Below are 113,595 nucleotides of genomic sequence, written 5' to 3'. Positions count from 1 at the left end.
CCAGGCTGTAGCTTTGCGACCTGGGGCATCGAGAGTCGAAGGGCAACGGCTGCGGCGGATCACCTGTACTGCTGATGGCCCGATGAAGGTGCGTCAGGCGATCATGGCGCTGATGCCCGCGTAGGCCGGCCGGCTCCCGGACATCGCGCATCTCCTGGTCATCACCGACGGATCACGTGCGCGATCTTGAGGCCGAGGTCCTGTGCGGCGGTTCTGAGCGGCTCATGGCGCGGCCCTCGTGAGCCGGGGGTCTGAGGGCGCGTTCGAGAGGTGGCGTCCCTGAAGAGGCGGTCCCGAAGTCGCGGTCCTGAGGTCGGGTGCTCGTCAGACCGCGCTTCTCAGACCCGGGCCATGTGGCGGGCTGTCAGTCGAGGGCCGCGGTGATGGCGTAGAGTCCCGCGGGTGATCGAAGAGCCTTTGGCCGGAGGCGGGGTCAACGTGGTCGTCCGGGTCGGTGAGACCGTCCGGCGGCCGGTCGGTGCCTGGACCCCGGCCGTGCACCGCCTGCTTGAGCATCTCGCCGCCGCCGGGTTCGAAGGGGCGCCTCGCGCTCACGGGCTCGACGAGGCCGGTCGGGAGATCCTCGACTTCGTCCCGGGGGACGTGGCGCACTACCCGGTGCCCGTCTACGCCTGGAGTGACGCCGCGCTGGAGGCGCTGGCCGTACTCATGCGGGCCTATCACGACGCCACCGCGGACTTCACGGAACAGGACGCCGAGTGGTACTTCCCGGCGCGCGAGCCGGCCGAGGTCGTCTGCCACGGTGACATCGCGCCCTACAACTGCGTCTACCGCGACGGCCTGCCGGTGGCGCTCATCGACTTCGACACCGCCCATCCCGGGCCGCGCCTGTGGGACGTCGCCTACGCCGCCTACCGGTTCGTCCCGCTGTCGGCCGTCGGCAACGGCGAGGCCGTACTGTCGGTGACAGAGCAGGCCGAGCGGCTACGGCTGCTCGGCGACGCCTACGGCCTTTCCGATGACGAGCGGGCGGCGCTGCCCGAGGTGGCGGCGGAACGGCTGCGGGCGATGGTCGACCACATGCGGCAGCAGGCCGCGGCCGGGAACGAGGCGTTCGCCCGCCACCTGGCCGATGGGCACGCGGACCTCTACCTGACCGACATCGAACACATCACCCGCCACGCCACCACGTTCCGGCACGCTCAGCCAGGAATCACCTGATCGCCGGCCGCGTTGTCGTCGGGTGAGTTGTCGGTTTTGGGGGCGGCCGGAAGACCGACATAGGCTGGCGTTTAGCGACAGACAGGAGGTGACGCCATGTTGCGAGACTCGTTCGGACGGGTGGCGACGGATCTGCGGGTGTCCCTCACGGACAAGTGCAACCTGCGCTGCACCTACTGCATGCCACCCGAAGGGCTCGACTGGCTGCCCAACGCCCAGCTCCTCACGGCCGACGAGATCGTCAGGCTGGTCACGATCGGCGTCGAACAGCTGGGCGTCACCGAGGTCCGCTACACCGGGGGCGAGCCGCTGTTGCGCCGCGAGCTGCCCGATATCGTCGGCCGTACCGCCGCGCTCGACCCCAAACCGCAGGTGTCGCTGACGACCAACGGCATCGGTCTGGCCCGGCTGGCCGGGACGCTCGTCGAGGCGGGTCTCGACCGGGTGAACGTCTCGCTCGACACGCTCGACCGCGACACGTTCAAGCGGCTCGCGCACCGCGACAGGCTCGAGGACGTCATCGCCGGGCTGAGCGCCGCCCATGACGTGGGCCTGCGCCCTGTCAAGGTCAACACCGTACTGATGCGCGACGTCAACGACCACGAGGCCGTCCCGCTGCTGCGCTACTGCCTCGAGCGGGGCTACGAACTGCGCTTCATTGAGCAGATGCCGCTCGACGCCCAGCACGGCTGGAGCCGCGAGGGCATGGTGACCGCCGACGAGATCCTCGCGCTGCTGTCGGTCTCGTTCGACCTCACGCCCGACGACCTCGAGGAGCGCGGCAGCGCCCCCGCCGAGCGGTTCCTGGTCGACGGCGGGCCCGCGCGGGTGGGCGTGATCGGGTCGGTGACCCGCCCGTTCTGCGCCGCGTGCGACCGCGTACGGCTGACCGCCGACGGGCAGATCCGCAACTGCCTGTTCGCCACTGAGGAGTCCGACCTGAAGACACCTCTGCGGGACGGCGCCTCCGACGAGGAGCTCGCCGCCCGCTGGATCGCCGCTGTGTCGCGCAAGCGCGCCGGACACGGCATCGACGACCCGTCGTTCCTCCAGCCGTCCCGGCCGATGTCGGCGATCGGCGGCTGACGCCTTTTATCGTACGTCGTACGGACCCGCCTTCTCCGTACGGTGGGGGGAAGCATGCCGGAATGGGGTGACCGGTTGGTCCCCCGCCGGAGTGCGTACCGTGGGGGCGTGACGATCGGTGGAGAGTACGACGCGATCATTTTGGCCGGAGGGCAGGCGCGGCGGCTGGGCGGCCTGGACAAGCCCGGCCTGAGCGTCGGGGCCCGGGCGATGATCGAGAGCGTCGTGCTGGCGGCGTCAGGAGCCCGCACGGTGATCGTGGTCGGCCCCGAACGCCCACTCCCGGGGGCGCCCGAGAACCACGGGAAGGCGGGGCCTTCGCGCGAGACTCGGCAACGAGCGGCGCCCCTGCACGAGACTCGGCAAGGGGCGGCGCCCCTGTGCGAGGCTCGGCAAGGGGCGGAGTCTTCGCGCGAGGGCCGGGAGGGGGCGGAGGCCCTGCGCGAGGACCGGCCAGGAGCGGCGCCCATGCGCGAGGGCCGGAAGGGGACGGCGCCCTGGTTGGACGAGCGGCCGCGGATCGTCTTCGCTCGGGAAGACCCGCCCGGCAGTGGGCCGGTGCCGGCGCTACGGGCTGGGCTGCGCGAGGTCACGGCGCCATGGGTGGTGCTGCTCGCCGGAGATCTGCCGTACCTCAGAGCCGGACACGTCGCCGAACTGCTCCACGCCTCATCCCAGCCGGCGGACGCCGGGCACGGCGGAGACATGAGCGCCGATGTGAGCGGTGCGTATGAGAGCGGCGGGCATGTGAGCACTGGCGACGTGGTCGGTGGGGACGTCGGCGGTGGGGTCGTGGTGGTCGACGATGGCGGCCGGGAGCAGTGGTTGCTGAGCCTCTGGCCCGCCGAGACGCTGCGCCGGGCGCTGGCCGGCTACACGGGGCGCTCCCTGAGAGGGCTGCTCGGCCCGCTCGTCCACGTACGCGTGGCGCTCCCCGGCCGCCCGTGGTTCGACTGCGACACAATGGACGATCTAGAGGAGGCTCGCATGAACGTGCTGAACGAATGGACCGCCCTGGCCTGCAAGGAGCTGGGCGTCGACCCCGCCCGCGTCGACCGGGACCTGATCCTGGAGCTGACCAAGGAGGTGGCGCACGGCGTCGCCAGGCCCGCCGCGCCGCTGACCGCCTATCTGCTGGGGCTCGCCGAGGGCGCCGGCACCGCGCCGGCCGACGCGGTGGCCCGGATTACCGAGCTCGCCAGGAACTGGGGTGAGGCCACGACCGAGACGCTGACCGACAGTTGACACTCCAACGAACTGTTGATGTCAAGCCGTGCTCAAAGTTGCGGATTTCATGCGAACAATGAGCGCCGCAGAGCGCAAACGATTTCGGGAAAGCGGCCCTACCCAAGGGGTTCCAGGGCTATTGGACTGATCGTCCGAGAGAGAGTTTCCCCAGGAAAAGGGCGACGCCGGGTGGTTACGGGGGCAAACCACCCGGCGTCGCTTCATCGGCGTTCCGACGGGGGCCCGGAACGCCGGCACCAGCACTCCGACGGGGGACCGGAGCGCTTGTCTAAAGCGTACACCTACAACCCATGGGATGCGTCAAGACTTAGTCACGACCCGATCTCGCGTCGATGCCTTGGTATCTCGCTTTGGTTAGCTTCCGGTGTGTGAAAGGTCGAGGGAGGGGCATCCCGGCCCCTCTCATTGGCCCCGATTACCGCTATGTATGGCAAAAAAACGGCAGCGGCGATGAACAGCAGCCGGTACGGCCAGGGCACCGGCACCACCACGGCCAGGATCAGGCACATCGTGCGGATGCCCATCTTGATGAGGTAGCTGATCTCCCGCCGATGGATGTCCGAGCTCAGCGACGGTTTCGCGTCGGTGACCTGGTGGACGTCCTGCTTCTTGCGCCACCCCTTCATGACTTCCACGGTAGACCCCGTAAGGGTCGCCTGCGACAGGGGCCGGGGGCTGCGACAGCGGTCATGCGATCATGGCCTTCGAGTAAGGAGGATGTGGAGATGACGGATCGTACGTACCGGGTGACCGAGATCGTCGGCACGTCGGGGGAGAGCGTCGACCAGGCCATCCGCAACGGGATCAGGCGCGCGTCGGAGACGCTGCGGCACCTCGACTGGTTCGAGGTGACGGAGGTTCGCGGGCACATCGACGCGGGCGAGGTCGCGCACTTCCAGGTCGGCATGAAGGTGGGCTTCCGCCTGGAGGACTCCTGACGGCGGCTCACGAATGACGGCGCCGCGAAGCGCAGCGCCGCGAAGCACAACGCCGAAAGCACAGCGCCGCGTAGCGCGCGCCCGGTCGACCCGGGCGCGCGCTATGCGGCGCGCGGTCAGCTCGCCTGGCTGACCGTCGACATGTTGAAGTCCGGCACCCTGACGGCGGGCATCACGGTACGGCGGAAGTAGTCGTTCCACTCGCGCGGCAGCGTCTGCTCGCTGGCACCCACCTCGGACAGCCGCCCCAGCAGGTCGACCGGGCTCTCGTTGAACCGGAAGTTGTTCACCTCACCCACGACCTCACCGTGCTCGACGAGGTAGACCCCGTCACGGGTGAGCCCGGTCACCAGCAGCGTCTGCGGATCGACCTCGCGGATGTACCACAGGCAGGTGACCAGCAGGCCGCGCTCGGTGCCGGCGATCATCTCCGCCAGCGAACGCCCGTCGCCGGGCGCCCGCATGATCAGGTTGTCGATCGCGGGCGTGACGGGCAGCCCGCTGAGCTCGGCCGAGTAGCGCGTCTGCTGCAGCGCGCCGAGCCGCCCGTCCTTCACCCAGTCGGTCGCCGACAGCGGCAGGCCGTTGTCGAACACCGAGCTCTCGCGGCTGGAGGCGTGGGCGACCACGAACGGCGCGCACTCGATGCCGGAGGCGGCCGGATCACTGGCGAGCGTCAGCGGCAGCGTGGCCAGCTGCTCGCCCACGCGGGTGCCGCCGCCCGGCTTGGCGAAGACCGAGCGGCCGTCCAGGGCGTCCCTGGCGCCCGTGGACCAGTACGCGTAGATCATCAGGTCGGCCACCGCGCTCGGCGGCAGCAGGGTCTCGTAGCGCCCCGCGGGCAGGTCCACCCGGGTCTTGGCCCACTCCAGCCGCTGCGCCAGCGACGCGTCCAGCGCCGCCACGTCCACGTCGGAGAAGTCGCGGGTGCCCACGCCCGTCCAGGCCGAGCGCTTCAGGTCGGCCGACTTGGCGTTGAGCTCCAGCCGCCCGGACGGCTGGTCGTGGCGCAGGCGCAGCCCGGTGGACGTGCCGAGGAACGTCGTGGTCAGCGAGTGCTCCGCGAAGCCGTACAGCCGCCGGCCACCGGCCTCGGCGGCGGCGAACGCGTCACCGAGCGCGGGCGCGAACCGCTCGAACACCCCGATGTCGGTCGGGATCACCGGCTCCGCCCACGAGGCGCTCGCCGGGACGCCCTCGACCAGCGGTCGCGCGTCCTCGGCGGGCCGCGCCTCGCGCGCCGCCCGGTCGGCCGCGGCCACCACGCCGGCGAGCTGATCCGGTCGTACGGCGGCCCGGGAGACCACGCCCACGCCCTGGCCCGCGATCGAGATCACGGTCAGCCGGGCGGAACGGGCCACCCCGTTGGTCGTCAGCGTGTTGCCCGCGAAGCGCAGGTTGGCCGTGGACCCCTCGTCCACGAGCACGACACACCCGTCGGTGGTGGACAGCTCCAGAGCCTTGTCCACCATGTCCTGCGGAGAGATCTGCGCGCTTGGGGATCGCTGCTCGCTCACTTTCCACCCTCCTGCACGGTGTTGAGGATCCGTACGCCCCGGAACAGCCCGGACGGACAGCCATGGCTGACCGGCGCGACCTGGCCCGGCTGACCCTTGCCGCAGTTGAAGGCGCCACCCAGCACGTACGTCTGCGGGCCGCCGACGGCCTCCATCGACTGCCAGAAGTCCGTCGTGGTCGCCTGGTAGGCGAAGTCGCGCACCTGCCCGGCCAGCTCGCCGTGGGAGATCCGGTAGGCCCGCTGCCCGGTGAACTGGAAGTTGTAGCGCTGCATGTCGATCGACCAGCTCTTGTCGCCGACGATGTAGAGGCCCCGCTCGACCCGCGAGATGAGCTCCTCGGTCGAGGGCCCGTCAGGCGCGGCGGCGAGTGAGACGTTGGCCATCCGCTGGATCGGCATGTGCCCCGGCGAGTCGGCGAACGCGCACCCGTTGGACCGCCCGAACCCCTTCATCAACGCCATCCGCCGGTCGAGCTGGTAGCCGACCAGGATGCCGTCCCTGACGATGTCGAAGCTCTGCCCCTGCACGCCCTCGTCGTCGAAGCCGATCGTGGCCAGGCCGTGCGTGACGGTCCTGTCGCCGGTCACGTTCATCACCGGCGAGCCGTACACGAGCTCGTTGAGCTGGTCGAACGTGGCGAAGCTGGTGCCCGCGTAGGCCGCTTCGTAGCCGAGCGCCCGGTCGAGCTCGGTGGCGTGCCCGATCGACTCGTGGATGGTCAGCCACAGGTTGGACGGGTCGATCACCACGTCGTGGTCGCCCGCCTCCACCGAGGGGGCCGCCAGCTTCTCCGCCAGCAGCCCGGGGAGCCGGGCCAGCTCGTCCGCCCAGTCCCAGCCGGTGCCCGTCAGGTATTCGTAGCCGCGGCCCACCGGAGGCGCGATCGTCGACATGTCGTCGAACCCGCCACCCGCCGCCTTCATCGCGTTGAGCTTCGGATGCACCCGCACCCGCTGCTGCGTGGTCACCGTGCCCGCCGTGTCGGCGTAGAACTTCTGCTCCTTGACCTGGAGCAGCCGGGCCGAGACGTGGTCGGCGCCCTTGAGCAGCCCGGCCGACCAGTCGGCCAGCAGCGCCACCTTCTCCGCCGACGGCACCTCGAACGGGTCGACGTCGTAGGCGGAGACCCACACCGTCTCGGCGTGGACCGGCTCGGGGGCCAGCTCGATGGGCTCCCTGTTGATGGGGGCGCTCACCTCGGCCACCCGCACCGCCTGCTCGGCCACCGTCGCCGCCGCCTCGGGTGTGAGATGGATGCCGGCGGCGAAGCCCCACGTGCCGCCCTTGACGACGCGGACCGCGTAGCCGAGGTCGTCGGCGTCCATGGCTCCTTCGAGCCGGGCGTCGTAGAGGCTCAGGGTCTCGGCTCTGACGCGTTCCAGCCGGAAGTCGGCATGCTCGGCGCCCAGGTCACGAGCACGTTGCAGGGCGGCGTCCGCCAGCTGCCGCAGCGGCAGCTCCAGGAAATCGGAATCGATCTGGCGCATGTCCACGATCCTAACCCCGTGATCTTGTACCTCCCGGACAAGGGGATACCCGCCGGTAGGAGATAGCGTCTGGTGCCATGGCACGCTCTGTACTCGTCACCGGAGGCAATCGCGGCATCGGCCTCGCGATCGCCCGTGAACTAGCCGCGGCCGGCGACGCCGTCGCGGTCACCTACCGATCGGGGGAGCCGCCGGAGGGGCTGTTCGGCGTCAGGTGTGACGTGACCAGCATGTCCGACGTCGAGTCCGCCTTCGACAAGATCGAGGCCGAGCAGGGCCCGGTCGAGGTGCTGGTCGCCAACGCGGGCGTCACCAAGGACACGCTGCTGGCGATGATGAAGGAAGAGACCTTCACCGACGTCATCGACGCCAACCTGACCGGCGCCTACCGCGTGGCCAAGCGGGCCATCAGGCCCATGATGAAGCTCAAGCGCGGCCGCGTCATCCTCGTCTCCTCCGTCGTCGCCCTGGCCGGCTCGGCCGGTCAGACCAACTACGCCGCCTCCAAGGCGGGCCTCATCGGTTTCGGCCGGTCCATGGCGCGCGAGTACGGCTCGCGCGGCATCACCGTCAACGTGGTCGCGCCCGGCTTCGTCGACACCGACATGACGGCCGATCTCGACGTGGCGGCCATCATCAAGAACATCCCGCTCGGGCGCCAGGCGGCGCCGGGCGAGATCGCGCGCGTCGTTCGCTTCCTGGCGAGCGACGACGCCTCTTACATCACCGGGGCCGTGATCCCGGTCGACGGCGGACTCGGAATGGGGCACTGACGTGGGAATTCTCCAAGGCAAGCGGATCCTCGTGACCGGCGTGCTCACCGACGCGTCGATCGCGTTCTCGGTGGCCAAGCTGGCCCAGGAGGAGGGCGCCACCGTGGTGCTCACCGGGTTCGGCCGGTTGAGCCTGGTCGAGCGCATCGCCAAGCGGCTGCCCGAGACGCCGCCGGTGATCGAGCTCGACGTCCAGAACACCGAGCACCTCGACACGCTGGCCGACCGGGTCGGCGAGCATGTCGGCGGCCTCGACGGCGTCGTCCACTCCATCGGCTTCGCCCCGCAGAGCGCCCTGGGCGGCAACTTCCTCAACACCACCTGGGAGGACGTCGCCACCGCCCTGCACATCTCGACCTACTCCTACAAGTCGCTGGCCGTCGCCTGCCTGCCGCTGATGAAGGAGGGCGGCGCGGTCGTCGGCCTCGACTTCGACGCGAGCAAGGCGTGGCCGGTCTACGACTGGATGGGCGTCGCCAAGGCGGGCCTGGAGTCGTGCAACCGCTATCTCGCCCGTGACCTGGCCAAGCAGAACATCCGCGTCAACCTCGTCGCCGCCGGGCCGCTGCGCACGATGGCGGCCAAGTCGATCCCGGGCTTCAAGGAGTTCGAGGACAGCTGGCCGGAGCGGGCCCCGCTGGGCTGGGATCTGTCCGACACGGTCCCCGCCGCCAAGGCGTGCGTCGCGCTGATGTCCGACTGGTTCCCCGCCACCACCGGCGAGATCGTCCACGTGGACGGCGGCGCCCACGCGATCGGCGCCTGACCTGTTCTGACGTTCTCTGGCGACGGCCGTCGCCGCCGGCTGTCTAAGCCAGGCGGTGGCGGCTGTTGCCCGCTCTGGCCGGCTCGAAGGGGATCGAGTCCGGCTGCTCCGTACGCTGGCGGCGCTGCTGGACGATGCGGGTGGCCAGGATCGCCGACGTCAGCAGGGCGATCGTCAGCGAGGTGCCCAGGACGTCCGAGGCGGGTTTCGACGGACGGATGATGGGCTGGTCCCGCAGGGGATCCGTGAGATCCCTGGCGAAGGGGTTGGGCCACAGCAGGTCTATTCGGGGCATGTCCGTGTCGGCGGTCTGGATGTTCTTGACCGGGTGTTCGGGCGTGTCCAGCTCGTACGGCTCCGTCTGCGGCGGCGTCGGGCCCCCCGTCGGGAGGGTCGTCGTCGAGTCCTTCTTGTCGCGCTTGTTGGGCTTCGCGGTGGGCGTGGGCTTGGCGGAGTCCTCGGGGCGGGGGCTCTCGGGGTCCTTGTGGTGCGTCTGGACGTCCTGTTTCTCGCAGCCCACCACCGGGAGACAGACCTCGCTGAGGGTGTTGGGCAGCAGGTGGTCGTCCGAGGGTGTCGGCTGGGGCTGCCCCGATGTGGTGGGGATCGTCGTCGGGACCGCGTCGCCCACCGTGCCGAGGACGTCGTCCGCGGTCTTGTCGACCTTCTTCGTCACGGGATTGAGCGTGTCGCCCGTGAGGGTGTTGACCGTGCCGGTGACCGCCTCCACGACGTTGCACAGGCCGTTCGTCACCCCGGAGAGCAGTCCGTCGCCGCGCGTGCAGTCGCTGGCCTCGGCCAGCGCCGGCGACGCGACGACCGGGATCGCGACCAGCGCCAATGCGAGAGCTCCAGCCGAGATCGCGGTCCTGCTCCCCATCCGTCCCCTCCTGGGTTGCTTACGGAGGAAATCTTGATGGACTTCGGCGGTGCGACGCAGGTGTTTTCCGGCTAAAGTTGCGATTCGGTATCGACGCGTGACACGCGAGCATGACTCTCGTTCGCTCTCAGTCGAGCGACGACACGTCATCCAGGGCCTCACGTATCTCTCGCGGCAACACCACGTCCTCGGCGGTCAGTGCGCCGGCGAGCTGAGCGTGCGTACGGGCACCGACGATAGCGGAGGCGACGCCCGGTTGGTCGCGTACCCATGAGAGTGCCACAGCCAACGGCGAGACCCCGAGCCCGTCGGCCGCGGTCATCACGGATTCGACCACACTACGGCTGCGCTCGTCGAGATAAGGACGGACAAAATCGGCGAAATGCGGCGTAGCGGCCCGTGAATCGGCCGGAATGCCTGTCCGGTACTTCCCCGTCAGAACGCCCCTGCCGAGCGGTGACCAGGCCAGCACGCCCGCGCCCACGTGCTCGGCGGCGGGCAGCAGCTCGCGCTCCGGCTCGCGGGCCAGCAGGGAGTATTCGGCCTGGGCGGAGGTGATCGGGATGCGGCCGGGGATCACCCGCTGCATGACCGCGGCGGCGGCCAGCTGCCAGCCCGCGTAGTCGCAGACGCCCGCGTAGACCGCCCGGCCCGAGGAGACGATCGCGTCGAGCGCCGCCATCGTCTCCTCCAGCGGCACCTCGGCGTCATAGGTGTGCAGCTGCCAGAGGTCGATGTAATCGAGGCCCAGCCGGTTGAGGGAGTCGTCGACCGCGGCGATCAGGTGGCGCCTGGAGGCGTCCCGCGGCCGCCGGCCCGACGGCGTCACCACCGCCTTGGTGGAGATCACCAGCTCGGAACGCGGCACCGAGTCGCGCAGCATCCGGCCGAGCAGGCGCTCGGCGTCGCCGCCCGTGTAGACATCGGCCGTGTCGACCAGGGTGCCGCCCGCGCTCATGAACGTGCGGAGCTGCGCCGCGGCCTCGTCGGCACTGGTGTCACGCCCCCAGGTCATCGTGCCGAGCCCCAGGCGGGACACCGACAGGCCGCTCCGGCCGACATAGCGCTGCTCCATGATCCCGCCAGGTTACCGCCCGGGTGCGTCAAACGCCGTGATCCTCGCCTGCGACACTTGGTCGGTGACCACCCTCCTTCTCGTCCGCCATGGGCTCACCGCCCTCACCGGGCCGGTGCTGGCCGGCCGTACTCCTGGAGTGCATCTGAGCGAGGCGGGCCGGGCGCAGGCCGCGGCGCTGGCCGGGCGCATCGCGGGAGTCCGGCTCGACGCCATCGTCTCCAGCCCGCTCGAACGCTGCCAGGAGACGGCCCTGGCCGTCGCCGAAGGGCGCGGCATGGACGTACAGACCGACGAGCGGTTCGTGGAGTGCGGTTACGGAGCGTGGACCGGGCGGCCGCTGGCGGAGCTGGCGAAGGAGCCGTTGTGGCAGGTCGTGCAGGCCCATCCCAGTGCGGTGACATTTCCGGAAGGGGAGTCATTGACCGTTATGCAACACCGGGCGGTGACCGCCGTACGGGAGTGGAACCAACGCCTCGGGGGGAAAGGGGTCTACCTGGCTTGCAGCCACGGAGACGTGATCAAGGCCATCGTCGCCGACGCTCTGGGGCTCCATCTGGATCACTTTCAACGGATAACAGCAGATCCAGCGGCTCTCACCGTCATTCGCTATGCCCCCCTGCGTCCCTTTGTGCTCAGGCTTAACGATATGGGGGAATTGCAGCTTCCCGAGGATTCGGAGGAGAAAGACGGGGGAGAAAAACTCACCGGGAGCGATGCCGCCGTCGGCGGTGGACCCGGAACCACGTAAGGTCAGGCTATGCCGGTCTTCGACTACGACCCACCAGAGAGGTTCGTGGCCGGTGCCTTGGGGCAACCGGGCGCACGAGCCTTCTTTCTGCAGGCCAGAGCCGAGGGCAGACTGACCACGGTAGCGCTGGAGAAACTGCAGGTGGCCGCACTCGCGGGCAGGCTGGACGAGCTGCTCGACGAGGTGCTGCGCCGCAGTGGGGGCACCGCGCACGTGCCTGCCATGGCGCCCGCCGACCTGACCGACGACAAGCCCCTCGAGGTGCCTGTCACCGAGGACTTCAGGGTCGGCACCATGGCACTGGCCTGGGATCCCGACACGTCACAGGTGGTGATCGAAGCGCAGGAGATCATCGACGAGGAAGCCGTCGAGGCACCCGAGCCCGCCATGTTGCGGGTGCGGATCAGTGCCGGGGTCGCCCGTGCGTTCACTCAGCGGGCGCTCCAGCTCGTCGCTGCGGGCCGACCGGCCTGTCCCCTTTGCGGACAGCCGCTCGACCCCGAGGGACATGTCTGCGTCCGTCTCAACGGCTATCGCGGGGGTGAGGCGACGTCATGAGCGCTCCGGAGAGCGAACCGGCTACCAGGCCTTCGCACCCGTCGCCCCTGGAGGACGAGGGGGCGCTCGAGCTGCTCCGCGACGGCCGCCTGGAGGTCGCGGGCCGCCTCGTCGAGGCGACCAACATGACGCTCTACTGCTCGATCACGCTCGGCACGCGCACCGCCGCCTGCGTCTACAAGCCGGTACGCGGCGAGCGCCCGCTCTGGGACTTCCCGGACGGCACGCTGGCCGCCCGTGAGGTCGCGGCGTTCGAGGTCTCTCAGGCGACCGGCTGGCAGATCGTGCCGCCGACCGTCTACCGGGAGGGCCCGTTCGGCCCGGGCATGTGCCAGCTCTGGATCGACACCGAGCGCGAGGTCGACCTGATGCGCCTGGTACGCAGCCGCAACCCGGTGGTGCGCCGGATGGCGGTGTTCGACGCGGTGATCAACAACGCCGACCGCAAGGGCGGCCACCTGCTGCCGCTGCCCACCGGCCACGTCTACGGGGTCGACCACGGCGTCTGCTTCTCCGCCGAGGACAAACTGCGCACCGTGCTCTGGCAGTGGCGGGGCAAGCCGCTGGCCCGCGAGGCCGTGGCCACGCTCACCAAGCTGGAGCGCGACATCGAGTCGGGCCAGCTCGGCCGCAGGCTGCGCGACCTGCTCACGCTCGCCGAGGTCGAGGCGACCTGGACCCGGATCAAACGGCTGCTCGAAACCGGTCTGCATCCCTACCCCTCCCGCGACTGGCCGGCCATTCCCTGGCCGCCGATGTAAACGGCCATCCCCTGGCGGTCGTGGTAAATCCGTTTACTACGCTTTGCCGTATGTGCACGGTGATCGTGAAGACGGGCCGGCCCCTGACGCTGATGGGCGTGCGAGACGAGTTCGCCGACCGGCCCTGGGAGGGGCCGGGAGAGCACTGGCCCGAACACCCCGGCGTGGTGGGCGGGCGCGACCTCAAGGCAGGCGGCACCTGGCTGGCCGTCGACCCCGCCAGGCGCCGCGCGGCCGCCCTCCTCAACGGGCACGGCCGGGCCGCGCCCGAGACCACCAAGATCTCCCGCGGCGACCTGCCGCTCCTCGCCGTCGGGGCCGACGACCTGCCCGACGTCGACCTGCCCGACGTCGATCTGACCCGCTACGACCCCTTCCACCTGGTGCTCGCCGACCCGGCGCGGGCGCGCCTGTTCAGCTGGGACGGGGAACGGCTCAGCACCTCCGAGGTGCCCGACGGCACCAGCATGATCGTCAACACCGGCCTCAACCCGGAACACGCACGGGTGGCCGCCTACCGGCCGCGCTTCGAGAGCTCCGCCGACTGGCGCGAGCTCATCGCCGCCGCCCCGTCAGCCGACCCGTCGGCCCTGATCATCCGGGACGTGACGCCCGACGGCCGCGTGTTCGCCTCGCTGTCCGTGATGCTGGTCACGCTGGCGCCGGAGGGTGTGACGTACGATTTCACGGACCTGACCGCTGATCGGGACGGATAGGCTCAAAGACATGCGATCGTGGTCTGCCCCCACCTTTCCCGCTCTTCCTGGTGAGAGCGTCCCACTGCGGCTCTACGACACGGCGGCCGGGCAGGTCCGGCAGACCGATCCGGGTCCGACGGCGCGCATGTACGTGTGCGGCATCACCCCCTACGACGCCACCCACCTGGGCCACGCCAACACCTACCTGGCCTTCGACATGGTCGGCAGGCTCTGGCGCGACGCGGGCCACGAGGTGCACTACACCCAGAACGCCACCGACGTCGACGACCCGCTCCTGGAGCGCGCCGAGCAGACCGGCGTCAGCTGGCAGCAGCTGGCCGAGCGGGAGATCGAGCTGTTCCGCACCGACATGGAGGCGCTGCGCATCGTGCCGCCGCGCGAGTACGTCGGCGTGACCGAGGTCGTGGGCGGGGTGGCCGAGCTGATCGCCGAGCTGGCGGCCAAGGGCGTCACGTACGAGCTCGACGGCGACGTCTACTTCAGCGTGGCCGACGCGCCCAAGTTCGGGCAGGTGTCCGGCTACAGCGAGGAGCGGATGATCGAGCTGTTCGCCGAGCGCGGCGGCGACCCCGGCAGGGCCGGCAAGCGCCACCCGCTCGACTGGCTGCTCTGGCGGTCCGAGCGGCCCGGCGAGCCCGCCTGGGACTCGACGCTCGGCCGCGGCCGGCCCGGCTGGCACATCGAGTGCACCGCGATCGCCCTCGACAACCTGGGCGCCGGCTTCGACGTCGCGGGCGGCGGCACCGACCTGATCTTCCCGCACCACGAGTGCGGCGCCTCCGAGGGGCACGCGGCCACGGGGGAGTGGCCGTTCGCCAAGTTCTACACGCACGCCGGGATGGTGGCGCTCGACGGGGAGAAGATGTCGAAGTCCAAGGGCAACCTGGTCTTCGTCTCCAAGCTGCGGGCCGTGCACGACCCGATGGCGATCCGGCTCGTGCTGCTCGCCCACCACTACCGCGAGGACTGGGCGTACGTCCCGGCCCAGCTCGCCGAGGCCGAGGCCCGGCTGGCCCGCTGGCGCTCGGCTGTCGGGCTGGCTGCGGCGCCCGAGGCGGGCGGGCTGCTGGCCCAGGTGCGCGAGCGGCTCGCCGACGACCTCGACACGCCGGGCGCGCTGGCCGCCGTCGACGCCTGGGCCGAGCGGGCCCTGTCGGGCGGCGGCTCGGACCCGACGGCACCGGCCCTGGTCCGCGACCTGACCGACGCCCTGCTGGGCGTCGCGCTCTAGACGACCGTCTGTCGGTTTCCCACGTCGTCCGCACGGATGCGCGAAGTGGTCCGCATGCCCGAGTGGGCACTGGACGCTGCGGCGTCGTCGAGGGGTTCGCCTTCGTGGTGGACGGGCGCGGGACGGGTGCGGAAGACTGCCTCGATGACCGCTGAGTACGCCCAGAGTGACCGGTTCCGTGGTGCCCGCATCCACCTGTGCGACCTTGCCGGTCTCGAGATCCGCGATTGCGAGGTCAGCGGTCTGAAGATCGTCGACTGCTATGGGAGCGACGTCTACCTCGGTGGCGACTTCGAGCGTCTCGTCGTCAACGACGTCGACGTGACCGCCTACGTCGAGGCCGAGCTCGACCGGCGGCACCCCACGCGGATGCTGGCGCGTGACGCCGCGGCCCCCGACGACTACCGGGTTGCTTGGAGTGCCGTCGAGACGATGTGGGCGGCGACACTCGACCGCGCCAGGCTGCTGCCCGAGGCCAAGCTGCACGAGCAGGTCAACGGCGAGTGGTCGTTGGTCGAGACCCAACGGCACCTGCTGTTCGCCGCCGATGCCTGGCTCGGCAATGCCGTGCTGGAGGAGGAAGCGCCGTACCACCCGTTGGGCTTCCCTTACGGCGGGATGCCGTCCGACGTGGCGGCGAAGCTCGGTCTCACCCTCGAAGCCACCCCGACGCTCGACGAGGTGCTCGCGCCGCGGCTCGCCCGCATGGCCACGACGCGGCGGGTCGTCGACGGGCTCACCGAGGCCGAGCTCGATCGGGTATGCGGTCGCAAGCCGGCGGACCCGTATCCCGACCAGGAGTACGTCGTGCGCCGCTGCCTCAAGGTGGTGCTGAAGGAAGAGGCCGAGCATCACCGTTATGCGGTGCGCGACCTCGCCGTGCTCGAGGCCGGTGCCTGAACTGGCGCTGACCCGGCCGGAAATGACCTCCAGCCGTATTGCGTGCTGCTACTCCCGGCAGTCCTCTGCCCGGATCCCCGGCGCCTTCGGAAAGTGACACCGGCCCGGCGCCCGCGCCTGACACCGGCGCCGCCTGACGCGGCGGCGCTGGTGGACAGGCGTGCCGGCACGTCTCCGGGCCGGTCGTGCGTGGCCGTCGACCCTGGTGATCACCCCCCGAGCGCGGCGAGGCGGCATACCTTGCCGTCGATCACCTGCCCGTACACGGCCTCGGTCTGCTCGGCGACGCGCGCCCAGCCGTACCTCTCCTGAGCGCGGCGTGCTCCGGCCGCGCCGATCGCCTTGCGCCGGTCCTCGTCGGCGAGCAGGTCGCGCAGGGTTCTGGCCAGCGCTCGCGGGCGGCGCGGCGGCACCAGTACGCCGCAGCCCGCGACCGTGTCGAGGTGCCCGCCGACCCCGGAGGCCACGACCGGCACGCCGCACGCCATCGCCTCGATCGCCACCATGCCGAACGGCTCGTACCAGGGCACGCAGACCACCACGTCCGCCGAGCGCATGAGCGCCGGGACGTGGGCGCGGGGAACGCTGCCGATCACGTGCACCCGGTCCCCGACGCCGCACCCGGCGGCCAGCTCGCGCAGCCGCGCCGACTCCGCGCCGTCCCGGTGCCCGCCGGCGATGACCAGGTCGGCCTCCGGAAGCCGGCGCATGGCCTGGATCACCGTGTCGACGCCCTTGCGCGGCACCTGGCGTCCGATGCTGAGCACCATCGGACGCCGGACACGGGCGCGCGGCGCGACCGGGCCCTGGGGGCAGAACTCGGTCAGGTCCACGCCGCACGGCACCACCGCGATGCGCTGCTCGGGCACGCCCATCGCGCGCAGTTCGGTCACCTCGTCGCGGCAGGTGGCGAGCACCGCGTCGGCGCGCGCGCCGATCTCCCGCTCGGTCGCCAGGCGGTGCGCGGGGCTGGAGTCCGCCTGACCCTGCCAGCGCCGCTTGACCGTGCCCAGCGCGTGGAACGTCTGCACCACCGGTACGTCCTCGGAGGCCTGCAAGGCCGCCTGGCCGCTCATCCAGAAGTGCGCGTGCGCCACGTCGGGCCGGCGCACGGCCCAGCGGTCGGCGAGACGGTCGGTGAACTCCGGCATGTACCGCGGGAGCTCGTCCTTCGGGATCGGCACCGCGGGCCCGGCCGTGACGTACTCGACCGTGACGCCGGGTGCCAGCGGCACCGACTCCGGCTGGGCCGGATCGGAGCGGCGGGTGTGGACGATGACCGTGTGCCCGCGCTCTCCCAGCGCGACGGCCAGCGCGGCGACGTAGACGTTCTGGCCGCCGGAGTCGACGCTGCCGATCGCGGCCAGGGGGTCCGCGTGTTCAGAGATCAGATCGACATTCACTGGTCAGCTCCCTCACTGCTTTGACCACCTGCTCGCTTGTCACCTGCGACGGACCTGGGTGCCCTGGCGTCCTGGCAAGGGGCTTGCCGGTCGCCGAGGAACACCGGGGGCACTCCGTAGGGAGCCCATCGGGAAGACAGGAGCGACCGGGGGGCGAACAGGCTCACGGCAGGCGTACCGACGACGGCTGCCAGGTGCGCGGTGCCGGTGTTTCCGGCCACCAGCACGCCGGCCCGCTCGATGAGGGCTGCCAGCTGTGAGAGCGTCGTTCTACCGCCGAGGTCGACCGCAACATCGTGGGCGACATAGGCGATGAGCTCGCGCTCCTTGCCTGTCACGACGACCCGGTGCCCGTCTTCGGCCAGCTCCCGGACCGCTTGCCGATGCCGCTCGGCAGGCGTCCTGGTGGGTGCTGACGTCCCCGGGTGGACCACTACGTACGCGCCTTCACCGGCGCCTGTGCCGGTATCTATAAGGTTCCCGATAACGTTCCCAATATCCGGAAGCGATGGGCGGACAGCGTGTTTTCCCTGATCATCGGGCGATAATTCGACCCCGGCGGCCCGCGTGAAGTCCTCGCTGATCACGTAGATCCGCCGGCCGTACTCGGAGCGGCCGAGAAATCCCATCGGGGATGGCTACCGAGAGAAGCGGATCTCAAACCTCGGACGCCCCGATGTAGTGGGGAAACAGGCCGAAGACGCTGCGACAGGTCACGCTGAGTGGTTGTTTGCGAAGGGGGCTCCCGGGTAGCTGGGCGGCAGCGCGACGGAGGTGAACGGTGTTCGAACCACGACGTCCCGGGGCGGTGCTCTTCGACCGGGACGGGTCCCTGATCAAAGACGTCCCCTACAACGGCGACCCGGCGCGGGTCGAGCCGATGCCGGGCGCGATGGAGGCGCTGATGCGCCTGCGCCGGGCCGACGTGCCGGTGGCGGTCGTCACCAACCAGTCGGGCGTGGCCAAGGGCCTGCTCACGCCGGACGAGATGGATCAGGTGAACGCCAGGGTGGAGGAGCTCCTCGGCCCGTTCGACGCGTGGGCGATCTGCGTGCACGACGACTCCGACGGCTGTACCTGCCGCAAGCCCGCGCCGGGGCTGGTGATCAGGGCGGCGGCCGTCCTCGACGTCAGCCCGCGCGACTGCGTCGTGGTGGGCGACATCGGCAGGGACATGGAGGCGGCCAGGGCCGCGGGGGCCAGGGGCATCCTGGTGCCGACCGGCCAGACCCGCGCGGAGGAGATCCAGCAGGCCGCCGAGGTGGCCGAGGACCTGTCCGACGTCGTGGACCGCGTGCTGAGCGCCGTCGCCGAGGCCGGTGGCGTGGCTTCCGGGAGGGCGGGCTCCGCGGTCTGGTCACCGCTGGTCGGCTGGAGCCGCTGGTGAGGAGGCCCGTCGAGGGCCGATGTAGGCGTCGGCGCCGTTAAAAACTTCGCCAAGTACCCGAAGCTCGCCGCCCGCGGCACCGGTCCGTTACGCGCTGACCAGGGTTCCTGGCCGATTGGGATCTACTTTTTGCAGAGGTATGACCGGAAAAAGGAGGGGTAGGGGCCTTCAACATGATGATGATGGATTGGTCGCGTAAGGCGTCCTGCCTGGTCGTAGACCCGGAATTGTTCTTCCCGATCTCCCCCGAAGGGCCGGGCCACGCGCAAGTGGAGCGCGCCAAGGTCGTCTGCCGGGACTGCCCGGTACGCGAGCCCTGCCTCGACTACGCCCTCAGCACCGGACAGGCCTACGGCGTCTGGGGCGGCACCGACCCGTCACAGCGGCGCGAACTCACCCTGACATCACCTCAGCGAGAAAGCGTTGGCGCTCGCCGTCCTCGAGGCGGTCGCTGAACAGCACACCGTCGAGGTGATCGACCTCGTGCTGCAGCACCCTGGCGAGCACACCCAGCGCCCGTACGGTGACGGGTTTGCCGAACGCGTCGCGGCCACGAGCCGTGACCATGTACGAACGCTCCAGCGGCCGCCACAGGCCCGGCGCCGACAGGCACGCCTCGTCCGCCGTGATACGCCGCTCGGACAGCTCCAGCCGCGGATTCACCAGGCACCCTGACTTGCCGTCGTAGGAGTAGACGACGACACGCAGCGACACCCCGATCTGGGGTGCGGCCAGGCCGGCGCGGCCGGCTCCGGCGCGCATCGTCGCCGTCAGGGACTTGACCAGCCCCCGGAGCTCCCGGTCGAAGTCGTGAACCGGCGCCGCCACCGAGCGGAGCACCGGATCGCTGAACACGCGGATAGGGCGGACTGCCACCGCAACTCCCCGATTGGTCGCGTCGTCTGGGGGAGAGGCTTCCCGCGCGCCTTCGGGATCAACCGTCGGGGTTCTGGGTTGTAGCACAGCGGTAACAAGGGAGACCCAGGGGCGAAACCGCCTGAAAGCACTATCTATTCTGTGATCTCACTTCCGGCTCATGGGCCTGTGATGCTTGGCCGGGTGCTCGGGGCCCGGCCAAGCCCACCACTACAGGAGGTGTTCGCGTGAGCGCCCTTCCCCTCGACGACCCGGCGAGAGCGCTGGAGACGGCGCCGGACGCGCTGTCCGGCTTCACCGTCGGCGTGACCGCCACCCGGCGGCGCGAGGAGTTCGGCGCGCTGCTCGAACGGCGCGGCGCGCGGGTGGTGAGCGCGCCCGCCATCAGGCTGGTGCCGCTCTCCGAGGACTCCGACCTGCTGGCCGCCACCCGGCTCAGCCTGACCGGGCCGGTGGACGACGTGGTCATCACCACCGGCGTCGGCTTCCGCGGCTGGATGGCCGCGGCCGAGGGCTGGGGCCTGTCCGCCGACCTGGCCGACCACCTGACCAGAGCCCGCCTGCTCACCCGCGGCCCCAAGGCCAGGGGAGCGGTGCGCGCCGCCGGGCTGAACGACCACTGGACCCCCGCCACCGAGTCCTGCGAGGAGGTCAAGCAGTACCTCCTGGCCCAGGACCTGCGCGGACGCCGCATCGCGGTGCAGCAGCACGGAGAGCCGCTGACGGAGTTCGTCGCCGCGCTGCGGGAGGCCGGGGCCGAGGTGATCGAGATCCCGGTCTACCGGTGGCTGCCGTACCGCGACCCCTCGCCGCTGCGCCGCCTCATCACCCAGACGCTGTCGGGCGCCGTGGACGCCGTGGCCTTCACCAGCGCGCCCGCCGTACACGCCATGCTCGGCGCCGCGCGGGCCGAAGGGCTGGAGGAGCAGTTGCTGGCGGCGTTCGGCGACCGCGTCGTGGCCGCCTGCGTCGGTCCGGTCACCGCCGGGCCCCTGGTCACGCGTGGCGTACGCACCCTGCAGCCCGACCGGGCGCGGCTCGGCGCGCTGGCCAGGGCGCTGGCCAGGCACCTGCCGGAACACGGCGTCACCCGGCTGGAGGCGGGCGGGCACCGGCTGGAGATCCGCGGGCACGCGGTGGTCGTCGACGGCGAACTCAGGCCGCTGCCACCCGCGCCGATGGCCGTGCTCAAGCGCCTGGCCGACAAACCCGGCCATGTGGTCTCCCGTACCGACCTGCGTACCGTGCTGCCGGGCAGCCTGTCGCGCGACTCGGCGGAGCACGCCGTGGAGATGGCGATCACCCGGCTGCGGCGCGCGCTCGGGCCCAGCGGGATCGTCGAGACGGTGGTCAAACGGGGCTACCGGCTCGCCTGCACCCACGAGGCGGCGTCCCTGTGACGTCACCCTCGCCCAAGGGGGCCGCTTCCGTTCCTGTGACGTCGCCCTCGCCCGAGCGGGTCGTTCCCGCTTCTGTGGCGCCGATGCCGGTCGCGTCCGTACGGGCCGGAGCAACCGCGCCGACGCTGGTCCTGGCCGCGCATGGGACGCGGAGCGCGGCGGGGGAGCGATCCCTGGCCGCGCTGGCCGCGGCGGTCCGGCGGACGCGGCCCCGGCATCGCGTCGAGCTGAGCTACCTGGAGATCAGCTCTCCCCTGCTGTCCGACGTGCTGTCCACGGTCCCCGGACCCGTGGTCGTGGTGCCGCTGCTGCTCGCGGGCGGCTACCACGTACACATCGACCTGCCGAACGTCGTCGCCGAACACCGCCCCGACGCGCTCGTCGCGCCGCCGCTCGGACCGCACCGGCTGCTCACCACCGCGCTCGCCCGCAAGCTGGCCCGCGCGGGACTGCGCCCCGCCGACACGGTCATCCTGGGCGCGGCCGGCTCCTCGGACCCGGCCGGCCTCGCCGACGTCCGCGCCGCCGCCCACCTGCTGTCGGTACGGCTGGGCCGCCCGGTCACGGCCGCGTTCACCTCGGCGGGCAGCCCGTCGCTCGGCGAGGCCGTGGAACGCGTCAGATCGAGCCCGGCGCCACGCCTGGCGGTCGCCTCGTACCTGCTGGCGCCCGGCTTCTTCCACGGCCGCCTGACGGAGGCGGGCGCGGACCTGGTCAGCGAACCCCTGGGGGCCGATCCGGCCGTGGTGGAGCTGATCTGGCAGCGCTTCGACGAGACGACCGCCGTACCGGACACCCGGACCGCCGTACGGACCGCCTAGGGTCTTTGCCCTGGTCGGCGCGTCGCCACGTGTCGCGATCTTCTTGGGTTAGCCTCCTTGGAGAGAGGTCGCGCTCCCGACGGAGTCGGGAGCTTCTCAAGCGACCGACTCGCCTCACGGAGTGAGGCCATATGCAGGGGGATCAAGCATGACTGAAGACTTTGCCCAGTTGCCGCAGGCCGCATCCGTGCGGTTGATCGACTTCGAGGAGGCGCGGGTCGTCCCGGGCATCGTGCCGGAGACGTTCATCCTGATCGTCAGCGGCACCAAGCCGTATCTCACCATGAAGGTCTCGCTCTCCCCGCTGGTCTACATCCGGCAGCCGGAGTACTGGGGGATCGAGGTCATCGGTTCGATGAACGGCGTCGGGCTCCCGGCCACGGCTCCTTACACCGAGTCGCTGCCGCTCGACGGCGTTCTCGGCACCAGGGGGATCGAGGTCATCGGGGCCACCAACCGCAAGACGTTCAACGTCCCGTAGGAGTCGTCAGGCGGGCACGGGTTCGAGGCGGAGTTCGCGGACGATCTCCTGGGCGCTCGCGTCCCGGGAGGGTCCCGCGTCGGAGCCGACGAACATCTCGATGTAGGCGTGATGGAAGCACCCGGCCAGCAGCAGCCGGGCGGTGGCCTCCGGGTCGACGGAGGCGGCGACCCGTCCGAGGCGCTGCTCGCCCTCCAGGTAGGCGGCCAGCGGGAGGATCTCTCCCATCGGGCCGAGCCCGTGATCGCGTACGGCCTGCCGGAAGCGGACCGTGACCGACGGAGAGGTGAACGCGGGCATCGCCGCGCCCTGCACATCCGTGTAGTAGTCGATGCCCGCTCGCACGATGGGCAGCAGGTTGTCGCCGACGCTGCCTCTGCCGATGCGGTGGGAGAGTTCGTGCAGGATGCTGAGCCACAGCGGGAGCCGGTCCTGCAGCAGGGCGAGGAAGTGGTCCACGGAGCCGCCGGGTCGGTCCTCCCTGAGGGAGAGGGCCATCTCCAGGATGCGTCGCCGGGTGTCCTGACTCCTCTGGTGCGGGTCTACGTGGGAAGTCGCCATGGTTGGCCTAACGTGCGCGGTCACATGGGTAGGTTCAACGTGGCATTCGCGACCGGAGCCTCTCGACCAGCCGGTCTTGGGATTCCAACTTGATGCAAACTTGTACGGTTCTCGATTATTACTCGAAACTTCCAGAAAATTCGGCAAAAAAGGCTGCGAGTCAGCTGTCAGTGTCGCGGTCCCGGCGCCGCAGGTAGCGCTCGAACTCGGCGGCGATCGCGTCTCCGCTGGCCTCGGGCAGCTCGGCGGCGTCCTTGCGCTCCTCGAGCTCCTTGACGTATTCGGCCACTTCGCTGTCCTGGGAGGCGAGCTCGTCCACGCCGTTCTCCCAGGCGCGGGCCTCCTCGTCCAGCTCGCCGAGCGGCATCGGGATCTCCAGCAGGTCTTCGAGGCGGCGCAGCAGTGCCAAGGTGGCCTTGGGGTTGGGCGGCTGGGCCACGTAGTGCGGCACCGACGCCCACAGCGAGACGGCGTCGAGACCGGCCTCGCCGAACGACTGCTGCAGCACGCCCACGATGCCCGTGGGGCCCTCGTAGCGGCTCAGCTCCAGATGGGTCGAGCGGGCGAGGTTTTCGTCCGTGGCGCTGCCCAGGATCGGCACGGGACGGGTGTGCGGCGAGTCGTTGAGCAGCGCGCCCAGCATCACGGCCAGCTCGACGCCGAGCTCGCGGCAGACCTCGATGATGTCGGCGCAGAACGAGCGCCACCGCATGTTGGGCTCGATGCCGCGCAGCAGCACCACGTCGCGCTCGACGCCCGGCGGGCGGGCACGCAGCAGCCGCGTCGTCGGCCAGATGATCGATCGGGTCAGCCCATCGCCCATCTCCACGACGGGACGGGTGACCTGGAAGTCGTAGTAGTCGTCGGGATCCAGCTCGACGAGAGGCTCCGCCTTCCAGGCGGACTCGAGGTGGGCGATCACACCACTGGATGCCTCGCCGGCGTCGTTCCACCCTTCGAACGCGGCTATGAGCACCGGGTCGACGAGCTCGGGGAGCCTTTCGAACTCGATCACGTGTCGCCTCCTCTCTCCGCTGTCCAGCTAAGCCTATGCGGTGAGGAGGCGGTCATGTCACGGAGTAACGACGATCAGGCATCGTCACGGACCGACCGGTCAGATGCTGTCAGGCAGTGATGACCCGAGCACTGTCAGATCGCCTGTTCAGGCCGCCACCGGCGGGCAGGCGCTCTCATGTCAGATCCTGACGCGGAGTGACGAGTCAGGCGCGGCCGCCGGAGGTGGTGTGCACGATCAGCACGTCGCAGGAGGCGCGGTGGGCGACGTGCGACGGCACGGAGCCGAGCAGCCGCCCCGCCAGGCTGTTGAGCCCGCGGTTGCCGACGACCAGCAGATCCGCCCGGTGCTTGGCGGCCAGCGTGATGAGCACGTCGACCGCGTCGCCCTCCTCGGCCGCCAGTACGACCTCGCTCGCGCCCGCGGCGACGGCGTGCTCGCGGGCGGCCCGCAGGGCGTCGTCGGCGGGGGTGGAGCCGCTCACCTTGTAGGCGAGATCGCCGAGCCGGTCCGCGGCGACGGCCTGCTCGCTGGCCCGCATGGGTACGTACGCGCAGGCCAGGACGAGGGTGGCGCCGGTCGCGCCGGCCAGGGAAGCCGCCGCGGAGACGGCGCGGAAGGAGGAGGCTGAGCCGTCGGTGCCGGCCAGTACGGTCTGATAGGCCATGGAAAACCCCTATTAGACATGGATTCAATTGTCTCCCCGGCAGGATAGCCGTCCGATAAAGTCGTCCGGCGGCAGCCGATAAGCTCTACGCCATGAGCAGCTCCCCGTCCTTCCGCGAAGTCCTGTCCCAGCGAGTGATCGTCGCCGACGGGGCGATGGGGACGATGTTGCAGGCCCAGGACCCCACCCTCGACGACTTCGAGGGCCACGAGGGCTGCAACGAGGTGCTGAACGTCACCCGTCCCGACATCGTGCGAGGCGTCCACGACGCCTATTTCGCCGTGGGCGTCGACTGCGTCGAGACCAACACCTTCGGCGCCAACCTGGCGGCCCTGGGCGAGTACGACATCCCCGAGCGGGTCTTCGAATACTCCGAGGCGGGCGCCAGGATCGCCCGCGAGCGGGCCGACCACTGGTCCACGCCCGAGCAGCCGCGCTTCGTGCTCGGCTCGATGGGCCCCGGCACCAAGCTGCCCACGCTGGGCCACCTGCCCTACCACAACCTGCGCGAGTCCTACCGGGACAACGCGGCGGGCCTGATCGCGGGCGGCGCCGACGCGCTGATCATCGAGACCTGCCAGGACCTGCTCCAGGTCAAGGCCGCCGTCATCGGCGCCAAGCGGGCCGTGGAGGCGTCCGGGCGCGACGTGCCGATCATCGCCCAGGTGACCATCGAGACCAACGGCGCCATGCTGCTCGGCTCCGAGATCGGCGCCGCGCTGACCGCGATCGAGCCGCTCGGCGTCGACCTGATCGGCCTCAACTGCGCCACCGGCCCGTCCGAGATGAGCGAGCACCTGCGCTACCTGGCCCGGCACTCCCGGCTGAAGCTCTCGTGCATGCCCAACGCGGGGCTGCCGGTGCTGACCTCCGACGGGGCGTACTATCCGCTCAGCGCCGAGGAGCTCGCCGACGCGCACGAGACCTTCACCCGCGACTACGGCCTGTCGCTGGTCGGCGGCTGCTGCGGCACCACTCCCGAGCACCTGCGCCAGGTCGTCGACCGCGTGCGCGGCAGGGAGACGGCCGCGCGCCGCCCGCACCCCGAGCCGGGCGCGTCCTCGCTCTACCAGACCGTCCCGTTCCGCCAGGACACCTCCTACCTGGCGATCGGCGAGCGGTGCAACACCAACGGCTCCAAGGCCTTCCGCGAGGCCATGCTCGAAGGCCGCTGGGACGACTGCGTGGAGATGGCCCGCGAGCAGGCTCGCGGCGGCGCTCACATGCTCGACCTGTGCGTCGACTACGTGGGCCGTGACGGCGTGGCCGACATGAAGGAGCTGGCGTTCCGCCTGGCCACCGCCTCCACGCTGCCGATCATGCTCGACTCGACCGAGTCCGAGGTGCTGCGGGCCGGTCTGGAGATGCTCGGCGGGCGCGCGGTGGTCAACTCGGTCAACTACGAGGACGGGCGCGGCCCCGACTCACGCTTCCACAAGACGATGACGGCCGTACGCGAGCACGGGGCGGCCGTCGTGGTCATGTGCATCGACGAGAAGGGCCAGGCCCGCACCGCCGCCGAGAAGGTACGCATCGCGAGCGAGACCATCGACGACCTGGTAGCCAACTGGGGCATGCAGGTGTCCGACATCATCGTCGACTGCCTCACCTTCACCATCGCCACCGGCATGGAGGAGAGCCGCCGCGACGGCCTGGAGACCATCGAGGGCATCCGCGAGCTCAAGCGCCGCTACCCCGACGTGCAGACCACGCTGGGCCTGTCCAACATCTCCTTCGGCATCAACCCGGCCTCGCGCATGGTGCTCAACTCGGTGTTCCTCAACGAGTGCGTCAACGCCGGGCTCGACTCGGCCATCGTGCACGCCTCCAAGATCCTGCCGATGTCGCGCATCCCCGACGATCAGCGCCAGGTCGCGCTCGACATGGTCTACGACCGCCGCCGCGAGGGCTACGACCCGTTGCAGCGCTTCATCGACATGTTCGAGGGCGTCGACGCCTCGGCCATGCGCCAGGGCCGGGCCGAGGAGCTGGCCGCGCTGCCGCTGTGGGAGCGGCTCAAGCGGCGCATCATCGACGGCGAGAAGAAGGGGCTGGAGGCCGACCTCGACGCCGGTCTGGCGGAGCGGCCCGCCCTGGAGATCATCAACAACGTGCTGCTCGACGGCATGAAGACGGTCGGCGAGCTGTTCGGCTCGGGGCAGATGCAGCTGCCGTTCGTACTGCAGTCGGCCGAGGTGATGAAGACCGCCGTCGCCTACCTCGAGCCGTACATGGACCGCGTCGAAGGCGAGACCAAGGGCCGCATCGTGCTGGCCACGGTCAAGGGCGACGTGCACGACATCGGCAAGAACCTGGTCGACATCATCCTGTCCAACAACGGCTACCAGGTGGTCAACCTCGGCATCAAGCAGCCGGTCTCCGCGATCCTGGAGGCGGCCGACGAGCAGAAGGCCGACGTCATCGGCATGTCCGGACTTCTGGTGAAATCGACGGTCATCATGAAGGAGAACCTGGAGGAGATGAACTCCCGGGGCATCGCCGACCGCTATCCGGTGCTGCTCGGCGGCGCCGCCCTCACCCGCGCCTACGTCGAGCAGGACCTGGCCGAGCTGTTCGCCGGCGAGGTCCGCTACGCCCGCGACGCCTTCGAGGGGCTGCGGCTGATGGACTCCTTCATGGCCGTCAAGCGCGGCGTCGCCGGCGCCACGCTGCCGCCGCTGCGCGAGCGCCGGGTCAAGTCCGGCGCCGTCCTGACCCGCACCCCGGTCGAGGAGTTGCCCGCCCGCTCCGACGTGGCCGCCGACAACCGGCTGCCGGTGGCGCCCTTCCAGGGCGACCGCATCGTCAAGGGCATCTCGCTGAGCGACTACTCCGCCTTCCTCGACGAGCGGGCGTTGTTCCTCGGGCAGTGGGGCCTCAAGCCCACGCGCGGCGGCGACGGGCCCGGCTACGACGAGCTCGTCGAGACCGAGGGACGGCCGCGGCTGCGCATGTGGCTCGACCGCATCCAGACCGAGGGGCTGCTGGAGGCGGCGGTCGTCTACGGCTACTTCCCGTGCGTCAGCGACGGCGACTCGCTGATCATCCTCGACGAGGCCGGAGACGAGCGCACCCGCTTCACCTTCCCGCGCCAGCGCCGCGACCGGCACCTGTGCCTGTCCGACTTCTTCCGCTCGCGCGAGTCGGGAGAGGTGGACGTGGTCGGCTTCCAGATCGCCACGATGGGCGGCAAGATCTCCGAGGCGACGGCCGAACTGTTCGCCAAGGACGCCTACCGCGACTACCTGGAGCTGCACGGGCTGTCGGTGCAGCTCACGGAGGCGCTGGCCGAATACTGGCACGCCCGGGTCCGCGCCGAGTGGGGGATCGGGGGCGAGGAGTCGCTCGACGACATGCTCAAGGTCAACATCCAGGGCTGCCGCTACTCCTTCGGCTACCCGGCCTGCCCCAACCTCGAGGACCAGGTGCAGCTGTTTCAGCTCCTGGACCCGGAGCGGATCGGGGTCACGCTGTCGGAGGAGTTCCAGCTCCACCCGGAGCAGGCCACCTCGGCCCTGGTGGCCCACCACCCGGAGGCGAAGTACTTCAACGTCTAGACCTTGGCCCCGACCGGTTTCGCCGGACACCTCTCAGGCTCTCCTGACCACCTTGACCGGGAGGCCTCAGGCGTGGGTGCTCCTTGGAGCGGTGCCCCGGTGAGGGGTCCGTGGGGGCGGTGTCGCGGCGTGGTGAGGGAGCTTTGTTGGGGAGGGTCCCGACGCGGCGGGGATGTCCGTTTGCGGGATCTCCGGCCGTGCGCGGGCGCCCGTTGGGGCGTGGCGAGGGTGCCTGTTGGGAGGGCTCGGGCGGCGGGGATGCCCGTTTGTGAGATCCCCAGGCCGTGCGTGGGCGCCGTGGGGGCGGGGCGAGGGCGAGAGGCCGACGGAGGCGGTGCCCCGGGGTCGGCGATCTTCTCGGCGGCGGTGAGAATGGCCTGACGGGGTGCCGTCGCGGTGCCGTACGCGAACCGATCGGGGGAATGCATGGAAGCCGTCTTCTTCGACATGGACGGGTTGCTGGTCGACAGCGAGAAGGTGTGGCTGGAGATCGAGACCGGGGTGATGGCGCGCCTCGGCGCCGAGTGGACGCCGGAACACCAGGTGCACCTCGTCGGCGGTTCCATGGAACGCACCGTCGACTACATGCTCGCCGTCTCGGGCTCGTCCGTCACGCCGGAGGACCTGCGTGAGTGGATGATCGACGGCATGGTGACCCGCCTGGTGGACGGTGTGCAGATGATGCCCGGCGCCTCCGAGCTGCTCGACGCCGTACGCGAGGAAGGCGTCCCGGTCGCGCTGGTGACCTCGTCGCTCAGGGAGATCGCCGACGCGGTCCTCAAGGCCGTCGGCCGTGACCGGTTCGACGCCATCGTGACGGCCGACGACGTCACCCGCACCAAGCCCGACCCCGAGCCGTACCTGACGGCCGCCGCGCTGCTGGAGGTCGAGCCGGTGCGCTGCGTCGTCCTGGAGGACTCGCCCAACGGCGTCGCCGCCGCCACGGCAGCGGGCTGCGCGGTCGTGGCGGTCCCCAGCCTGCTGCCCATCGACCCGGCTCCCGGCCGCCTGGTGGTCCCCTCCCTGACCGAGGTCACGGTCCCCACCCTGCGCGCGTTGATCCGCTGACTGCCATGGCTGACGACCTGGAGAAACAGAAGAATCGCGCGTAACGGCGCCTGGCCATGTGCGGGCTCAGCGGCCGTATTCCTGGAGGCCCTCAGCCCTGTGCGGCGGGTGGCGGGTGGCCCATGCTCGCCGTACGAAAAAGAAAAGCCCTGAGCCGCACAAGTGCACATACCCGCACAAAGGACCCCTGAACTGCGCAAGTGCACCTGGCCACACAAGAGAAGCTCGGCGCACAAGCGAACCCTGACGAACAGCGGAACCGCATCGCACAAAAGACCTCTGAGCTGTGCAAATGAACCTGGCCGCACAAAAAACCCTGAGTCGCGCAAGAGGGCCCATGCTGAACAAGAGCCTCTCGCCGCACATGAGAAACCAGCAGAACCCCTAAGGGTGGGGCGGTACCTGGGGAGGAGGGCGGCGCGGGGTGGGCGTGTCAGGATGGGAGCGTAATCAATGACAGAGGGGCGGCGGAATGACTTTCGATCAGATCGCGTGGTTGCCGCTGTGCGCCGGTGTGACCATCGCGGGATTGGTGCTCAGCTTCCTGGCCTTCCGGCGCAGAGGCGCGGCGGCCGGGATGAGAGTGGCCGCGTGGGCGCTGCTTCCGGTGGCCGCTTACCTGACCGGTGCGCTGCAGGCGCTGTGGACCATCGGCGCCACCGTCGTGGGCTTCGTCACGAGCCTGATCTTCAATCCGGTCGTCTGGTCGGGCGTCGCGGTGACAGGTCTGGCCGTGGTGCTGTTCGTGGTGTCCGGGTTCATGCGCGGCCGGAAGCTGCGGCTGGCGCGGGGGGACAAGCCGGGCAAGAGCGCGGAGGCGCCGACCGCGCCTCAGCAACGTCCCGTGACGGGGCAGAAGGCCGGGCCGGCAGCGGGCCAGCCTGCAGGAAAACCCGCCGTGGCGGCGGCCAAGAAGAACAACGACGACGACTTCTCCGACATCGAGGATATTCTCAAGCGAAGGGGCATCAGCTAGCCCGATGTGTGTCACAGTTCCGAGACTTAACCGGGACTGCCTGTAGACATTCACGTCAAGATCGATACGAATGAGTTTCGCGTCAATCACAGTTAAGCCACATCGGGCCCTGAGGGACTGGTCATAGCAGCTCAGGCCATAGATTCTGCCTCCTGAGGCCGCGACTCGCGACTTCATCAGCGCGGCGCACTAACCTGATCGGGACCGCGCCCACACGGACGACGTCGTCTGGAATCCAGGGGGCTACTGGCATGACCGCACCGCTCGATGTTCCGGGCTCGGCGATAGACGCCGGACCGGAAACCGTTCTGGAGGGCGCGGACTCCTCAGTCATCCGAGGGCGTTCCCTTGGCCAGATCGCATGGATGCGGCTGAAGCGCGACAGGGTCGCGATGGTCGGCGGGATCGTCATCATCGTGCTGATCCTCGTCGCCGTCTTCGCGCCGCTGCTGGTGTCGTGGTTCGGCCACCCACCGGCGGAATGGCACCGGGAGAAGATCGACCCGGCCATCCAGGCGCCGCTCGGCACGTTCGGCGGCATCAGCAAGGACTTCCTGTTCGGGGTCGAGCCCACCACGGGCCGCGACCTGTTCAGCCGGATCCTCTACGGCGCGCGCGTCTCGCTGCTCATCGCGTTCTTCGCGACGCTGCTGTGTGTCGTGCTCGGCGCCGTGTTCGGGATGATCGCCGGTTTCTTCGGCGGCTGGGTCGACACGGTCATCAGCCGGCTCATGGACATCTTCCTCGCCTTCCCGCTGCTGGTGTTCGCGCTGGCGCTCGGCGGGGTGATCCCCGACAAGGCGTTCGGGATGTCCGGTGACACGCTGAGGATCAGCTTGCTCGTGTTCATCATCGGCTTCTTCAACTGGCCCTACATAGGGCGTATTATTCGAGGTCAGACGCTGTCTCTGCGTGAGCGGGAGTTCGTCGACGCCTCCAGGAGCCTGGGCGCGCGCAACCATGTGATCTTGTTCAAGGAGATCCTGCCGAACCTGCTGGCCCCGATCCTGGTCTATTCGACGCTGCTCATCCCGTCGAACATCCTGTTCGAGGCCGCGTTGTCCTTCCTCGGCGTGGGTGTGCGGCCGCCGACCCCGACGTGGGGAGGCATGTTGGCCGAGGCGGTCCACAACTACGACGTGGCGCCCAACTTCATGCTCTTTCCCGGTCTCGCGATCTTCGTCACCGTGCTGGCGTTCAACCTGCTCGGTGATGGCCTGAGGGACGCCTTCGATCCCAAGGCTCGATGACCTCGTGAGTTATCCGCAATTTCTCTACTCCTAGATACAAGGGGTGTGTCAGGTCGATGAAGATAAGATCCACGGCGTCGGCGGTCGCGATCACCGCTGCTCTTGCCCTGGTCGTCTCCGCGTGTGGTGGCGGTGGCGGCTCTACCAAGAAGAACGGCGGTGACACCGCCGAGGCGCCCGCCAGCCAGTACAACGCTGGAGTGACGCAGGTCGTCAACCCGTCCACCAAGACGGGTGGCACGCTGCACATGGGCATGCCGGGAGACTTCGACTCGGTTGACCCCGGCGACCAGTACTACGGCTACGCGTGGAACTTCTCCCGGCTCTACACTCGCGCGCTGACCATGTTCAAGCCGGTGCCGGGCGAGGAGGGCCTCCAGCTCGTCGGTGACCTTGCCGAGGACCTCGGCAAGCCCAGCGACGGTGGCAAGACCTGGACGTACAAGCTGCGCGCGGGCATCAAGTTCGAGGACGGCACCCCGGTGACGTCCAAGGACGTGAAGTACGCAGTGGCCCGTTCGCTGGACAAGGAGATCCTGCCCAGCGGCCCGACCTACTTCAACGACTGGCTGGACAACGGCGACTACACCGGCCCGTACAAGATGAAGGACAAGCTCGACTCCTGGAAGGGCGTTGAAACGCCCGATGACCAGACGGTCGTCTTCCATCTGAAGAAGGCCTACGGCGGCTTCGACTACTTCGCCATGCTCCCGTCGACGGCCCCGGTGCCGGCGGCCAAGGACACGGGCACCAAGTACAAGGAGCACCCGGTCGCGACCGGCCCGTACATGTTCAAGGCCCACGAGCTCGGCAAGCGCATCGAGCTGGTCAAGAACCCGAACTGGGACGCGGCGACCGACCCCAACCGCAAGCAGCTCAACGACTCGGTCGAGGTGCTGCTCGGTCAGAACGAGGACGACCTCGACCAGCGCCTGCTCTCGGGCAAGATCGACGTCAAGATCAACAGCACCGGTGTCGGGGCCAACGCCCGTAAGACCCTGCTGACCGACCCCAAGGTCAAGCAGTACGCCGACTCCGCGCCGCTCGACCGCACCTGGTTCACCAACCTCAACGCGGACGTGCCGCCGCTGGACAACATCCACTGCCGCAAGGCCGTGATGTACGCTGCCGACCGCTCCGCGATCCAGGGCGCCTACGGCGGTCCCGACGCCGGTGGTGAGATCGCTCTCAGCCTCATGCCGTCGAAGATGACCGGTTATGAGAAGAACGACCTCTACGGCGTCGAGGCCAACCCCGGCGGCGACGTGAACAAGGCGAAGGAAGAGCTGAAGGCCTGCAACCAGCCCAACGGCTTCAGCACCACCATCTCCTTCCGCGTCGAGCGCGCGGCGGAGAAGCAGACCGCCGAGGCGCTGCAGCAGTCGCTCGGCCGCGTCGGCATCAAGCTGGAGGTCAAGGGCTACCCGCAGGGTGACTACTTCAAGCTGTACGCCGGCAAGCCCGACTTCGCCAAGAAGAACGGCCTGGGCCTCATGGTCTACGGCTGGGGCGCCGACTACCCCGAGGGCTTCGGCTTCTTCCAGCAGATCGTCGACAGCCGCGTCATCCGTGCCGCGGGCAACACCAACCTCGGCGTGAAGGACCCGGAGATCGACAAGCTGATCGACCAGGCCGCGGCTGAGCAGGACGCCACCAAGCGCAACGCGATCTGGGCCTCGGTCGACAAGAAGGTCAGCGACGACGCGTTCATCCTGCCCTACGTCTGGGCGCACGGCCTGTTCTACCGGCCGCCGACGCTGAAGAACGCGTTCGTCAGCCAGAACTTCGGGATGTACGAGTTCCTGACGCTCAGCACCCAGTAACCCGGTCCGGGAAAACCTCCGGAACGTTCGTCGAAAGCAGGTGAAGGCTTCGGCGGCCGGGCCCACAAGGCCCGGCCGCCATAGCCGAGATCAGTGGCCACATACATCATCAGACGGTTGATAGCGGCCGTCATGCTGCTCTTCGTGGTGAGCATCGCGACGTTCGCCATCTTCTTTCTCGTCCCGCGGCTCGCCGGGATGTCCGCTGACGACCTCGCTTCCCGCTATGTGGGCAAGGCCGCCAACGATCAGATGATCCACGAGGCCGCCGTCAGGCTGGGCTTCAACGACCCGCTGGTCGTGCAGTACGGGCGGTTCGTGAAGGGCATCTTCCTCGGCGTGGACCGCAACTACGGTCCCGGCGTCGAGCACTGCCCCGCCCCGTGCTTCGGCTATTCCTACGTCACCCAGAACCCGGTGCTGCCCGACCTGCTCGACCGGCTGCCGATCACGCTGTCGCTCGCGCTCGGCGCGGCCGTGGTGTGGGTGGTGTTCGGTGTCTCGACGGGCGTGCTGTCGGCGCTGCGGCGCGGCAGCTTCTTCGACCGCCTCTCGATGGGCGTGGCCCTGGCGGGCGTGTCGCTGCCCATCTTCTTCACCGGCATCGTGTCGCTGGCCATCTTCCGCGACCAGCTCGGCCTGGTCGGCGACGTCGCCGACTGGGTGCCGTTCACGGAAGACCCGCTCACCTGGGCGAACAACCTCATCCTGCCGTGGGTGACGCTGGCCTTCCTGTACGCCGCCGGTTATGCCCGGCTCACCAGAGCAGGCATGCTGGAGACCATGTCGGAGGACTACATCCGCACGGCACGGGCCAAAGGCCTGCCCGAACGCATGGTGGTCGTCAAACACGGCCTGCGTGCCACGCTCACGCCGGTGATGACCATGTTCGGCCTCGACCTGGGCCTGCTGCTCGGCGGCGCCGTGCTCACCGAGAGCACGTTCTCGCTGCCCGGCATCGGCAAGTACGCGGTCGACGCCATCAACAACAACGACCTTCCCCAGGTGATGGGCGTCACGCTGACCGCGGCGGCCTTCATCATCGTGGCCAATCTGATCGTCGACCTGCTCTACGCGGTGGTTGACCCGAGAGTGAGGCTGACGTGAGCGAGAGCGCCTTTCTCGACGTCAAGGACCTGAAGATCCACTTCTCGACCGACGACGGCGTGGTCAAGTCCGTCGACGGGTTGTCCTTCAGCCTCGAACGCGGCAAGACGCTGGGCATCGTCGGCGAGTCCGGATCGGGCAAGTCGGTCACCAGCCTCGGCATCCTCGGTCTGCACCGTGGCAAGAACGCGAACGTCTCCGGCGAGATCTGGCTCGACGGCGAAGACCTCGTCACCGCCTCGCAGGAGCACGTGCGCCGGCTGCGCGGCCGGAAGATGGCGATGATCTTCCAGGATCCACTGTCGTCGATGCACCCCTTCTACACGGTGGGCGACCAGATCATCGAGGCGTACCGCATCCACCACAAGGTGTCCAAGAGCGTGGCCCGCAAGCACGCCATCGACATGCTGGGCCGGGTCGGCATCCCCGAGCCCAAGCGCCGGGTCGACTCCTACCCGCACGAGTTCTCGGGCGGCATGCGCCAGCGCGCCATGATCGCGATGGCGCTCTCGTGCGACCCCGAGCTGCTCATCGCCGACGAGCCGACCACCGCGCTCGACGTGACCGTGCAGGCGCAGATCCTCGACCTGATGCGTGACCTGCAGCGCGAGTTCAACTCCGCGCTGATCATCATCACCCACGACCTGGGCGTGGTGGCCGAGCTGTCCAACGACATCCTGGTCATGTACGCGGGCAAGTGCATCGAGTACGGCTCGGCCGACGACATCTTCTACCGGCCCGAGCACCCCTACACCTGGGGCCTGCTGGGCTCGATGCCCCGCCTCGACCGGGAGCCCACCGAACGGCTGCTGCCGGTCAAGGGCACCCCGCCGTCACTGATCAACGTGCCGTCGGGCTGCGCCTTCCACCCCCGCTGCCCCTACTCCGACCAGACCGACGGCCAGTCCAAGGCCGAGGTGCCGGCCCTGGCCCCGGCCGACCCGGGTCATCTGGTGCGCTGTCACCTGAGCAGGACGCAGCGGCGGACGCTGTGGGAGAACGAAGTCAAGCCAGTGCTGGAGACGCAGTGACCACCACGAACGAGCCGCTTCTTTCCGTCCAGGACCTGGAGAAGCACTTCCCGGTGACCAAGGGCCTGTTCAAGCGGCAGGTCGGGGCCGTCAAGGCGGTCGACGGGGTCAGCTTCGACGTGTTCAAGGGTGAGACGCTCGGCCTGGTGGGGGAGTCGGGCTGCGGCAAGTCGACCACCGGCCGCCTGGTGACCAGGCTGCTGGAGCCGACCGGGGGCAAGATCGTCTTCGAGGGCCGCGACATCACCCACATGGGCCAGGGCAAGCTCCGGCCGCTGCGCCGCGACATGCAGATGATCTTCCAGGATCCCTTCTCGTCGCTCAACCCCCGCCACACGGTCGGCACCATCGTCGGCGCCCCGTTCCGCATCCAGAGTGTGCAGACGGAGAACGGGATCAAGAAGGCCGTCCAGGACATCCTTGAGCTGGTCGGCCTGAACCCGGAGCACTACAACCGCTACCCGCACGAGTTCTCGGGCGGCCAGCGCCAGCGCATCGGCATCGCCCGTACGCTCGCGCTGAAGCCCAAGCTGATCATCGCCGACGAGCCGGTCTCCGCGCTCGACGTCTCGATCCAGGCCCAGGTGGTCAACCTCCTGGAGGACCTGCAGAACGAGCTGGACCTCACCTACGTGGTCATCGCCCATGACTTGTCGGTGGTCCGTCACATCAGCGACAGGGTCGCGGTCATGTACCTCGGCAAGATCGTGGAGATTGCCGACCGCAAGAGCCTGTACAGCGTCCCCATGCACCCCTACACCAACGCGTTGCTGTCGGCGGTGCCGATCCCGGACCCCAAGGCCCGCGCGAAGAGCGAGCGCATCAGGCTGTCCGGTGACGTGCCGAGCCCGCTCAACCCGCCGCCGGCCTGCCGCTTCCACACCAGGTGCTGGAAGGCCCAGGACATCTGCAAGACGGTGGAGCCGCCGCTGGAGCAGCTGGCCAGCGGACACCACGTGGCCTGCCACTTCCCGGAGAACGCCCCCGAACCGGCGACGAAGACGGCCGCCGCGACACCCTGACGCCTGCCCCGGGCACGGTCGATGGGCACGGTCGGCGGCTCCCCGCCGCCGACCGTGAAGCCTCAGGAAACGCCGCCCGGCGTGGCCAGCCCGGTCTCATAGGCTAGGACGACCGCCTGCACGCGGTCGCGCAGGCCCAGCTTGGTGAGCACGTTGCCGACGTGCGTCTTGACGGTCGTCTCGCTGACCACCAGCTTCCTGGCGATCTCCGCGTTGGACATCCCCTTGGCGATCAGCCGCAGCACCTCCAGCTCCCGCTCGGTCAGCCGGTCGAGCCGCGCCGGGGTCGCCTGCTCGTACGCCGACGGCAGCCGTTTCGCGAACCGGTCCAGCAACCGGCGCGTCACGCTCGGCGCCACGATGGCGTCGCCCGCCGCCACCACCCGGATCGCCTGCACCAGCTCGTCCGGCGGCACGTCCTTCAGCAGGAACCCGGACGCGCCGGCCCGCAGCGCCTCCACGATGTACTCGTCCAGGTCGAACGTCGTCAGCACCAGCACCTTCGGCACGTGGGCCGTCGGCGCTGCCTCGCGCACGATCCTGCGGGTCGCCTCGATGCCGTCGACCCCGGGCATCCGGATGTCCATCAGCACCACGTCGGGCAGCAGCGCCCGCGTCTGCTCCTGCGCGTCCTTGCCGTCACCGGCCTGCCCCACCACCGTGAGGTCGGGCTCGGCCTCGAGTATCAGGCGGAACCCGGTGCGCAGCAGCGGCTGGTCGTCCACCAGCAGCACCCTGATCGTCATGGTGAGTCCTTCAACGGAAACCTCGCGCGCACCTCGAAACCGCCCCCCGGTCGCGGACCGATGCTGAGGATTCCACCATAGAGGGCAACTCGCTCACGAATGCCCACCAAACCATGCCCTGGCTGCCCGGAAAGGCTCGCCGCCCCCCGCCCGTCGTCCTCCACCCGCACGTCCAGCTCACGCGGATCATGTCGTACGGTCACCACGGCCTTGGCGCCCGGACCGGCGTGCCGCAGGCTGTTCGTCAGACCCTCCTGGATCAGCCGGTAGGCGGCCAGATCGACCCCGGCCGGGATCGGCCGGGCATCGCCCTCGACCGACAGCCGCGTGGCCAGCCCCGCCTCCCGCATCTGCTCCACCAGCGCCGGCAGGTCCTGCATCCCCGGCTGCGGCCCCAGCTCGGCACGGGCGTCGGTGCGCAGCACGCCCACGATGTTGCGCATCTCGGTCATCGCCATCCGGCCCGTGTGCTCGATCGCCGACAGCGCCTCACGCGCCAGATCGGGATCGGAGGCGAGCACCCGGCGCGCGGCCGCCGCCTGCACCGTCATCACGCTCACGTGATGGGCCACGACGTCGTGCAGCTCGCGGGCGATCCTCGAGCGCTCCTCGGCCCGCGCGGCCCGCGTGTCGGCCGCGGAGGCGCGCTCCAGCCGGGCCGCACGGTCCTTCAGCTCCTCCAGGTAGGCGCGGCGCAGCCGCAGGCTCCGCCCGGCCCCCCAGACCGCCAGGAGCACGATGAGCACCACCAGGTGCTCGCTCCAGTTGCGCCCCGTGATCGGAGTCACCGCCCCGCCGAGCGCGTAGGCGAGGAACGACAGCAGCAGCGCGCCCAGCGCCATGGCCAGCCCGCGATAGGAGGCCACCGAGTAGAGCAGCACCAGCCCCGCCACGGCCGCCGCGCCGGCGCCGTAGCCGAGCGCGGTCAGCAGCGTCTCGGGCACCAGCCCGGCGCACAGACCCGCCAGCGGCCAGCGCCTGCGCACCGCGACCGGCGCGCACACCAGCGCCACCAGCACGGCGCCGAACGGATCGGCGCCCCGCATCCCGTCGATCGGCAGCCCGCCCGGCTCCAGCCAGGCCGAGTCGGAATAGAGGAAGAGCCCGACCGAGCCCGCCGCCAGCACCACGGCGAGCACTGTGTCATGGAACATGGCCCGGTCGATGCGCACGCTTCACTGTAGGCCCAGGTGAAAGCCCGGAACCTCCTCCCAGGGGAGGAGAGCCGCCCTCCTACAACTCGTCCGTGGCCGCCCGCCGGCTGCTCCTGACCGTGTCGCCCGGCTGCCGGTCGGGCACCGGCGGCGGCGTGCCGCCGAACTCCGGACAGAGCGCCTGATAGTCGCACCAGTCGCACAGCCGGCTGCGCCGCGCCCGCCACTCACCCGACTCCAGCGACCGCTCGATCGCCGTCCACAGCGCCCGCACCTTGCGCTCGGTGGCCAGCAGGTCGGCCTCGTCGGGCGCGTAACGCAGCACCTCGCCGCCGCCACCCAGGTAGACCAGCTGCAGCAGCCTGGGCACCGAGCCACGCAGCCGCCACAGCACCAGCGCGTAGAACTTCATCTGGAACAGCGCCTTGGCCTCGAAGTCGGGGCCCGGCGCGCTGCCGGTCTTGTAGTCGACGACCCGCACCTCGCCGGTCGGCGCCACATCGAGCCGGTCGACGTAGCCGCGCAGCATGAGGCCGCCGTCGAGGACCGCCTCCACATAGAGCTCCCGCTCGGCGGGCTCCAGCCGGGTCGGGTCCTCCAGCGTGAAATAACGCTCCAGCATCTCCCGCGCCTGAGCCAGCCACGTCGCCTGCTCGGCGTCGTCGGCGAACATCTCCGCGTAGTGGGGGTCGTCGGCCAGCAGCCGCTCCCACTGGGGCGCCAGCAGCTCCAGCGCCGCCGCCACCGACCGGCGCGGCGCGGGCAGGTCGTACAGTCGCTCCAGGACCGCGTGGATCACCGTGCCGCGCACGGCGGCCGGGGAGGGTTTCTCCGGCAACTGGTCGATCACGCGGAAGCGGTAGAGCAGTGGACAGGTCATGAAGTCGCCCGCCCGGGAGGGGGAGAGGGCTCCGATGATCACCGGTTCGGTCAACGTCATGCACCGCACTCTAGGTCAAGAGCCCGACAGAATAGGGCCCGCGAAGCGGGGATCACCCTATCCGGCGCGTAGCATCAAGGCAGCGACAGCACGTATTGGACGGCAAGGAGCGCGGTGAGCGAGCAGAGCCCGCAGCAGGAATTTTCCGGTCTTCGGATGGGAAAGCCGTTCGGCATCCCGGTCTACGTGTCGTGGACGTGGTTCATCGTCGCGGCCTTCATCACCTGGATGTTCGGTGACCGGGTGCGCAGCATGCTGCCCGAGCTCGACGCCACCGCCGCCTACGCCGTCGCCTTCGTCTTCGCCGTCCTCCTCTACGTCTCGGTCCTGCTGCACGAGCTGGCCCACAGCGTGCTGGCCAAGTCGTACGGCCTGCCGGTCCGCCGGATCACCCTCTACCTCCTGGGCGGCGTGTCGGAGATCGAGAAGGAGCCGCCGACCCCCGGCAAGGAGTTCATGGTCGCGGCCGCCGGCCCCGCCCTCTCGCTCGGCCTGGCCGGGATCGGCCTGGCCGCCGACGTCTACCTGGTCAACGGGGGCGGCATCCCCGAGGTGCTGATCTGGCAGCTCTGGGTGGCCAACCTCATCGTGGGCGTGTTCAACCTGCTGCCCGGACTGCCGCTCGACGGCGGCCGGATGCTGCGCGCCGGAGTCTGGAAGCTGACCAGCAACGCCGGCTCCGGCACCGTGGCCGCCGCCTGGGGCGGCAGGGTGCTGGCCGTGCTGCTGGTCGCCTCGCCGTTCGCCATGTCGTTGATGAGTGGGCAGGAAGTCGACCCCCGCGACCTGCTGTGGCCGCTGGTGCTGGCCTCCTTCATCTGGCTCGGCGCCACCCAGTCGCTGCGCGTGGCCCGCATCCGCGCCAGGATCCCGCAGGTCAACGCGCGCACCCTGGCCCGCAGGGCGATCCCCGTCGCCGCCGAGACCCCGCTGTCGGAGGCGCTGCGCCAGGCCGCCGAGAAGCGGGCCGGCGCGCTCGTCGTGGTCGACCACGAGGGCCGCCCCGTCGCGATCGTGCACGAGGCGTCCGTCCAGGCCACCCCTGAGCACCGCCGCCCCTGGGTGAACGCCGGCTCCATGGCCAAGTCCCTGGAGCCGTCCATGGTGCTGGCCGCCGACCTGACGGGGGAGGCGCTCATCGACGCCATGCGCGAGGCCCCCGCCGGCGAATACCTGCTCGTGGAGCGCGGCGGCGAGATCTACGGCGTACTCGCCACGGCCGACGTCAACCGCGTCTTCAGCGGCGTCTGATTTGTCCCACTCGTATATGCGGCAGCCCCCGGCTAGTGTCGTGTCCAGTGATCAGGCGATTCCGGATCGCACCTGGCGGTTCGAGGATGCGACGACTGGCCGATAGTGTTCTGTTTGGCCAACTTGCACACTTGAGAGGTTTGTTGCGGTCCACCGGTTCACCGAATCGAGACGGGGCGGCCGCGACACCGCCCCGCCGTATGGGGTATGCGTATGGCTGGTGGCCGTCACGGCAGTGCGGATGCCGTGAGACCGCCGGCTTCCGGGGAGGAGAGTTGAGTGACCGAGCGCAGCGAGGGCACAGATGAGCGCAGCGCGGTCATCATGAAGGAGGAGTCATGACGGGCCAGGGCTTCGGGGCGGTGCGTCCGCTTCCCGGAGATGGGCTGGTCGCCTATCTGGGCGGGCTGCTGCTGGTGTGCGACGCGGCCGAGGCCGCGGCCGACGCACTGCTCAAGGCACTGCGCGAGACGGCCGAGGCCGGGGGCGACGGCCGGGCGCTGGCCAGGCGCGCCGCCCAGGTGCTCGCCGCCAACATGACCGGCGACCCCGCCAACTGCGCGGTCGCGGGACCGGTCGGCGACGGCGTGGCCGTCCTGGTCAGCGGCTCCGCGTCGGCCACGGTCACCACCGCGTCCGGCGAGACCCGGCTGGCCGGCAGCGACTCGCTGACCTGGGCCGACCGGCTCGTCAACGGGCCGGTCCACCGCGTCCGGCTGAGCCTGCCCGGCGGCGGCGAGCCGCACCCCGCGGTCCAGTTCGACGGCGGTGTGGTGCACGGCGGCGGGCTGATGGGCGACTTCGGCGACGTCCCCGAGCGGGCCCCGGCGCCGTCCAGGCCGCTGACCAGCGAGCTGCCCAACACCGCCCTGCACTTCGAGCCCGAGCTGGTGGTGCCGCCTCCGGTGCAGATGGCGCCCTATCCACTGTCGGGCAACGACCAGCCCGCCACACCCTCGGGACCGCAGCCGTCCTCAGGCCCTTCGTTCAACCCCCAGTCGCCGTCCGGGCCTCAGCCGCAGCCCGTGCTGGAGCAGCCGCCGTTCCTTTCGGCGGTCCCCGACCCGCCGCCCCCGGCCGAGCAGCCGAGCGGGTTCCCGACCTACGACGAGCCCGCGCCGGTCCTGTCGGGCAACGGCACGATGCCTGAGCAGTACGAGCAGCCCGCCTCTCCCTACGACCAGCCGCGCGACTCCTACGACCAGCCGCGTGAGCAGTTCGACCAGCCCCGCGAGCACTTCGAGCAACCACGCGAGCACTTCGAGCAGCCCCGGGAGCTGTTCGAACAGCCGCCGCCTCCGCCCGCCCAGGAGGAGCACGGCGACCGGCAGCTCGTCTACGGGGTCGACTGCAAGAACGACCACTTCAACGACCCTCGTGTGCCCTACTGCGCGGTCTGCGGCATCGCGCTCGTCCAGCGCACCCTGGTGCCGTACAAGGGGCCACGGCCCCCGCTCGGCGTCCTCATCCTCGACGACGGCACCGCGCTGCCGCTGGAGAGCGACTACCTCCTGGGACGCGACCCCGAGCGCGCGCCGGAGGTGGCGGGCGGCACGGCCAGGCCCGCCAAGGTGACCAGCCCCGACGGCTCGGTGTCCCGCAGGCACCTGCGGGTGGCGCTCGACGGCTGGGACGTCAACCTGGTCGACCTCGGCTCGGTCAACGGCACCCAGATCCAGCCGCCCGGCGACCCGAACTTCTACGACATCCCGCCCAACGAGCCCGTCACCATCGTCCCGGGCACCACCGTCCGCGTCGGCGTCTCCCGCACCATGCGTTTCGAGGCCCACCGGGGCTGAGCCCGCTTCTGGAACGCCCGCTCTCCTTTGGGGGTGCGGGCGTTCTTTCGTGAGCGGCCGCTGTGGGGCGGGCGGTGTTTCTGCTGGTACGCCGATCATCGGACAGCTTCTCCTCAGGCACCCGGCCCCCGGCACCGGCCTCGGGCGACTGGCCTCGGGCACCCGCCCCGGCGCCCGGTCCCGAGCATCGGCCCCCGGGTATCCGCCCCCGGTCACCCGCCTCCCTGGCCACTAGTTCGCTGGGCATCGGCGCTCGGCCACCCGCCGACCAGGGCTGAGGGCCTTCAGGGGGTAGCCTTCCACTCCGCTATGCCGGGTGGCGGTCTCGTTTACGGCCGGGTGGTGGCCTCGCGTCGCGGGGGCATCCCGCTCACGATGGGGTGCCGCAGCCCCGCACTTGCCTGGGCGTCCGCATCGCTGAGCGCCGCACGGGCCCGCTTACTTCCAGGAGGCGCCCCGCTTGCCGGGCGAGGCGGCGGTCCCGCACACGGCCGGGCGAGGCGGCGGTCCCGGGTATGGCTGGGTGGGGTGGTGGTCCCGGGTATGGCTGGGTGGGGTGGTGGTCCCGGGTATGGCTGGGCGGTTGGGCAGGAGCGTGTGGGTAGGGAGTGTGCAAGTGGGTGCGGTCAGGATGTCGTGCGGGTGAGGTAGGCGTCCACGAGGTCGTCGACCGGGAGGGACAGGTCGAGGGCGAGGCCGTGTTCGTCGGGGCCGAGTGGTTCGAGGGCCGCGAACTGGGAGGCCACCAGCCTCTCGGGCATGAAGTGCCCGGACCGGCCGGCCACCCGTTTCCTGATCATGTCGACGTCGCCGTCGAGGTGCAGGAAGCTCACCTCGGGCGCGGCCTCCCGCAGCAGGTCGCGGTAGCGGCGCTTCAGCGCGGAACAGCCCGTCACGGCCCCGGTGGCGGCGTGCTCGGCGAGCCAGACGCCCACCGAGCGCAGCCACGGCAGCCGGTCGGCGTCGTCGAGGGGGGTTCCGGCGGACATCTTGGCGACGTTCGCCGGGCTGTGGAAGTCGTCGGCGTCGGCGAACGGCACCCCGAGGCGTTCGGCGAGCGCGGCACCGACCGTGGACTTGCCGGATCCCGTCACCCCCATCACGACGATGAGCGGGTGGCGGCGTGAGTCGTCCATACGGGGGCACCCTCTCGAGCTCGGCTGCGCGCCAGACTAGACAAGTCACATCATACCAATCAAGCGGAACTGGCTGATAAATCATACTTTTTGCGCCGATCCGTGTGAGGATGGGCCCGTGGGAGTCGCGGACGAGAGCCTGCATGGCGCCGTGCTCGGCGAGCTGGGCGCCCTCGTGGTCGCGGGCGAGTACGCCACCGGGCAGGTGCTCAGGATCGAGCAGTTGGAGGCCCGGTTCGGGGTGTCACGCACGGTCGTGCGCGAGGCCGTACGAGTCCTGGAGTCCATGGGCCTGGTCAGCAGCCGCCGGCGGGTCGGCGTCACGGTGTCGCCCCGCGCCGCCTGGAACCTGTTCGACCCGCGCGTCATCCGGTGGCGCCTCGACAGCGGCGAACGCGAATCGCTGCTCCGCTCCCTCTCCGAGCTCCGCCTCGGCGTCGAACCCGTCGCGGCCGCCCTCGCCGCCGCCCACGCCACGCCCGAGCAGTGCGGCCGGTTGACCGAGGCGGTGATGCGGATGGCCGTCCACGGCAGGGCCGGCGACCTGGAGTCCTACCTGGCCGCCGACATCCTGTTCCACCGCACGCTGCTCGAGGCCTCGGGCAACGACATGTTCGGGGGCCTCGCCACGGTGGTGGCGGAGGTGCTGGCGGGCCGTACGCACCACCACCTGATGCCGGCCTTCCCCGAGCCGGCGGCGATCCGCCGGCACGCGGAGGTCGCCCAGGCGGTCCAGGCCGGTGACCCCGCGGAGGCGCGACGCGCGATGCGAGACATCGTCGAGGAGGCGACGAGCGCCATGCTCGGCTCCGACGGCTGAGCTATTGATGATGGGCAATCGCCGTTTTGCGCCGATTGCCGGGGTTGCCGTTGACGGTCTCTCATGTACGAACTAGGCGGTCCGTATAAGTCGGTTCCGTGCCGGTCTGGCTGTTATTAGACCCGTCGGGCGCGGTGTTCCGGTTCTGCTGAGCGTTGATCACCGCGGTGGTGCTGAGCAGCGCGGACAGTGAGGGTCCGGGGCTCCGCCCAGGGTGTACGAAAGCACGCGTCAGCGCACTTTTACTAATTTTTGGGTAAATATCGCAAAAAGTCGGTCAGGTCCACCCACGGCGCCATTCAACCGCGAGGGAAAGCCTGCACGCCGCGTAACAGGCGTACCGCGGCCTCCAGCCCGCTGACCGCCTCCAGGGCCCGGCCCGCGGCGGTGGCGAAGCGGCTCAGCAGGTGCTCGTCCGGGTCCCCGAACCGGCGCCCCGCCACCCACAGGAACGCGTGGTCCCTCGTGGCGAGCGGCAGCGGCATGGCCAGGAAACCCGGCTCGCCCATCGACGGATCCGGCACGATCAGCACCGGGCCGGACGCCGAGGCGAGCGTCTTGAGCACCCCGGACTCCTCCAGCCACGGGAGCACCCGCAGCGGATCGACCGGTGGGGCGTGCACGTTGACGGTGTGGGCGACCTCCCGAAGCGCGTCCACCCGGACGAATCCCGCGTAAGCCGTGCCGGTGACCGCGGCGGCGGTCCGGCTCAGCCTGTCGATCAGTCCCGCGGAGTCCAGACAGGAGAACGAGGCGATGAGTTCACGCATGGCGACATCGACACGGTTGTAAGGCATCGCTGTATCCCTCGGCGGAGGGGAGAACGAGATCGCGCGGCCCGATCACGCGTATCTCAGGGGCGGTGACCCTGAGTCTCGCCGTCGGCGTGTCACTTGACCAGCCCCCAACTGGAAATCGGAATTTTCCGTCACCGGGGCCGCAGGCGGAGCCACTCCAGCTCGTCCGACCGGGTTCCGTCCTCCTTGGGGAACAGCTCCCGGTGCGTCAACTCCCGGACGAACCCGGCCCGCTCCAGCACCTGCTGCGAAGGCTGGTTGCCCAAGTCGGTCCCGGCCACGATCCGGTGCAGCGGGGTGTTGGCGAACGCCCAGTCCACCAGCAGCCGCACGGCCCGCGTCATGAACCCCCTGCCCCGGAACTCCGGCATCAGCGAGTAGCCGATCATGCCCTGCCCGATCATCGGCTGCACCTGCGCCAGTTGCACGTGCCCCGCGAACTCCCCGGACACGGCGTCCTTGATCGACAGCTCGATCCGTTGCCCCGACACCCACCAGTAGCCGGTGTAGCGGCAGCGCCGCTCGCTGTCCGGCAACGTGGTGGGCGGCCCGAACGCGTAGGCGGCCACGCTCGGCTCCAGCATCATCCGGTGGAAGTCGGGGGCGTCGGCCACCTCCATCGGCGCCAGTCGCACCACCCCGTCGCTCAGCTCGCCGCCGTCGAAGAACGGCAGGTATGGCTCGGCCGCCACGCCGGGGTCGCGCCGGATCCTGGCGAGCGTGATGATGTCGGTGCGGCGCCCGTCACGCATGACCTTGGCGTCACGCCTGCGCCCCTCCTCCTGGAAACCGGCCTTGAAGGCGACCCGCAGGCTGGCGATGTTCTCCACCGCGGCGCTCAGCTCCACGCGCTCGACCCCATGGTCGAACAGCCAGTCGGTCACCGCCCGCGTCGCCGTGGTCACCACGCCCTTGCCGCGTGCCCACGGTGCGGCCAGGTAGCCGATCTCGGCCACGCCCCAGGCATCGGGCGGCCGGACGCCGATGGCGCCGACGTAGTGGCCGTTCTCAGTGATCGTGAACTCGGCGCCGCCCTCCGCCCACTTCGCCTCCGCCGCACGCAGGTAGTCACGCGCGTCCTGCAACGTGTACGGCGACGGCAGCACGTACAGGAACCGGGCCGTCACCGGGTCGTCACACGCGCGCACGATCGCCTCGGCGTCGGAATCGGCGGGGCGTCGCAACACCAGGGAACCTGTAGAGATCACTTCGCGCGGAAACATCCCTCATAGATATCGCGCGTCAAGGCGTGCTCGAAAGCCCTATAACCTTGCGGCCATGGGTTTCCGCAGGCATGGGCCGTTTCAGGCGGGGGATCAGGTGCAGCTCACCGACCCCAAGAACAAGCGCCACACGATCACGCTCAAAGAGGACGGCGTCTTCCACACGCACAAGGGCGCCATCCCTCATAGCGAGCTGATCGGGCAGCCCGAAGGCTCCGTGGTGCGCTCTTCCGGCGGTACCCAATACCTCGCGTTCCGCCATCTGCTCCAGGACTACACTCTGGCCATGCCGCGCGGCGCCGCGGTGATCTACCCCAAGGACGCCGCGCAGATCGTCGGCATGGCCGACATCTTCCCCGGCGCCCGGGTGATCGAGGCCGGCGTCGGCTCCGGCGCGCTGACCTGCTTCCTGCTGCGCGCCGTCGGGCCCGAGGGCCACGTCACCTCCTACGAACGGCGCGAGGAGTTCGCCGACGTCGCGCGCAAGAACGTGGAGAAGTTCTACGGCGGCTCCATGGACGACACCTGGCGGCTCGTCGTCGGCGACCTGGTCGCCTCGATCGACGAGGTGGACGTCGACCGCGTCATCCTCGACATGCTCGCCCCGTGGGAGTGCGTGGACGCCGCCGCCAAGGCCCTCACACCGGGCGGGGTCATCTGCTGTTACGTGGCCACGACCACCCAGATGTCCAAGACCGTCGAGGCGATTCGGGATCACGGGAGTTTCACGGAGCCTCATGCGTGGGAGACCCTGGTTCGCGACTGGCATGTCGAAGGGCTCGCAGTAAGACCGGATCATCGGATGATCGGCCACACCGGGTTCCTCGTCAGCGCCCGCCGCATGGCGGACGGCGTGGCGCCGCCGCCACGCCGTCGACGACCGAAGGGGACCACCGAGGAACTATGACAATTTGGCTACGAGGCCGCGTTGGTCCGTAACACGGGAACAGATCGTCGTGTTCAGATGCTGGCACTGTTAAACGCACCATTAGGGATTATTCGCCGAACACAGATTGTCACACGACGAACACTGCCCGGCCAGGTTACGGAGGGGCCCGAGATAGGTAAGGTCCTAAGTAGTCGCCCTCGACTGGGAAGGAGGTGACGGGGCGTGGCAGCTCGCGATGATGCAGAGGCTCGAGCCGCGCAGCGCGAACGGGAGGTCGCTGATCTTTCAACACAGGTCTCCTTCCTCCAAGAGGAGATCACCGCGCTGAGGCGGAAGCTGGCCGAGTCACCCCGTCAGGCCAGAGTCCTTGAAGAGCGTCTCCACGAGGCGCAGGCGAACCTCGCGGCCGTCACCGGCCAGAACGAGCGCCTGGTCGCCACACTCAAGGAGGCCAGGGACCAGATCGTTGCCCTCAAGGAAGAAGTCGACCGGCTGGCGCAGCCGCCATCCGGGTTCGGCACCTTCCTCGAGGCCAGAGAAGACGGCACGATCGAGGTGTTCACCGGCGGCCGCAAACTGCGGGTGAACGTCAGCCCCGCCGTCGACGTCGAATCGCTCAGCCGTGGCCAGGAGGTCATGCTGAACGAGGCGCTCAACGTGGTCGAAGCCCTCGGCTACGAAGAGGTCGGCGAGATCGTGATGCTCAAGGAGCTCCTCGACCAGGGGCAGCGCGCCTTGGTCATCTCGCACGCGGACGAGGAGCGCGTCGTGCGGCTCGCCGAGTCACTGGTCGGGCAGCCGATCAGGGCAGGCGACTCACTGCTGCTCGAACCCCGCTCGGGCTACGTCTACGAGCGGATCCCCAAGTCCGAAGTCGAAGAGCTCGTGCTCGAAGAGGTCCCCGACATCTCCTACGAGGAGATCGGTGGCCTCATGCGGCAGATCGAGCAGATCAGGGACGCCATCGAGCTGCCCTACCTGCACGCCGACCTGTTCCGCGAGCACAAGCTGCGCCCGCCCAAGGGCGTTCTGCTCTACGGCCCGCCCGGCTGTGGCAAGACGCTCATCGCCAAGGCTGTCGCCAACTCCCTGGCCAAGCAGGTCGCCGAGCGCACCGGCCAGGAAGGCAAGAGCTTCTTCCTCAACATCAAGGGCCCCGAGCTGCTCAACAAGTACGTCGGCGAGACCGAGCGGCACATCCGCCTGGTCTTCCAGCGGGCCCGCGAGAAGGCCTCAGAGGGCACCCCGGTGATCGTGTTCTTCGACGAGATGGACTCGATCTTCCGCACCCGAGGCTCCGGTGTCTCCTCGGACGTCGAGAACACCATCGTTCCCCAGCTGCTGTCGGAGATCGACGGCGTCGAGGGACTGGAAAACGTCATCGTCATCGGCGCCTCCAACCGCGAGGACATGATCGACCCGGCGATCCTGCGGCCCGGCCGCCTGGACGTCAAGATCAAGATCGAGCGGCCGGACGCCGAGGCGGCGAAGGACATCTTCTCCAAGTACCTCATCGCCGAGCTCCCGCTGCACCCCGAGGACCTCTCGGAGCACAGCGGCTCCCGCGAGGCCACCATTCACGGCATGATCCAGAGCGTCGTGGAGCGCATGTACACCGAGAGCGAAGAGAACCGCTTCCTCGAGGTGACCTACGCCAACGGCGACAAGGAAGTCCTCTACTTCAAGGACTTCAACTCCGGCGCGATGATCCAGAACATCGTCGACCGGGGCAAGAAGATGGCCATCAAGCAGTTCCTGGAGAGCGGACAGAAGGGCCTGCGGGTGCAGCACCTGCTCACGGCCTGCGTGGACGAGTTCTCCGAGAACGAGGATCTGCCCAACACCACCAACCCGGACGACTGGGCCCGCATCTCCGGCAAGAAGGGCGAGCGGATCGTCTACATCCGCACGCTCGTGTCGGGCAAGCAGGGCGCGGAGGCGGGTCGGTCCATCGACACCGTCGCCAACACCGGCCAGTACCTGTAAGAGGCTGCTGAGAAGGGCCGCGCGGATCCCCGCGCGGCCCCTTTTCAGGTGCGGGCCAGGCGTGTCGGCGGGCGCCTCCGGCTTCGTACGATGATCTCCATGAGCACGAGCCGGCTGAATCCCGCCCGCACTCCGTACACCGCGCGAGACCGCGCCCTCATCGGCGTCGAGCACGCCCGCCAGGCCCGCGCCCACTTCGAGACCCACCGCCGCTACCGGCCCACGCCGCTCCGCCGCCTGCCCGCCCTGGCCCGCGCGGCGGGAGCCGGGACCGTCAGCGTCAAGGACGAGAGCGGGCGGCTCGGGCTCGGCAGCTTCAAGGCGCTCGGCGGCGCGTACGCCGTGCACCGCCTCGTCCAGCGCGGCCAGGCCGACGCGAGCACCACCTTCGTCTGCGCCAGCGCGGGCAACCACGGCCTGTCCGTCGCCGCCGGGGTACGCGAGATCGGCGGCACCTTCGTCGTCTACCTCGGCCACGACGTCCCCGAACCCTTCGCCGACCGCCTGCGCGCCCTCGGCGCGGAGGTACGGCGGAGGGGCGGCGACTACGACCAGAGCATGTTCGCCGCGCTCCAGGCCGCCGACGACAACGGATGGCAGCTCGTCTCCGACAGCTCGTGGGACGGCTACACCGCCGTCCCCCTCGACGTCATGCGCGGCTACACCGTCCTGTTCGACGAGCTGGCCGAGGCGCCCACCCACGTGTTCGTCCAGGCCGGAGTCGGCGGGCTCGCCGCCGCGGCCGCCGCGTACATCCGCGACCGCTGGGGGGAAGGGCCCGCCATCGTCGTCGTCGAACCCGAAGGCGCCCCCTGCCTGTTCGAGAGCGCCCGCGCCGGCGAACCCGTCCACGTCGAAGGCTCGCCCACGACGCTCGGCCGCCTGGATTGCCGCGAACCATCCCTGATCGCCTACGAGCTGCTGTCCCACCTGGCCGACGCCTTCGTCACCATCACTGACGCCGAGGCCGCCGCTGCCGCCGCCCGGCTGGCCGCCGAGGGGGTCTCCGTCTCGCCCTGCGGCGCCACCGGGGCCGCCGGCCTGCTGGCGCTCGACGGTGCCACCCGCCGGGCCCTCCGCCTCGATTCGGACGCCCGGATCCTCCTCATCGGCACCGAGGGACCCGTGTGAAAATTGGGACCAACGGAACCAAAGTGATCGATGTGCCGTCCAACAGGGCGTGCAACCACCCACCCGGACGAGGCACGTGCGAGGGGACGGCCGGCTGGCCGAGCTCGACCTGCTGCGGTTCGTCGCCGCTCTGGCGGTGCTCGCCTTCCACTATCTGATCGCGTTCGCCTCCGTCTGGGGAGACCGGCCCGCCGAGCTCTTCCCCGCCGTCGCCCCGATCGCGGGGCTCGGCATCCTCGGCGTCGAGCTGTTCTTCGTCATCAGCGGCTTCGTGATCCTCATGAGCGCGTGGGGGAGAGGGCTCGGGGCGTTCGCCTGGAGCAGGTTCGTCCGGCTCTACCCCGCCTACTGGATCAGCCTGGCGGCCGTCGTGGCGCTCTACGGCCTCACCGGCGCCAAGGCGCTCGACCCCAAGCTTTCGCCAGGGGAGTACCTGGTGAACGCCACGATGTTCCAGCGGTTGTTCAAGGTCATGGACGCCAGCGGCGTGTACTGGTCGCTCTGGGCCGAACTCCGCTTCTATCTGCTCATGGCCGTCCTCGTCATCATCGGCGTCACCTACGGCCGCGTCATGATCTTCGGCGGTCTCTGGCTGGCCGCCGCGCTCGGCGCCGAACTGCTCGGCAACGAGGTGCTCAACGAGATCGTCATGCCCCGCTACGCCCCCTACTTCGTCGCCGGCATGGCCCTCTACCTCGTCCACAAGAACCGCGACGCCGTGCTGCCCTGGCTCTACGTCGCCGGTGGTTACGTGCTGGCGGTCCACTCGGCGCTCGAACGCGTCCACGGCCGGATCAAGCTCGCCGGGATCAAGAGCATGCCCGTCAGCGACCTCAGCGTGATCATCACCATCACGCTCGTCTTCGCCGTCATGTCGCTCGTCGCGCTCGGCGCCTTCCGGCTGCGACCGTCCAGAACGCTCGCTGCGCTCGGCGCGACCACCTACCCGCTCTATCTCTTCCACTCCGTCGTCGGCGTCGCTCTCATCCCGCTCCTGGCCGCCAGAATGGCCCCCTGGGCCGCCGCCCTCATCACCTCACTCGCGGCCGTACTTCTGTCCTATCTCGTCTACGCCCTTGCCGAACGCCCCATCCAGCGCCTCCTTAAGCCACGCAGACGTCCGCAAACCCCACCAGCTTCCGCCGTAAATGTGGAAAAGGCTGCGGTGCCATAACTCTGTGACCCTGGGGCACTGTGAAGGGCATAGGCTCGGGCATATAAACGGCGGATAGACAGATCCGGACGAACAGAGGGTGTTGCATGACGGTGCGTCGGGTGATGGGCATCGAGACCGAGTACGGCATCTCCGTACCAGGTCAGCCAGGCGCCAACGCGATGGTCACGTCCTCGCAGGTGGTGAACGCCTACCTGGCGGCCTCCGCCGCCAGAGCGCGAAGGGCGAGGTGGGACTTCGAAGAGGAGAACCCGCTGCGCGACGCTCGCGGCTTCGATCTGGCCAGAGAGGTCGCCGACCCCAGCCAGCTCACCGATGAGGACCTTGGCCTGGCCAACGTCATCCTCACCAACGGCGCTCGGCTCTACGTCGACCACGCCCACCCCGAGTACTCCACCCCCGAATGCACCAACCCCCGCGCCGCCGTCATCTGGGACAAGGCCGGCGAACGCGTCATGTACGACGCCGCCCAGCGGGCCTCGGCCATCCCGTCCAACGCGCCGATCCAGCTGTACAAGAACAACACCGACGCCAAGGGCGCCAGCTACGGCTGCCACGAGAACTACCTCATGCGGCGCGCCACCCCCTTCGCCGACATCGTCCGCCACCTCACGCCGTTCTTCGTCTCCCGCCAGGTCGTCGTCGGCGCGGGCAAGGTCGGCATCGGGCAGGACTCGCGCGGCGAAGGCTTCCAGATCAGCCAGCGGGCCGACTTCTTCGAGGTCGAGGTCGGCCTGGAGACCACGCTCAAGCGGCCGATCATCAACACCAGGGACGAGCCGCACGCCGACCCGGAGAAGTACCGGCGGCTGCACGTGATCATCGGCGACGCCAACATGTCGGAAATTTCGACATACCTGAAGTTGGGCTCCACCGCCCTCGTCCTCGCCATGATCGAAGACGGCTTCCTCAGCCGCGACCTCGCCGTCGAGAACCCGGTCCAGGCCCTGCGCGCCGTCTCGCACGACCCCACCTGCCGCTACGAGATCGCCATGCGCGACGGGCGCAAGCTCACCGCCATCCAGTTGCAGATGGAATATCTCGAACAGGCCCGCAAGTACGTCGAGGAACGCGGCACCGCCCAGGAAGAGATGAACAAGGACATCCTCGACCGCTGGGAGTCCGTCCTCACCCGCCTGGCCGAAGACCCCATGCAGCTCTCCCGCGAACTCGACTGGGTCGCCAAACTCGAACTCCTCGAGGGCTACCGCACCCGCGACTCGCTCGCCTGGTCGCACCCCCGGCTGCAGCTCGTCGACCTTCAGTACTCCGACATCCGCCCCGACCGCGGCCTCTACAACCGCCTGGTGGCCCGCGGCCGCATGCAGCGCCTGGTCACCGAGGAAGACGTCCAGCGCGCCGTCGAGAACCCGCCCACGGACACCCGCGCCTACTTCCGCGGTCGCTGCCTGCGCCAGTACAGCGAGTCCGTCGCGGCGGCCTCCTGGGACTCGGTCATCTTCGACATCCCCGGCCGCGAGTCCCTGCAGCGCGTACCGACCCTCGAGCCGCTCCGGGGCACCAAGGCCCACGTGGGCGAGCTCTTCGACCGCTGCCGCACCGCCGCCGACCTGGTCGCCGCCCTCACCGGCGGGGATTAGCCACTCACCGCTGTACGGCTCCGGCCTCCCGCCGTCGCGGCGGTCGCTTCGTACCAGCCGCTCAGAGCAGGCCCACGCCCAGCGTCAGCGTGCCCACCGCCAGCCCCGCGCCGCCCGCCACCGTCAGCCAGATGAGCTTGCTCGGCTTCGTGTCGCTGGGGCGGACCACGGACAGGAAGAAGCCGAGCGGCATCAGGATCGGGGCGGCCACGATGAGCGTGCGCACCAGGCCCTTCAGGCCGTCCGAGAGGTCCGCCTGATCCACGTAGAGCATCGCCACGAGGCTGAACAGGACCAGCACGCCCGCGTGAGCGTGCCCCGCCCGCCAGAGGCTGCGGCGCACCGGATTGTCGTTGTAGCCGGGCACGTTCCGCATCAGGAACGTCAGCAGCGACACGCCGCCGAACGCCACCGCGGGAACTGTGATGAGGAGCACACCTGCCGTGCTCAGGGACGAGGGGGACATCGAAACCTCCTGTAGGGCAGGGGCCTCATTATTGGATAGGAGAACTATCCAGTCAAGTCGGCAAGATCGCGGGGCGATCGGCGCGAAATGTCGCCCGGTTCGGGGAAGATATGCCTAGAGAGCAGTCCCCCAAGCGGAGGTAGGTAGGACATGGCAAGCAAGGACACCGGTGGCCAGAAGCAGGCTGGTCGGCGCGACAGTGAGGTCGAGGAGACCGAGGCGTCGGCGGCACCGGACGTTCAGGAGCGCCAGGAGAAGCTGACCGACGATGTCGACGCGATCCTGGACGAGATTGACGAAGTTCTCGAAGAGAACGCGGAGGAGTTCGTGCGCTCTTACGTCCAAAAGGGTGGAGAGTAGGCCAAATCAGGCATTGAGCCTGGGGGAATCGGGGGGAAACGCCTGAGGGGTCGACGTGGTGCCCGGACTGTAAGGAGGTGAGCTCCGGCTTCTATGAGTGAGCGGTCCGGGTCTGATCGAGTGGGGCGTATTCGACGGCCACGCCGAGGAGGCGGACCGGCCGGGTGAGGTCGAAGCGGTCGAGCACGGTGAGGGCGGCGCGGGACAGCTCGGCCGCGTCAGTGGTGGGTGCCGGCAGCTTGGATTGACGGCTGCGGGTGAGGAACGGGGTGAAGCGTACTTTCACCGACACCCGGACGATCATCCGTCCGGCGGCGGTCGCGTCCGAGGCGACCTGCCTGGCCAGTGTGGCTACGTGGGTGGAGATCTCGGTGCTGTCGGTCAGGTCGTGCGGGAAGGTGGTCTCCCGGCTGTGCCCGCGGGCCACCCATGGGGTGGTGACGACTTCGGCTTCGCCTTTGCCGAGGGCGAGGTAGCGATACCAGGGACCGTTCGTGGGGCCGAAGCGGCGGGCCAGGTCGGCGGGGTCGGCGGCGGCGAGCTGGGCGACCGTGTGGAGTCCCAGGTCGGCCAGCTTTTTGGCGATCTTGGCGCCGATGCCCCAGAGCGCGTCGGTGGGCCGGTCGTTCATGACCTCGGACCAGTTGTCGTCGGTGAGGCGGTAGACGCCGGCCGGTTTGGCGAACGCGGAGGCGAGTTTGGCCTGGTGCTTGTTGTCGCCGATACCGACGGAGCACGACAGCGCGGTCTTGGCCAGCACAGCCTGCCGGAGGGCGGCGGCGAGCGCCTCGGGGTCGTCGGTGTGGGCTCCGATGAACGCCTCGTCCCAGCCCCAGACCTCGACCAGGACGGGGAACTCACGCAGCGTGGCCATGACCCGTTCGGACGCGGCCTCGTAGGCGGGTGGGTCGCTGGGCAGGAAGACGGCGTCGGGACAGCGTCTGAGCGCGGTACGCAGCGGCATGCCGGAGTGGACGCCGTGCTCGCGGGCTTCGTAGGTGGCGGTGGCGGCGACGGTGCGTGGCTGGGTGGGGTCGCCGGAGCCGCCGACCACGACGGGTCTGCCCCGGAGCTCGGGGTGGCGCAGGATCTCGACGGCGGCGATGAACTGGTCGAGGTCGACGTGCAGGATCCAGTCCTTGGCGGACATGGGTCCAGTATGCCGTCAGGGGCGGAGCAGCCGGTCGTCGCGGTAGAGGAGCGAGCGGTGGGGGAGCGCCCAGGCGGGGGTGCCGATGGGCGGTTCGTCGCCTTCGGGGACGACGGCCTGGATGAGGGTGTCGTCGGTTTCGAGGGTGACGAGGGTGCTGGTGCCGAGGTTCTCCAGGACGGAGACGGTGCCGGGGAAGGCGCCTGGGCGGGCTTCGCGCAGGAGTTCCAGGTATTCGGGCCGCGCCCCGTACACGACGTCGCCGTCGGGGACACCCGCCGGGGCGGGGAGCGTGGCGCCGGCGACGTGGAGGGCGCCGGAGGTGATCTCGCCGGGCAGCAGGTTCATGGGGGTGGAGCCGATGAAGGCGGCCACGAAGGTGGTGGCGGGGCGCTGGAACACCTCCGCGGGGGTGCCGATCTGGATCATCCGGCCGTGGGACATGACGGCGACGCGGTCGGCGAGGGCGAGGGCTTCGGCCTGGTCGTGGGTGACGAAGACGGTGGTGACGGCGAGTTCGCGCTGCAGGCGTTTGAGGAAGGTACGGGCTTCCAGGCGGAGCCGGGCGTCGAGGTTGGACAGGGGTTCGTCGAAGAGGAAGGCGGCGGGGTGGCAGGCGATGGCGCGGGCGAGGGCGACGCGTTGCTGCTGGCCGCCGGACAACTGGGCCGGTCGGCGGTGAAGGAGGTCGGGCAGGCTGAGGCGCCGGGCGACTTCCGCGGCCTTGGCGGCGCGTTCCGGGCGGGGGACCTTCCTGATGCGCAGGGGGTAGGCGATGTTCTCGGAGACGGTCATGTGGGGGAAGAGGGCGTAGTCCTGGAAGACCATGGCGACGTCGCGGCGGCCGGGCGGCAGCGTGGTGACGTCGGTGTCGTTGATGCGGACGCTGCCCGAGGTGGGGGTCTCCAGGCCCGCGATGGTGCGCAGGAGGGTGGTCTTGCCGCAGCCTGACGGGCCGAGCAGGGCGAAGAACTCGCCGTCGGCGATGGTGAGGTCGAGGGCGTCCAGGGCGCGCACTCCGCCGGCGAACACCTTGGTGAGGCCGTGCAGCGAGATCACCGTTTGATCCCTCCGTGGAAGCGGAAGCCGTACCGCTGCGAGACGAACAGGTACATCGCCACCACAGGCAGCGAGTAGAGCAGGGAGAAGGTGGAGATGAGGTCGAGCCTGGGCGAGCCGCCCTCGGTGTAGAGGGTGTAGAGGATGACGGAGCCGGGGGCTTTGTCGGGATCGCGCAGCAGGATGAATTGGAACAGGAAGCCGCCCCAGACGCTGGCCAGGGCCCAGACGGCGATGGTGGCCAGGCCGGGCCGCACCAGCGGGATCACGATGTGACGGAGGATCTGCAGCGACGAGGCGCCGAAGACGCGGGCGGACTCCTCGTAGGTGGTCGGCGTCTCGTCCATGAAGTCCTTGAGGATGAAGATCGCGGCGGGCAGCAGGCCGCCGGAGACGACGAGGATGACGCCGAGGTGGGTGTCGATGAGGTCGAGCCGGGTGGCCAGCTCGAAGATGGGCACCATGGCGGCGGTCCCGGTGACGACGGACGACAGCAGCAGGAGCACGTAGAGCAGCACGTCGCGGCCCGGGATGCGGACCCTGGACAGGGCGTAGGCGGCCAGGGAGGCCAGGACCACGACGAGCGCGGCGGCGCCGCCGCCCTGGATGAGGGAGTTGCGGATGGAGCCGAGCGCGTAGGGGTTGTCGAGGATGGCGGCGAAGTTGCGCAGCGTGAACTCGGGGATGGACGTGGTGATCGCCGGCGTGGCGTCGAAGGGGGCGCCGGCCAGCCAGAGCATGGGCAGCGTGAAGAAGGCCAGGACGACGGCGACGAACACGGTGGCGGCGAGCCGTCCGACGGTGTGCCGGATCATGCCGGTGGCCGTCCCGCCGCGCGGCGACGGCCGCGCAGCAGCCGCAGATATGCCAGGGCGAAGACGAGGTTGATGAGCAGGATGAGGAAGGACACGGCGGCGCCCAGGCCGAGCTCGCCGCCTTTGAGGGCGATGTCGTAGACGTAGACGGGCAGGATCTCGGAGCGTCCTTCCGGGCCGCCACCGGTCAGGACGAACGGGGTGAAGTCGTTGAAGGTCCACAGGCTGATCAGCAGCAGGTTCGTCAGCACGTGCCGCCGGATGAGCGGGAAGACCACGTCACGCAGCTGCTGCGGCACGGAGGCGCCGGCCAGGCGGGCGGTTTCGAGGTGTGAGGGCGGTACGTTCTCCAGCGCGGCGGCGTACAACATCATCGAGAAGGCGGTGCCGCGCCAGACGTTGAAGACGACGATGGACAGCAGCGGGTAGTCCAGCAGCCAGCCGAACCCGGGCGTGCCCAGCAGCGCGTTGAGCGTGCCGTCGTCGCGGTCGAGCAGGGCGAACCAGAGAAAGCCGACGACCGTGCTGGGCAGGATCCAGGACAGCAGCACGACACCCTCGACGGCCCGTCGCAACGGCCCGCCGCGGGTGCGCAGCAGCCAGGCGAGGGTGAAGCCGAGCCCGGCCTGGCCGAGGATCGCGGAGCCGCCGACGTAGACGACGGTGAGCCACAGTGAGCTGAGGAAACGCGGGTCGCTCAGCGCGCGGGTGTAGTTGCCGAGGCCCACGACGTGGGGGTCGGCGGCGGCCAGGCCGGTGAGGCGATAGTCGGTGAGCCCGAGGTAGATCGTCCAGAGGGCGGGGAAGACGAGGAAGACGCCGATGAGGACGAGAGCGGGTAGCACGAATCCGGCCGCTCTCGCTCGGCCCAGCCCGGCCGCGTCACCTGGCGACGTGGTCCGCGCCACCGACCAGTCCCTCCAGCTTGGTCTGGTAGGCGGCGGCCGCCTCGTCGGCGCTCCTGCCGCTGACGATCGCCGCGGTGGCCTCCTGCAGGGCGACGGAGACCTGCGGGTAGACGGCGAGGCCGGGGCGGTAGGCGGTGATGGGCAGCACCTCGTCGGCGACGTACTCCAGCATCGGGTCGGCGTGGAGCACCTCGCCGTTGACGTCGCCGCGGGAGCTGATGCGGGCCTGCCCGGCGAGCTGCGCCTTGGTGGCCGCCGCGGAGTGCATGAACGCGAGCAGTTCCCAGGCGAGCTTGGGGTTCTTGGAGAACGGGTTCAGCACGCGTACGGCGCCGCCCGACATGCTGGCGAAGTCCTGGCCGCGGATGGCGGCGCCGGGTCTCTTGGCGGGGATCTTGGCGAAGCCGACGGCTGTGTCGCGGTCGGCCATGGGGGCGACCCTGGCCTTCGGCTCGATGACGGATCGCCAGAAGTAGTCGCTCTCGGCCAGGACGCCGATCTTGCCGGCGGCGAACTGGGCGAAGGACTTGTCGCGTCCCTTGGCCTCCTGCTGCAGCATGGGGTCGCTCAGCCCGGAGGTGTAGAGCCGCTGGTAGAAGCCGAGCACGTCCTTCATGGCCGGGGAGGCGCCGGTCCACTTGCCGTCGGTGTAGATCTCGGACCCGGCGGCGGCGAGGAGGGGGAGCACGCCCTGCATGGTGGTGGCCTCGCCCATGGCGGTGCCGGCGTTGATCTGGATCGGAACGGGCACGCCCGCGGCCTTCAGCCTGCCGCCGGCCGCGAAGATGTCCTCCCAGCTGGTGGGCTGCCACGGGTCGGGCAGGCCGGCCTTCTTGAACAGGGTCCTGTTGTAGAACAGGACCCGGCCGTCGGTGCCCTGGGGCAGCCCGTACTTCTTGCCGTCGAAGATGCCGAGTCCCTGTACTGCCTGCGGGATCTGCGACCAGCCCTCCCAGGAGTCGACGGCGGGCCCGCCCACGTCGGTGAGCGGCTTGATGTAGCCGGCCTGGGCGAACTCGCCGACCCAGATGCCGTCGAGGTCGATGACGTCGGCCCCGGCCTTCGACTTGAGGTCGAGCGCGATCTTGGTCTTGTACTGCTCGTCGTCGACGCCGCTGGGCCGGAAGAGCACCTTGACGTTCTGGTGGGCCTGCTCGAAGTTGGGGATCACCCACCGCTTGATCCAGTCGGCGGACTCGGAGTTCTTGCCGCCGGAGATCGAGTTGGCCGCGATGACGAGGGTGACGCCCTCCCCTCCGGCGGGCGCGCCAGATCCGCAGGAGCTGAGCGCCAGGATGGTGAGAACCGCGATCACCGCAGGTCGGCTGGGGAGTCGCATGTCGGCCTCCTGTAGAGGACGTGCAGACATACCGACAATCGCACGGCCTCTACTGGGCGTAAAGAAACGATCTGGTGAACGGTTCGCCGTGGGCTGATCGTGGGAAGTGCAGACAGCGACGCAACATGAGTAGGGTCCCTTTAGGGACAGTGACGTTTGGGAGGGAGTCGCGTGGCATCGCACATGGATCTGCCCACCGGCTTGATGGACCAGCTTTTCCACAACACCGGGAGTTCCTCGTTCACGGAGTTCGTCGGTTCGCACGCGCCGGGGCTGCTTCCGGTGCGTGGTGAGATTCTGGCCACGCCGATCGGCGACCAGGTTCCGCACGCGACGACGATCGTCGCCGCCACGTTCGCGGGCGGCGTGGTCATGGCGGGCGACCGGCGGGCGACGTCCGGCAACATCATCTCCCAGCGTGACGTGGAGAAGGTGTTCCGGACCGACGACTACTCGTGCATGGGCATCGCGGGCACGGCCAGCACGGGCATCGAGATGGCCCGGCTCTACCGGGTGGAGCTGGAGCACTACGAGAAGCTGGAAGGCCGCACGCTATCGGTCAACGGCAAGGCCAACCGGCTGGCGGCGATGATCCGCGGCAATCTCGGCATGGCGATGCAGGGGCTGGTGGTGGTGCCGCTGTTCGCCGCCTACGACGCCGATCGGGACGGTGGGCGGATCTTCAGCTACGACGTGGCGGGCGGTCCGTACGAGCGTGACCGGTTCGACGCGATCGGCTCGGGTTCGATCTTCGCGCGGGGTTCGCTGAAGAAGCTCTACCGCGACGGGGCGTCGGCCGACGACATGGCGATGACGCTGATCCAGGCGCTGTACGACGCGGCGGACGACGATTCGGCCACCGGCGGTCCCGATGTGACGCGGAAGATCTGGCCGATCGTCTCGGTGATCGACGCCGACGGCTTCCGACGGCTGCCGGAGGAAGAGGTGACCGCCTACGTCGAGCGGATGCTCGAAGCGCGCCTCATCTCCCCTGACGGCCCCATCGCCCCGCTGCGCTAGAAAGGACCCCATCCGTGTCCATGCCTTTTGGATATGCGTCCCCTGAGCAGATCATGCGGGACAAGGCCGACTACGCGCGCAAAGGCATCGCGCGGGGCCGCAGCGTCGTCGTGCTGCAGTACGAGGACGGCATCCTGTTCGTCGCCCCCAACCCGTCACGAGCCCTGCACAAGATCAGCGAGATCTACGACCGCATCGGGTTCGCGGCGGTGGGCCGCTACAACGAGTTCGAGGAGCTCCGGCTGGGCGGCATCCGCTACGCCGACATCAACGGCTACACCTACGACCGCTCCGACGTGACCGGCCGCGGGCTGGCCAACCTGTACGCGTCCAACCTGGGCCGCATCTTCACCGAGTCGATCAAGTCGCTCGAGGTGGAGGTCGTGGTGGCCGAGGTGGGCGACGCGCCGGACGGCGACGCGATCTACCGGCTGACGTTCGACGGCTCCGTCTTCGACGAACACGGCTTCGCGGCCATGGGCGGCCAGGCGGACGCGGTGGGGACGCGGCTGAAGGAGGGCTACCGGGAGAGCATGCCGCTGGCCGACGCGCTGGAGGTGGCGCTGGCGGCCCTCACGGAGCCCGGTGGGGAGCGCCCGCCGGTGGGGCAGCTGGAGGTGGCGGTGCTGGACCGCAACCGCGAGCACCGCAAGTTCCAGCGGCTGGTGGGGCCACGCCTGGAGCGCCTGCTGGCCGCCGCGCCGGGCCCCGCCGCCGGCTCGCCCCTCGAAGCCGACGACTCCGACACCCCGCCCCCGACCGGCCCCGAGGGCGACGTCGACGACGGCACGTCTATCTAACTGCTCGACACTCGGGCGGGCGGTCATCGCTCGCCCGAGTGCTGGTCCCAACGTGCGCTTACTGTCCCGCTCGGGCGCTGGTGGCGTTGTCTGGTTCCCGTCCTGCTCGGGTAAGCGGTCTTCGACCGCCCGGGCCTTTTTTCTTTTGTACGGCAGGCATGGGGCACCCCCACCCACCGCACAGGGCTGGGCCCTGTCCAGGGAAACGCTCCTCCGGTGATGCGGGGCTGGGCGCCGTGACGAGACGGTGACAAGCCATGGGCCAGTGTGACCTGGTTCACACATATTTGGGCGAACTGGCGAGCGGCATCTCGTATCGAAGAGAGCATGAACCAGCCAATGCGCACCCTCCTGGCAGGCGCCGCCGCCGCAGCCGTCGTCCTGACCGCCGGTACGGCCGCGAACGCCGCCACCACGGACATCCCCAAGTTCAAGGCGCCCAAGGTCTTCGGGACGACCTTCCAGCCCGACCCGAAGCACGACTTCACCAAGCACATCTCCTCCCGGCACGACGGCATCCTGCGCGGCCTGATCACGCACCTCAGCGGCAGCACCGCCGAGTACACGCCGGTCAAGTGGAAGAAGGGCACCATGACGGAGGGGCAGTTCGTCACTCCGCCCCAGGGTGTCGTGTCGGCCTACTCATCGCGGATCGCCAAGAACGTGGTGTTCCTGTCGGCGTTCGGCTGCAAGGTGGCCGAGGGCGACCTCACGGTCGGCAAGAAGGACGCTCTGGGCAACAAGAGCTGCTCGCGGTCCATCCTGCTCAAGCGGCACAAGCGCGCCGCCCACCCGTCGCTGATCACGGTCTACAAGGGTGAGATCGTCAAGGTCCAGGAGATCTACACCCCCTGACGCCGCCTGACGCCCCTGCGGCTCATGGCTTGGCCGCCGTCTCGTCACGGTGCCCGGCCACGTATCACCGGAGGAGCGTTTCCCTGGACAGGGCCCGGCCCTGTGCGGTGGGTGGGGGTGCCCCATGCTTGCCGTACAGAAAGAAAAGGAGCCAGGGCGCGGGACCAGGGCGTGGGCGGGCGAAGACCTGCCCGCACGGGACGGGGACCAGAAGCGCGGACGGGGCGGGGCCGGAAGCGCGCGCGGTGTTGACCTGGGGATGGTCGTCTGGGGGACGGTCATCTGGCGAGGGCACGCGGGAAACACCGGGAAGATCTCTCCCGCTTGACGATCCGTGGGCATAGTGTGAGGTGATGGATCGTCGCATCTTCGGGCTGGAGAACGAGTACGGCGTGACCTGCACGTTCAGGGGGCAGCGCAGGCTGTCCCCCGACGAGGTCGCGCGCTACCTGTTCCGGCGGGTCGTGTCCTGGGGCCGATCGAGCAACGTCTTCCTCCGCAACGGCGCACGTCTGTACCTCGACGTGGGCAGCCATCCTGAATACGCAACACCCGAGTGTGACAACGTCATCGAACTCGTCACCCACGACAAGGCCGGCGAACGCATCCTCGAGGGACTCCTCGTCGACGCCGAGAAGCGGCTGCGCGAAGAGGGCATCGCCGGTGACATCTATCTCTTCAAGAACAACACCGACTCCGCGGGCAACTCCTACGGCTGTCACGAGAACTATCTGGTCGGCAGGCACGGCGAGTTCGGCCGGCTGGCCGACGTCCTGATCCCGTTCCTGGTCACCCGGCAGATCATCTGCGGCGCGGGCAAGGTGCTGCAGACGCCGCGCGGCGCGGTCTACTGCGTCTCGCAGCGGGCCGAGCACATCTGGGAGGGCGTCTCCTCGGCGACGACCCGGTCCAGGCCGATCATCAACACGCGCGACGAGCCGCACGCCGACGCCGAGCGGTTCCGCCGCCTGCACGTCATCGTCGGCGACTCCAACATGAGCGAGTCCACGATGCTGCTCAAGGTCGGCGCCACCGACCTGGTGCTGCGCATGATCGAGGCGGGCACGGTGATGCGCGACCTGTCACTGGAGAACCCGATCAGGGCCATCCGCGAGGTCTCCCACGACATGACCGGGCGGCGCCGGGTGCGCCTGGCCAACGGCCGTGAGGCGTCCAGCCTGGAGATCCAGCAGGAATACCTGTCGAAGGCCAAGGACTTCGTCGACCGGCGGGGCGGCGACCCGATCGCGCGCCGGGTGCTGGAGCTGTGGGAGCGGACGCTGCACGCGGTCGAGACCGGCAACCTCGACCTGGTGGCACGCGAGATCGACTGGGTGACGAAATACCAGCTCATCGAGCGCTACCGGAAGAAGTACGACCTGCCGCTGTCCTCGCCGAGGGTGGCCCAGCTCGACCTCGCCTACCACGACGTGCACCGCAAGCGCGGCCTGTTCTACCTGCTGCAGAAGCGCGGCTCGGTGGAGCGGGTGGCGTCCGACCTGAAGATCTTCGAAGCCAAGTCGGTGCCGCCGCAGACGACCAGGGCGCGGCTGCGGGGTGAGTTCATCCGGAAGGCGCAGGAGAAGCGGCGCGACTTCACCGTCGACTGGGTGCATCTCAAGCTGAACGATCAAGCGCAGCGCACGGTGCTGTGCAAGGACCCGTTCCGCAGTGTGGACGAACGAGTGGACAAGCTCATCGCCGGAATGTAGCGCTTGGTTTACCCCGGCCCTACTTGGATGTCGGATAGGGTGACGCGAATCTGACGTCTTTCCGAGGGAAATCCATGCGCCGCGCTCTGGCCGCTCTGGCCGCCGTGCCTTTGATCTTCTTCGCCGCCGCGTGCGGCGGCTCCGACTCGGGTGCCAACGGAGCCGCCGCCACCGCGAGCAGCGCGCCGGGCAAGGTGAAGGTCACCGGCAATGTGGGCGCCAAGCCCACGGTGACCTTCCCCGCCGGCACGCCTGCCACCAAGTCCTCCTACGAGGTGCTGACCCCCGGCACGGGTCCGCAGGTGAAGAGCGGTGACAAGATCATCGTCAACCTGACCGTCTACAACTGGGACGGCAAGCAGAACGCTTTCCAAGGCTCTTCCTACGACTCCAAGGCGCCGGAGACCATCGCGGTCGACCAGCAGCTGCCGCAGGTGCTGCAGGAGGGCTTCACCAAGGTCAAGCACGGCGGCCGGGTGCTGGCCGTGATGGCCGCCGACGCCGCTCAGCAGCAGCAGGGCCAGGCGGCGCAGCCGACGAAGGTGTTCGTCGTCGACGTGGTCGGGGCGCCGCCCGCCGCGCTGAAGGCGGCCACCGGCAAGGAGGTCGGCGAGAGCATCAAGGGTGTCAAGGTCGTCAACCCGGGCGGCGAGAAGGCGCCTACGCTGACCACCAAGACCAAGGACAAGCCGTCCAAGGAGCTCGTGGTCAAGACCGTGATCCAGGGCACCGGGGCGAAGGTCCAGGCGGGCCAGACGGTGGTCGCCCACTACACGGGCAAGATCTGGGGCACCGACAAGGAGTTCGACTCCAGCTGGACCAAGGGCGAGCCGGCCTCGTTCCCGCTCGCGAACGTGATCCAGGGCTGGCAGAAGGGCCTGGCCGGGGTTCCGGTCGGCAGCCGGGTCGTGATGAGCATCCCGCCGGACCTCGGTTACGGCGCGCAGGAGCAGAACGGCATCCCGGCCAACAGCACGCTGGTGTTCGTGGTGGACGTTCTGTCGGCTTACTGATGCTTAGTCGGACAAAGCGGTAGCATCTCGGGGCCCGGTGACGACGTCGTCGCCGGGCCGCCCGCTTGGGGAGGGGTTCGATGCGCCGTCGCACCGTCGCGCTGCTGCTACCGCTGGCGCTGCTGACGGCCTGCACCGGCACCGAGACGGGCGATCCGGAGCTGAAGGTGGGGGGCAGGTTCGGCGCCAAGCCCACGATCGTCTTCCCGGCCGGCAAGCCGTCAGCCGGGCTGCAGGTCGACCAGCTCGCGGCGGGCAAGGGCGCGCTGCTGGGCAAGGACGACGTGGCGATCGTCCAGTACACCGCGCACGTCTGGGACGGCGGGGAGAACCGGCTCGTCGACTCCAGCTTCAACCGCGGCGCCCCGGCCGCCTTCCCGGTCGGCAAGCTGATCCCCGGCCTGGACCGGGCGCTGCAGGGCCGCCGGGTGGGCAGCAGGGTGATCGCCGCCATCCCGCCCGCCGACGGCTTCGGCGCCAACCCGCCGCAGGGCGTCGCCTCCGGTGACGACCTGTTCTACGTGATCGACATCCTCGGCACGCACCCGAAGAACGCCTCGATCAAGGCGCGGGGCGGATCGCTGGCGGGCGTGCGGGTCACCGGCGCCGCCCGGCCGGGGCTCGCGGTGCCCGCGACCGCGCCGCCGCGCAGGTTCGCCACCAAGGTGCTGGCCAAGGGGACGGGCCGACGGACGCACGCGGGGCAACTGCTGGTCACCCAGTACGAGGGGGCGATCTGGGGGCAGCGCCGGATCTTCGACGCCACCTGGAGCACCGGGCGGCCGAAGGCGTTCACGATCGGCGACGGCAGCGTGATCAAGGGCTGGGACCGGGCGCTGGTGGGCGTCCCGGTCGGCAGCCGGGTGCTGATGATCGTCCCGCCCGCCTACGGTTACGGGCCCACGGGCCAGCCCGCCTTCGGCATCCGCGGCGCCGACACGCTCGTCTTCGTGGTGGACGTCCTGGCCGCCTACTGATCAGAGCGTTCAGGGCGTCCAGACGTACGGGGTGGTCGTGGTCACCGCGTGGAAGCCCAGGCGCCGCAGGATCGGCCGGCTGTCGTCCGAGGCGTCCACCTGGAGATGGTCGACCCCGGCCGCCACGGCGAGCTGGGCGCGGCGGGCGACCAGGGCGCGATAGATGCCACGGCCCCGCCACTCCGGCAGCGTCGAGCCGCCCCAGAGCCCGGCGAACCCGGTGCCCGGCTTGTGCACCAGCCAGGCGGCCGAGACGACCTGGCCGCCGGCCTCAGCCACCAGTACGGCGATGCCGCCGGGGTCGGTCGTGATCCGCCGGATCAGGTCGTCGCCCAGCCAGCTCCAGTCCTCGCCCCAGACGGTGGACTCCATGGCGGCGATCGCCCGCAGGTCGGCGTCGGCGGTGACCTGGCGGATGGTCACGCCGTCGGCCAGGGGCGGCGCGTCCAGCATCTCCTTGGCGACGCCGACGAGCACCGTCTCCCTCTCCTCCGGCGTGAAACCCGCGCGTACGAGCCGATCGGCCAGGTCGGCGGGCCGGTCATGGGCCCGGGTCTTCCACTCCACGGCCTCGCCGCGGGCCGCGAAGTGCTCGCGCTGGCGGACGATCAGCGCGTCCAGCTCGGCGCCGTCGACGCCGAGCACGGGCGGCCCCTCGACGAAGCCCCGGAACATGCCGGTGACGCGCAGCACGGGGCCGTCCATCTCGTAGACGAGCCCGTCGGCGGTGTCCTCGGGGATGCGCAACCGGGTGCGGTCGTAGGCGGCGAGGAGGGGGGAGGTTTCGCTCACGCGCAGAAGCCTAGGGGGTGCGGCCCGGCGCGGTGACGGACGCCTAGACTCCCGCTGTGAGCGATGACGACCTCGAGGCCCTGGCGCTGCTGCACGACCCGGTGCGGCGCAGCCTGTACGAGGCCGTGGCGGCCTGCGGCGGCGACCTGGGCAGGGGAGAGGCCGCCGAGATCGCCGGGGTGTCCAGGACGCTCGCCGGGCACCACCTGGACAAGCTCGTCGACGCCGGGCTGCTGGAGAGCGCTTTCAGGCAGCAGGACAAGAAGGGGCCCGGCAGCGGGCGCCCCGCGAAGACCTACCGCCGGGCCGTCAGGGACCGGTCGGTGAACCTGCCGCCGCGCGACTACGGGGCGCTCGCCTCCGTGCTGGCCGAGGTCGTCGACGCCCTCGGCGCCGAGGAACTGGCCGAGAAGGCGGCGCGGACGGCAGGGGAGCGGCTGGGGCGGGGGCGGCACGAGCCCGTCGAGGCGGTGCTGCGTGAGCGGGGGTATGAGCCCTACGCCGAGGGCGGCACGCTGCGGATGCGTAACTGCCCCTTCCACGTGCTGAGCCGCGAACAGCCGCTGCTCGTGTGCTCCATGAACCTGGCCCTCTGTCAGGGGATGCTCGAAGGACTCGGCGACGATCCCGGGCGGGCCGCGCTGGATCCGCGGCCGGGGGAGTGCTGCGTGACACTTTCTAAAACAAATGAAGATTGACATAGAGCGGGGAAGGGTGGTGTGCTGAGCCTCATGCATCTCGCCGAGCTCAACATCGCCCATCTGCGCGCCCCGATCGACAGCCCTGAACTCGCGGAATTCGTCGCCGAGCTGGAGCCCATCAACACCGTCGCCGACGAGTACCCCGGATTCGTCTGGCGGATGAAGGAGAACGACGAGGACCCCACCGCGACCCTCACGCACAAGTACGGCGACCACCTGCTGCTCAACTTCTCGGTGTGGGAGTCGCTCGACTCGCTGTGGAACTACGCCTACCGCAGCGCCCATCTGGGCGTGCTGCGCCGCCGCAGGGAGTGGTTCCTGCGGATGGCCGAGCCGTACATGGTGATGTGGTGGATCCCGGAGGGCTACATCCCGAGCCTCGCCGAGGGCATGGAGCGCCTGGAACGCCTCAAGGCCGTGGGACCCAGCCCTGAGGCGTTCACGTTCAAGGACTCCTACGACAGCAGCGAGGCCGCGCACCTGCCCGCCGCGGCCGATGCCACGAAGTAGGCCAGGTCCTCCTCCAGGGACCGGCCCATCGTCGAGAGCTTGACCGGCGAGGCGCGCAGCGCCTCGTGCAGGCCGTCGACCGGCACCGGCACCAGCTCGTGCCGGACGGCGAGCAGCTCGGCCTGGTCCCTGACCCGCTCGCCCAGCTCCCCGGGCAGCAGCGGCACGGCCACCCGCGCCGGAGCCAGCGCGACGCGGCCGTAGGCGGTCAGCGAGTGGTGCGAGACGCCGAGGTGCCGCTCGCGCAGGTCGCCCTCGCTCACCCGCAGCGTCGCCACCGGGCGGCCGCGCAGCACCGAGGCGGCGTTGATCGCCTCCCCCGCCGAGACGCCCGAGAATCCCCACCGGGTCCCCGTGCCGAGGTTGCCGGGCCCCTGCGCGACGATCGCCACGTCGGCCTCCAGCACGTGCCTGGCGGCCAGCAGCCCGGTGTGGACGGTCACCGCCTCGACGTCGCCGCCGAACGCCTGGCCCACCGTCACCACCCCGGTCAGCCAGCCGATCTCCCGCAGTTTCGCGGCGGCCATGGAGAACCAGGCGGGCAGCGCGCCCCCGTCCTGCATCACGTAGGCGACCCGTACGCCCGCCCGCGCCTCGTACAGGCCGCACAGGATCGGCGGCAGGGCCGAGTGCAGGTCGGCGACCACCACCGGCATGCCGTCGATCGAGTCGGCCTCGCGCAGGACCTCGTGGAAGGGCGAGTCCTGCTCGTCGGCGCCGAGCACGGTGGCCTGCAACGGCGTGTAACGGGCCTTCACCAGGTGCCCGGGTCCCCGCGGATCTTCCGGTAAACGGTTCGGGACTGCCACCACCATGGCGTAACCTCCCGTACCGAGACCCATCGCGAGTGCCGTCGTGTTGAGCAGGACCTCGTCGCCGGGTTCCGGACGGCCCACCAGGGGCGGATAGGCCAGAGCCCGGTATGTCCCGCCAGGCTCCGCGCCCGGCTGGTGGTCCCCTCCGGAGACGGCGACATCCAGTTCCATCGCTCCCGGCCACTCGCGCCGGATCCGCACGACCTCGCCCTTGCGCCATCTGATCACTCGGGCAGGGTAGCGTCGTTGAAGGAGGAGTGAGGCAGATGTCGCGCCGCAAGACCGAGCGATTGCTGAACCTGGTGATCTGCCTGCTCGCCACGCGCCGTCCTTTGTCGGCCGAGCAGATCCGCCAGGCCGTCCCCGGCTACGACCGTGAGGGTGACGAGGCGTTCCAGCGGATGTTCGAGCGCGACAAGAACGAGCTGCGCGAGATCGGCATCCCCATCGACGTGGTGCGCGACCCGTGGGAGGACGAGCCCGGCTACCGCATCGAGCGCCAGTCCTACGAGCTGCCGGAGATCACCCTGGAGGCCGACGAGGCCGCCGTGCTCGGCCTGGCCGCGCAGGTGTGGCAGCGGGCCAGCCTGGCCGAGGCCGCCTCCGGCGCGCTGCTCAAGCTGCGCGCGGGCGGCGTGGCCACCGACGAGACCATCGGCGCCGGAGCGCTGGAGCTGCGCCTCGACACCCGCGACCCGGCCTTCCCCGCGCTGTGGGACGCGGTGCGCGACCGGCGCCTGGTGCGCTTCGACTACCGCGGCGCCGGCAGCGAGAACGTCCGCAGCCGCACGGTCGAGCCATGGGGCGTGGTCAGCCGTCGCGGCCGCTGGTACCTCGCCGGGTTCGACCGCGGCCGGGACGCGCCGCGCGCCTTCCGGCTCAGCCGCATCACCGGTCAGGTCGTCACCGTCGGCCGGCCGGGCTCGATCGAGGTGCCGCCCGGCGTCGACCTGCGGGCCATGGTCGGCTTCCCCGAGGAGCCGGTCGAGGAGCGCGTGGCCGTCATCCGCGTACGGCAGGGCGCCTGCGAGGGGCTGCGGCAGCTGTCCAGGGTCGTACGCACGGGCTCCGACGGGTGGGACGAGGCCGAGCTGGGCTTCACCGACCCCGAACGACTGGCCGGCTGGATGGCCAGCCTGGGCGCCGACGTCGAGGTGGTCGACCCGCCGGACGCCCGCGAGGCCGTCATCCGCCGTCTGAAGGGAGCACTGGCGTGAGTGGATCCGCCGACCGGCTGCCGAGGCTGCTCGCGCTGGTGCCCTACCTGATGTCGCACCCGGGCGCGCAGCTCGGCGAGGTGGCCGAGGTGTTCGGGCTGAGCGAGAAGCAGCTCATCGACGACCTGCAGCTGGTGTGGATGTGCGGGTTGCCGGGACACACGCCCGGCGACCTGATCGACGTGTCGTGGGACGGCGGCGAGATCCTCATCGACAACGCCGACACCATCGCCAGGCCGCTGCGGCTCGGCATCGACGAGGCCAGCGCGCTGCTGGTCGCGCTGCGCATGCTCGGCGCCATGCCGGAGCTGGCCGAGGTGCCCGGCGACGCGCTGCCCCGGGTGGTCGCCAAGCTGGAGCGGGCCGCGGGGGAGGGCGCGGCGGCCGTCAGCAGCCAGGTCGCGGTCGACGTCGACGCCACCCCCGACGCGCTGCTGCGCGTGCGCGAGGGGCTGACCAGCCGGCGGCGTCTGTCGCTGCGCTACTACGTGCCGGGCCGCGACGAGGTGACGCCGCGCGAGGTCGACCCGATGCGGCTGGTCGTCGTCGACGGCCGTACCTACCTGGAGTGCTGGTGCTACCGGGCCGAGGCGATGCGGCTGTTCCGGCTCGACCGGATGCTCGGTGTCGAGGTGCTCGACGTGGCCGCCGACCCGCCCGCCGAGGCCGAGCCGATCGACGTCGCGCAGGGCGTGTTCCGGCCCTCGCCCACCGATGAGCTGGTCGAGCTTGAGGTGACCGCCGCCGGCCGCTGGGTGGCCGAGTACTACCCGTGCGAGCAGGTCACCGAGCTGGGCGAGGGGCGGCTGCGGGTGGCGCTGCGGGCCCGCGACGAGGACTGGCTGCTCAAACTGGCGCTGCGCCTGGGCGACACCGGCCGGGTGGTCTCACCGACCGCGCTGGCCGACCGGGTGCGGGAAGAGGCCGAACGCGCCCTGAGCCGCTACGCTCACCGTTCATGACCTGGATCATCGTGGCGGCCGGGCTCGGCGTCGCCGGGCTGGCCGCGCTGGCGATCGCGGGTGTACGACTTCTCTCCGCCGCGCGTACTCTGAACAGAGAAGTAGCCGGGGCGCGGGCCCAGCTCGAGCCGCGGCAGGCCAGATTGAGGCACCGGGGGGATGAGACCAACCCCCCGGCAGCGTACGATCGTGGCTGAAACAGCACTCGTTCAAAAAGGACGTTTCATGGGAAACCTCGGACCGACTGAGCTTCTGATCATTGCCGGCGTGCTCGTCCTGCTGTTCGGTGCCAAGAAGCTGCCGGAGATGGCCAGGGGCCTCGGCAGGTCGATGCGCATCTTCAAGTCGGAGACGGCCAAGCTGCGCGAAGACGACTACGACGACCGGCCGGCCACGGTCGAGACGGTGACGCAGACGCCCGCCCAGCCGCAGCCCGCGCCCGCGCAGCCCCTCCAGGCCGCGCCCGCGCCTTCGGTGGAGGAGCAGGCCCGCCAGTTGGAGGAGCAGGCGGCCAAGCTGCGCGCCAGCGCCGACAAGAAAGTCTGACCCTGACCCTCCTCGCACTCCTGGGACTGCTAGATGGCGTTGCTCAAGAAGTCGAGCGGAGAAGGTTCGGCCCACGATCCCGAGGGCCGCATGCCGCTCATGGACCACTTGCGGGAGCTGCGTAACCGGCTGCTCGTGGCCACGATCGCGGTGGTCGTCGGCATCGTCATCGGCTGGATCTTCTTCGACCCGGTGTGGGCGATCCTGAAGGCGCCCTACTGTGACACCGTTCAGTCGCAGCAGCTCGTTCAGGGCCATTGCAGCCTGACCTACAGCGGCATCTTCCAGTCGTTCTTCATCACGCTGAAGGTGTCGGCGATGATCGGCCTGGTGCTGGCGTCGCCGGTCTGGCTCTACCAGATCTGGGCGTTCGTCACGCCCGCGCTCTATCGCAACGAGAAGCGCTACACGGTGGTGTTCCTGGCCCTGGCGATCCCGCTGTTCGCCCTGGGCGCGGTGCTGGCCTACGTCATCATGCACACCAGCCTGGGCTTCCTGCTGGGCTTCTCGCTCGACGACACGGTCGCCACCATCGGGATCGACGACTATCTCGACTACGTCCTGATCATGATCGCCATCTTCGGGATCTCGTTCGAGCTGCCGCTCTTCCTGGTCTTCCTCAACGTGCTCGGGGTGCTGTCGCACGCCACGGTGGCCAAGCACCGGCGCATGGTCATCTTCCTCATGTTCGTGTTCGGCGCCGTCATCACGCCGGGTGGCGATCCGTTCGCGATGATGGCCCTTGCCGCACCGATGATCATCCTGTTCGCGGCGGCCGAGCTGTTCATGTACGTACGCGAGCGGCGCATGCCCGCCGGCGAGGACTTCTCCCACCTGTCCGACGACGAGGCGTCACCCCTGGAACAGGATTCCGATTCGGAGCGATAGGCGATAAGTTCCGGGCGTGTCCCCTCAACTCGTCCTGCTCGTCAACCCCGCCGCCCGCGGCGGCCGTGCGGTGCGTCTGCTCGGACCCGTGGCCCGTCGCCTGCGCGCGGGCGGGGCCGACGTGTCGGTGATCGTCGGTGACAGCGCGCCCGACGCGTTGGAGCGGGCCTGCGCCGCCGTGGCCGAGCGCCCCGACGCGCTGGTGGCCTTCGGCGGTGATGGCCTGGTCCACCTGGCCGTGCAGGCGGTCGTCGGGACGGACGTGCCGCTCGGCATCATCCCCGCGGGGACCGGCAACGACATCGCCACCGCCCTGGGCGTGCCGCGCAAGGACCCGATGGCGGCGGCCCGCGTGGTGCTGCGCGGCAGGTCCCGCCTGGTCGACGCCGCCCGCATCCAGGCCGGGCAGGCGGACGAGGTGTTCGCCGGGGTGGTGTGCTGCGGGTTCGACTCCCGGGTGAACGAGCGGGCCAACGGGCTCAGCTGGCCGCCGGGGATGGCCAAGTACCTGCTGGCCACCTTCCAGGAGTTGCGGCGGTTCCGGCCCATCCCCTTCCGCATCACGCTCGACGACGATGAGCCGATCGAGCGGGAGGCGATGCTGGTCGCGGTGGGCAACACCTCCTCCTACGGCGCCGGGATGCGGGTCTGTCCCGATGCCCAGCCCGACGACGGGCTGCTCGACGTGATGATCCTTTCGGCCTTGTCCAAGGCCGAGTTCGTCCGGGTGTTCCCGAGCGTCTACCGGGGGGTGCACGTCGCTCACGAGGCCGTGTCGGTCAGGCGGGTGCGGCGGGTGGTGCTGGAGGCGCCCGACGTGGTGGCCTACGCCGACGGTGAGCGGATCGGGCCGGTCCCCGTCACGTGCGAGATCCAGCCGGGGGCGCTGCGGGTCATCGCTTGAGATCTACAACGTAAAGGCGCGCGGGTCGTACAGGGTGGTCAGACTTTGACGCGTTGCGGGGCGGGCGGGTCGGCGGGCAGCGCGGAGCTGGTCCTGAGGAAGAGGGCGAGCACCAGGGCGGCGGCCATCACGCCCGCCGCCGACAGGAACACCACCTGTACGCCCGACACCAGTGCGCCGACCGCCTGCTCGCGCACCTCGGGCCGCAGCGCCCCGGCCAGGCTCCCGGCCCGGAAGTTCGGCGGCAGGTGCGACGCGGTGGCCCGGTTCAGCAGGATGCCGAACATGACCGTGCCCAGCGCCGAGCCGAGCACCTGGGCGAAGCGGATCGACGTGGTGGCCACGCCGAGCTGGGAGGGCGGTGCCGCGTTCTGCACCAGCAGGACGACGACGCCGAGCACCATGCCGAACCCGACGCCCATCACGAACAGGTCGAAGCGGAGCGTCCAGGCGGACGTGGCCGCCTCCAGACGGCTCAGCAGCACCATGGCGACCGTCACGCAGGCCATACCCGCGACCAGGAACGGCTTGGTGCCGCGCCCGCGCCCGATGAGCGAGCCCGAGATCGTGCCGGACGCGACCATGCCGATCGCCATCGGGATGAGGTACAGCCCCGCGTCCGTGGCTTTGACGCCGACCGCGGCCTGCAGGTAGACGATCGTGTAGAAGATGCCGCCCGCCATGCCGAGGGCGGTCAGGAGCTGCAGCGGCAGGGCGATCCTGAGCGTGGGGTCACGGAACATCGAGAAGGGCAGGATCGGCTCCGCCGCGGTGAGCTGGCGCCAGGCGAACATCGCGAACAGCACGATGTCCAGGGCGATGAGCGACAGCATCGTGGTGGAGTCCCAGGCGTAGGTCTTGCCGCCCCACTCGACGACCAGCAGCATCAGGCAGGCCGCCGTCGCGATCAGCCCCGCCCCCAGGTAGTCGATGCGGTGCCGCAGCCCGCCGTCGCCGAGCCTGATCACGACCGCGGCCGACACCAGCACGAACAGGCCGACCGGCAGGTTGAGGTAGAAGATCCAGCGCCAGGTGACGTGGTCGGTGAACACGCCGCCCAGGAGCGGGCCCGCCACCAGGCCGAGCCCGGCGATGAGGCCGCCCGCGCCGCCCGCCGAGGCCCGCTTCTGGGGCGGGAACAGGTGGGCGGCGACGACCATCGTGACGCTCATCAGGCCGCCGCCGCCGAGCCCCTGCACCGCGCGGAAGGCGACCAGCTGACCCATGTCCTGAGCCACCCCGCACAGCGCGGACCCGGTCAGGAACAGGCCCACGGCGCCCAGGTAGACGTGCTTGGCGCCGTAGACGTCGCACAGCTTGCCGTAGAGGGGCAGGGCGGCGGTGGCCGCCAGGGAGTAGGCGGTGATCAGCCACGGCAGCCGCTCCAGGCCGTGGACGGGGTCGAGCTCGCGGACGATCGACCAGGACGCGGTCGAGACGATGTTCTGGTCCAGGACGGCCAGGATCAGCGTGAGCAGCACGCCCACCATGGCGATCCGTTTCTGCGCTTCGGTCATATTTATAGACTGGGTCAAAAATTCGACCCGGTCAACTCCGATAGGATGGGCGCGTGGAAGAAGGCCTGCGGGAGCGCAAGAAGCGGGAGACCCGGCGGACGATCCACGACACCGCGATGCGGCTGTTCACCGAGCGCGGATTCGCCGAGGTGTCGGTCCTGGAGATCGCCGAACAGGCGGGTGTCTCCAAGATGACCGTCTTCAACTATTTCCCCACCAAGGAGGACATCGTCCTCGACGTGATGGGCGAGAGCTACAGCGACATCGCGCAGCTCGTGAGCGGCCGGCGGCCGGGTGAGTCGCTGGTCGACGGGGCGCACCGCGAGTTCGTGGAGCGGCTGGCCCGGCACGCCCCGGAGACCGGGCTCGACGACAGCCCGGCCTACCTCGAGCAGCTGCACCTGTTCAGGAAGACCCCCTCGCTGGCGGCCAGGCTGCTGCTGTTCCACGTCGCGGCCGAGGCCAAGATGACCGAGGCCATCGAGCTGGAGCGGCCCGGTGACCCCCGCGCGCCGTTCGCCGCCGGGCAGCTCTACTCCCTGCTGCGCACCCTTCAGGTGCAGAACAGCCGCCGCATCTACCACGGGCAGAGCGCCGACGAGGCATACCCCGACGCGCTCGCCGCCGCCGACACCGGTTTCGACCTGCTCCGCGGCGGCCTCGGCGACTATCTGGCGGGCTAGCCGGGACGGACCGGAATGGCGATTTCGGTAAGGTGACGGTTATGACGAGTCCAGCGGAACGGTACGCGGCTTTCCGCGAGAAGTACGGGGACGACGGAGTCGCCCTCTCATCGTTCCGAGGTCACTATGACTTCGAGCTCGACGACTTCCAGATCGACGGCTGCCGCGCGCTGGAAGCAGGCGACGGGGTGCTGGTGGCGGCACCCACCGGGTCAGGCAAGACGGTCGTCGGCGAATTCGCCGTCCACCTGGCCCTGGAGCAGGGGCGCAAGTGCTTCTACACCACCCCGATCAAGGCGCTGTCCAACCAGAAGTACAACGACCTGGTCAAGCGCTACGGCACGGCCAAGGTCGGGCTGCTGACCGGCGACAACAGCGTCAACGGCGACGCCCCGATCGTGGTCATGACCACCGAGGTGCTGCGCAACATGCTCTACGCCGGCTCGGCCACGCTGGCCGGGCTGGGCTACGTCGTCATGGACGAGGTGCATTACCTGGCCGACCGCTTTCGCGGCGCGGTCTGGGAAGAGGTGATCATCCACCTGCCGGAGTCGGTCCGGCTGGCGGCGCTGTCGGCGACGGTCAGCAACGCCGAGGAGTTCGGCGAGTGGCTGGGCGAGGTACGCGGCGACACCACGGTCATCGTCGACGAGCACCGGCCGGTGCCGCTGTGGCAGCACCTGATGATCGGCAACCGCATCTACGACCTGTTCATGACCGACGATCTGACGCCGCGCATCAACCCCACGCTGATGCGGGTCACCCGCGACACCGAACGGCTGACCGCCGGTCGCGGCCGGCGGGGCTACGGCCGGCCGCAGCGTTCCCGCCCACCGGACCGCGCCCAGGTGATCGAGAAGCTCGACTCCGAGGCGCTGCTGCCCGCGATCACGTTCATCTTCTCCCGCGCCGGCTGCGACGCGGCCGTCATGCAGTGCCTGCATGCCGGCATCCGGCTCACCGACGAGCGGGAGCGGCACGAGATCAGGCAGCTCGTCGACGAGCGCACCGCGCACCTGCCCGACGAGGACCTGTCCGTGCTCGGCTACCTGGAGTGGCGCGACTGCCTGGAGCGCGGCCTGGCCGCCCACCACGCGGGCATGCTGCCGGCCTTCAAGGAGGTCGTCGAGGAGCTGTTCACCCGCGGGCTGGTCAAGGCGGTGTTCGCCACCGAGACGCTGGCGCTCGGCATCAACATGCCCGCCCGCAGCGTGGTCATCGAGAAGCTCGACAAGTGGAACGGCGAGACGCACGCCGACCTCACCCCCGGCGAATACACCCAGCTCACCGGCCGGGCCGGGCGGCGCGGCATCGACGTCGAAGGCCACGCCGTGGTGCTCTGGCAGCCCGGCATGGATCCGCTGTCGGTCGCCGGGCTGGCGGGCACCCGCACCTACCCGCTGCGTTCCAGCTTTCAGCCCTCGTACAACATGGCTGTCAACCTGGTCGGCCAGTTCGGCCGCGAGCGCGCCCGCACGCTGCTGGAGGAGTCGTTCGCGCAGTTCCAGGCCGACCGGGCGGTCGTCGGGCTGGCCAAGCAGCTGCGCAAGCACGAGGAGGCGCTGGAGGGCTACAAGGAGGCGATGACCTGCCACCTGGGCGACTTCCCCGAATACGCGGCGCTGCGCCGCCGCCTGTCCGACCGCGAGGCCGAGCTGTCCAAGCAGCGCGGCGCCGCGCGCCGGGCCGCGGCCGTCAAGTCACTGGAGGCGCTGCAGCCCGGCGACGTCATCCGGGTGCCGGGCGGGCGCCGGGCCGGTCTGGCGATCGTGCTCGACCCGGGCCGCAACCCGCGCGGTCACGGTCCCAGCCCGCTGGTGCTGACGATCGGCAAGCAGGTCAAGAAGCTCGACCCGGCCGACTTCCCCGTCCCGGTCGAGCCGATCGAGAAGCTGCGCATCCCGAAGAACTTCAACGGCCGCTCGCCGAAGGAGCGCGCCAACCTCGTCTCCACGCTGCTCGCCAAGATCGGCGACCGCGATCTGGGCAAGCCTGCCCGGGCCCGCGACCACACCGTCGAGGACGAGGAGATCAACGAGCTGCGCCGGCGCATCCGCCAGCACGCGTGCCACGGCTGCGACGAGCGGGAGGACCACGCCCGCTGGGCCGAGCGCTACTACAAGCTGCAGCGCGAGACCGAGGGGCTGCGGCGCCGCGTCGAGGGCCGCTCGCACGTCATCTCCCGCACCTTCGACCGGATCTGCTCGGTGCTGGAGCAGCTCGGCTACCTGCACGATGAGGCCGTCACCGACGAGGGCCGCCGCCTGGGCCGCCTCTACACCGAGCTCGACCTGCTCACCGCCGAGTGCCTGCGCAGCGGGCTGTGGGAGCAGCTCGACCCGGCGGAGCTGGCGGCGTGCGTGTCGGCGCTGGTCTTCGAGTCGCGTAACGCCGACGACGCCCGCCGCCCCAAGATCCCCGCCGGGCGGGCGCAGGACGCGCTGACGGCCATGATGCGGCTCTGGGGTGAGCTGGAGGGCATCGAGTCCGACCACGGGCTGTCCACGATCCGCGAGCCCGACCTGGGGTTCGCGTGGGCGGCCTTCCGCTGGACCAAGGGGCACAGCCTCGACGCGGTGCTCATGGACGGCATCAACGGCAACGAGCTGGCGGCCGGCGACTTCGTCCGCTGGGTGAAGCAGTTGATGGACCTGCTCGGCCAGCTGGGCAACGCCGCGCCGCAGGGGAGCAAGGTCAAGCAGACCGCCGGTAAGGCCATGGACGCCATGCGGCGGGGGGTTGTCGCGTATTCGTCCCTGTCCTGATCAGGCCGACTGACCGTCCGGTCAAGGGGATGTAGTCGACTGTATACGTAACGTCACTTTGTGGTCAGTTTCGGGGTGTTTCGGGGCGGTAATCCCCAGGTCGAAGCAGGTTTTTCCCCGAGCCGGAGGACGCCATGTTCGCTCTCGTCGCCGCACTTCTGTTCCTGCTCGCGCTGATCTTCGAGATCGCCAACGTGGCCGTGGGCGGCGTGCTCACGGCCACCACGCTCGGCACCGCCGGACTGCTCTGCGTCGCGCTGCACCTGATGGGGCTGGGGGCGGGCTGGAAGCCGCTGAAGCGGTAGCCGCAACCGCGAGGAGCCGCGTGCGGGATCTCCGCGCGCGGCTCCTTCATGTTCACGCCAGGGTGAAACGTACTTCCCGGGTGGCCGGGTCGGCCTGGGTCAGGCGTACCGAGACCTGCTCGCCCAGGGGGAGCGGGCCGTCGCAGCGGGCGATCACCGCCGGGTCGGCGAGCTGGACCTGGCCGCCCTCGCGGTGCTCGTCGGTGTCGATCACCATCGCGTCGAACGCCTGGCCGACGCGGTCGCGCAGCAGGAACGCCTCCACCAGGTCGACGCAGGCGCGCTCCACCGCCCCCGCCCGGCGGCCGGTCGCGGACATGATGTCCGGCAGGCCCGCCAGCGCCTCCTCCACGTCCTGCGGCACCGGCTCGCCCGCGGCGACCGCCAGGCAGACCTCCGTCGCGTACCGGTCGACCAGGCGCCGCAGCGGCGCCGTGACGTGCGCGTAGGGCGCGGCCACCGCGACGTGCTCGGCCAGCTTCGGCGGCTCCCCGTTGAACGCCACGTAGCCGGCGCCGCGCAGCAGCACCTTCGACTCGTGCAGGAACGCCGCCTGCTGCGGGTTCTTCGGATCCAGGTCGTGGACCACGTCGCCGTAGGAGGCGCCGCCCGGCCACGGGACGCCCAGCGCGTCGGCCACCCGGCGTACCTTGGCCAGGTCGCCGGAGCGCGGCGGCGGCAGCACGCGCAGCACGCCGATCTCCGCGTCGAGCATCATCGAGGCCGCCGCCATGCCGGTGAGCAGGGAGATCTGCGCGTTCCACGCCTCGGCGGGCAGCGGCACCCGGTATTCGAGCCGGTAGCCGCCGCCGTCCGGCACCACCTCCTGCTCGGGGGTGGGCAGGGTGACGCCGCCGCGCTCGCGTTCGAGCTCCAGCCGCAGCCTGCCGACCTCGGCCAGCAGGGCGAGCGTGCCGCCGGCGGTGCCGGTGTCGACCGCGGCCTGCACGTAGTCGTAGTCGAGCCGTTCGCGGCTGCGTACCAGGCCCCGCTGGACGTCGGCGCCGACCGTGCGGCCCTCCGCGTCGAGGTCGATCCGCCACACCGCGGCCGGGCGGGTCACGCCGGGCAGCAGGCTGGCCGCGTCCTCCGAGATGACCTTCGGGTGCAGCGGCACCTTGTCCAGGGGCATGTAGACGGTCTCGCCCCGGGTGCGGGCCTCGGCGTCGATCGCGCCGCCGGGCCGTACGAACGCGCCGACATCGGCGATCGCGTACCAGACGCGGTAGCCGCCGCGCAGCCGCTCCAGGTGGAGGGCCTGGTCGAGGTCCATCGAGCCGAGCGGGTCGATGGTGACGAACGGCAGCTCCGTCAGGTCCCTGCCGCCGAACCTGGGCACCGACGCCACCCAGTCGGCCTCGTCGAGCACGGCTCTCGGGAACTCGCCGGGCAGCCGCTGCTCCCGCCGGATGCGCTCGAACCCGTCGTCGAGGCGGGCGGGGACGTCACTGGGGACCCGGATGTTCGTCACCGGGTCAACCTATCGCCACAGCCCCGCCGGCCCGATGCGCGGGCGTCGCGGCGCGCTGGCCGGGGTCATCTCTGGCCGAGCGCCTCCAGCAGGCGGTTGAGCGGGCTGTCGAGGCCGTACTGGTCGGCCAGCCGTACGAGGGCCTCGGGGTCGCGGGGCTTGCCCGGCAGCGTCAGGTCGGCGTCGGGCAGCGGCGCGTCCGAGGCCACCTCCACCACGGCGGGGGCGACCCGCAGGTAGTCGCGGGCGGCGGCCAGCTTGGTGCGGCTGCCCGCGGGGAAGCCGTCCGTGGCGCCCGCGTCGAGGGCCTCCAGCAGCGCGCCGAGCGAGCCGAACCGGGTGATGAGCGAGGCCGCCGTCTTCTCCCCGACGCCCGCCACGCCCGGCAGGCCGTCGCTGGGGTCGCCGCGCAGGGTGGCGAAGTCGGCATAGGCGCGGCCGGGAATGCCGTACTTGTCCGCCACGAACGCCTCGTCGACCGTCTGCAGGTTGCGGATGCCCCGCACGGTGTAGAGGACGCGCACCGGGCGGGCGTCGTCGACCAGCTGGAACAGGTCGCGGTCGCCCGTCACGATGTCGACCGCCCCGCCGGCGCGGTGGGTCAGCGTCCCGATCACGTCGTCGGCCTCGTATCCGGGCGACTCCAGCCGGGCGATGCCGAGCGCGTCGAGCACCTGCTCGATGACCGGGATCTGCGGCACCAGCGTCGCGGGCACCTCCTCGGTGTCGCCGTGGGCGACGCGGTGCGCCTTGTACGTCGGGATGGCGGCCACCCGGAAGGCGGGGCGCCAGTCGGCGTCCATCGTGGCGACCAGCTCGGTGGGGGAGTGGTGGCGCACCAGGGTGGCGATCATGTCGATGAGGCCGCGCACCGCGTTCACCGGCGAACCGTCGGGCGCGGTGATCGACTCCGGGATGCCGTAGAAGGCGCGGAAGTACAGCGACGGGGTGTCGAGAAGCATCAGCACCCGCCTATGGTCGCACTCCCGCAGGTCGGCCGCCCACTCCCAGCCCCACGGCGAGGAGGCAGGCGTCGTCTTCTGGGTTGGGGCCGCCGATGCCGGTCAGCAGCCGGTCCAGCCCGGCGTCGAGGTCGTGGCCCGGCAGCTCGCAGGCGGCCGCCGTGGCCAGCGCCAGGCCCTCGTCGATGTCGCGGGTGCGCCGCTCCACCAGCCCGTCGGTGAACAGCAGCAGCACGTCCCCCTCGCGCAGCGCCGTACTGGTCAGGCCGTACGGCTGGTCGCCGGTGGCGCCGAGCAGGACGCCCTTCGGCACGCTCAGCGGGCCCGCCACGCCGTCGCGGACCAGGATCGGCGCCAGGTTGCCCGCCTGGCCCCAGGTGAAGACCCGGCTCGCGGGGTCGAGGTGGCCGATGATCGCGGTCGCCGTGGTCTCCCGCAGCCGGTGCATGACCAGCTCGTTCAGCCAGGCCAGCAGGCGGTTCGGGGGCTCGCCGGTCATCGTCAGGCCGATGAGGGCGTGGCGGAGCTGCGCCATGTGCGCGATGGCGGGCAGGCCGTGGCCGGAGACGTCGCCGATCGCCAGCAGCATCCGGCCGTCGGGCAGCGCGGCGGCCTCGAACCAGTCGCCGCCCAGGTTCGCCGTCTTCTCGGCCGGTACGTAGCGGACCGCGATCCGGGTGCACGGCAGGTCGAGGCAGCCGACCGGCTCGGGCAGGATCGCCTCGCGCAGCGCCAGCATCACGTGGCGCTCCTCGGCCGCCTTCTCCCGGGCCTCCAGGAGCTGGCGGCGTGACTCCGACATGATGCGCTCGGCGCGGCGGCGGCCGGTGATGTCCTGGACCACTCCGTGCACGCCCTCGGGCCCGCCGGGCGTCATCAGCGGCTCCAGCACGACGCGCAGGTTACGCAGCTCGGCGCCGCGCCGGATGCGGAACTCGGCCTGCACCGGCTCCTCACCCTGCACGACGCTCCACAGGAGCTGGTCGAGCGCGCCGTGGTCGCCGGGCTCGACGTGCTTGGCCAGGTCGGGCAGGTGGATCGGCCCGTCGTCCCGGTCCCGCCCGAAGATCAGGTAGACGTGGTCGGACCAGGTGGCCGCCCCGGTGTGGAGGTTCCATTCGGCCCAGCCCATGTTGCCCAGCCGCTCGGCGTGCGCCAGCCGGGTGGCGAGCAGCTCGGCGTCGCGCTCGGTCGCGGGCTGCTGCGCGAGGCGCCGGACCAGTTCGGCCGCACTCATCGGGCGGCGCTGGTGGCTGCCCCAGACGTCGACCATGAGTCTCACTCTCGAAACGCGGTGGAACCGGACAATTGACACCACAATACGTGATCGTCCATCTGCGGAGTGTAGCCACGGCTTGCCGCGTTGTGAGAGCTTTTCGCGGATTTTAGGAGGAGCGGTCCGAGTAGATTGTGCCTGTGACGTCCTCAGACTTGTATCCCGTGTCCCGCCTGGCCGCCGTGCAGGAGGCCACCGCGAAATCCGGCCTCGACGCCCTCCTGCTCACGCCGGGCCCGGACCTGCGCTATGTGAGCGGCTACGACGCCAAGCCGCTCGAACGGCTGACCTGCCTGGTGGTGCCGGCTTCCGGCGAGCCGTTCCTGATGGTGCCCCGGCTGGAGCTGCCCGCCGCGCAGGCGTCGCCCGCCTCGCGGCTCGGACTGGACTTCGTGGCGTGGGACGAGACCGACGACCCCTACGGCATCGCATCCGCTCGGCTCGGCCGGGTGGCCAAGGTCGGGCTGGCCGACCGGATGTGGGCGATGTCGTCGCTGCGCTTCCGCGAGGTCATGCCGGAGACCGAGCAGGTGCTGGCCGGCAGCGTGCTGCGCGAGCTGCGGATGCGCAAGTCGCCGGCCGAGGTGGCGGCGCTGCGCGAGGCGGGGCAGGCCATCGACTCGGTGCACCGGCGGGTGCCGGAGTTCCTGCGGGCCGGGCGGACCGAGCGTGAGGTCGGCCGGGACATCGCCGAGGCGATCCTGGCCGCCGGGCACGAGATGGTCGACTTCGTCATCGTCGCCTCGGGGCCCAACGCCGCCAGCCCGCACCATGACGTGTCGGACCGGGCGATCCAGGCGGGGGAGCCGGTGGTGGTCGACATCGGCGGGCAACTGCACAACGGCTACTGCTCCGACTCCACGCGTACGTACTCCGTCGGGGCCCCGCCGGCCGACTTCGCCGAGTACTACGAGGTGCTGCGCCGCGCCCAGGACGCCGCCTGCGCCGCCGTACGGCCGGGCGTGCCGTGCGAGTCGATCGACGCGGCGGCCCGCGACCTGATCGCCGCGGCGGGTTACGGCGACTACTTCATCCACCGCACCGGGCACGGGATCGGCGTGGAGACGCACGAGGAGCCGTACATCGTGTCCGGCAACGCCGAGCCGATGGAGCCGGGCTTCGCCTTCTCCGTCGAGCCGGGCATCTACCTGCCCGAACGGCATGGGGCGCGCATCGAGGACATCGTGGTGTGCACGGAGACCGGTGGTGAGCGGCTGAACCTCACCTCCCGCGAACTCGTGATCGTCTGACGGCTGATCCTTCGAAAGGGAAAACGGTTACCGCCCCTTCGCTGCACGTTTGCGGTGAAAGAGGTGTATCAGGACCCTCCGTGCGCGCTCTGGGAAGTCGAGGGGCGACGGAGGGAGAGGGGATGTTCGTCGGGAGAGCAACGGAGCTCGCCCTGGTGCGCGGGGAATTGCGTGCCGCGGGTAACGGCGCCGTGCGGCGGATGGTCATCGAGGGGCCCGAGGGCATCGGGAAGACGGCGCTGATCCGCCAGGCACTCGACGGGGAGGCGAACGTACGGGTGCTGGCGGTCAGCGGGGACGAGGCCGAGCGGCACCTGCGGTACGGGATCGTCCGCCAGCTCGCCGACCAGGCACGGTCCGTCCTGGACGCCGGACAGGGGATTGGTGGTCCGCTGGGCGCCGGATCCGGGAGGACCGTCCCGGACGGTGCCGGACAGGGGAGCGGCGGACCGCTGGGCGCCGGACCCGGGAGGACCCTCCTGGACGGCATCGGGCTGGGGGCTGGCGGACCGCTGGGCGCCCGACTTGGGACCGACCTGAGGGGCCGCGGACCGGGCGGCACAGGCCTGGGGAGGGCCGGGCTGGGGAGAGGCGGATCAGGGAGCGCCGGCCCCGGATCGGGGGGCTCTGGAGTGAGATCGAGGGGCGCCGGTCAGGAGGGCGCGGCCACCAGGAGCGCCGCGGCGCGGGAGCTGTGGTCCGTCGGGGAGGCCCTGTGCGAGGCGGTCGGCCGCCTGCAGGCTGACGGGCCCGTCGTTGTCCTGGTCGACGACGTCCAGTGGGCCGACAGGGCGTCGCTGCGGGCGCTCGGCTACCTGCTGCGCCGCCTGCGGGCCGGCCGAGTGCTCGTGGTGGTCATCTGCCGCAGCACCGCAGACCCGTGGCTGCCGGAGGGGCTGCGGCGGCTGCTGACCGGCGATGGCAGGCTCCGGCTCGTCCTCGGCGGCTTGTCCGCCGCGGAACTGGCCGGCCTGACCCCGGACCCGTTGAGCGAGCGTGCCGCCAGGCGGCTGCGCGAGCACACGTCGGGCAATCCGCTGTACGCCCGCGAGCTGCTCGCCACCCTCGCGCCGACGACGCTGGCCGATCCCGGGGCCCGGCTGCCCGCTCCCGAGGGTTACGCCCGGTCCTTCACCCGCCGTCTCCGCGCGTGCGGCGCGGAGACGCGCGCGCTCGTCGCCGCCTGCGCCGTGCTCGGCGAGCCCAACCCGCTGCACGTGGTCGCTTCGGTGGCCGCGGTCGCCGGCGAGCCGCTCCCCCTGCACGTGGTCGCTTCAGTGGCCGCGGTCGCGGGCGAGCCGCTGACCGCGCTCGAAGAGGCGGTTGACGCCGGGCTGCTCGACGAGCTCCCCGGACGCTTCGTCGCCTTCCCCGACCCGCTGGCCGCGGCCACCGTCTACGGCTCGCTCGGCGCGGGCGTCCGCGCGCGGCTGCACCTGGCCGCCGCCCGGGTCGTCGAGCCCACCGGTACGGCACTGCGCCACCGCGCCGCGGCGGCGGGCGGGCCCGACCAGCCGCTGGCCGAGGAGCTGACCAGGTACGCGGCCAAGGAGGCCCAGCACGGCCTCTGGCTCGACGCCGCCGCCCACCTGACGCTGGCCGCCGGGCTCTGCGAGTCCGCGTCCCGGCGTGACGAGCTGCGTACCGCCGCGCTGAAGCACCTGCTGCTGGGCGGCGACGTCGTCCGCGCGGCCGAGCTGGCCGCCGTCCGCAACACCGACCCGCGGCCCGTGCGCCGCTACATCCTGGGCCGGCTCGCGCTGGCCGCCGGGCGGCTCGACGAGGCCGCCGAGCTGCTCGCGGGGGCGTGGCGGGATCGCTCGCCCTGCTTCGCCGCCGACACGGCCGAGCAGCTCGCCTGGTTGCACCTGGTCAAGGGAGATCCCGCCGCCGCGGCGACCTGGGCCCGCCTGGCGGCCGAGCAGCCGATCAAGAGCACGACCGCCCGCCCGTACGACGTGCTGGCCCTGAGCACAGCCACCCTCGACGCGGAGGGCCGCCGGGCCGCGCGAGAGGGCATCCCGGCGGCCGTCCGGATGCTGCGGGAGGGTGAGGCCGGGGCGGCGGCCGAGGTGCTGGCCAGGGTCGTGGCGGCGCGGGATGAGGCGGGGCTGCCGCACCACCGCCTGGTCGGCAGCGCGCTGCTCGCCGTGGCCGAGCACGGCGACGGGCGCTGGGAGGACGCGCTGACGGGGGCGGAGCGGGCGCTGGCCGAGGCGGAGGGGCTCGGCCAGCGCTGGCTGCTGCCCACCCTGCACGTCGCCTGCGTCGCGCCGCTGGCCGCGCTGGGCGAGCACGAACGGGCCCTCGCCCACGCCACCGCCGCCAGAGCCGTCGCCCGCTGCCAGCGCAACGTGATGGGCGAGACCCAGGCGGACCTGGCGCTGGCGCTGCTCGGCGCCGGAGCCGCGCCGGCGGGCGCCGACGACCCGTTCGTACCCGACCACCGGCCGCAGCTCATCGAGACCCTCGTCGCGGAGGGACGCCTGGAAGAGGCCGAGACCGAGCTGGCCGTGCTGCCCGGCGACGGCGCGCGGGCGCGGGCCCGGCGGGCCAGGCTCACCGGGCTGGTCTTGGCGGCCAGGAACGTTCCAGCGCGGGCCGAGGAGAGCTTCACCGCCGCCCTGGGCCTCCTGGAGGGCGCCGCCTGCCCGTTGGAGGAGGCCCGCGTCCTGCTGGACCTGGGCCGGTTACAGCGGCGTACCGGAAGGCGCAGGGCCGCCGCCGCCCGGCTGCGGGCCGCCGAGGCCATCTTCGCCCGGCTGGGCGCCCGCCCGCTCGTGGCCGCCTGCGCGCAGGAGCTGGAGGCGTGTGGCCTGGAACCGCCGGGCACCGTACGGCTGGGACTGACGCCCCAGGAGTACAGCACGGCCAGGCTCGTCTCCAGCGGCCTGACCAACCGGCAGATCGCCCGGGAACTGCTGATCAGCGTCAAGACCGTCGAGTACCACATCGGCAAGATCTACACCAAGCTCGGCATCGGCTCCCGGGTCGCGCTCGCCGCCAAGCTGGCCGAGCTGGAGGAGAGCGCCTGAACCACCCCCAGAGACCACGACGCCGCGCCGGAGGAGGGGACCGGCGCGGCGTCGTCCTCTGGAGACGCTAGAGACGCGTCCACGAGGTGACGATCGGCGCGCCTCCGTCAGGGGTGACGCGGAGCCGTAGCGGACCGCGGGTCAGACCGTCGGCGGTGAAGCGGCCCAGCTCGTCGGAGCGTACGCGCAGCTCCTCGTCGCGCCGCTGGACATCGATCTCCGCGGGCCCCTCCGGCGACAGCCGCCCCACCACCCGGGCCGCGAAGACCTCCAGCTCCACCGCCACGCCGCCCGCCTCGAACGTGAGCAGCCGCGGCAGACCCGCGCCCCTGACCTTGGTGGACGGCTCCTCGTCCCAGGAGTCGAAGGTGAGCGCGGCCAGCTCGGCGTCCAGCGTTCTCAGCGTGAACGCCTGCATGGCGTCGTCGAGCAGCGCGGGAGGTACGGGGTCGAGCAGGCCGGCGATCTCGCGCAGTTCGTCCTCCAGCTCGTCTTCCAGGTCGAAGCCCTCATCGTCCATATGCCTCACCTGCGTATTCCGGTCACTCCGCGTTCGGCCACCAGCGTGCGCAGCCGCTGGAGGCAGCGGGCCCTGATCGGGCCGATGCTGCCCACCGCGATGCCCAATCCTGACGCGATCTCTTGATAGGTGGGGCGCGGCGAGGCGATCAGCAGCCGCAGCAGGCGCCGGCAGCGGTCCGACAGCTCCTCGAAGGCGCCCCACATCACCAGCGCGCGCTCGGCGTCGGCGACGGCCTCCTCCGCCTCCAGGATCAGGAGTTCGGGGGAGCGCTCGTCGATGTCCACCCCCAGCAGCCCCATGTCGCTGACGGGCGTGGCCCGCCCGCTCGCGCGGATCACCCGCAGCGCCTCGTGCCGGGCCGTGCTGGCCAGCCAGGCACCCACCTTGTCCGGGTCCCTGATCCTGGTGAGATGCTCCGCCAGCCGGAACCACGTCGTCTGGCAGACGTCCTGCGCGTCGGACCCGTTCACGAGATAGGCACGCGCCACCGCCCACACCAGGCCGCTGTGGCGCTGGTAGAGCTCCTTCCAGGCACCGGCGTCCCCGTCCGCGGCTGCTCTGACGAGGGCTGCGGTGTCGTCCACGGCGGTCCTTCCCTGTCCTGGAGCGGAATGCTCATGATATTTCGTGAGACGCTCCAGAACAGGGAGTGGTTGATTCATTGCAGAAAACTACTGAGATCAGGTATCGCCAGCTGTCCCGAGATGAGGTCCCCGGCCGCCTGCCGCGAGGTCACTCCGGCCTCCGACATGCGCGCCGCGATGAGACCGGCGATGAACGGCGTGGCGAACGACGTACCGCTCCACTGCGCGATCCCGCTGAACTTGACCACGTCCCCCTCCGACAGCGGCGCGACGCAGGTGCAGCCCGGATACAGCGGGACGACCGGGTGAAAGCGGCAGGTGGTGCTGTGCGGGTAGTCGTACTCGTAGTCACCCGAGGTGTAGGCGTTGATCAGCCGCTCTCCCGGCGCGAACACCGTCACCCAGTCCCCATGATTGCTGAAGCACGCCCGGCCGAGCCCGTCCTCGCGCAGCGCGCCGACCGACAGGATCACGTCGCCGGTGGCGTTCACCGCCTCCGCGGCGAACGCGGCCGGCCAGAACGGCTCGGTCTCGCCGTCGTTGCCGGCCGCGGCCACCAGCAGCGTCTCGGGGTGGTCGGCCAGTTCGCCGATGAAGTCGGTCAGGCCGAGCAGCGCCTGGGCGTCGTTCGTCCTGGTGCCCGCCGACAGCGACAGGACGTCGGGCCAGCCGTGGGTGTCGAGCGTCTGCAGCAGGAGCAGGCCGAGCTGGTCCTCCTCGACCGCGCCGCCGTACGGGAAGCCGTTGTAGACGCGTACGTCCGTGCTGGGCGCCACGCAGCGCAGCACTCCCGCGATGAACGTGCCGTGGCCGACGTACGGCTTGATGAAGCCGTCGCCGTCCACTTCTTCGGCCTGGGTGGTGACGTCGCCGTCGACCATCGGGATGTTCGGCTGGCCGGAGCTCTGCGCCAGCCACTGGTGGTCGAGGTAGTCGTGCACGAGCCCGGTGTCGATCACCGTGACGTGCGCGTCCTCGCCCCGGTCGCGGCCGGCGATCGGCGGCCTGAGCGGCTCGCCGCTGGGCACCGGCTCATCGCCCGGGCACAGGTTGACGCCCGAGACCGTGACGAAGTGGACCAGTGTGCTCTGGATCCCGGCCTCCCTGAGCAGGGCGAGGCCGCGGAAGACGTCCCGGGAGCCGATGGACAGCCTGCGTACCGTGACCCGCCGCGCGTCCTGGTCCGGGGGCCAGACCACGCGTACCGGCTGCTCCGACGGAAGGGCGGCCTGGAGGCGGTCGATGGCACGTTCCACGTCGGGCGCGCGGACCAGGAGGTGCTCGGCGAGATAGGCGAAGCGCGGGAGGACATCGGACTCCGGGGTCGCGCCCTGCGGCCCGGCCACCGCCAGCCTGCCCTCCGGCAGCGCCTCGTTGAGGATCTCGAGCTGCTCCCAGAAACGCATGTCGCGTCCGTAACGTGGTGTGCTCATCTTTCGGGGCCTCCTCGGTGGGTGACTGCGGGCTTGCCATGTATGAGCGGCGCACCGCGTCCCTGATACACGTGCCGCATGGACGCCCGGATGGGCCGCATCTACCATCGACTCCGTGTCTGGGGAAACGGCGAGGGATTCCCGGATTCCGGCTGATCCGCACGATGTGCTGGCCATGGTGTTCGCGCGTCCGCGACAGGCCATGACGGCCGCGACGGCCATGCTCGCCGACGGACGGGGGCCGTACGAGGCCTCGATCGCGCATCAGGCGATCGGCATCCTGCGCCGCGAGTTCGGCGACCTCGACGCGGCGATCCGCGAACTGCGGCAGGCGGTACGTCTGGCGCGCCGCTCCGGCTCGCCCGACCGCGAGGCCGACGTGCTGGCCACGCTCGGCATCGCCCTCCTCCAGCACGGCCGCACCAGGCCCGGCCTGTCCGCGCTCGACACGGCGGCCGCCCTCTCCAGCGGCACCACCAGGGCGCGGGTGCTGTTCAGACGTGCGGGGGCCCGCTGGATCCTCGGCCGGCACGGCGCGGCGCTCGACGACCTGGAGCTCGCCGCCCCGGCGCTGCTCGGCGCGGGCGACACCGTCTGGGCGGCCCGCGCGCTGACCCTGCGCGGGCACGTACGGCTCGCGCGCGGCTCGGTCGCCCTGGCCGACGAGGACTTCCGGGTGGCGCAGCGGATGTTCGCCACCACCAGCCAGGAACACGACTCGGTGGTCGCCATCCAGAACCGCGGCGTCGTCGCCTTCAGGGCGGGTGACCTCCCGGTCGCGCTGGACCTGCTCGACGAGGCCGACCGGGGTTTCCAGGCGCTCGGCACGCCGATGTTCGACCTGGCCGCAGACCGGTGCGCGGTGCTGCTGGCGGCCGGGCTCGCGCGTGACGCGCTGGAGCAGGCCGACGGTGCGCTGCGGCACCTGGCGCGGCTGCGGGGGCAGGCGACCATGCGGGCCGAGCTGCTGCTCATCGCCGCCCGGGCCGCGCTGCTGGCCGGGGACCCGGGTACGGCCCGGGCGCGGGCGGGGGAGGCGCGCACGCTGTTCGCCGGACAGCGCCGGGCCTGGTGGGCGGCGCACGCTCAGCTCATCCTGGTCCAGGCCGGGTTCGCCGAGGCCGTGGCATCGGCTGGTGGTGCGGCGCCGTCCGAGTCCTTGGCCGGACAGGCCGCCGTTGGTGTGGGGTCAGGGGGCGGGGTGGTGTCCGGCAGGTCGCTGGCCGAGGCAGGGCGGCTGGCCGCGCGGCTGGCGGGGCTCGGCTCGCCTGAGGTGTGGCAGGCTCACCTGCTCGCGGGCCGTACGGCGCTGGTGCTCGGCAGGGCGCGGGAGGCGGATCGTCACCTGGCGGAGGCGGCGCGGGCCCGTCACCGTGGTCCCGCGACGGCCAGGGCGGGTGGCTGGCTGGCCGAGGCGCTGCGGGCGGAGGCGGCGGGGCGGCCCCGGCGGCTGCTGTACGCCTGCCGGGCGGGACTGGCGCTGATCGAGGAACACCGGCTCGCGTTCGGGTCGCCGGAGCTGCGGGCCCTGGCGACCGCGCACGGCGCCGAGCTGGTCACCCTCGCCCAGCGGCACTGGCTGCGCGCGGGACGGCCCCGGCGACTGCTCGCCTGGACCGAACGGTGGCGGGCGACCTCGCTGGACGTGCCTCCCGTACGGCCGCCCGACGACCATTGGCTGCTCGCCCAGCTCGCCGCGCTGCGCGAGACCGACCACCTGCTGGGGCGGGCGCGGTCCGAGGGCAGTTCGTCGGCGGCCACGCTGGAACGCGACCGGGACCGGCTGGAGGCGCGGGTGCGGGCCGCCACACTGCGCGTGCGCGGCGCCGGCGCCCGCGACGACGACCCGGGTCCCGGCGGCCGTCGGCTCCTGGCGGCGATCGGTGGCGGGCGGCTGGTCGAGCTGGTGGTGGTCGACGGGATGCTGTACGCGCTGCTGTGCGGTGACGGCCGGGTGCGCCGGTTCACGGTCGGTCCTGTGGCGGCGGCCGTCACGGAGATCGAGTTCGCCAGATCGCGGCTGCGGCGGCTGGCCTACCAGGACCGCGCCGCCCCTCAGGAGCTCGCCCGCCTCGGCGACCGGCTGGAACGCGCCCTTCTGGGCCCGGTCGCGACACGTCTGGGCAACGAGCGGCCGGATGGCGTGGCGGCAGGTTGCGGGCAGGCAGGCGACGGATGGCCAGGCGACGGACGGCCGAGCGACGGGCAGCCGAGCGACGGACGCCGGAACGGTGAGCCGCTTGTCGTGGTGCCGCCGAGCACGCTGCACGGGGCGCCCTGGGCGTTGTTGCCCGCGTTGCGCCGCAGGGCCTTCAGTGTGGCGCCGTCGGCGGCGTCCTGGCTGCGCGCCAGGACGGCCGTCCCGCCCGCCGACGGCGGTGTGGTGCTCGTACGCGGGCCCGGTGTGGCGAACGCTGACGGCGAGGTGCGCTCCATCGCCGAGCTGTACGCCGAAGCCGCAGGACCGGCCGCTGTGGGCGGAGCCATGAGACCGGCCACCGTGGCCGAGGCTGCGGGACTGGCCACTGTGGGCGGAGCGGCGGGACCCGCCACCGTGCTGGCAGACGGTTCGGCGACGGCCCAGGGCGTGCTGGCGGCCATCGACGGCTGCCGTCTCGCGCACCTGGCGGCACACGGGACGTTCCGGGCCGACAGTCCGTTGTTCTCCTCGCTGCTGCTGGACGACGGCCCCCTCACCGTGTACGACCTCGAGCGGCTGCACCGCGCCCCCTATCGGCTCGTGCTGTCGAGCTGCGACTCCGGGCAGGTCGCCGCGGTCGGGGCCGACGAGGTGCTCGGGCCGGCCACCGCGCTGCTCCGCCTCGGCACGGCCGGCATCGTGGCCAGTGTCGTGCCGGTGAACGACGCGGCGGCGGTGCCCGTCATGGTGGCCCTGCACGACGGGCTGCGGCGCGGTCTCAGCCTGGCGGAGGCGCTCCGCGCGGCCCGCGGCGACGACGTCTCGTTCATCGCGATCGGGGCGGGCTGAGAGGCGGGCTGAGAGGCGGGCTGAGAGGCGGGCTGAGAACAGTGGCTGACAGGCGGGCCGACTCGGTTCATGCTGGCACATGGACGCTGACACGCTGGATGACGTGGAGGTGACAGTGCGGGGTTGCAGGGTGGTGTCCCCGCCTTGATCGAATGTGATTTGATCATGTGAGAATTTCGCCAGTAGAGGCAGCAATGCCGGTTGGGGGGGTCGTCGCCCATGATCCGCATGCCCATGGGATGGCTCTAGGATGGCGGACGACGAGCTGGACGAGGCGTTCGAGCTCGGCATGGCGTGCGCGCTCGCCGCGGAGTGCGGCAGGGATCTGCGTCGTTGCGCCCAGATGTACCGCGGGCTGTTCCCGCCGGCGGCCTTCGACGCGGACTTCTACGCCGCTCTGGCACTGACCGGTGCCTTCAGCGCCCCGTGGGCCACGTCCAACGCGCTCAAGATCGTCAATCGCACCGCGCTCTGGGTCTCAGCCGTCGACCGGCTGGTGGACCACACGACGACGACGCGTTCCCAGGTGACCGCCCTGGCCCGCGACTGCCTGGCGGTGGCCGACGGCGCGGCGCCGCGGGCGGCGGTCACCCGGTTCCTGGCCGACCTGCGTGACGAGCTGGCGACGGTCAAGGACTTCGAGGACCATCGCGTGCTCTGGCGGGATCAGCTGGCCGGCATGTTCGAGGCGATGGCCAGGGCGTGGGTGTGGCGCGACACCCGGGTCGTCCCCACCTTCGCCCGCTACCTGGACAACGCCGACAGCCGCGGGTCCTGTTTCGTGGACCTGTCGCACTGGATCTACGCGGGCGACGAGTGGGCCCGGCATCACCTGGGGGAGCTGCGGGCCGTCAGCGCGCACGTGCAGCGCTACCTGCACCTGCTGGGCGACCTCGCCTCCTATCGCAAGGACGTCAGCTGGGGCGACCTCAACGTGCTCATGCTCGGCGTCAGCCGTGCCGAGGTCACGGACGCGATGGCGGAGCTGGCGCACGAGGCGCTGGAGCTGCTCAAGCCGGTACGCGAGCGCAGCCCGCGCACCGCCGCGTACCTGCGCCGACAGATCGGGTTCAACGCGGGGCTGCACGGCATTTCCGGCTAGGCCCTCTGAAGCCGTTACGGTCTCGCAACCTGCCATGACAGGGGCCTTTACCGGGGTGGACAGCAGGAGCGAATAACTGGTCTAGATGCGACAAACCATGACATATTCATTCCTGAGGATGATTGTGGCTTGAGTGGAATATGTGGCGTTGCTAGGGTGTCTCGATGCCAGGCATGTGATTCGACCTTTTCTCTGCGCCTTGACAGGTTCCACTGACCACGGCTCCTCGGGGCGGATTTGTGCATGCGCGGCACGGCCGCGGAGGGATGTACAGGCGGTGCTGGATGGACTTCGGTCGCTCTGATCGATGGAGGTTGCCGACCGCGATCAAGATCCTGATCGCGGGCGGGTTCGGCGCGGGCAAGACGACGATGGTGGGCGCGGTCTCCGAGACCCGTCCGCTGCGTACGGAAGAAGCGCTGACGCACATCGGCACGGACATCGACGACCTCTCGGGCGTCGAGGCCAAGCCGACCACGACCGTGGCCATGGACTTCGGCCGGATCACGATCCGGGACGACTACATGCTCTATTTGTTCGGCACGCCCGGACAGGAACGGTTCTGGTTCGTGTGGGACGAGCTGGCGATGGGCGCGCTCGGGGCGGTGGTTCTGGCCGACACGCGTCGGCTGGCCGACTGCTTCCCGGCCATCGACTACTTCGAGCGGCGCGGGCAGCCGTTCGTGGTGGCGCTCAACTGCTTCGAAGGCGCGCGCCCCTTCACCGTCGGTGAGGTGCGGCAGGCGCTCGGCCTCGACCCGGACATCCCGATCGTGCGCTGCGACGCCCGCAGGCGGGATTCCGGCCGGGAAGTGCTCATCACGCTGGTCGAACACGCCATGAACAGAGGAGCCACCCCGGTCGGGACCATGTCGTGACCACGACCGGCTACCTTTGACCGATGGAGGAGATCGACCGCCAGATCATCACGCTGCTGGCCCGCGACGGCCGGATGAGCTTCACCGATCTGGCCAGGGAGACCGGGCTGTCGGTGTCCGCCGTGCACCAGCGGGTTCGCCGTCTGGAAAAGCGTGGAGTCGTGCGCGGTTATGCAGCGATCATCGACTATGACGCGATCGCGCTGCCGATGACGGCGTTCGTGTCCATCAAGCCGATCGACCCGGCCGCGCCCGACGACGCGCCCGAGCGGCTGGCCCACCTGACCGCGATCGAGGCGTGCCACAGCGTCGCGGGCGACGAGAGCTACATCCTCAAGGTGCGCGTCGCCACGCCGCTGGCGCTGGAGGAGCTGCTGCAGCACATCCGCGCGTCGGCGAACGTCTCCACGCGCACCACCGTCGTGCTGAGCACCCCGTACGAGCACCGGCCGCCCGAGGTCGCGGCCGACGGCGCCGACGAGCCGATGCCCAGCCCGGCGCCGCCTTCCTGAGGACGGTCCACGCCGCATCTGTTCGGCAATGCCGAACCACGGTACGGTGTGGGGCGTGGGAGAGACCATCCAGTCCGTCGAACGGGCCGCCGGCATCCTGAGGCTGCTCGCCTCCGGCCCGCGCGAGCTGGGCGTGGCCGAGCTGGCCCGCGCGATGGGCCTGCCCAAGGGCACGCTGCACGGCATCCTGCGCACGCTGGTCCACGTCGGCTTCGTCGAGCAGGACGCCGCCACGGGCCGCTACCGGCTCGGCGGCACGCTGCTGCACCTGGGCAGCAGCTACCTCGACGTCAACGTGCTGCGCACCCGCTCGCTCAACTGGGCCGACGCCCTGGCCGGGCGGAGCAGGGAGAGCGTGTGGATCGGCACCGCGCACGAGGGCGGCGTCCTGGTGGTCCACCACGTGTTCAGGCCCGACGACAGCATGCAGGTCCTGCAGGTCGGCACGCTGCTGCCCGCGCACGCGACCGCGCTCGGCAAGGTCCTGCTCGCCTACGACCCGTACGGCGACGCGGGGGCGGCGTTCGACGCGCCGTCCGGCCCGACGTCCCACGCGTCCGGCCCGACGTCCCACGCGTCCGGCCCGACGTCCCACGCGTCCGGCACCGCGCCACACGCGTCCGGCACCGCGCCACACGCGTCCGGTACGACGCCCCACGCGACCGCCGCGACGTCCCACTCGGCCGCCACTGCCGCGCATGGCGACGAGCCCGGCGCCGAAGGGCTGCCCGCCTTCACGCCCAGGACCATCACCGGCGCCGACGACCTGGCCAAGGAGCTGGAGCTGGTCCGCGGCCGGGGCTGGGCCTGCGACGTGGAGGAGCTCGTCGAGGGCGAGGTCTCCATCGCCGCCCCGATCAGGGACGGCCGCGGCGTCACCGTCGGCGCCATCGGCGTCAGGGGCGCCGTCGAACGGCTGGCCGACGACGGAGAACCGCGCATCACGATCGTCTCCTACGTCCGCGACGCCGCCCGCGCCATCACCCGCGACCTGAGCCGGTGACATGGTGAGACACCAAGCAAACCCGTTCGGCAATGCCGAACACATCGAAGTGAGGAAGCCGTGCCCCGACCGCAGTACGTAGCCGCCATCGACCAGGGCACCACGTCCAGCAGGTGCATGGTGTTCGACCAGGACGGCCGGATCGTCTCGGTGGCGCAGCGGGAGCACCGGCAGATCTTCCCCAGGCCCGGCTGGGTCGAGCACGACGCCGCCGAGATCTGGGACGCCGTCCAGGGCGTGGTGGCCGACGCCGTCACCGGCAGCGGGATCGACTTCGCCCAGCTCGTCGCCCTCGGCATCACCAACCAGCGCGAGACCACCGTCCTGTGGGACCGCCACACCGGGCGGCCCGTGGCCAACGCCATCGTCTGGCAGGACACCCGTACCGACGCCCTGGTCCGGTCCCTGTCCGAGCACGAGGAGCTCTTCCGCGAGCGGGCCGGGCTGCCGCTGGCCACCTACTTCGCCGGGCCGAAGATCCGCTGGCTGCTCGACGAGACCCCCGGGCTGCGGGAGCGGGCCGAGCGCGGCGACGTGCTGTTCGGCACCGTCGACAGCTGGCTGATCTGGCGGCTCACCGGCCGCCACGTCACCGACGTCACCAACGCCAGCCGCACCATGCTGATGAACCTGCGCACGCTGAGCTGGGACGACGAGTTGCTCGCCGCGCTCGGCGTGCCCCGCGCGATGCTGCCGGAGATCCGCCCCTCCGCCGAGGTGTACGGCACGGCCGACGGCGGCGTTCCGGTGGCGGCGGCGCTGGGTGACCAGCAGGCGGCCCTGTTCGGCCAGACGTGCTTCGGCCCGGGCGAGACCAAGAGCACCTACGGCTCCGGCAGCTTCCTGCTGATGAACACCGGCACCGAGCCGGTCGCCTCCAAGCACGGGCTGCTCACCACCGTCGGCTACCAGATCGGCGACGCCCCCGCCACGTACGCGCTGGAGGGCTCGATCGCCGTCACCGGCTCGCTCGTGCAGTGGCTGCGCGACAACCTCGGCCTGATCTCCAGCGCCGCCGAGATCGAGACCCTCGCGGGCACCGTCGAGGACAACGGCGGCTGCTACTTCGTCCCCGCGTTCTCCGGCCTGTTCGCCCCGCACTGGCGCTCCGACGCGCGCGGCGTGATCGCCGGGCTGACCGGGTTCGTCACCAAGGGGCACATCGCGCGGGCCGTGCTGGAGGCGACCGCCTGGCAGACGCGTGAGGTGGTCGACGCGATGAACGCCGACGCCGGCCTCGCGCTCGCCTCGCTGCGCGCCGACGGCGGCATGACCGCCAACAACCTGCTCATGCAGATCCTGGCCGACGTGCTCGCCGTGCCGGTGGTGCGGCCGATGGTGTCGGAGACCACCTGCCTGGGCGCCGCCTACGCGGCCGGGCTGGCCACCGGCTACTGGCCCGACACCGACAGCCTGCGCGCCAACTGGCACAAGGCGGCCGAGTGGCGGCCGAAGATCGGCCAGGACGTGCGTGACAGCGAATACCGCAACTGGCGCAAGGCCATCGACCGCAGCCTCGACTGGAGCACCCCATGACCACGATCGCCTCCCGCGCCGAGACCCGTGAGGAGCTGTCCAGGGGCACCTACGACCTGCTGGTCATCGGCGGCGGCATCCTCGGCACCTCGGTCACCTGGATGGCCGCCCAGGCGGGCCTGCGCGTCGCCATGGTCGACGGCGGCGACTTCGCCGGGGCCACCTCCAGCGCCTCCTCCAAGCTCGTCCACGGCGGCCTGCGCTACCTGCAGACGGGCAACGTCAAGCTGGTCGCCGAGAACCACCGCGAACGCCGGGCGCTGGCCGGCGACATCGCCCCCCACCTGGTCAAGCCGCTCACCTTCGTGGTGCCGGTCTACCGGGGCGGCCCGCACGGCGCCGCCAAGCTGGGCGCGGGCGTGTTCCTCTATTCGGCGCTGTCGGTGTTCGGCGACGGGCTCGGCCGGGTCATCACCCCCAGCCAGGCGCTGGCCAGGGTGCCCGCACTCCGGCCCCAGGGGCTGCGCGCCGCCGCCGTCTACGGCGACCACCAGATGAACGACAGCCGGGTCGCGGTCATGACCGTGCGCGCCGCCGTCGACGCGGGCGCGGTCGTGCTCAACCACGCCGAGGTCGTCGGACTGCGCGAAAGGGGCGGCACGGTCTCTGGGGCGGAGCTGTGCGACCGGCTCGACGGCACCGAGTTCGGCGTCGACGCCCGCCTCGTGCTGAACGCCACCGGCCCGTGGGTCGACCACCTGCGCCGCATGGAGGACCCCGGGGCCGCCCCGAGCATCCGCCTGTCGAAGGGCGCCCACCTGGTCATGCGCCGCCACGAGCCGTGGAAGGCGGCTCTGACCACCCCGATCGACAAGTACCGCGTGTCCTTCGCCGTCCCGTGGGAGGACCACCTGCTGCTCGGCACCACCGACGAGGCCTACGAGGGCGACCCCGCCGGCGTGCGCGCCACCGACGCCGACGTGGCCCAGATCCTCGACGAGGCCGGGCACGCCGTACGCGACTCGCAACTGCGGCGCGAGGACATCACCTACGCCTTCGCCGGACTGCGCGTGCTGCCGGGCGGTCCCGGCGGCGTGTCGTCGGCCAAGCGGGAGACGGTGCTCAGCCGGGGCAAGGGCGGCATGCTGTCGGTGGCCGGCGGCAAGTGGACCACCTACCGGCACATCGGCAAGGTCGTCCTCGACACGCTGGCCCGCCTGCCCGGACACCCGCTCGGTGACGACCTCGCGGCCATCCTGCCCGCCATGCCGCTGCCCGGCCTGGCCAGCCCCGACGCGGTCGCGATGCGCCTGTGGACCGACCGCGACCCGGGCGCCCGGATGGACCCGCTGGTAGCCCGCCACCTCGCCTCGCACTACGGTTCGATCGCGTTCGACCTGGCCAGGCTCATCCGCGACACGCCCGCGCTGGGCGAGCGCATCCATCCGGACGGGCCGGACATCTGGGCGCAGGCGGTCTACGCGCGCGACCACGAATGGGCGGCGACGGTCGACGACGTCGTACGGCGCCGCACCACCCTCACGGTCCGCGGCCTCGACACCCCCGACGTCCGCACCCGCGTCGAGACACTCCTGACCGGCGGCCCGGTCCCGGCGTCGTGACCGCTGCCGGTCTCGGAGCGCTGACCGCTGTCGCGACCGCTCGCAGGGCCCGTCAGGCCCGTTCGTAGCGGGCGCGCAGGCGGGTCTTGGCCAGGTCCGTCGCGCCCAGGTGCTCCAGGCCGTTCAGAGCGGCGCCGACGATGGGCGGGACGTCCACCACCAGGATCTTGGCCCGGGGCGCCCTGGCGGCGAACGAGGCGTCCAGGAGGGCCGTCAGGAGCGGGTCGCGGGCCTGCAGGATGCCGCCGCCCAGCACCACCTCCGTGGGCGTCTCCAGCAGGTCCAGGCGGCGCAGGCAGACCTCCGCCAGCACGGTGATCTCCTCCGCCTGGCGTTCCACCAGCGACCTGGCGATCGGGTCGCCCGCCGCGGCCGTGGCGAAGACGCCCGGGGTGAGCTCGTGCAGGCGGGACTCATCCAGGCGGCCGAAGTGGATCTCCAGGATCAGCTCCTCGACCGTGCCCACGGCGAAGTGCCGCGTGCACAGCTCCGCCAGCGCGGTCGCGGGCCCGCGACCGTCCTCGGCGCGGGCGGCGTGCCACAGCGCCTCCTCCGCGATGCCCTGGCCGCCGCCCCAGTCGCCGCTGAGGCGGCCGAGCGCGGGGAAACGGGCCACCTCACCGGTGGGGGAGACACCGGCCGCGTTGATGCCCGCGCCGCACACCACGGCCACGCCCCAGGGGCCGGACGCGCCCGCCCGGAGCACGGCGAAGGTGTCGTTGCGGACGGAGATGTCCGGGCCGAAGCCCCGGCGGGCGAACTCGCGGGCCAGGGCCTCCTCCTCGACCGGCAGGTCGGCCCCCGCCAGATAGGCCGCCACATGATCGAACCGGCCCAGAACGGTGGGCCGGTCGGGGAAGCGATCCGGGCCTGACGCGTCGTCAGGGAAGCCGTCCGGGCCTGGGGCGGCGCCCAGGGGCACCCGCGCGAGCGCCTGCCGTACCGCCTCCTCCACCACGTCCACCGCCGCCGCCACGCCGTCGCTCTGCGGCGCGAACGCGCCCGCCCGGCCGGTGGCCAGCACCTCGCCGTCCTCCGTGACCAGCGCCACGTCGGTCTTGCTGTTGCCGCCGTCGACCGCGAGGACGAGCCTGCGGTGCTCCACTACCTCACCGTCCACGGCAGGTACGCGCGGTTGGCCTCCAGCAGCAGGCCGGTCAGCTCCTCCGCGGTGGCGTCCTGGCCGATCAGGGGATGGGCCAGCAGGGCGTCGCGGACCCGGTCCGCACCGCCGAGCCGGGCCGCCTCCAGGGCGAGCGTCTCGTAGGCGGACACGTGCGCGATCAGCCCCGCGTACAGCGGCTCGACCGGCGGCACTGGCAGCGGCGCGGCCCCCGTGCCGGAGACGGCCGCGGGCACCTCGATCACCGCCTCGTCCGCCAGGAAGGGCAGCGTGCCGTGGTTGCGGACGTTCACCACGTGGGTGCCGGGGCGGTCGCCGAGCAGCGAGGCGATCAGCGCGACCGCCGCCTCGGAGTAGTAGGCGCCACCCCGCTCGCCCAGCAGCGCCGGCTTCTCGACGACCGACGGGTCGGCGTACATCTCCAGCAGCCTGGTCTCCATCGCCGCCACCTCGGCCGCGCGCGACGGCTTGGCCCGCTGCTCCTCCACCACCGCGTCATGATCGTAGAAATAGCGCAAATAGTACGACGGCACCACACCGAGCCGGCGGAGCAGCGCGGGACGCAGCGCCAGGTCGTCGGCCAGCGACTCCGCGTGCTCGGCGAGCAGCGCGGGCAGCACGTCCTCGCCGTCCAGGTACACGGCCCGTTCCCAGGTCAGGTGGTTGAGCCCGACGTGGCCGAGCGAGATCCGCGACGGCGGCACGCCCAGTGCCTCGGCGAAGCGGCGCTGGAAGCCGATCGCCACGTTGCACAGCCCGATCGCCCGGTGCCCGGCGTCCAGGAGCGCGCGGGTGACGATGCCGACCGGGTTGGTGAAGTCGACGATCCACGCATCCGGCGCGTGCGTACGGACCTTCTCGGCGATGTCCAGCACGATCGGCACCGTGCGCAGCGCCTTGGCCAGCCCGCCCGCGCCGGTAGTCTCCTGCCCCACGCAGCCGCACCGCAGCGGCAGCGTCTCGTCCACGTCGCGCGCTGCCTGCCCGCCCACCCGCAGCTGGAACAGGACGGCCCGCGCCCCCGCGACGCCCTCCTCGACCGAGGAGGTGGCCAGCACCCGGGCCGGATGCCCGGCATGTGCCAGCATCCGGCGCGCCATCCCGGAAACAACCTCAAGTCGCTTTAAATCGGGATCTATCAGTGCGATCTCCGTGACCGGCAGTTCGTCGCGGAGCCGCGCGAACCCGTCGATCAGCTCGGGCGTGTACGTCGAGCCGCCCCCCACCACGGCCAGTTTCAACCCTTCACTCCCGTCAATGTCACGCCCTCGATGAAGACCTTCTGGGCGAAGAAGAACACGATGATCACCGGAGCCATGACGAGCAGCGTGGCCGCCATGGTCAGGTTCCACTGCACGCTGTGCAGCGCCTTGAACGAGGCCAGCCCCACCGACAGGGTCCAGCTGTCGACATTGGTGGCGGCGTACAGCAGCGGCCCGTAGTAGTCGTTCCAGCAGTAGAAGAACTGGAACAGCGCCACCGCGGCGATGCCCGGCTTGGCCATCGGCAGGACCACCCGGATGAGCGTCCTGAAGTCGGTGCAGCCGTCCACCCGCGCCGCGTCGGTGTAGTCGCGCGGGATGGAGAGCAGGAACTGGCGCAGCAGGAAGATCGAGAACGCGTCGCCGAGCAGCATCGGCAGGATCAGCGGCAGCAGTGTCCCGGTCAGGTTCAGCCGGGCCCAGATCAGGTAGATGGGCACCGCGATCACCTGGGGCGGCAGCATCATCATCGTGATGACCAGCAGGAACGCCAGCCTGCGCCCGGGAAAGCGGAACCGGGCCAGCGCGTAGGCCACCGGGATCGACGACAGCAGCGTGAACAGCGTGCCGAGCCCCGCGTAGATCATCGTGTTGCGCAGCCACAGCAGGATCGGCGACCTGGCGAACACCTCGCCGAAGTTGCCCCAGTTCCAGCTGTGCGGCCACAGCTCGTCGGTCAGCGTCTGGTTGTCGGACATGAGCGCCGTCAGCAGGACGAACACCAGCGGCCCGATGAACGCGATCCCCAGCGCGACGGCCGTCGCGTGCGTCGCGATCCAGTACAGCGCCTTCCTGGCCCGGCCACGCCGGACCCGGACGCGCCGCCCCGCCGCCTGGGAGGGCGGCGCCACCAGCGTGGCGGTCATGAGGCCACCTCCTCGAACCCGCGGAACTGCCGCAGCAGGATCAGCGTGAACACCATCGACGCCGCGAACAGCACCAGCGCCAGCACGCAGGCATAGCCCATCGTGTAGTCACGGAAGCCCGTCTGGAACAGCCACTGCGGCAGCGTCAGCGTCGACATCTCCGGATACCCGGGCACGAACGAGGTCCCCGGCGCGTCGGTGACACCCGCCGCGACCCGGGAGGCGATCATCGCCTGGGTGAAGTACTGCAGCGTGTAGATGACACTGGTCACCGCCGAGAACATCAGGACCGGACGGATCGTCGGCAGCGTGATGCTGCGGAACTGCCGCCACGCCCCGGCCCCGTCGATGGCCGCCGCCTCGTACAGGTGCCGGGGCACGTCCAGCAGCGCTGCCAGGAAGATCACCATGATGTTGCCGACGCCCCACATGGCCAGCAGCGTCAGTCCCGGCTTCGACCAGTCCTTGTCGCCGAACCAGTCGGGCCCGGAGATGCCGACCAGCGCGAGGATCCGGTTGAACGGACCGGTGGCCGGGTTCAGCAGGAAGACGAAGGCCACCGTCCCCGCCGTCACCGGCACCAGCGACGGCAGGTAGAACAGCGTGCGGAAGAACCCCACGCCGGACTTCAGCTTCGTGACCAGCTGCGCCACGCCCAGGGCGAACAGCACCTGGGCGGGCACCATGACGGCCACCAGCCACGCCGTGTTCCGGATCGACAGCCAGGCCCGCTCGTCCTGCAGGAAGTAGCGGTAGTTGTCCAGGCCGTTGAACTTCAGCGAGAACAGGTCGTAGTTGAAGAAGGAGAAGTAGACGGTCGCCATCAGCGGGTAGGCGAAGAACACCCCGAAGCCCACCAGCCACGGCGACAGCCACAGCAGGGCCCGGAACCCCTCACGGCGCCTGAGCGGTACGGACGCCACCTCAGCCGCCCGACAGCTTGAACTTGGCGTCGATGGTCTTGTCCACGCCCTTCAGCCCCGCGTCCAGGTCCTTGACCGAGCCCTTCTCCCACGAGGTGATGAACCCTTGCAGCGCCTCCTGGTTGAACACGCTGTTGACGTGCGCCGGGATCGTGCTCGTCTTCGGGTTGGCGAAGATGTCGAGGAAGGTCTGGAAGTGCTCGTCCTTCTTCAGCGCGGGCGACTCCAGCGCGGCCTTGGTGGTCGGCACGTTGCGGATCGCGTTGGCCAGCGTGACCAGCGCGTCGGTGTCGGTGGTCAGGTACTTCACCAGCGCCCAGGCGGCCTCGGGGTTCTTGGCGCCCTTCGGCACACCGATCACGGTGCCCGCGGTGAAGCCGCTGCCGTACAGGTCGGGCTTGGCGTCGTCGACCGGCATGGGGGCGGTGCCGTAGTCGAGCTTCGGCGCCTCGTTGGCGATCATGGCCACCCGCCACTCGCCGTCGATGCCCATGGCGACCTTGCCCTGGTAGAAGGGATGCTTGCCGGAGAACTCGTCACCCAGGCCCTTGCGGAACTTGTCCAGGTTCGCGTAGCCGTACCAGTCGATGAGCTCCTTCTGCCAGTTCAGCAGGGTCTTCCAGGCGGGGTCGGAGCCGATCGCCGAGGTGCCGTCGGGGTTGGTCCACTTGGCGCCGACCATCGCGCTCCAGTGACCCGCGGTGTTCTCGTAGTACTGGCCGCTCGGGATGAAACCGGCGACCTTGATGGTGCCGTCCGGGTTCCTGACCGTGAGCTCCTTGGCCAGCTTGGTCAGCTCCGACAGGGTCTTGGGCGGCTGGTGGCCCTTCATCAGGGCCTTGTTGTAGTAGAGGCCGTACGCGTCGGTCAGGAGCGGCATCACGCACCGCTTGCCCTCGTACTGCGTGTAGTCGTTGACCACCGGCGGCAGGCCCGACAGGTCGACGCCGTCCTGCTTGATCACCGGGTTGAGGTCCTGGAAGACCCCGCTCTTGCACCAGGTCGCCACCGAGTCGGTGGTGAAGGAGGAGGCCACGTCCGGCGGCCGGCCCCCGCGTACGGCCTGCGTGATCTGCTCGTCCTGTACGCCCTTGACCAGCTTGACCTTGATCTGCGGGTATTTCTTGTTGAACCCGGCGATGGCGTCGGTGAACGCCTTCACCTCCGAGTCCGCCGAGAACCCGTGCCACAGCTCGATGGAGGCGGCGGGCAGCGCCGTGGGCGCGGTGTTGGTGGGTTTGGACTGAGAACCGAGGGCGGGACCGCCCTCTTTACCCGCGGTACACGCGGCCAGGCTCAGGACGGCGAGCCCTGCGGCCGCCAGGGGAACGAAGCGCACAGGGAGTGCCTCCTCTTGGCGTGTCTCATGGAGTCGGGACCGTGGACCCGAAAACCTCGTCGCGGACGAGGTCCAGGGCCAGGTCGAGCGCGCCGGCGAGGACGGGATTGCCTTCGACGGACGACAGGCGCAGCCGGGGCCGCGGGATGGTCAACGCGTGCAGCTCGTGCTCGACCAGCTCACGCAGGGGTTCGCCGCCCGACAGCACCACGCCGCCGGTCAGCACGATGAGCCCGGGATCGATGACGGAGGTGATGGCGGCCAGGCCCACCGCCAGCCGCGCGGCGATGTCGCGCAGCCCCGCCCGTGCGTCGTCGGCCTTCTGACCGCTCTGGTGGTCGTCCGCCGCGCGCACCGCGTTCGCGATGGCCTGGCGGAAGTCCGTGCCGCGCACGCCGTACGAGCGCAGCAGTTTCAGTACGGCGGGGCCGCCGGTGAGCGCCTGGTAGCCGTGGTTGGCGTACCGTCCCGCCTCGCGGGCCGTCGGCGCGCCCGGGGTCGGCATGTAGCCGACCTCGCCCGCGCCGCCGGTGGCGCCCCTGTGCATCCGCCCGCCCAGCACGATGGCCGAGCCGATGCCCTCGTCCGCCCACAGCAGCACGAAGTCGGAGTCGCCGCGGGCGGCGCCGTGTGCCATTTCGGCCAGCGCCACCAGGTTGACGTTGTTCTCCACCGACACCGGCACGCCGAGTCCCTCGGCGAGCGTCGGCACCAGGTCGCCGATCTGCCAGCCCGGCATGTCCTTGGCGGTGGCGTAGCCGAGCCGGCCGGTGGACGGGTCGATCGCCGCCTGCACGCCGATCACGACCCGGCGCAGCGGGCCGGGTGAGCCCGCGCCGTCGAGCGCCGCGCGCAGCCGGGAGACCAGCTCGCCGCCCGGCCGGCGCGGCGTGGGCAGCGTGTACGAGCCCACGGTCGTGCCGGCGATGTCGGCGATCCTGGCCTCGATCCGGGCGGGCGTGACGTCCAGCGCGCCCACGTAGGCCGCGGCCGGATTGATCCGGTAGACCTCCGCGGTACGGCCCGGCAGCCCCTCCCTGATGCCGTCGAGCACCACCAGCCCGGCCTCCTGGAGGCGGGACAGCAGTTGCGAGGCCGTCGGCTTCGAGAGGCCGGTCAGGGTGCCGATCTCGGGGCGGGTCAGCGGGCCGCGTTCGAGGAGTGCCTGCAAGGCCGCGCGATCGTTGATCGCGCGTAGCAGACTGGGAGTCCCCGGCACCGGACCGCTCACGTTCACCCCTTGGCTCGAAGTTAGGAAACTTTCCTAACTTGATGCGAACCTAAGAGTCCGGACGGTTTCGGTCAAGGGGTGAAACCAAGCCGTGACCGGATGCGGGGAAGGACATCAAGCGAGAAGATGGGAGTGCCTCAACAGGCGTGCTAATGTCGTCGTTTGTCGTAACAACAAGCAGAATGGCCCGGAGTGTCCCATTAACAACAATAATGGTCAGGCGGCAACTCGTCAAACGGAGCTCGCAAGGGAGCAGGAGTACGTCGCCCGCCTCTACGCCCGCCTCGACGCGTTGCGTGAACGCACCCAGAGCCAGCTGAAGGAGGTGCTCGGCGCCGGCGCCGTCGGCACGTTGCAGAACAGGTCGGAGCGCGACACGTTCGCCGGAATGTACGCCTCCCGGCTGGCCCGGCTCTGGGCGGTGGAGCGCGGGCTGGTCTTCGGCCGTCTCGACCACGTCGACGAGGGCAGGCTCTACATCGGCAAGCTCGGCCTCACCGACGACGAGCAGGAGCGGCTGCTTATCGACTGGCGCGCGCCCGTGGCCCAGCCGTTCTACCGCGCCACCCCGGCCGCGCCGATGGGCCTGACCCGGCGGCGGCACCTGCAGACCAAGGGCCGCGTGGTCGTCGGCGTCGACGACGACCTGCTCGACTTCGACACGCTGACCGACGAGGACCGCGCCACGCTCAACGGCGAGGCCGCGCTGCTGGCCGCCCTCGACGAGCGGCGCACCGGCCGGATGCGGGACATCGTCGCCACCATCCAGGCCGAGCAGGACCGCGTCATCCGCGCCGACCTCAACGGCGTGCTGGTCGTCCAGGGCGGCCCCGGCACCGGCAAGACCGTCGTGGCCCTGCACCGCGCGGCGTACCTCCTTTACACCCACAGGGAGCGCCTGGAGCGTCGCGGCGTGCTGATCCTCGGCCCCAACCTCACCTTCCTGCGCTACATCGAGCAGGTGCTGCCCTCGCTCGGCGAGACCGACGTGCTGCTGTCGACGGTCGGCGAGCTCTACCCCGGCCTGACGGCCACCGCCAGGGAGCGGCCCGAGGTGGCCGCGATCAAGGGCGACATCCGCATGGCCGAGGTGATCGAGCGGGCCGTACGCGACCGGCAGCGAGTGCCCCGCAAGCCCGTCGAGCTGAACCTGGGCCGCTACGCCCTCACCATCGACCGCAACATGCTCGAGGCGGCCAAGAACAAGGCCACCCGCTCGCGCCGCCCGCACAACCAGGCCCGCGCGGTGTTCGTCAGGTCCCTGCTCAACGCCCTGGCCAGGCAGGCGGCCAAGAAGCTCGGCAAGGGCCTCATCGACGACGACGAGCTGGCCGACCTGCGTGAGGAGCTGCGCACCGAGCAGCCGGTCAAGACCGCCCTGAACCGGCTCTGGCCGTACCTGACCCCGCAGCGCCTGCTGCTGGGCCTGTACGCCTCGCCGGAGCGGCTCGACCACGCCGCCTCGACCCTGACGCCGGAGGAGCGCGCGCTGCTGCGCCGCGACGGAGGGGAGTGGACCGAGTCCGACGTGCCGCTGCTCGACGAGGCGGCCGAGGTGCTCGGCGAGATCGACGAGCAGGTGCTGCGGGCCAGCGCCCTGCAGGCCGAGGAGGAGATGGCCGCGGCCAGGCAGGCGGCCGAGCACGAGCGCGAGGCGGAGCTCGCCTACGCCCGCGAGGTGCTCGAGCTGACGGGCCTGTCCGACGTCATGGAGGCCGAGCGCCTGGCCGAACGCCAGCGCGGGGAGGGCCCCTACCTCACCACGGCCGAGCGGGCCGCCGCCGACCGCGCCTGGGCCTACGGCCACGTGATCGTGGACGAGGCGCAGGAGCTGTCGTCCATGGCCTGGCGGGTGATCATGCGGCGGGTGCCCACCCGGTCGATGACGATCGTCGGCGACATCGCGCAGACCGGCTCGGCGGCCGGGGCCCGATCGTGGAACCAGGTGCTCGACCCCTACGTGGCGGGGCGCTGGCGCCAGGAGCGGCTCACCGTCAACTACCGCACGCCGGTGGAGCTCATGGCGGTCGCCGCCCGCGTGCTGGCCACCATCGACCCGGCGCTCGAGGCGCCCGCCTCAGTCCGCGACACCGGCGCCGAGCCCTGGTCGGCGCCGCTGTCCGCGCTGCCGGAGCTGGTCAAGTCCGAGGTCGGGGAGGGCGGCAAGGTGGCCGTGGTCGTCCCTGACGCGCTGCTCGGCGAGCTCGGCAAGGCGATCTCCGACATGGTCGAGGGGACCGCCGTGGTCTCCTCCGGCGCCACCCGGGGGACCACGGCGCTCGACGCCCCTGTGGCCGTGCTCGGCGTGGCCGATGCCAAGGGGCTGGAGTTCGATTCGGTCATCGTGGCCGAGCCCGACCTGATAGCCTCACAGTCGCCGCGCGGCCTGAGCGACCTTTATGTCGCTCTCACCCGAGCCACTCAGCGGCTCGGCGTCGTCCACGAACGGCCGCTGTCGGCCCTCCTGTCGGAGGCGCTGAGCGGCTTGCCAAGCCGTACGTCCGGGCCGACAAATGGGCATTAGATCGCTTTAATGCGACAACGCAAGCATGTCCTACCTGCGGAAACTTGATGTTTCTGCTGATCGGGACACGGTTGACATCTGAGGTGGAGTCGGTAGTTTGCTGCGCAGTCCAGCACGGGACTTGGCCGGTTGGCCGTCTCTGACATCGTCGGATCCTGCGTCCGTGACGGAGCGTGACTTCGTCCACACAGCCAGGTGCAGGGCCGTCGGTCCGTCGAGTCGGGGCACCCCAGCCGGGCGGGGGGTTGGACCCGGGACGGGCCCGGGAGCCCAGTAGACAACGGAATTCCGCGCTCGCCGCCGACGAGACGGGTCCGGTCCGAAGGGTTTCCGGGCCCTCTTCCCTCTCGTGCGCAGGATCGCCATCAGCGCCGGGTGGTCCCGTCAGGTCACGGGATCACCCTGCCGCTCCCCGCCCGGTTCGCTCACCCTGCTTCTGTTTGGTTACTCCTACTTCTGAGGCAACAAGGGGCCGCAACGGCCGAAACGGCGCCCGGGGGCGGTAGCGTTTTCGCAAGCAGGCGTGCGAACGGCGAGGAGAACCCCGCGTGGTGCAGGACAAGACGGGCCCACCGCCCACTGGCGGCGGGACCCCGCACATCCCTGATCCGCCCACGCCCGATTCCGGGGTTACGGCCGCGGACACACCCACTCTGGCGGCGGACGCGTCCGCTCCTGTCTCCGATGCGGCCGCTGCGGTCGCGCCCGTGGGGCGGGAGTCCGGGCGGGTGCTCATGGCCCGGGTGGCCGCCGCCGTGGTCGGCGGGGGGCTGCTGTTCCTCGCCTTCCCGCCCATCGACTGGTGGCTCGCCGCGCCGCTCGGCGTCGGGCTGATCGTCGCCGCCCTCTACGGCGCTCGCCCCCGGCGTGCCGCCTGGCTCGGCTACCTGGCCGCCGCCGTGTTCCTGTTCCCCACGCTGGCCTGGGTACGGACGATCGGCGACGACGTCTGGGTGATGCTGGTGGGGGTCGAGAGCCTGTTCTACGCGGTGATGGCCGCCCTGGCCGCGCTGGTGTTCCGGCTGCGGCTGTGGCCGTTGTGGTTCGGCGGGCTCTGGGTGGCCATGGAGTGGGCGCGCGGGCTGGTCCCCATCGGGGGCTTCCCCTGGGCGCGGCTGGCGTTCAGCCAGGGTGAGTCGCTGTTCACCGAGTACGCCGCACTGGGCGGGGCGCCGCTCGTGTCGTTCGCCGTCGTCCTGTGCGGGGCGCTGCTGGCGTACGCGCTGCTCCGGCGGCCGGCGGAGGCCCGGCGGGCCGTCGGGCGGCTCGTGCCGGTGGCGATCGCCCTGGCCGTGCCCCTGCTGACGCTGGCCGTGCCGAGGCCGGGGGACGAGGGGCGTTCGGTCAACATCGGCATCGTGCAGGGCAACGTGCCGGGCCGGGGCATGTACATCCTGGGCGACGAACCCGCCGTGGTCCTGAAAAATCATGCCAACGAGACGAAAAAGCTGGCGCAGGCCGTTCGGGATGGGAAACTCCCTAAGCCCGACCTCGTCGTCCTCCCGGAGAACTCCACCGACATCGACCCCTACCAGGACGCGGGCGCCCGCCAGATCATCGACGACTCCGTCAAGGACGTCGGGGTGCCCACGCTGGTCGGCGCGGTCGTGGCCATCGGAGACGAGTACCGGGCGACCCGCAGCCTGGTGTGGGACCCGGTGACCGGGCCCGGCGCCTACTACGACAAGCAGGATCTGGTGCCGTTCGGCGAGTACACGCCGTTCAAGGAGATCGTGCTGGCCCTGTGGAAGCGGGCCGGCCTGGTGGGCAGGCAGTCGGTCGCGGGCACCAAGCCGGGTGACCTGAAGATGGGCCCGGTGACGATCGGCGCGGTCAACTGCTACGAGGTCGCCTACGACGGCACCGTGCGCGGGACCGTACAGACCGGGGCCACGCCGCTGGTGGTGCAGACCAACAACGCCACCTACGCCGAGTCCAACCTGCCGCCGCAGCAGCTCGCCATGTCGAAGCTGCGGGCCGTCGAGCACAACCGGGCGGTCGTGACAGCGGCCACCACCGGCATCTCGGCGTACGTCACACCTGAAGGTAAGGTCTCCTGGCGGACCCGCGAGCTCGTCGCGGACATGAACGTGGTGAAGGTGCCCGTGCGCACCCAGGCGACGGTCGCGACGCAGGTCGGCGCGTTGCCGGAGTGGGCGCTGGCGTTGATGGGAGTGGCGGCCGCCGGGGTCGCCGCGTGGCGGGTCAGGGGCAAGGCGACCGCGTGAGGGATAACTGATCATGGAGATTCTTGGCCGGATACTCATCGTCATACCGACGTACAACGAGCGTGACAACGTGCTGATGATCACCGAGCGGGTGCGGGCCGCGATGCCGGACGCCCACGTACTGGTGGTCGACGACAACAGTCCCGACGGCACCGGGGAGGTCGCCGACGAGCTGGCCGCCAAGGACGATCACATCCACGTCCTGCACCGGGCCGGCAAGGAAGGGCTGGGCGCCGCCTACATCGCCGCGTTCAAGTGGGGCCTCGACGAGGGCTACAACGTGTTGGTGGAGATGGACGCCGACGGCTCGCACCAGCCCGAGGAGCTGCACAAGCTGCTGGAGGCGGTCGCCGACGGCGCCGACCTGTCGATCGGGTCGCGCTGGGTGCCCGGCGGCAAGGTGGTCAACTGGCCCGCCTCGCGCGAGCTCCTGTCCAGGTGCGCCAACATCTACACGCGGCTCATGCTCGGCATGCCGGTGCGCGACGCGACCGCCGGGTTCCGCGTCTACCGCGCCGCGACGCTGGACAAGATCGGGCTGGCCGACGTCGAGTCGCAGGGCTACTGCTTCCAGGTCGACCTCACCCTGCGGACGGCCAAGCACGGCCTGCGGGTGGTCGAGGTGCCGATCACGTTCGTCGAGCGGACCGTCGGCACGAGCAAGATGAGCAGCCGGGTCATGGCCGAGTCGTTCTGGCGCATCGCCGTCTGGGGCCTGACCGGCCTGCCCGCCCGGTTGCGCGGCAAGCGCCCCTGAGAACCTGTGATCGCCCTCAGGCGGCGCCGGAACGCTTCGGGCACGCCCGGCGTTGTCCCCTGTATAAGCGGTCTTATACGCGTTCTAGAGACGTCGCGTGCGCGGAATGGGGAAGACGATGCGGCTCCTGCTTTTCCTGGCCTTCCTGATCGTCCCGGTGCTGGAGATCTGGCTGCTGATCCAGGTGGGCTCGGCGATCGGCGGCTGGACGACCGTGGCCCTGCTCATCGCCGACAGCCTGCTGGGCGCGTGGCTGGTACGCCGCGAGGGACGCAGGGCGTGGCGGGCGCTGCAGGATGCGTTGCAGTCCGGCCGGATGCCCGACAAGGAGCTCGCCGACGGCGGCCTGATCCTGGTGGGCGGCGCGCTGCTGCTGACGCCGGGGTTCCTGAGCGACATCCTCGGGTTCCTGTGCGTGCTGCCGTTCACGCGGCCGGCGATGCGGCGCCTGGTGTCGTGGTTCTTCGACCGCCGGGTCAAGAGAATGGCGGCGGCCTCGCCGTACGCGAACCTCTTCCCGCCGTCGCCCGGCGGCCACGCCGACGGGCAGCACATCGGCGGGCGCGGTGGCGTGGTGCACGGTGAGGTGATCAGGGAAGACCGCGAGCCTTCCTGACCAAGCTTTACCTGGCCTTCCGCGTCAGGGCATTGCGAAGCCCCCGGGCGTGCTGCCCGGGGGCTTTCACCGTGAGAAGGTGTCAGGCGCTCTTTCGACGCTGGGCCCGAAGTACGGCCAGCCTCTCGTTGAGCACCTCTTCCAGGTCCTCGATGGACCGTCGCTCCAGGAGCATGTCCCAGTGCGTCCGCGGGGGCTTCGTCTTCTTCGACTCCGGCTGCTCGCCGTCTACCCGAACGGCGGTCGCGCCGCACATGCGGCACTCCCACGTCGCGGGAATCTCCGCCTCGGCGGCAAGCGGAACCTCGAAGCGATGGCCCTTGGGACAGGTGTAGGACACCTCCTGGCGCGGGGCCAGATCCGTGTTACGGTCGTTCTCGTAGCTGGTTGCCCCGAGCCGGGTGCCACGAAGCGCGCGCTCGCCCATGTTTAAATGCCTCCTACAGGGCCCCCATCGTGAGGGGTCTGTCTCCCACGGTGTCTAACGCTTGGTACCGTGATGGGATTCCCCCATGCGGGGTGATCCAATCTCTATCGCCCCGAGGAGTTGCCCGCAGCCGGGCTTCCGTCGGCGTTCCGGAGCTCCGGGCCACGTGAAGGCAGGGGTTATTTCTGGGGCGTTCCGTGAATCGGCCCGACCGCAAGGCGCCCTCTGGAGCGCGACATCGACGCGCAGTTGCTATGCACGGCCTCCGAACGACCACCACATAGGTCAGCAGACCCAGCCTGGCCATGCATGTCGACCGACCTCCGCCACCGGACCGACTCGCCACGGGGAACCGGCCCGCCAGACCGGCCCGCCACCGCCACCGACACGTCTACCGCCATCGGGCCATGCACGACCGTGCGGGCGGGTGCGGCGGGCCCCGGACGGTGAGGCCGGGAGCGGACGCGCCCGGTTGATGGCCGCTGTGTGCGCGGCCGGGTGGGGGCAGCGGTCGTCTTCGGGTGCGTCCAGCAGCTGTTCACTCGGTTCGCCGATCAGGCGGTGGGGGTCCGTGGCGCTGGCGACGCCGACCGGTCGCCTCACGGGTCGGCCCCCGGGCCGCCTGACCGGGCCGCCTCACCGGGTCGCCTCACCGGGCAGGGCCGACCGAGTCCACAGGGCCATGAGCCGACCGGGGCCGCCCCACAGAGCCAACCCAGGCCGCCCGCCGGAGGCCGAGCGGCCACCGGCGGGGAGAAGCCCGGCGAGCGCGCCCAGCCGCCCACCGGGAGTGAAGGCGGGTCAGCGCACCCCGTACAGGTGCTCGATGGCCAGCTGGTCAAGGTGCTCGAACGCCGCGCCCCGGGCGGCGAGCGCGTCGATGTCCGGGGTGAACGAGCGCACGTCGCGCCAGCTCTCCCCGGCGGCGAGCGTCGGCACGGACAGCTCGTCGAGCCGCGCGGCCCGCAGCGCCTCCTGGACCTCGGGGTCGGCGCGGAAGGCCCGCACCTTCTCCCGCAGGATCAGGTAGTTGCGCATGCACGCCGCCGCCGACACCCACACGCCCTCGTCGTCCTCGGTGCGCGGCGGCTTGAAGTCGAAGTGGATGGGGCCGGAGAAGCCGTTGGACTCCAGGACGTCGACGGTCCAGAAGGCGCCCCGCGCGTTGCCGGCGCCGAAGCGGAAGTCCTGGTCGTAGCGCGGGCCGTTCTGCCCATTCAGGTCGATGTGGAACAGCTTGCCGTGCCACAGCGCCTGCGCGATGCCGTGCGCGTAGTTGAGCCCGGCCATCTCCTCGTGGCCCACCTCGGGGTTGAGCCCGACCAGCTCCGCGTGCTCCAGCTCGTTGATGAACGCCAGCGCGTGGCCGATGGTGGGCAGCAGGATGTCGCCCCTCGGCTCGTTGGGCTTGGGCTCGATCGCGAACTTGAGGTCGTAGCCGTGGTCCAGCACGTACGCGCCGAGCACGTCGAAGGCTTCCTTGTAACGGTCGAGGGCGGCCTTGACGTCCTTGGCCGCGCCGGACTCCGCGCCCTCTCTGCCGCCCCAGCACACGTACACCTGCGCGCCCAGCTCGGCGGCCAGGTCGATGTTGTCCATCACCTTGCGCAGCGCGAACCTGCGCACGTCGCGGTCGTTGGAGGTGAAGGCGCCGTCCTTGAAGATGGGGTGCGAGAACAGGTTGGTGGTCGCCGTGGTGACCACCAGGCCGGTCTCCTCCAGCGCCTTGCGGAAGGCGCCGACCCGCTCGTCCCGGTCGCGCCCGTCGAAGTCGAACACGTCGTTGTCGTGGAAGTTCACCCCGTACGCGCCGATCTCGGCGAGCTTGCGCACGGCCCGATCGGCGGACATGGGCGCCCTGGTGGCCGGGCCGAACACGTCGACGCCCTGCCATCCGACGGTCCAGATGCCGAAGGAGAAACGGTCCTCGCGGGTGGGCGTGTACAGGTCTTCGCTCATGGTTGTTCCTCTCGGGGGTCCTGCCAGCGGGCCGTACGATCGCGGAGCTCGGCGTACTGCTCGCGGACATGGGGAGTGGGGGGCCCGTCGTACTCCTGGACCGGCTGGGCCGACCAGACGGGCGGTGCGGGCGTGCCGGCCAGCGCCCAGGCGGCCTGGCGGGCCGCGCCGAGCGCCA

General features: G+C 70.5%; 105 protein-coding genes (1 of these 105 cut by a window edge). 64 read left to right on the top strand and 41 right to left on the bottom strand.

Translation table 11 applies throughout. From position 1 onward, the window contains the following. Positions 1–402 precede the first annotated feature (402 nt). The 3 genes from KME78_RS10055 to KME78_RS10045 all read left to right on the top strand — a co-directional run bounded on the left by KME78_RS10055 (position 403) and on the right by KME78_RS10045 (position 3,513). A complete protein-coding gene (locus tag KME78_RS10055; protein ID WP_308126878.1) occupies positions 403–1,182 on the top strand; it encodes a phosphotransferase enzyme family protein in 780 nt (259 codons plus the stop codon). Between the two features lie 96 nt (positions 1,183–1,278). After that, the gene (gene moaA / locus KME78_RS10050) at positions 1,279–2,268 is read left to right on the top strand and encodes a GTP 3',8-cyclase MoaA (protein WP_219528518.1); all 990 of its coding nucleotides are present in this window, start codon (positions 1,279–1,281) and stop codon (positions 2,266–2,268) included. Positions 2,269–2,376: 108 nt separating this feature from the next. Beyond that, positions 2,377–3,513, top strand: a complete 1,137-nt coding sequence (locus tag KME78_RS10045; RefSeq protein ID WP_372454894.1) for a DUF6457 domain-containing protein — start codon at positions 2,377–2,379, stop codon at positions 3,511–3,513. Positions 3,514–3,827: 314 nt separating this feature from the next. On the opposite strand, the gene KME78_RS10040 is transcribed toward KME78_RS10045, so the two are convergent. After that, positions 3,828–4,142 (bottom strand): DUF3099 domain-containing protein, encoded by a 315-nt coding sequence (locus KME78_RS10040; protein WP_219528516.1) that lies wholly within the window; start codon positions 4,140–4,142, stop codon positions 3,828–3,830. Between the two features lie 99 nt (positions 4,143–4,241). Between KME78_RS10040 and KME78_RS10035 the strand changes: the two genes are divergently transcribed. Beyond that, positions 4,242–4,454: a dodecin gene (locus tag KME78_RS10035; protein WP_189126916.1), complete on the top strand. Its 213-nt coding sequence runs from the start codon at positions 4,242–4,244 to the stop codon at positions 4,452–4,454. Positions 4,455–4,570: 116 nt separating this feature from the next. Here the strand turns inward: KME78_RS10035 and KME78_RS10030 are convergent, their stop codons facing one another. Next, positions 4,571–5,926, bottom strand: a complete 1,356-nt coding sequence (locus tag KME78_RS10030; RefSeq protein WP_219528656.1) for a metallopeptidase TldD-related protein — start codon at positions 5,924–5,926, stop codon at positions 4,571–4,573. 41 nt (positions 5,927–5,967) lie between these two features. Continuing rightward, positions 5,968–7,461 carry a TldD/PmbA family protein gene (locus KME78_RS10025; RefSeq protein WP_219528515.1) on the bottom strand — a complete coding sequence of 498 codons (1,494 nt, stop codon included), beginning with the start codon at positions 7,459–7,461 and terminating at the stop codon, positions 5,968–5,970. Between the two features lie 77 nt (positions 7,462–7,538). On the opposite strand from KME78_RS10025, the gene fabG reads away from it, so the two are divergent. Beyond that, a complete protein-coding gene (fabG, locus tag KME78_RS10020) occupies positions 7,539–8,234 on the top strand; it encodes a 3-oxoacyl-ACP reductase FabG (protein ID WP_219528514.1) in 696 nt (231 codons plus the stop codon). Between the two features lies 1 nt (position 8,235). Beyond that, entirely contained in the window at positions 8,236–9,000 is a 765-nt protein-coding gene (gene fabI, locus KME78_RS10015; RefSeq protein WP_219528513.1) for an enoyl-ACP reductase FabI, read from the top strand. A 43-nt stretch (positions 9,001–9,043) separates the two neighbouring features. Here fabI and KME78_RS10010 read toward each other — a convergent pair whose 3' ends face one another. Together KME78_RS10010 and KME78_RS10005 are read right to left on the bottom strand one after the other, a co-directional pair. Then, positions 9,044–9,880, bottom strand: a complete 837-nt coding sequence (locus KME78_RS10010) for a hypothetical protein (RefSeq protein ID WP_219528512.1) — start codon at positions 9,878–9,880, stop codon at positions 9,044–9,046. Positions 9,881–10,007: 127 nt separating this feature from the next. Further along, positions 10,008–10,955, bottom strand: coding sequence for an aldo/keto reductase (locus KME78_RS10005; RefSeq protein ID WP_219528511.1), 948 nt, complete (start codon positions 10,953–10,955; stop codon positions 10,008–10,010). Positions 10,956–11,019: 64 nt separating this feature from the next. On the opposite strand from KME78_RS10005, the gene KME78_RS10000 reads away from it, so the two are divergent. From KME78_RS10000 to KME78_RS09975, 6 genes are all read left to right on the top strand, one after another. Next, the gene (locus tag KME78_RS10000) at positions 11,020–11,706 is read left to right on the top strand and encodes an MSMEG_4193 family putative phosphomutase (RefSeq protein ID WP_219528510.1); all 687 of its coding nucleotides are present in this window, start codon (positions 11,020–11,022) and stop codon (positions 11,704–11,706) included. A gap of 9 nt (positions 11,707–11,715) precedes the next feature. Then, entirely contained in the window at positions 11,716–12,264 is a 549-nt protein-coding gene (locus tag KME78_RS09995) for a DUF3090 domain-containing protein (RefSeq protein WP_219528509.1), read from the top strand. Next, positions 12,261–13,025: an SCO1664 family protein gene (locus KME78_RS09990; protein ID WP_219528508.1), complete on the top strand. Its 765-nt coding sequence runs from the start codon at positions 12,261–12,263 to the stop codon at positions 13,023–13,025. Before KME78_RS09995 ends, KME78_RS09990 begins: the two co-directional genes overlap by 4 nt. 50 nt (positions 13,026–13,075) lie before the next feature. Further along, a complete protein-coding gene (locus KME78_RS09985) occupies positions 13,076–13,741 on the top strand; it encodes an NRDE family protein (RefSeq protein ID WP_219528507.1) in 666 nt (221 codons plus the stop codon). Positions 13,742–13,751: 10 nt separating this feature from the next. After that, on the top strand, positions 13,752–14,975 hold the full coding sequence (gene mshC / locus KME78_RS09980) for a cysteine--1-D-myo-inosityl 2-amino-2-deoxy-alpha-D-glucopyranoside ligase (RefSeq protein ID WP_219528506.1): 1,224 nt from the start codon (positions 13,752–13,754) through the stop codon (positions 14,973–14,975). A 144-nt stretch (positions 14,976–15,119) separates the two neighbouring features. Continuing rightward, entirely contained in the window at positions 15,120–15,875 is a 756-nt protein-coding gene (locus tag KME78_RS09975; protein ID WP_219528505.1) for a DinB family protein, read from the top strand. 209 nt (positions 15,876–16,084) lie between these two features. Here KME78_RS09975 and KME78_RS09970 read toward each other — a convergent pair whose 3' ends face one another. Then, positions 16,085–17,278, bottom strand: coding sequence for a glycosyltransferase (locus KME78_RS09970; RefSeq protein WP_219528504.1), 1,194 nt, complete (start codon positions 17,276–17,278; stop codon positions 16,085–16,087). Continuing rightward, positions 17,275–17,907 carry a glycosyltransferase family 9 protein gene (locus tag KME78_RS09965; protein WP_219528503.1) on the bottom strand — a complete coding sequence of 211 codons (633 nt, stop codon included), beginning with the start codon at positions 17,905–17,907 and terminating at the stop codon, positions 17,275–17,277. Before KME78_RS09965 ends, KME78_RS09970 begins: the two co-directional genes overlap by 4 nt. Before the next feature lie 152 nt (positions 17,908–18,059). Here KME78_RS09965 and KME78_RS09960 point away from each other — a divergent pair, with 152 nt between their 5' ends. Continuing rightward, positions 18,060–18,665, top strand: a complete 606-nt coding sequence (locus tag KME78_RS09960; RefSeq protein WP_308126877.1) for a D-glycero-alpha-D-manno-heptose-1,7-bisphosphate 7-phosphatase — start codon at positions 18,060–18,062, stop codon at positions 18,663–18,665. Between the two features lie 173 nt (positions 18,666–18,838). Next, entirely contained in the window at positions 18,839–19,120 is a 282-nt protein-coding gene (locus KME78_RS09955; protein ID WP_372454893.1) for a WhiB family transcriptional regulator, read from the top strand. Here the strand turns inward: KME78_RS09955 and def are convergent. Continuing rightward, positions 19,059–19,541 (bottom strand): peptide deformylase, encoded by a 483-nt coding sequence (gene def, locus KME78_RS09950; RefSeq protein WP_219528502.1) that lies wholly within the window; start codon positions 19,539–19,541, stop codon positions 19,059–19,061. The genes KME78_RS09955 and def overlap by 62 nt on opposite strands. Before the next feature lie 227 nt (positions 19,542–19,768). On the opposite strand from def, the gene KME78_RS09945 reads away from it, so the two are divergent. From KME78_RS09945 to KME78_RS09935, 3 genes are all read left to right on the top strand, one after another. Next, a complete protein-coding gene (locus tag KME78_RS09945) occupies positions 19,769–20,941 on the top strand; it encodes a uroporphyrinogen-III synthase (RefSeq protein ID WP_219528501.1) in 1,173 nt (390 codons plus the stop codon). Between the two features lie 83 nt (positions 20,942–21,024). Beyond that, entirely contained in the window at positions 21,025–21,762 is a 738-nt protein-coding gene (locus KME78_RS09940) for a sirohydrochlorin chelatase (RefSeq protein WP_219528500.1), read from the top strand. Between the two features lie 148 nt (positions 21,763–21,910). Then, positions 21,911–22,243, top strand: a complete 333-nt coding sequence (locus KME78_RS09935) for a hypothetical protein (RefSeq protein WP_219528499.1) — start codon at positions 21,911–21,913, stop codon at positions 22,241–22,243. A gap of 6 nt (positions 22,244–22,249) precedes the next feature. Here KME78_RS09935 and KME78_RS09930 read toward each other — a convergent pair whose 3' ends face one another. The 3 genes from KME78_RS09930 to KME78_RS09920 all read right to left on the bottom strand — a co-directional run bounded on the left by KME78_RS09930 (position 22,250) and on the right by KME78_RS09920 (position 24,486). Continuing rightward, positions 22,250–22,741, bottom strand: a complete 492-nt coding sequence (locus KME78_RS09930) for a hypothetical protein (RefSeq protein ID WP_219528498.1) — start codon at positions 22,739–22,741, stop codon at positions 22,250–22,252. A 223-nt stretch (positions 22,742–22,964) separates the two neighbouring features. Beyond that, a complete protein-coding gene (locus tag KME78_RS09925) occupies positions 22,965–23,819 on the bottom strand; it encodes a PAC2 family protein (protein WP_219528497.1) in 855 nt (284 codons plus the stop codon). Between the two features lie 205 nt (positions 23,820–24,024). Then, a complete protein-coding gene (locus tag KME78_RS09920; RefSeq protein ID WP_219528496.1) occupies positions 24,025–24,486 on the bottom strand; it encodes a universal stress protein in 462 nt (153 codons plus the stop codon). A gap of 92 nt (positions 24,487–24,578) precedes the next feature. Here KME78_RS09920 and metH point away from each other — a divergent pair, with 92 nt between their 5' ends. From metH to KME78_RS09880, 8 genes are all read left to right on the top strand, one after another. Continuing rightward, the gene (gene metH, locus KME78_RS09915; RefSeq protein ID WP_219528495.1) at positions 24,579–28,043 is read left to right on the top strand and encodes a methionine synthase; all 3,465 of its coding nucleotides are present in this window, start codon (positions 24,579–24,581) and stop codon (positions 28,041–28,043) included. A 426-nt stretch (positions 28,044–28,469) separates the two neighbouring features. Then, a complete protein-coding gene (locus tag KME78_RS09910; RefSeq protein ID WP_219528494.1) occupies positions 28,470–29,111 on the top strand; it encodes an HAD family hydrolase in 642 nt (213 codons plus the stop codon). 472 nt (positions 29,112–29,583) lie between these two features. Next, entirely contained in the window at positions 29,584–30,087 is a 504-nt protein-coding gene (locus tag KME78_RS09905; protein WP_219528493.1) for a cellulose synthase, read from the top strand. A gap of 251 nt (positions 30,088–30,338) precedes the next feature. Then, entirely contained in the window at positions 30,339–31,337 is a 999-nt protein-coding gene (locus KME78_RS09900; RefSeq protein ID WP_219528492.1) for an ABC transporter permease, read from the top strand. A 56-nt stretch (positions 31,338–31,393) separates the two neighbouring features. Next, the gene (locus tag KME78_RS09895) at positions 31,394–33,160 is read left to right on the top strand and encodes an ABC transporter substrate-binding protein (RefSeq protein WP_219528491.1); all 1,767 of its coding nucleotides are present in this window, start codon (positions 31,394–31,396) and stop codon (positions 33,158–33,160) included. A gap of 93 nt (positions 33,161–33,253) precedes the next feature. Further along, positions 33,254–34,267, top strand: a complete 1,014-nt coding sequence (locus KME78_RS09890; RefSeq protein WP_219528490.1) for an ABC transporter permease — start codon at positions 33,254–33,256, stop codon at positions 34,265–34,267. After that, a complete protein-coding gene (locus KME78_RS09885; RefSeq protein WP_219528489.1) occupies positions 34,264–35,298 on the top strand; it encodes an ABC transporter ATP-binding protein in 1,035 nt (344 codons plus the stop codon). The genes KME78_RS09890 and KME78_RS09885 overlap by 4 nt, the downstream gene beginning before the upstream one ends. Then, positions 35,295–36,320, top strand: coding sequence for an ABC transporter ATP-binding protein (locus KME78_RS09880; RefSeq protein ID WP_219528488.1), 1,026 nt, complete (start codon positions 35,295–35,297; stop codon positions 36,318–36,320). Before KME78_RS09885 ends, KME78_RS09880 begins: the two co-directional genes overlap by 4 nt. A 62-nt stretch (positions 36,321–36,382) precedes the next feature. On the opposite strand, the gene KME78_RS09875 is transcribed toward KME78_RS09880, so the two are convergent. The 3 genes from KME78_RS09875 to KME78_RS09865 all read right to left on the bottom strand — a co-directional run bounded on the left by KME78_RS09875 (position 36,383) and on the right by KME78_RS09865 (position 39,160). After that, on the bottom strand, positions 36,383–37,066 hold the full coding sequence (locus KME78_RS09875; RefSeq protein WP_219528487.1) for a response regulator: 684 nt from the start codon (positions 37,064–37,066) through the stop codon (positions 36,383–36,385). Next, the gene (locus tag KME78_RS09870; protein ID WP_219528486.1) at positions 37,063–38,220 is read right to left on the bottom strand and encodes a sensor histidine kinase; all 1,158 of its coding nucleotides are present in this window, start codon (positions 38,218–38,220) and stop codon (positions 37,063–37,065) included. Before KME78_RS09870 ends, KME78_RS09875 begins: the two co-directional genes overlap by 4 nt. Before the next feature lie 79 nt (positions 38,221–38,299). Continuing rightward, entirely contained in the window at positions 38,300–39,160 is an 861-nt protein-coding gene (locus tag KME78_RS09865; protein ID WP_219528485.1) for a RecB family exonuclease, read from the bottom strand. A gap of 114 nt (positions 39,161–39,274) precedes the next feature. Here KME78_RS09865 and KME78_RS09860 point away from each other — a divergent pair, with 114 nt between their 5' ends. Both KME78_RS09860 and KME78_RS09855 read left to right on the top strand, forming a co-directional pair. Then, positions 39,275–40,411 carry a site-2 protease family protein gene (locus KME78_RS09860; protein WP_308126876.1) on the top strand — a complete coding sequence of 379 codons (1,137 nt, stop codon included), beginning with the start codon at positions 39,275–39,277 and terminating at the stop codon, positions 40,409–40,411. Between the two features lie 338 nt (positions 40,412–40,749). Further along, positions 40,750–42,210, top strand: coding sequence for an FHA domain-containing protein (locus KME78_RS09855; RefSeq protein WP_219528484.1), 1,461 nt, complete (start codon positions 40,750–40,752; stop codon positions 42,208–42,210). Positions 42,211–42,836: 626 nt separating this feature from the next. Here KME78_RS09855 and KME78_RS09850 read toward each other — a convergent pair. Next, a complete protein-coding gene (locus KME78_RS09850) occupies positions 42,837–43,346 on the bottom strand; it encodes a gluconokinase (RefSeq protein WP_219528483.1) in 510 nt (169 codons plus the stop codon). A gap of 118 nt (positions 43,347–43,464) precedes the next feature. On the opposite strand from KME78_RS09850, the gene KME78_RS09845 reads away from it, so the two are divergent. Beyond that, positions 43,465–44,166, top strand: coding sequence for a FadR/GntR family transcriptional regulator (locus KME78_RS09845; RefSeq protein ID WP_219528482.1), 702 nt, complete (start codon positions 43,465–43,467; stop codon positions 44,164–44,166). Positions 44,167–44,465: 299 nt separating this feature from the next. Here KME78_RS09845 and KME78_RS09840 read toward each other — a convergent pair whose 3' ends face one another. Both KME78_RS09840 and KME78_RS09835 read right to left on the bottom strand, forming a co-directional pair. Next, positions 44,466–44,963 (bottom strand): hypothetical protein, encoded by a 498-nt coding sequence (locus KME78_RS09840; RefSeq protein WP_219528481.1) that lies wholly within the window; start codon positions 44,961–44,963, stop codon positions 44,466–44,468. A gap of 131 nt (positions 44,964–45,094) precedes the next feature. Beyond that, the gene (locus tag KME78_RS09835; RefSeq protein ID WP_308126875.1) at positions 45,095–46,150 is read right to left on the bottom strand and encodes a GNAT family N-acetyltransferase; all 1,056 of its coding nucleotides are present in this window, start codon (positions 46,148–46,150) and stop codon (positions 45,095–45,097) included. A 91-nt stretch (positions 46,151–46,241) separates the two neighbouring features. Between KME78_RS09835 and KME78_RS09830 the strand changes: the two genes are divergently transcribed. The 5 genes from KME78_RS09830 (at position 46,242) to dop (ending at position 52,967) form a co-directional block, all read left to right on the top strand. Continuing rightward, a complete protein-coding gene (locus KME78_RS09830) occupies positions 46,242–47,093 on the top strand; it encodes a tRNA (adenine-N1)-methyltransferase (protein ID WP_214636355.1) in 852 nt (283 codons plus the stop codon). A gap of 204 nt (positions 47,094–47,297) precedes the next feature. Beyond that, positions 47,298–49,061 carry a proteasome ATPase gene (gene arc, locus KME78_RS09825; protein ID WP_219528479.1) on the top strand — a complete coding sequence of 588 codons (1,764 nt, stop codon included), beginning with the start codon at positions 47,298–47,300 and terminating at the stop codon, positions 49,059–49,061. A gap of 99 nt (positions 49,062–49,160) precedes the next feature. Continuing rightward, entirely contained in the window at positions 49,161–50,192 is a 1,032-nt protein-coding gene (locus tag KME78_RS09820) for a pyridoxal-phosphate dependent enzyme (RefSeq protein WP_219528478.1), read from the top strand. A 76-nt stretch (positions 50,193–50,268) separates the two neighbouring features. Beyond that, complete coding sequence (locus KME78_RS09815) at positions 50,269–51,366, top strand: acyltransferase family protein (RefSeq protein WP_308126874.1); 1,098 nt, start codon at positions 50,269–50,271, stop codon at positions 51,364–51,366. Positions 51,367–51,452: 86 nt separating this feature from the next. Then, positions 51,453–52,967 carry a depupylase/deamidase Dop gene (gene dop, locus KME78_RS09810; RefSeq protein ID WP_246650772.1) on the top strand — a complete coding sequence of 505 codons (1,515 nt, stop codon included), beginning with the start codon at positions 51,453–51,455 and terminating at the stop codon, positions 52,965–52,967. Between the two features lie 61 nt (positions 52,968–53,028). On the opposite strand, the gene KME78_RS09805 is transcribed toward dop, so the two are convergent. Next, positions 53,029–53,433, bottom strand: a complete 405-nt coding sequence (locus KME78_RS09805) for a hypothetical protein (protein ID WP_219528476.1) — start codon at positions 53,431–53,433, stop codon at positions 53,029–53,031. Positions 53,434–53,583: 150 nt separating this feature from the next. Between KME78_RS09805 and KME78_RS09800 the strand changes: the two genes are divergently transcribed. Further along, positions 53,584–53,793: a ubiquitin-like protein Pup gene (locus tag KME78_RS09800; protein ID WP_214636360.1), complete on the top strand. Its 210-nt coding sequence runs from the start codon at positions 53,584–53,586 to the stop codon at positions 53,791–53,793. Between the two features lie 91 nt (positions 53,794–53,884). Here the strand turns inward: KME78_RS09800 and KME78_RS09795 are convergent, their stop codons facing one another. The 5 genes from KME78_RS09795 to KME78_RS09775 are packed head-to-tail and all read right to left on the bottom strand — an operon-like array spanning position 53,885 to position 59,064. Then, entirely contained in the window at positions 53,885–54,943 is a 1,059-nt protein-coding gene (locus KME78_RS09795) for a DNA polymerase IV (protein WP_219528475.1), read from the bottom strand. A gap of 15 nt (positions 54,944–54,958) precedes the next feature. Next, on the bottom strand, positions 54,959–56,002 hold the full coding sequence (locus tag KME78_RS09790; protein ID WP_219528474.1) for an ABC transporter ATP-binding protein: 1,044 nt from the start codon (positions 56,000–56,002) through the stop codon (positions 54,959–54,961). After that, complete coding sequence (locus KME78_RS09785; protein ID WP_219528473.1) at positions 55,999–56,817, bottom strand: carbohydrate ABC transporter permease; 819 nt, start codon at positions 56,815–56,817, stop codon at positions 55,999–56,001. The genes KME78_RS09790 and KME78_RS09785 overlap by 4 nt, the downstream gene beginning before the upstream one ends. Then, positions 56,814–57,725, bottom strand: coding sequence for a carbohydrate ABC transporter permease (locus tag KME78_RS09780; RefSeq protein ID WP_219528472.1), 912 nt, complete (start codon positions 57,723–57,725; stop codon positions 56,814–56,816). Before KME78_RS09780 ends, KME78_RS09785 begins: the two co-directional genes overlap by 4 nt. Continuing rightward, the gene (locus tag KME78_RS09775; RefSeq protein WP_219528471.1) at positions 57,700–59,064 is read right to left on the bottom strand and encodes an extracellular solute-binding protein; all 1,365 of its coding nucleotides are present in this window, start codon (positions 59,062–59,064) and stop codon (positions 57,700–57,702) included. Before KME78_RS09775 ends, KME78_RS09780 begins: the two co-directional genes overlap by 26 nt. A 171-nt stretch (positions 59,065–59,235) precedes the next feature. On the opposite strand from KME78_RS09775, the gene prcB reads away from it, so the two are divergent. The 6 genes from prcB (at position 59,236) to KME78_RS09745 (ending at position 65,441) form a co-directional block, all read left to right on the top strand. Further along, positions 59,236–60,084, top strand: coding sequence for a proteasome subunit beta (gene prcB / locus KME78_RS09770; RefSeq protein ID WP_308126873.1), 849 nt, complete (start codon positions 59,236–59,238; stop codon positions 60,082–60,084). 20 nt (positions 60,085–60,104) lie between these two features. Next, entirely contained in the window at positions 60,105–60,884 is a 780-nt protein-coding gene (gene prcA / locus KME78_RS09765; RefSeq protein ID WP_219528650.1) for a proteasome subunit alpha, read from the top strand. 327 nt (positions 60,885–61,211) lie between these two features. Further along, positions 61,212–61,739, top strand: coding sequence for a hypothetical protein (locus tag KME78_RS09760; protein ID WP_246650771.1), 528 nt, complete (start codon positions 61,212–61,214; stop codon positions 61,737–61,739). Between the two features lie 353 nt (positions 61,740–62,092). Then, positions 62,093–63,451: a Pup--protein ligase gene (gene pafA, locus KME78_RS09755; RefSeq protein WP_219528470.1), complete on the top strand. Its 1,359-nt coding sequence runs from the start codon at positions 62,093–62,095 to the stop codon at positions 63,449–63,451. 74 nt (positions 63,452–63,525) lie between these two features. After that, positions 63,526–64,464 (top strand): FKBP-type peptidyl-prolyl cis-trans isomerase, encoded by a 939-nt coding sequence (locus tag KME78_RS09750; protein ID WP_219528469.1) that lies wholly within the window; start codon positions 63,526–63,528, stop codon positions 64,462–64,464. 80 nt (positions 64,465–64,544) lie between these two features. Then, positions 64,545–65,441 (top strand): FKBP-type peptidyl-prolyl cis-trans isomerase, encoded by an 897-nt coding sequence (locus tag KME78_RS09745; protein WP_219528468.1) that lies wholly within the window; start codon positions 64,545–64,547, stop codon positions 65,439–65,441. 9 nt (positions 65,442–65,450) lie between these two features. Here the strand turns inward: KME78_RS09745 and KME78_RS09740 are convergent, their stop codons facing one another. Then, positions 65,451–66,233: a GNAT family N-acetyltransferase gene (locus KME78_RS09740; protein WP_308126872.1), complete on the bottom strand. Its 783-nt coding sequence runs from the start codon at positions 66,231–66,233 to the stop codon at positions 65,451–65,453. A 56-nt stretch (positions 66,234–66,289) separates the two neighbouring features. Between KME78_RS09740 and KME78_RS09735 the strand changes: the two genes are divergently transcribed. Both KME78_RS09735 and KME78_RS09730 read left to right on the top strand, forming a co-directional pair. Beyond that, positions 66,290–66,931: a helix-turn-helix transcriptional regulator gene (locus tag KME78_RS09735; protein WP_219528467.1), complete on the top strand. Its 642-nt coding sequence runs from the start codon at positions 66,290–66,292 to the stop codon at positions 66,929–66,931. Between the two features lie 33 nt (positions 66,932–66,964). After that, positions 66,965–67,444, top strand: a complete 480-nt coding sequence (locus tag KME78_RS09730) for a DUF3291 domain-containing protein (protein ID WP_219528466.1) — start codon at positions 66,965–66,967, stop codon at positions 67,442–67,444. Here KME78_RS09730 and KME78_RS09725 read toward each other — a convergent pair. Further along, complete coding sequence (locus KME78_RS09725; RefSeq protein ID WP_246650861.1) at positions 67,390–68,430, bottom strand: DUF3866 family protein; 1,041 nt, start codon at positions 68,428–68,430, stop codon at positions 67,390–67,392. The genes KME78_RS09730 and KME78_RS09725 overlap by 55 nt on opposite strands. Before the next feature lie 95 nt (positions 68,431–68,525). Here KME78_RS09725 and KME78_RS09720 point away from each other — a divergent pair, with 95 nt between their 5' ends. The 6 genes from KME78_RS09720 to KME78_RS09695 are packed head-to-tail and all read left to right on the top strand — an operon-like array spanning position 68,526 to position 72,776. Continuing rightward, a complete protein-coding gene (locus KME78_RS09720; protein ID WP_219528464.1) occupies positions 68,526–69,476 on the top strand; it encodes a helix-turn-helix transcriptional regulator in 951 nt (316 codons plus the stop codon). Further along, complete coding sequence (locus KME78_RS09715; RefSeq protein WP_219528463.1) at positions 69,473–70,438, top strand: helix-turn-helix transcriptional regulator; 966 nt, start codon at positions 69,473–69,475, stop codon at positions 70,436–70,438. The genes KME78_RS09720 and KME78_RS09715 overlap by 4 nt, the downstream gene beginning before the upstream one ends. After that, positions 70,435–70,635, top strand: a complete 201-nt coding sequence (locus KME78_RS09710) for a hypothetical protein (RefSeq protein WP_219528462.1) — start codon at positions 70,435–70,437, stop codon at positions 70,633–70,635. Before KME78_RS09715 ends, KME78_RS09710 begins: the two co-directional genes overlap by 4 nt. A 28-nt stretch (positions 70,636–70,663) precedes the next feature. After that, positions 70,664–70,984, top strand: coding sequence for a Sec-independent protein translocase subunit TatA (gene tatA / locus KME78_RS09705; protein WP_219528461.1), 321 nt, complete (start codon positions 70,664–70,666; stop codon positions 70,982–70,984). Positions 70,985–71,017: 33 nt separating this feature from the next. Beyond that, positions 71,018–71,872 (top strand): twin-arginine translocase subunit TatC, encoded by an 855-nt coding sequence (gene tatC, locus KME78_RS09700; RefSeq protein ID WP_219528460.1) that lies wholly within the window; start codon positions 71,018–71,020, stop codon positions 71,870–71,872. 16 nt (positions 71,873–71,888) lie between these two features. Further along, complete coding sequence (locus tag KME78_RS09695) at positions 71,889–72,776, top strand: YegS/Rv2252/BmrU family lipid kinase (RefSeq protein ID WP_219528459.1); 888 nt, start codon at positions 71,889–71,891, stop codon at positions 72,774–72,776. Positions 72,777–72,814: 38 nt separating this feature from the next. Here the strand turns inward: KME78_RS09695 and KME78_RS09690 are convergent, their stop codons facing one another. Then, a complete protein-coding gene (locus tag KME78_RS09690) occupies positions 72,815–74,293 on the bottom strand; it encodes an MFS transporter (RefSeq protein ID WP_219528458.1) in 1,479 nt (492 codons plus the stop codon). 53 nt (positions 74,294–74,346) lie between these two features. On the opposite strand from KME78_RS09690, the gene KME78_RS09685 reads away from it, so the two are divergent. From KME78_RS09685 to KME78_RS09675, 3 genes are all read left to right on the top strand, one after another. Continuing rightward, positions 74,347–74,976, top strand: coding sequence for a TetR/AcrR family transcriptional regulator (locus tag KME78_RS09685; RefSeq protein WP_219528457.1), 630 nt, complete (start codon positions 74,347–74,349; stop codon positions 74,974–74,976). A gap of 41 nt (positions 74,977–75,017) precedes the next feature. Beyond that, the gene (locus KME78_RS09680) at positions 75,018–77,741 is read left to right on the top strand and encodes a DEAD/DEAH box helicase (RefSeq protein ID WP_219528456.1); all 2,724 of its coding nucleotides are present in this window, start codon (positions 75,018–75,020) and stop codon (positions 77,739–77,741) included. Positions 77,742–77,875: 134 nt separating this feature from the next. Continuing rightward, positions 77,876–78,046 carry a hypothetical protein gene (locus KME78_RS09675; RefSeq protein WP_219528455.1) on the top strand — a complete coding sequence of 57 codons (171 nt, stop codon included), beginning with the start codon at positions 77,876–77,878 and terminating at the stop codon, positions 78,044–78,046. A gap of 52 nt (positions 78,047–78,098) precedes the next feature. On the opposite strand, the gene KME78_RS09670 is transcribed toward KME78_RS09675, so the two are convergent. The 3 genes from KME78_RS09670 to KME78_RS09660 all read right to left on the bottom strand — a co-directional run bounded on the left by KME78_RS09670 (position 78,099) and on the right by KME78_RS09660 (position 81,752). Beyond that, a complete protein-coding gene (locus KME78_RS09670) occupies positions 78,099–79,517 on the bottom strand; it encodes an RNB domain-containing ribonuclease (RefSeq protein WP_219528454.1) in 1,419 nt (472 codons plus the stop codon). A 65-nt stretch (positions 79,518–79,582) separates the two neighbouring features. Next, positions 79,583–80,479, bottom strand: coding sequence for a 5'-3' exonuclease (locus KME78_RS09665; protein ID WP_219528647.1), 897 nt, complete (start codon positions 80,477–80,479; stop codon positions 79,583–79,585). 10 nt (positions 80,480–80,489) lie between these two features. Further along, positions 80,490–81,752, bottom strand: a complete 1,263-nt coding sequence (locus tag KME78_RS09660; RefSeq protein WP_219528453.1) for a PP2C family protein-serine/threonine phosphatase — start codon at positions 81,750–81,752, stop codon at positions 80,490–80,492. Between the two features lie 143 nt (positions 81,753–81,895). Between KME78_RS09660 and KME78_RS09655 the strand changes: the two genes are divergently transcribed. Both KME78_RS09655 and KME78_RS09650 read left to right on the top strand, forming a co-directional pair. Further along, positions 81,896–83,005: a M24 family metallopeptidase gene (locus KME78_RS09655; RefSeq protein ID WP_308126871.1), complete on the top strand. Its 1,110-nt coding sequence runs from the start codon at positions 81,896–81,898 to the stop codon at positions 83,003–83,005. A 122-nt stretch (positions 83,006–83,127) separates the two neighbouring features. After that, positions 83,128–86,040 carry a LuxR family transcriptional regulator gene (locus tag KME78_RS09650; protein ID WP_219528452.1) on the top strand — a complete coding sequence of 971 codons (2,913 nt, stop codon included), beginning with the start codon at positions 83,128–83,130 and terminating at the stop codon, positions 86,038–86,040. Positions 86,041–86,107: 67 nt separating this feature from the next. Here the strand turns inward: KME78_RS09650 and KME78_RS09645 are convergent, their stop codons facing one another. The 3 genes from KME78_RS09645 to KME78_RS09635 form a co-directional block, all read right to left on the bottom strand. Then, positions 86,108–86,560, bottom strand: coding sequence for a hypothetical protein (locus KME78_RS09645; protein WP_219528451.1), 453 nt, complete (start codon positions 86,558–86,560; stop codon positions 86,108–86,110). A 5-nt stretch (positions 86,561–86,565) separates the two neighbouring features. Continuing rightward, positions 86,566–87,147 (bottom strand): RNA polymerase sigma factor, encoded by a 582-nt coding sequence (locus KME78_RS09640; RefSeq protein ID WP_219528450.1) that lies wholly within the window; start codon positions 87,145–87,147, stop codon positions 86,566–86,568. Positions 87,148–87,221: 74 nt separating this feature from the next. Further along, complete coding sequence (locus tag KME78_RS09635; RefSeq protein ID WP_219528449.1) at positions 87,222–88,580, bottom strand: S8/S53 family peptidase; 1,359 nt, start codon at positions 88,578–88,580, stop codon at positions 87,222–87,224. Between the two features lie 115 nt (positions 88,581–88,695). Between KME78_RS09635 and KME78_RS67085 the strand changes: the two genes are divergently transcribed. The 7 genes from KME78_RS67085 to KME78_RS09600 all read left to right on the top strand — a co-directional run bounded on the left by KME78_RS67085 (position 88,696) and on the right by KME78_RS09600 (position 98,162). Beyond that, positions 88,696–91,569 (top strand): CHAT domain-containing protein, encoded by a 2,874-nt coding sequence (locus KME78_RS67085; RefSeq protein ID WP_219528448.1) that lies wholly within the window; start codon positions 88,696–88,698, stop codon positions 91,567–91,569. Between the two features lie 250 nt (positions 91,570–91,819). Continuing rightward, positions 91,820–92,671 carry a terpene synthase family protein gene (locus KME78_RS09625; protein WP_219528447.1) on the top strand — a complete coding sequence of 284 codons (852 nt, stop codon included), beginning with the start codon at positions 91,820–91,822 and terminating at the stop codon, positions 92,669–92,671. Positions 92,672–92,955: 284 nt separating this feature from the next. Continuing rightward, entirely contained in the window at positions 92,956–93,549 is a 594-nt protein-coding gene (locus KME78_RS09620; protein WP_219528446.1) for a GTP-binding protein, read from the top strand. A 23-nt stretch (positions 93,550–93,572) separates the two neighbouring features. Beyond that, positions 93,573–94,061 carry an Lrp/AsnC family transcriptional regulator gene (locus KME78_RS09615; protein ID WP_219528445.1) on the top strand — a complete coding sequence of 163 codons (489 nt, stop codon included), beginning with the start codon at positions 93,573–93,575 and terminating at the stop codon, positions 94,059–94,061. A gap of 55 nt (positions 94,062–94,116) precedes the next feature. Then, positions 94,117–95,064 (top strand): IclR family transcriptional regulator, encoded by a 948-nt coding sequence (locus tag KME78_RS64075; protein ID WP_308126870.1) that lies wholly within the window; start codon positions 94,117–94,119, stop codon positions 95,062–95,064. Positions 95,065–95,124: 60 nt separating this feature from the next. Next, positions 95,125–96,600, top strand: a complete 1,476-nt coding sequence (gene glpK, locus KME78_RS09605) for a glycerol kinase GlpK (protein ID WP_219528444.1) — start codon at positions 95,125–95,127, stop codon at positions 96,598–96,600. Next, entirely contained in the window at positions 96,597–98,162 is a 1,566-nt protein-coding gene (locus tag KME78_RS09600) for a glycerol-3-phosphate dehydrogenase/oxidase (RefSeq protein WP_219528443.1), read from the top strand. The genes glpK and KME78_RS09600 overlap by 4 nt, the downstream gene beginning before the upstream one ends. 52 nt (positions 98,163–98,214) lie before the next feature. Here the strand turns inward: KME78_RS09600 and KME78_RS09595 are convergent, their stop codons facing one another. From KME78_RS09595 to KME78_RS09570, 6 genes are read right to left on the bottom strand one after another with little or no spacing between them, the layout of a single operon-like run. Further along, positions 98,215–99,282 carry an N-acetylglucosamine kinase gene (locus tag KME78_RS09595; RefSeq protein WP_219528442.1) on the bottom strand — a complete coding sequence of 356 codons (1,068 nt, stop codon included), beginning with the start codon at positions 99,280–99,282 and terminating at the stop codon, positions 98,215–98,217. After that, the gene (locus KME78_RS09590) at positions 99,267–100,526 is read right to left on the bottom strand and encodes a 6-phospho-beta-glucosidase (RefSeq protein WP_219528441.1); all 1,260 of its coding nucleotides are present in this window, start codon (positions 100,524–100,526) and stop codon (positions 99,267–99,269) included. The genes KME78_RS09595 and KME78_RS09590 overlap by 16 nt, the downstream gene beginning before the upstream one ends. After that, positions 100,523–101,413, bottom strand: coding sequence for a carbohydrate ABC transporter permease (locus KME78_RS09585; protein WP_219528440.1), 891 nt, complete (start codon positions 101,411–101,413; stop codon positions 100,523–100,525). The genes KME78_RS09590 and KME78_RS09585 overlap by 4 nt, the downstream gene beginning before the upstream one ends. Continuing rightward, a complete protein-coding gene (locus tag KME78_RS09580; protein WP_219528439.1) occupies positions 101,410–102,336 on the bottom strand; it encodes a carbohydrate ABC transporter permease in 927 nt (308 codons plus the stop codon). Before KME78_RS09580 ends, KME78_RS09585 begins: the two co-directional genes overlap by 4 nt. Position 102,337: 1 nt before the next feature. After that, positions 102,338–103,675 (bottom strand): ABC transporter substrate-binding protein, encoded by a 1,338-nt coding sequence (locus tag KME78_RS09575; RefSeq protein WP_219528438.1) that lies wholly within the window; start codon positions 103,673–103,675, stop codon positions 102,338–102,340. 25 nt (positions 103,676–103,700) lie between these two features. Then, complete coding sequence (locus KME78_RS09570) at positions 103,701–104,906, bottom strand: ROK family transcriptional regulator (RefSeq protein ID WP_219528437.1); 1,206 nt, start codon at positions 104,904–104,906, stop codon at positions 103,701–103,703. A gap of 199 nt (positions 104,907–105,105) precedes the next feature. Here KME78_RS09570 and KME78_RS09565 point away from each other — a divergent pair, with 199 nt between their 5' ends. The 4 genes from KME78_RS09565 (at position 105,106) to KME78_RS09550 (ending at position 111,031) form a co-directional block, all read left to right on the top strand. Beyond that, positions 105,106–107,430, top strand: coding sequence for an ATP-binding domain-containing protein (locus KME78_RS09565; RefSeq protein WP_219528644.1), 2,325 nt, complete (start codon positions 105,106–105,108; stop codon positions 107,428–107,430). Positions 107,431–107,978: 548 nt separating this feature from the next. Further along, positions 107,979–109,658: an apolipoprotein N-acyltransferase gene (gene lnt, locus KME78_RS09560; RefSeq protein WP_308126869.1), complete on the top strand. Its 1,680-nt coding sequence runs from the start codon at positions 107,979–107,981 to the stop codon at positions 109,656–109,658. 13 nt (positions 109,659–109,671) lie between these two features. Then, positions 109,672–110,415, top strand: coding sequence for a polyprenol monophosphomannose synthase (locus tag KME78_RS09555; RefSeq protein WP_219528436.1), 744 nt, complete (start codon positions 109,672–109,674; stop codon positions 110,413–110,415). A 118-nt stretch (positions 110,416–110,533) separates the two neighbouring features. Then, entirely contained in the window at positions 110,534–111,031 is a 498-nt protein-coding gene (locus tag KME78_RS09550) for an FxsA family protein (RefSeq protein WP_219528435.1), read from the top strand. Positions 111,032–111,113: 82 nt separating this feature from the next. Here KME78_RS09550 and KME78_RS09545 read toward each other — a convergent pair whose 3' ends face one another. The 3 genes from KME78_RS09545 to xylB form a co-directional block, all read right to left on the bottom strand. Continuing rightward, complete coding sequence (locus tag KME78_RS09545) at positions 111,114–111,458, bottom strand: RNA polymerase-binding protein RbpA (protein WP_043625492.1); 345 nt, start codon at positions 111,456–111,458, stop codon at positions 111,114–111,116. 801 nt (positions 111,459–112,259) lie between these two features. Then, on the bottom strand, positions 112,260–113,417 hold the full coding sequence (gene xylA / locus KME78_RS09540) for a xylose isomerase (protein ID WP_219528434.1): 1,158 nt from the start codon (positions 113,415–113,417) through the stop codon (positions 112,260–112,262). Then, positions 113,414–113,595, bottom strand: partial view of a xylulokinase gene (gene xylB / locus KME78_RS09535; protein WP_308126868.1) — the end only. 1,225 nt of this gene lie beyond the right edge of the window; 182 of the gene's 1,407 nt are visible here — the last part of the coding sequence; the start codon falls outside the window, past its right edge; its stop codon occupies positions 113,414–113,416. The genes xylA and xylB overlap by 4 nt, the downstream gene beginning before the upstream one ends.

Source organism: Nonomuraea guangzhouensis (genome assembly GCF_019396345.1).
In the GTDB taxonomy this organism is placed as follows: domain Bacteria; phylum Actinomycetota; class Actinomycetes; order Streptosporangiales; family Streptosporangiaceae; genus Nonomuraea; species Nonomuraea guangzhouensis.
This window is presented reverse-complemented; position numbering and strand designations above follow the sequence as displayed.

Excerpts from the sequence above, each read along its gene's own strand:
- pafA (WP_219528470.1), top strand. The coding sequence starts at position 62,093 with ATGGATCGTCGCATCTTCGGGCTGGAGAACGAGTACGGCGTGACCTGC.
- KME78_RS09745 (WP_219528468.1), top strand. The coding sequence starts at position 64,545 with ATGCGCCGTCGCACCGTCGCGCTGCTGCTACCGCTGGCGCTGCTGACG.
- KME78_RS09555 (WP_219528436.1), top strand. The coding sequence starts at position 109,672 with ATGGAGATTCTTGGCCGGATACTCATCGTCATACCGACGTACAACGAG.
- KME78_RS09920 (WP_219528496.1), bottom strand. The coding sequence starts at position 24,486 with ATGGCCTATCAGACCGTACTGGCCGGCACCGACGGCTCAGCCTCCTCC.
- KME78_RS09975 (WP_219528505.1), top strand. The coding sequence starts at position 15,120 with ATGACCGCTGAGTACGCCCAGAGTGACCGGTTCCGTGGTGCCCGCATC.
- xylA (WP_219528434.1), bottom strand. The coding sequence starts at position 113,417 with ATGAGCGAAGACCTGTACACGCCCACCCGCGAGGACCGTTTCTCCTTC.
- KME78_RS09900 (WP_219528492.1), top strand. The coding sequence starts at position 30,339 with ATGACCGCACCGCTCGATGTTCCGGGCTCGGCGATAGACGCCGGACCG.
- KME78_RS09775 (WP_219528471.1), bottom strand. The coding sequence starts at position 59,064 with ATGCGACTCCCCAGCCGACCTGCGGTGATCGCGGTTCTCACCATCCTG.
- KME78_RS09550 (WP_219528435.1), top strand. The coding sequence starts at position 110,534 with ATGCGGCTCCTGCTTTTCCTGGCCTTCCTGATCGTCCCGGTGCTGGAG.
- dop (WP_246650772.1), top strand. The coding sequence starts at position 51,453 with ATGACGGTGCGTCGGGTGATGGGCATCGAGACCGAGTACGGCATCTCC.
- KME78_RS09730 (WP_219528466.1), top strand. The coding sequence starts at position 66,965 with ATGCATCTCGCCGAGCTCAACATCGCCCATCTGCGCGCCCCGATCGAC.
- KME78_RS09625 (WP_219528447.1), top strand. The coding sequence starts at position 91,820 with ATGGCGGACGACGAGCTGGACGAGGCGTTCGAGCTCGGCATGGCGTGC.
- KME78_RS10005 (WP_219528511.1), bottom strand. The coding sequence starts at position 10,955 with ATGGAGCAGCGCTATGTCGGCCGGAGCGGCCTGTCGGTGTCCCGCCTG.
- KME78_RS09830 (WP_214636355.1), top strand. The coding sequence starts at position 46,242 with ATGGGTTTCCGCAGGCATGGGCCGTTTCAGGCGGGGGATCAGGTGCAG.
- KME78_RS09795 (WP_219528475.1), bottom strand. The coding sequence starts at position 54,943 with ATGTCCGCCAAGGACTGGATCCTGCACGTCGACCTCGACCAGTTCATC.
- KME78_RS09665 (WP_219528647.1), bottom strand. The coding sequence starts at position 80,479 with ATGCTTCTCGACACCCCGTCGCTGTACTTCCGCGCCTTCTACGGCATC.
- KME78_RS09870 (WP_219528486.1), bottom strand. The coding sequence starts at position 38,220 with ATGTTCCATGACACAGTGCTCGCCGTGGTGCTGGCGGCGGGCTCGGTC.
- KME78_RS09875 (WP_219528487.1), bottom strand. The coding sequence starts at position 37,066 with ATGACGATCAGGGTGCTGCTGGTGGACGACCAGCCGCTGCTGCGCACC.
- KME78_RS09995 (WP_219528509.1), top strand. The coding sequence starts at position 11,716 with ATGCCGGTCTTCGACTACGACCCACCAGAGAGGTTCGTGGCCGGTGCC.
- KME78_RS09850 (WP_219528483.1), bottom strand. The coding sequence starts at position 43,346 with ATGGACGACTCACGCCGCCACCCGCTCATCGTCGTGATGGGGGTGACG.
- KME78_RS10035 (WP_189126916.1), top strand. The coding sequence starts at position 4,242 with ATGACGGATCGTACGTACCGGGTGACCGAGATCGTCGGCACGTCGGGG.
- KME78_RS09750 (WP_219528469.1), top strand. The coding sequence starts at position 63,526 with ATGCGCCGCGCTCTGGCCGCTCTGGCCGCCGTGCCTTTGATCTTCTTC.
- KME78_RS09855 (WP_219528484.1), top strand. The coding sequence starts at position 40,750 with ATGACGGGCCAGGGCTTCGGGGCGGTGCGTCCGCTTCCCGGAGATGGG.
- tatC (WP_219528460.1), top strand. The coding sequence starts at position 71,018 with ATGGCGTTGCTCAAGAAGTCGAGCGGAGAAGGTTCGGCCCACGATCCC.
- KME78_RS09660 (WP_219528453.1), bottom strand. The coding sequence starts at position 81,752 with ATGGTCGACGTCTGGGGCAGCCACCAGCGCCGCCCGATGAGTGCGGCC.
- KME78_RS10040 (WP_219528516.1), bottom strand. The coding sequence starts at position 4,142 with ATGAAGGGGTGGCGCAAGAAGCAGGACGTCCACCAGGTCACCGACGCG.
- KME78_RS09840 (WP_219528481.1), bottom strand. The coding sequence starts at position 44,963 with ATGCCTTACAACCGTGTCGATGTCGCCATGCGTGAACTCATCGCCTCG.
- metH (WP_219528495.1), top strand. The coding sequence starts at position 24,579 with ATGAGCAGCTCCCCGTCCTTCCGCGAAGTCCTGTCCCAGCGAGTGATC.
- KME78_RS09910 (WP_219528494.1), top strand. The coding sequence starts at position 28,470 with ATGGAAGCCGTCTTCTTCGACATGGACGGGTTGCTGGTCGACAGCGAG.
- KME78_RS10030 (WP_219528656.1), bottom strand. The coding sequence starts at position 5,926 with ATGGTGGACAAGGCTCTGGAGCTGTCCACCACCGACGGGTGTGTCGTG.
- KME78_RS09600 (WP_219528443.1), top strand. The coding sequence starts at position 96,597 with ATGACCACGATCGCCTCCCGCGCCGAGACCCGTGAGGAGCTGTCCAGG.
- KME78_RS09675 (WP_219528455.1), top strand. The coding sequence starts at position 77,876 with ATGTTCGCTCTCGTCGCCGCACTTCTGTTCCTGCTCGCGCTGATCTTC.
- prcA (WP_219528650.1), top strand. The coding sequence starts at position 60,105 with ATGCCTTTTGGATATGCGTCCCCTGAGCAGATCATGCGGGACAAGGCC.
- moaA (WP_219528518.1), top strand. The coding sequence starts at position 1,279 with ATGTTGCGAGACTCGTTCGGACGGGTGGCGACGGATCTGCGGGTGTCC.
- tatA (WP_219528461.1), top strand. The coding sequence starts at position 70,664 with ATGGGAAACCTCGGACCGACTGAGCTTCTGATCATTGCCGGCGTGCTC.
- KME78_RS10010 (WP_219528512.1), bottom strand. The coding sequence starts at position 9,880 with ATGGGGAGCAGGACCGCGATCTCGGCTGGAGCTCTCGCATTGGCGCTG.
- KME78_RS09760 (WP_246650771.1), top strand. The coding sequence starts at position 61,212 with ATGAACCAGCCAATGCGCACCCTCCTGGCAGGCGCCGCCGCCGCAGCC.
- KME78_RS09545 (WP_043625492.1), bottom strand. The coding sequence starts at position 111,458 with ATGGGCGAGCGCGCGCTTCGTGGCACCCGGCTCGGGGCAACCAGCTAC.
- KME78_RS10025 (WP_219528515.1), bottom strand. The coding sequence starts at position 7,461 with ATGCGCCAGATCGATTCCGATTTCCTGGAGCTGCCGCTGCGGCAGCTG.
- KME78_RS09690 (WP_219528458.1), bottom strand. The coding sequence starts at position 74,293 with ATGACCGAAGCGCAGAAACGGATCGCCATGGTGGGCGTGCTGCTCACG.
- KME78_RS09865 (WP_219528485.1), bottom strand. The coding sequence starts at position 39,160 with ATGACGTTGACCGAACCGGTGATCATCGGAGCCCTCTCCCCCTCCCGG.
- fabG (WP_219528514.1), top strand. The coding sequence starts at position 7,539 with ATGGCACGCTCTGTACTCGTCACCGGAGGCAATCGCGGCATCGGCCTC.
- mshC (WP_219528506.1), top strand. The coding sequence starts at position 13,752 with ATGCGATCGTGGTCTGCCCCCACCTTTCCCGCTCTTCCTGGTGAGAGC.
- KME78_RS09930 (WP_219528498.1), bottom strand. The coding sequence starts at position 22,741 with ATGGCCCTCTCCCTCAGGGAGGACCGACCCGGCGGCTCCGTGGACCAC.
- KME78_RS09680 (WP_219528456.1), top strand. The coding sequence starts at position 75,018 with ATGACGAGTCCAGCGGAACGGTACGCGGCTTTCCGCGAGAAGTACGGG.
- KME78_RS09725 (WP_246650861.1), bottom strand. The coding sequence starts at position 68,430 with ATGGAACTGGATGTCGCCGTCTCCGGAGGGGACCACCAGCCGGGCGCG.
- KME78_RS09620 (WP_219528446.1), top strand. The coding sequence starts at position 92,956 with ATGGACTTCGGTCGCTCTGATCGATGGAGGTTGCCGACCGCGATCAAG.
- KME78_RS09895 (WP_219528491.1), top strand. The coding sequence starts at position 31,394 with ATGAAGATAAGATCCACGGCGTCGGCGGTCGCGATCACCGCTGCTCTT.
- KME78_RS09615 (WP_219528445.1), top strand. The coding sequence starts at position 93,573 with ATGGAGGAGATCGACCGCCAGATCATCACGCTGCTGGCCCGCGACGGC.
- KME78_RS09990 (WP_219528508.1), top strand. The coding sequence starts at position 12,261 with ATGAGCGCTCCGGAGAGCGAACCGGCTACCAGGCCTTCGCACCCGTCG.
- KME78_RS09905 (WP_219528493.1), top strand. The coding sequence starts at position 29,584 with ATGACTTTCGATCAGATCGCGTGGTTGCCGCTGTGCGCCGGTGTGACC.
- KME78_RS09650 (WP_219528452.1), top strand. The coding sequence starts at position 83,128 with ATGTTCGTCGGGAGAGCAACGGAGCTCGCCCTGGTGCGCGGGGAATTG.
- KME78_RS09645 (WP_219528451.1), bottom strand. The coding sequence starts at position 86,560 with ATGGACGATGAGGGCTTCGACCTGGAAGACGAGCTGGAGGACGAACTG.
- KME78_RS09940 (WP_219528500.1), top strand. The coding sequence starts at position 21,025 with ATGCCGGTCGCGTCCGTACGGGCCGGAGCAACCGCGCCGACGCTGGTC.
- KME78_RS09820 (WP_219528478.1), top strand. The coding sequence starts at position 49,161 with ATGAGCACGAGCCGGCTGAATCCCGCCCGCACTCCGTACACCGCGCGA.
- KME78_RS09985 (WP_219528507.1), top strand. The coding sequence starts at position 13,076 with ATGTGCACGGTGATCGTGAAGACGGGCCGGCCCCTGACGCTGATGGGC.
- KME78_RS09935 (WP_219528499.1), top strand. The coding sequence starts at position 21,911 with ATGACTGAAGACTTTGCCCAGTTGCCGCAGGCCGCATCCGTGCGGTTG.
- KME78_RS09805 (WP_219528476.1), bottom strand. The coding sequence starts at position 53,433 with ATGTCCCCCTCGTCCCTGAGCACGGCAGGTGTGCTCCTCATCACAGTT.
- KME78_RS09800 (WP_214636360.1), top strand. The coding sequence starts at position 53,584 with ATGGCAAGCAAGGACACCGGTGGCCAGAAGCAGGCTGGTCGGCGCGAC.
- KME78_RS09710 (WP_219528462.1), top strand. The coding sequence starts at position 70,435 with ATGACCTGGATCATCGTGGCGGCCGGGCTCGGCGTCGCCGGGCTGGCC.
- KME78_RS09955 (WP_372454893.1), top strand. The coding sequence starts at position 18,839 with ATGATGATGATGGATTGGTCGCGTAAGGCGTCCTGCCTGGTCGTAGAC.
- KME78_RS09635 (WP_219528449.1), bottom strand. The coding sequence starts at position 88,580 with ATGAGCACACCACGTTACGGACGCGACATGCGTTTCTGGGAGCAGCTC.
- KME78_RS09785 (WP_219528473.1), bottom strand. The coding sequence starts at position 56,817 with ATGATCCGGCACACCGTCGGACGGCTCGCCGCCACCGTGTTCGTCGCC.
- KME78_RS09965 (WP_219528503.1), bottom strand. The coding sequence starts at position 17,907 with ATGGGATTTCTCGGCCGCTCCGAGTACGGCCGGCGGATCTACGTGATC.
- KME78_RS09585 (WP_219528440.1), bottom strand. The coding sequence starts at position 101,413 with ATGACCGCCACGCTGGTGGCGCCGCCCTCCCAGGCGGCGGGGCGGCGC.
- KME78_RS09720 (WP_219528464.1), top strand. The coding sequence starts at position 68,526 with ATGTCGCGCCGCAAGACCGAGCGATTGCTGAACCTGGTGATCTGCCTG.